The sequence below is a fragment of the Phaeobacter sp. NW0010-22 genome (genome assembly GCF_040365955.1).
GTDB lineage: Bacteria > Pseudomonadota > Alphaproteobacteria > Rhodobacterales > Rhodobacteraceae > OMPR01.
Map to the genome: position 1 here is coordinate 796,310 of NZ_BAABWT010000001.1, position 102,310 is coordinate 898,619.

The following is a 102,310-nucleotide window of genomic DNA, read 5'->3' on the forward strand; positions in this document are numbered from 1 at the left end:
GACCAGTTGATGCAACTGTGTCTTGCAACATCCCTTGCCACGATCATCGTCACCTCGGTGCGATCAGTTCTAAGCCACAACAAAAAGGGCGCCGTGGATTGGTCAATCCTACGGGGTTGGGGCCCAGGTATTGCATTTGGTGCGATCATTGGCGTCTTTGTGGCCTCGTCCTTGCGGTCTGAAGCGTTGCAGGCCCTGTTTGGCGTCCTGGGCATTGTGATCGGACTATATTTGGGCTTTGGAAAGCCCGAGTGGCGATTGGGTCAAGCGATGCCATCCGGTATTCGGCGAATGGCGGTTTCACCCTTTGTAGGCTTTTTGTCTGTTCTTATGGGGATTGGTGGTGGTAGCTTTGGCGTGCCTTTGATGACGCTCTATAATACGCCAATTCACCGGGCGGTGGCCACCGCTGCGGGGTTCGGTGTGATTATCGCAGTGCCATCTGTGCTTGGCTTTCTCTTTGTTCCGATGGATCCTGCAACCCGTCCGCCCCTGACAATTGGAACGGTCAATCTGGTCGCATTTGGTGTTGTGATCTGTATGACCTTGATAACGGCCCCATTGGGGGTGCGTTTGGCCCATGCGATGGACCCTAAACCGTTGCGCCGGGTTTTTGCTGTTTTCCTGACGCTTGTGGCGCTCAACATGTTACGCAAAGCGGTCGGATGGTAACGGGGTTCTGGCAGCGCGGCTGGGTCCAGTTCGGGTTCGACCCGCTGCTGGCGGACTGGGCAACGCATGCCTTAGTTGGTGCGCGCGGATCACTTGATGACCCTGCGCATGCCCAGTGGCTGGATTGTGAAGGCACTTGGTTTATCGGCGTTGATGCACTTGATAACGATGCTGTTGGCGCAGTGAGGGACTCGGGGCCGCTGCAAGGAGATGCCATCGATTTCATTCAAGATCAGCTGACGTTCCATGCGCTACACAAAGCCCAAGTTTCAGTCATGCACCCGGGTTATCCACGCCCCAGACGGGGTGAGGGAAAGGCGGCGTTTGGATATCGTTTGCGGCGCGATGCGGCACATGTAGATGGATTAAAGCCAATCGGCCCCAATCGTGAACGCTGTGTTGATGAACCTCATGCGTGGATCTTGGGGATACCCTTGAGCCAAGCCAGCCCAAACGCGGCCCCTTTGGTTGTGTGGGACGGGAGCCACAAGATTATGCAGGCAGCGCTAAAGCGTGCGCTATCAAGCTATCCTCCCGCAGAAATGTCACGGATTGATGTGACTGCTATCTACCAAGCGGCCAGACGTAAGGTGTTTGACACTTGTCCCCGCATCGAACTTCCGGTTCGCCCGGGCGAGGCTTATGTGTTGCACCGGCATACGCTGCACGGAGTTGCGCCTTGGGCGGAAACAGCGACGGCAGGACCGGATGGTCGGATGATCGCCTATTTTCGCCCCGAACTCCCGGGGGGAGTAGCTGAGTGGATCGAAACACCGTAGGCTCCTGTTCAGGTTGTTTCTGAAAAGGTGGTTATATGATTGTTGTTGAAACACAAATGGATGGTGCCCTGCTCGAAGTCGAGATGTCGGGCCATATAAATCAGGACGATTACACCAATACACTGGTTCCTGCGATTGAAACGGCTTTAGGCAAAGTTGATGCACTGCGTATGGTCGTTGTTCTAGGCGAAGAATTTCGTGGGTTCGACATGGGCGCGGTTTGGGCCGATACGCAACTTGGCTTGACCCATTGGAGTGGGTTTGATCGGCTGGCCATCGTTTCGGATGTGGGATGGATTACAACGTCGATCCGGCTCACCGCAGCATTCCTGCCTTGTCCTGTTCAAGTGTTTGAAGTGGCTGAGATTGAAACAGCACGACGTTGGATCCGTGAATCCTTGGGCGCTGTGCATTTTCAGGATCTCGGTGGCACAGGTCTGCATGTTAGTCTGATGGGAAAGCTGGATCCTACAGTGATAAAAGGGGCCGAAGACGATTTGAATGCGGAAATCCGCGCGCGAGACGGTTTGCGGTTGCTGTTGGATCTGTCTGAGTTTGATGGCTGGCAAGGACTCTCAGCCTTGGGCGCGCATTTCAACCTTATCAGGGATCATTCAGCAATTCCTGATCGGGTTGCGGTGCTCGGCGACAAGACCTGGCAACACATGGGGCAGCGGGTCATGCGTCACTTTTTGAACGCTGATACCAAGTTTTTTGAAACCGCTGACATTGAACAAGCCAAGGCTTGGTTGGCCGAAGTCTAAAGCCTGAGTATTCATTCTTGGTGACTAGAGCATTTACGCAAAGCCACGAAATTCATTTGTGGTTTTGCGTAGCTAGGGACGAGGCTTATCTTTTCATACGCGCGGCACGGCCACCGCGTCGTTTGGCAAGGCGAGGGGCGCGATTGGGTAGGTCTTCCATGATCTCCGCCCGCTCTGAGCTGTCCATTTTCGACCATTTGGTTATCTCGTCGATGGAACGATAACAGCCGGTGCAAATACGTTCCGTCGGGTGAACAACGCAAATCTGAATGCAAGGGGATTCGATTTCATCCCGTTTCCAAACCATGTTTGTCATCTTGTGATCTGGCTCCTAGAGAAAGCGCATCCTGTCGAGTGCTCCTTGCAAGATATACCCGGCGGCCACGTGATCAATGACCTCGCTGCGACGTTTTCGTGTCGTATCCGCCTCTAACAATGCTTTTTCGGCGGCAACCGTGCTGAGACGTTCATCCCAAAACCCAATGGGTAAATCTGTCAGGCGCGTAAGATTGCGGGCGAACGCGCGGGTCTTCTGGCACCGCGGACCTTCTGTGCCGTCCATGTTGCGCGGCAAACCCAAGAGGATTCCGTTGATGTCGCGCTCTTTGATGATTTCCATCAGACGTTCGGCATCCAGCGTGAATTTTTTACGTCTGATGGTCTCTAGCGGTGTTGCAACGGTACCCATACGATCCGAGACGGAAATGCCAATCGTTTTGTCCCCTAAGTCCAATCCAACCAAAGCAGACATCGGAGGCAACGATCCCGCAAAATCCTCAAACACATCGTGGATCATGGGGCTACTCCTGCCTGTTCAGCGGCTTGTTGAATAATGTTCAGGGCTTCGGGGCTGTTCGCGAATACCGATTGCGCCTCGCCATAAATTGCTGCGGCCTGTTCAGTGTTTCCCAGCACCGCAAGCGCGCCAATCAACCGGGCCCATTCCGGTGGCGTGCCCCCTTCGGTTGCCAATCTGTCGGACAGGCGGTTTACCATGCCCTGTATCATCTCTTGGCGTTCGCTGTCGGTCATCTCACCAGCGGCTTCGATATCGTCCCGGCTTGGTCCGACGTCAGGTGCAGTTTGGTGTGGTGTTTCTGGTGGAAGCTCGTACTCGACGCCGGCGCGATGGGCGAGTTCTTCGATTTGTGCGCGAATGGCGGCAATCCAAGGCGCCCCAGCCGGACCTTGTTGTAAAGTTTGGTTCCAAAGACGGAAAGCAAGGTCGGGTCGATCAATTTGGCTAAGCATCCGACCCCAGTAGAACCGGGCAGGGCCATTATACGGATCAATTTCAAGCGCGCGCGCAAGTGCCTGTTCTGCCTCCGCAGACACATAGCCACCGGCGGCGACAATCATCATTTCGCCGAATTCTGAAAAATCCTGACTTGTGGCTTTGGGGCCAAGCAGGGTGATGACGCGCGCTTTGGCCTCATATGCACCTTTTGGGTTGCCCACATTTGCTTCGTGCTGCGCCAAAAGAACATGCCCTTGCAAATCATCTGGCCGCTCGGCGACTGTTTGGCGCAACTGCTTGACCAGATTGGCATAGTCTTCAGGCAACTTTGGCACAGGGGCTGCGGGCATACGGGCTTCGGCGGTTGATTGGTCCAAGCGGTTGGCCCGCAAATCTTTGGACCGTTCAAGCCGCAATGACAGGGGAAGATCGCCATATCCCGGCGCACCTAAGGATTGATATAAGCTAAGCGCGCCCCCAATCACACCCGCCACCAACACAAGGGAGACACCAATATTGACCGCGCGCGCTTGTGTTTTACCCTTAGAATCGGACTGAATTTGTGCGTCGGCGGCCAAAATCCGGCGTGAAATCTCGGTTCGAATACGCGATGCGTCAGCTTCTGCAATGACACCGCGCGCAAGATCGCGATCTACACCTTGTAGTTGTTCACGGTAAACACGCAGGTCAGAGGCCGCAGCGGGCTCCAATTGAGGGCGCCCGCGCAGCAGAGCCAAAAGCAAAAACGCAGCGACAAGCAGCGCCATGAGGGAGATCAGGATCCAGAAGGTCATCCAAAGTCTTTCTTTGTGTCGTCCCCATGTATCGGTGCAGGCGGTCTTAAAAAAGGGGCAAATGGCCGCGAGGTGATACCATGTCGCAATTATGAGATATTGTGACGGAACACGGCGCGGCTATTGTAGAGGCGCACGGCATACCTGCTCCCAACCACGGACGGATCGGATTCGCTCATGAAACATTACTCAGCCTTTGCTGTGGCGCGTGAAGCACTGCGCTATCACACCGGATGGGAGCGCGCTTGGCGCTCGCCCCAGCCCAAGAAACGCTACGATGTGATCATCGTTGGCGCCGGGGGGCATGGTCTTGCGACTGCCTATTACCTGGGCAAAAACTACGGCATTCAGAACGTTGCCGTGATCGAAAAAGGATGGCTTGGCGGTGGTAACACCGGTCGGAACACCACCATCATCCGTTCGAATTATCTGCAGGACCCATCGGCCGCGATCTATGAAAAAGCGCGCAGCCTGTATGAAGGTCTGAGCCAAGATCTGAACTACAACGTCATGTTCAGCCCACGTGGCGTGATGATGCTGGCGCAAACCCAAAGCGAAATTCGCGGGTATCAGCGTACGGCACATGCCAACAACCTGCAGGGCGTCACGACTGAATGGATTTCACCTCAGCGCGTAAAAGAGCTGGTGCCAATCATCAATCTGGACGGACCGCGTTACCCGGTTCTTGGTGCACTCTGGCAGGCTCGCGGTGGCACAGCCCGTCACGACGCGGTTGCTTGGGGCTATGCGCGGGCATGTTCGGCCATGGGCATGGACATCATCCAGCAATGCGAAGTCAACGGTGTGCGCACCGAAGGCGGCAATGTTGTCGGCGTTGATACCACCAAAGGTTCGATCGATTGTGACAAACTGGGCGTCGTTGTTGCCGGGCACACGGGTCAGTTGGCTGAAATGGCCGGCTTCCGTTTGCCGCTGGAATCAATCGCGTTGCAGGCACTGGTGTCTGAGCCGATCAAACCCTGCATGGACGTGGTCGTGATGGCCAACACAGTGCACGGCTATATGTCCCAATCCGATAAGGGCGAGATGGTGATTGGCGGCGGCACAGACGCCTTTAACAACTACACCCAGCGCGGTTCGTTCCACCATATCGAGGAAACCGTACGGGCGCTGGTCGAAACCTTCCCTATGGTGTCGCGTCTGAAAATGCTGCGTCAGTGGGGTGGCATCGTGGATATGACTGGGGACCGCTCGCCGATCCTGTCGAAAACCCCGGTAGGCGGCTGTTTCGTCAACTGTGGTTGGGGCACCGGCGGATTTAAATCTATCCCGGGCTCGGGTTGGGGTATGGCACAACTGATGGCCACTGGTCATTCACCACTGACCGAGGCCTTCTCGCTGGATCGCTTCAAAGAAGGCCGGTTCATCGACGAAAGCGTTGCGGCCGGGGTTGCGCACTAATGTGGCTCCAGCCCGAATATATCAGAGCCAGCGCTGACCGGTTCGGTCGTGCGGATGACTTTGGTCTCTCGGGGTGGGGATTGGAGCAGCACTGATGGCCTATTCCGAGGACATGGCTGAAATCATGCGCTCGGATCTTGGAATGGAGCCAGGGCTAACCGAAAAGAAAATGTTCGGAGGCCTTTGTTTTTTGTTCCACGGCAACATGGTCTGCGGAGTAACCAAAGACGGGGCGATGTATCGGCCCGGTAAGGATCGCGAAGCGGAGGCCCTTGCTGCCGGGGCACAGCCGCTGTCATTTACAGGCCGCCCCATGGGGGGAATGGTCGAATTAGATGCAGGCAGTTTCGAAGACGCGAATTTGCGCGCCACACTAACCGAATTCTCGCTGGTCAATGCGGCCAGCTTGCCACCGAAATGAAGTCGTAAGGATGATCACATGCTGACCCTTCAATGTCCCTACTGCGGCGTCGACGCCGATGAAACTGAACTGGCCAATGGTGGCGAAGCGCATCTCAAGCGCTTTGGCCCTGGCTCGGACGACGATCAGTTCCATGATTACCTGTTCATGCGCGAAAACCCCAAGGGTGTGCATTTGGAACGCTGGCGTCACGCCGCCGGTTGCGGCAAGTGGTTCCATGCGGCCCGATGCACCATGACCTTGGAAGTGTTTGGAACCTATTCCGCACAGGTCTACGCGCCTCCCCAAGAGATCAAGGATGCCATCACCGCCAAACGCCCGGGCTGGTCATGGAGAGAGTTCCAGTGATCTTTCCTCGTTTTCTAAATACTTCCGTCGGGGGCTTCGATGCCTCCTCTTGTGAAAGGGTCTGACCCATGAGCACCCGTCTCGAAAAACAAGGCCGCCTGATTGATCGTTCCAAGCAGGTCAGCTTTACCTTTAACGGCACCACCATGCGTGGGTACGCGGGCGATACGCTTGCCTCGGCTCTGCTGGCCAATGACCAGATGATGATGGGCCGGTCGTTTAAGTATCACCGTCCACGTGGGGTTGTCGCCAGTGGCGCCGAGGAACCCAACGCATTGGTCGGTCTGGGCGAAGGTAGCCGGTACGAACCCAACCAGCGCGCTACCACAACCGAGCTGTTTGAAGGTCTCACATCGAGTTCACAGAACCACTGGCCAAGTCTGGAATTTGACGTGGGCGCGATCAACTCGTCGCTGTCACGGTTTCTGCCGGCCGGGTTCTACTACAAGATGTTCATTCATCCGCAGCCGTTCTGGAAACATGTCTATGAGCCGATTATCCGGAAATCGGCGGGACTGGGCAAAGCTCCCGACAAAGAGCTGAAAGACGCCGACACCTACGAGCATTTCTATGCCTTTGCAGATGTGCTGGTCGTTGGTGGTGGTATCGCTGGTTTGCAGGCGGCCAAAGCGGCGGCCAAATCCGGTGCCAAGGTTCTTCTGTTGGAACAGAACGCCTATTGGGGTGGCCGTGCGCCGGTTGATGGTGGCACTGTGGGCGAGCAGTCTACAGATGCTTACATTGATCAGCTGGTTGCTGAGTTGGATGCGATGGACAACGTCACGCTGCGCACCCGCTGCATGGGCGCAGGTGTATATGATCATGGCTATGCGCTTGGATACGAGCGTGTAAGTGATCACGTGCCGGGTGCTCAGGGACCGCGCCACCGTTTGTGGCGGATCCGCGCGAAACAGATTGTGACCGCAACGGGCGCAATCGAACGCCCGCTATCGTTTGCTGGAAATGATGTGCCCGGTGTCATGCTGGCCTCGGCGATGCGTGATTATTTGGTGAACTGGGGGATTTCCTCGGGCCAGCGGGTGATTGTTGCAACCAACAACGACGATGCCTATCGCACCGCGATCACATTGAAAAAGGCCGGTGTGGATGTACTGCGGGTTGTGGATGCACGCCCCAATGCGGGCGGTGCATTGGCTGACGAAGCGCGAGCTTTGGGCATTCGCGTCGATCCCGGCAAAGCAATCGCCAAAGTCAAAGGCGGCAAGCGGGTTAAGAAGGTTGCGATCTGTAATCAAGAGGGCGTCGGTGGCGCGCGTGAGGAAGTTTCATGCGATGCAGTTGCGATGTCTGGTGGCTGGTCTCCGGTTGTGCATCTGTGGTCGCACTGCGGCGGCAAGCTAATCTGGGATGAGACGCAGGCGCATTTCCGTCCTGATGCAGCGCGCCCACCGCTGGGTTCAGATGGCAATGGGTTTGTCATTGCTGCTGGATCCGCGAATGGTCCGTTGGAGTTGGGTTTGGTCTTGCAAGATGCACAGACTGCAGGCGAAGCAGCGGCGAATGCAGCCGGGTTCACGCCCGTGACTGAAAACGCGCCAGAGTGCGAAACAGCCGCTGAAAACGCGATGAAGGCTGTCTGGCTGATGCCAGAGAACGCTGAAATTGATCTGCGGATGAAATCCTGGCTGGATTATCAGAACGATGTCAAAGTTTCTGATGTGCAGTTGGCTGCACGCGAGGGCTATGAAAGCGTCGAGCATACCAAGCGATACACCACGTTGGGTATGGCAACGGATCAGGGAAAATTGAGTAATATTAACGGTTTAGCGACTCTTGCGAATGCTTTGGGTGAGGAAATCCCGCAAGTGGGAACCACAACATTTCGCCCACCATACCATCCGATTTCTATGGGTGCGATTGGCGGCGAAGCACGTGGCGAGGTATTCCAGCCTGTGCGCCAGACACCGATCCACGGGTGGAGCGATGATAACGGCGCCGATTGGGAGCCCGTTGGCCAATGGCGTCGTCCGTTTGCTTATGTCCGCTCCGGCGAAACCGTGCATGATGCGGTCAACCGCGAGGTCAAGAACACGCGCGAACATCTGGGTTTGCTCGATGCTTCGACCCTTGGCAAACTGATCGTTAAGGGCCCTGATGCGGGCAAGTTCCTTGACATGATGTACACCAACATGATGTCGACTCTAAAGATTGGCAAATGCCGCTATGGCCTGATGTGTTCTGAAAACGGCTTCCTTATGGACGATGGCGTAGTTGCGCGCATCGATGAGGATACCTTCCTCTGCCATACCACAACCGGCGGTGCTGAGCGGATCCATGGTCACATGGAAGAGTGGCTGCAGACCGAATGGTGGGACTGGAAAGTCTACGTCGCCAATGTGACTGAGCAATTCGCTCAGGTTGCTGTGGTTGGCCCCAACGCCCGCAAGGTGTTGGAAAAATTGGGCGGCATGGATTTGTCGAAGGAGGCGCTGCCGTTTATGGAATGGCGTGATGGTAAGATTGGCGCATTCGACGCGCGCGCTTATCGTATTTCCTTCTCGGGGGAGCTGTCTTACGAAATCGCGGTTCCAGCAAGTCAGGGTCTGGCGTTCTGGAACGCGCTGCTGGAGGCGGGGCAGGAATTCGGTGTGATGCCATATGGCACAGAAACACTGCACATTCTGCGGGCCGAAAAAGGCTTTATCATGATCGGGGACGAAACCGACGGTACCGTGATCCCACAAGATCTGGGGCTGAACTGGGCGATCTCGAAAAAGAAAGAAGATTTCCTGGGCAAGCGCGCCATGGAGCGCACCCATATGACCGACCGCAACCGGTGGAAACTGGTGGGTCTGGAAACCGTGGACGGATCTGTGCTGCCGGATGGGGCTTATGCTGTAGGCGAGGGCGTCAACGCCAACGGTCAGCGCAACATGATCGGACGGGTCACATCGACCTACTTCTCGGCAAACCTGAACCGTGGCATCGCCATGGGGCTGGTGTTGCATGGGCCGGACCGCATGGACGAAGTCATCGAATTCCCCGGTACTGATGGAAAAATCTACAAAGCAAAAATCGTTGATCCGGTGATCTACGATCAGGAAGGGAAAAAGCAAAATGTCTAATCCCGTAAGCGCATTGAATCACGCATCATACGACGGCATCGCCCATATTGACGAAATTGGTCTTCAGGGCATGATTACCCTGCGGGGGGATCTGTCTTCGGACACCTTAGCGAAAGCTGTCTCAGGCCTCATAGGACAAGAGATTCCAGCAGTGAACCGCGCCAATGTTGTTGGGGACGCAGGTCTTTGCTGGATGTCCCCCGATGAATTGCTTGTGCTTGTGCCTTATACACAGGTCGAAGCAAAGCTGGCGGAGTTAAATTCTGACCTTGGTGGCGAGCACGCATTGGCGGTCAATGTTTCAGACGCGCGGGCGGTATTTCGGGTGTCTGGCGATAGTGCACGTGACGTGATGGCTAAATTGGCTCCTGTGGATCTGTCCCCAGGCGCATTTGAGCCAGGTCATTTCCGTCGGACGCGTCTGGCACAGGTCGCAGGTGCGTTCTGGATGGAAACCGATGGCAGTTTTCGCATCATCTGTTTCCGCTCTGCCGCTGACTATGTGTTTAACCTGCTCAAGGTTGCTGCGCAGCCGGGTAGTAAAGTTGATGCATTTTGATCGATCAACTCTTGTTTGAGTTGTATATCTAAAACGTGCAAGTTAGGGTCTTTCTAACTAATGAGGGACCCTATTTTTTTACGTAAAGCACTGATATCAAGTCTTTTGATTGCGTTCGGAACGCCGCTGTATGCGGATGTTCTGTATGAATGCACATTTACAAAGTATGGCAAAAACAATCTTCAGAGTTTTATGTCGGATAAAGTGGAACTCATCGAGAAAGACGATGGATCTGCTGCGGTTTTAGATAAAATTTCAAAGGCTATGTTTAAAAAGCCAAAAGCTGCAACTTTGGTGACGCGTAAAAACAAGAAGAAGCTTTCGTGGGCTATAAGAAATGTGCCCACAACAGGAACGAGCACTGTTAATCTCAGTTCGACTATCCGCTTTGACACAAACTCGGGTAAAGCCACCTACCGTTTGTGCTTCGGTGGGTATGATTCAGACGTCAACGCTAGCGGGACGTGCTCAAAGAAAAAATAGGTGTGCGTGAATATTCTAGTTCGTGAACAAAAAGCTTGGGAAACGGGTCAGATATTCAGTGTTTCCAAAGTCATCCGGTGTCACGCTCTTGCCTGTCTCATCGCTGATTTCCCCATAAAAGGAAAGCGATTTAGAAAGCTCTTTCATGCGCAACTCTCGTTCCTTTGGGGTAAGAAAAGGGGCGTGAGTCGACAAGTACAGAGCCGGTCGATGTTCCTTGAGCCAAGGCAGGAGGGTCGGCAAAACCGAAAATTCCGCGCCTTCTATGTCCATTTTGACAAGTGATACGCCTGACAGATCCACAGATTTGGAAAATTGGTCCCAGGAAATGGTCAAGGCATCTGTTCCGTGGCCCTCGCGGTCGCTGGCTTCGCTATTTAGCAAGGACGACATGGAATCCCCAGCCTCTCCACCAAAGCTGGCCATGCGAGCGGTGCCAAAGCTGTCGGACAAAGCCACACCAAACGCCGAGACATTGCGCAGGTTGTTCAACTCAAGGTTCCAAAGCAAATGGCGCAACGCGACGGGGTCGGGTTCAAAACACATAACATTGCGCGCTTTGCGGGCTCCGAACAGAACGGTTGGGCCGATCCATGCTCCAATATCCAGATAATCGCTGTTTGAATTCAAATGCTTGTCCAACACAGCGAATGTTTCGGGTTCCCATGCGCCGGACCCGGCTTTGCGCCAGAATTTCGAATGGTAAGGGTCCAATCGAAAGGCCTCTCCGTTCAAGGAACCGGCATAATAGCCACGCGCGCGGTAGAACATTTTACGAACTTGTGTCAGCATCGCCCCGTCTCCTGAGGATTGTTTTGCGTCTCGGCCCTTGACCTGCGCGCGTGGTCAAAGCATGTAACCATGGGAACCGCAACATTTATTCAACAGGGGGCCGCCATGGCTTTTGAACTTCCTGATCTTCCTTATGCACATGACGCTCTGGCATCCAAGGGCATGTCAGCAGAAACGCTGGAATTCCACCACGATCTGCACCACAACGCTTATGTGACCAACGGTAACGCGGCAATCGCCGGAACCGAGTGGGAAAACAAGTCGTTGGAAGAGATCATCACTGGCACCTACGACGCCGGTTCGGTCGCTCAGAACGGTATCTTTAACAACATCAGCCAGCTCTGGAACCACAACCAGTTCTGGGAAATGATGGGTCCCAACGGCAATGCCATGCCGGGTGAGCTGGAAAAAGCGCTGGTCGAGAATTTCGGCTCGGTTGACGACTTCAAATCGCAGTTTTCTGCTGCGGGTGCTGGCCAGTTCGGTTCCGGCTGGTGCTGGTTGGTGAAAAATGCCGACGGTTCGCTGGCTGTGACCAAAACTGAAAACGGCGTGAACCCTCTATGTTTTGGTCAGACCGCGCTGTTGGGCTGTGATGTTTGGGAACACTCCTACTACATCGATTTCCGCAATAAGCGTCCTGTTTACCTGACCAACTTCTTGGACAACCTGGTTAACTGGGAAAACGTCGCGTCGCGCATGTAAGCGTTTCGACGACAGCTAACTTTTTGGGGCCTGCCAGTTATCAGACTGGCAGGCCCTTTTGTTTGCAAACGACTTTGGTTGAATATTCGACCGGGGATTCAGAAAAGTGGCTGGGATTTATGGAAGGGTCTTGCACCTGATAACGGACAAGCGCACAGCTTTCGTCGGAGGATCGCAATGTCAGAAACCGCTAAGGGTGTGTTGGCCATGGTCGGGGCCTGTGTGGTCTGGGGCCTGTCGCCGCTGTTCTACAAATTACTGGCTGATGTACCCCCTCCAGAGGTGCTGGCGCATAGGACGCTCTGGTCCATTGTGTTTTTCGGAATGGTTCTGGCGGCACAGGGGCGGTTGCGCGAAATTCAAATCGCGCTGGGAAACCGCCGCCAACTGCTGATCATCTTTATCGCCTCGGTGCTGATTTCCATAAATTGGTTTACGTTCATCTTGTCGGTCCAAATTGGAAAGGCCACGGAATCCTCGCTTGGGTACTATATATTTCCCCTAATTGCGGTTGTCATAGGTGCCGTTTGGTTTGGTGAAAAACTGTCGCGTGTGCAGTGGTTTGCCGTTGGGGCTGCAGCCTTTGCTGTTGCAAGCCTGACATGGGGACTTGGGGTAGCACCTTGGATTTCGCTGATCGTATCCATCAGTTTTGCGCTCTATGGGGTGATCAAAAAGGGGATGGCCTTGGGGCCGGTTGTGTCGGTCACCTGCGAAATTCTGGTTCTGCTACCAATTTGGGTGCTCGTTCTATTCTGGTACCACGTACAGGGGCAGGGGCATTTCGCAACGGATTGGACGACAAGCTTATTGCTTGTGCTCTCAGGGCCACTGACGGCCATCCCGCTGATTATGTTCAGCTATGCAGCCCGACGTGTCGCTTTAGGAACTGTGGGGTTGCTGCAATACGTCAATCCCACACTACAGTTTATCTGCGCAGTCGCGGTGTTTGGTGAGCCTTTCGGGTGGTGGCACAAGATGGCGTTCACAGTAATTTGGATCGCGTTGGCCTTGTTTTCACTCTCATCCCTGCGTCAAGACAGAGAGGCCCGCAGGGCATCCAAAGCCTCTTCAGGGGTATCGACCCAAGTCAGGAAGGAAGCCAGCGAAGAGTCTGCAAACCCCTGAGACACGGTGTGATCAATCAGAGTGCGAAGCGGGTTCCAGTATCCGCTTGCGTTCAGGACAATGATTGGTTTGCGATGCAACCCCAACTGACGCCAGGTCAATGCCTCGAACATTTCGTCGAGTGATCCCGGACCGCCGGGGAGGATGACAACAGCATCAGAGTTGACGAGCATGACCTTTTTCCGCTCGTGCATTGTTTCCGTTATCACATAGGTAGACAGGTCCGATTTGCCGACTTCGCGGTCGACTAGGTGCTGTGGAATGACGCCGAATGTCTCTCCACCCGCAGCTTGGGTGGCGCGTGCTACCTCTCCCATCAGGCCAACATCACCTGCTCCGTAAACCAGCCTCCAGCGTTCATTTGCAAGCAGTGTACCAAAGGCTTTGGCGGCTTGTGCATACGCGGGCATTGCTCCGGCGCGGGATCCGCAATACACACAGACGGATTTTACGGTCATGAGGAAGCCTTTCCAAGATACGACTGAGGGAAAACAACTCTGTTTTGACCCCTGATAACGAGATTGATAGGTTTGCTCAACTGCGCGGAATTCGCATCGAACATTGGGGGTTCGATGATTGAACTGCGGATGGGGAAGGAAGAACATGGCGGCAGAAGCCGGAAGCGGGGCGCTTGGTGCCTATGGTTGGGTGGTTGTAGCTGCCGGAGTCGCAGCTGCAGGGGTCGGTGGCCTTTACTATGCTGGCCTGATTGGATCTCGGTCTGAAGTTGAGACAGCGACCACTGAGCAAAAGGTTGTAGCTGAACCGTCTGCTGTCGACGTGGAACGCGAGCAGCCAAAGACCGTCGGCCCTGTCGTCGATGAAGACCTTGCAATCGATGAGCCTGATCCAGAGGTGAAGGACACTGTCGAGATTGCGGCTCTGTTGGCGCCATCCTTGGATCAAATTCGAATCGAATCCGATGGGCAGGCCCTTTTGGCTGGTCGCGCCGCGGCAGGCAGCACCTTGTCTGTTCTCTTGGATGGAACCGAAGTGGCCTCGGCCACGATTGATGCAAGTGGGCAGTTTGCTCAATTCCTGACCATACCTTTCAGTGATGGGCAGCGGGCACTCACCCTGCGGTCTGAGAAAGACGGCGCAGTAGTTCTGTCAGATGACTATTTCATCGCCGCTTTGCCGCGACAGGTTGCCGAACAAGATCCCGCTCAGGCCGAGGTCGCACTTGCTGAGCAACCGATTGCGGATGAACAGACCACTCAAGACGACACGGTGGTTGTGGCCCAAGCAGAAACTGCCCTTGCGATTGAAGAGGCACCAGTTACTGAACAGGGAAACACGGTATCTGGTGAAGGTGAAGGTGAGGCACCTGAAGTGTCCGAGGCGACACAGCCAGCGAAAGAGGCGGTAGCGGTAGAAACGCCCACGGCACAGGCCGTTGTGGATCAAGTGCCAGAAGATGCGGGATCAGAAACGCCCGTTCAGGACGCGCAGACAACCGCGCAGGTAGAGGATACCCCGACGCCTGAAAGTACAGCAACGCCCGTTCAGGATGCGCACACAACCGCGCAGATAGAGGTCATCCCCACACCTGAGAGTACAGCAACGGCTTCATCCTCGCCGCAACAAGTTTCGAAAACCGTCTCGGAAGAAACTGTGGCACAGCTGACCCAAGAGGTTGTGGTTGCTGAGATCTCATCTAACACGAAATCTGTGACGTCTGATCCAGTTCGGCCCAATGATGACACAACACCGTCGCAGGCCGAAGACGCACCTTTACAAGTTGGTGTAGCAAAAGATCACGCCGTTGAGACTGACGTTGCAAAAGCTCCGGAGCCTGAAGCAGAGCCAGCAGAGGTTGTCGAAGCTTCGGCCCCAGAGGTTGTTGAACCCGAGCCGGCCCAGACGCCCCCTGCAATTTTGCAATCAAACGCCGAAGGTGTGAAACTGGTCCAAGCTCCGAGCCCAGAGCCTGAACCATCGTTGGCACAACTGGTTCTGGATACGATTGGATATTCTGAACTGGGGGACGTGCAGTTGACGGGGCGGGCCAAGATTGGCTCTGTTATTCGAATCTATCTGGATAACAATTCGGTTTCAGATCTGCTCGCCGATGGCGAAGGGCACTGGCGGGGTGAATTGCTGGGCATCGATCCAGGGATTTATACGTTGCGCTTGGATGAGCTCGACACCGAGGGTGTTGTGCTCAGTCGGCTAGAAACCCCATTCAAACGCGAAGCCCCCGAAGTTCTGAAACCTGTTGTAGTTGCATCTGGACCCGATCAGGTTCAGGCACCCGCCATTCGGGCGGTTACCGTGCAAAAGGGCGACACTTTGTGGGCGATTTCGCGCCAACGCTACGGGGATGGGGTGCTGTATGTGAAGGTGTTCGAGGCAAATCGCAGCAGCATTCGCGATCCTCATCTCATCTACCCAGGTCAGATTTTTACAATTCCAGAATGATACCAACACCGCGCGCTAACAGAGCGCGCGGTCTTTTTGTGTTTGCAGGCAAGGCAGGCGATGAGACATTTGGCCAACCCAACCCAACCGGATGAAAATCAAGAACAGAACGGTGATCGCCAATCAGGGTGGCGGACCCTGCGCAAGGTTGCACCTTACCTTTGGCCAGATGATCAACCCTGGGTCAAACGCAGGGTTGTTTTCGCGATGACCATGTTGGTTTTGGCCAAACTGATCGCAGTTTATACGCCCGTTTTATACAAAGGTGCGGTTGACGGTCTCGCGGGCGAGGGGGTGCCTCCGCTGGCTCTGGGGGCTGTGGGGCTAACCGTTGCCTATGGCGTTGCCCGGATGATGACAGTCGGGTTCCAGCAGTTGCGTGATGTTCTTTTCGCGCCGGTGGGTCAGCGCGCATTGCGATCCCTCGCGTTGGAAACCTTTCGCCATATTCACCGCCTTTCGATGCGATATCACATCACACGAAAAACCGGTGGGCTGAGCCGAATTATCGAGCGTGGGGTCAAAGGTGTCGATTTTCTTCTGCGCTTTATGCTGTTTTCGATTGGGCCGCTTATTCTGGAGCTGATCCTAGTTTCAGTCATCCTGATGTGGCTGTTCGATGTTTGGTATTTGGTCGTCGTGGTTGTCACGATTGGGATTTACATTTGGTTCACATTTGCAGTGACCGAATGGCGGGTAAAACTGCGTCGCGAGATGAATGATCAGGACACAGATGCAAATCAAAAAGCGATTGATAGCCTGCTCAACTTTGAAACGGTTAAATACTTTGGTGCCGAGGAACGCGAAGCGCAACGCTATGATGTATCGATGCGGGCCTACGCGCAGGCGGCCCTCAAAACATCGTATTCTTTGGCGTTTTTGAATTTCGGGCAATCGTTCTTGATAACCATCGGGCTTGTCGGAGTCATGGTGTTGGCGGCTATGGGAGTTCAGTCAGGCAAAATGACGGTTGGCGATTTTGTCATGGTCAACGCCTACATGATTCAAATCACCGTTCCGCTGAATTTTCTAGGCACAGTGTACCGTGAAATTCGCCAATCTCTGGTGGATATGGGCGAAATGTTTGATCTTCTTGAACAACCCTCAGAGGTGAGTGACAAAGAAGGTGCCTTGCCCCTGGCGGTCACCAAAGGTGAAATTACGCTCGAGAACCTTCGGTTTGGATATGACGCTGACCGCGAAATTCTACGCGGGGTATCTTTGACGGCTGCGGGAGGGCAGACCGTGGCAATTGTTGGCGCGACAGGCTCGGGTAAATCTACGATCGGCCGCCTGTTGTTCCGGTTCTATGATGCGACGGGCGGGGCGTTGAAAATCGACGGCCAAGACGTGCGCGATGTTACATTGAGCAGCCTTCATGATGCGATTGGTGTGGTCCCACAGGACACCGTTCTGTTTAACGACACCATCCGATACAATATTGCTTATGGTCGAGCTGGGGCCACACAAGACGATGTCGAAAGCGCTGCACGCGCTGCGCAGATCCATGAGTTCATCATAGGGTTGCCCGATGGGTATGACACCACTGTCGGCGAACGGGGCCTCAAGCTGTCAGGTGGGGAAAAGCAACGGGTTGGCATTGCGCGGACACTACTCAAGAACCCGCCAATCTTGTTACTGGATGAGGCCACTTCGGCATTGGACACCGATACGGAACAAGAGATCAAGGATGCGCTAGCACGCGCAGGCGAAGGGCGCACTGTGATTACGATTGCCCACAGGCTGAGCACGATTGCGGAGGCCGATCAAATCGTCGTTCTTGAAAAAGGTGAGATTGCCGAGCTTGGGACCCATGAAGAACTGCTCAGCAAAAGCGGGCGCTATGCCCATCTATGGAATCGCCAGCAATCAGATATGGATGCGGCTTGATCATTCTTTAGATTGATCCGGTCGACATCTGCATGGCGCGGCTTATTGGCGTTCCTGTATGTTGAAGAAAACCAAAAAGGCCGGCCGTCCCATCTGGAACGGCCGGCCTTTTCTTTGTGTTGATGTTCTGTTTAACTATTCGGCTGCTTTCAGCGTGCCATCCGCAGGAAGGATTGCGACATCAGTCGGGCCTCTTTCTTGCGGTTCATCCCAGATAATCTCGGTTGCTTTTAGCTTTTTGGCCGATTTGTTCAGGCGCATGTCCTTTGCAATCCGACTAGACCGCCCCGATGTGAGGCGTGCTAGCAACCGGCCAATCCAGATCAGGTAAGTCGACACCCAAACGCGCAAGGCTAGGAAAGATGGCGTGACAATCAATGTCAGGATCGTCGCAATTCCCAAACCAAACACAACAGCCGTGGCAAGTTGTTTCCACCACAGAGCAGTGGGGCTGTCGATGGAGTACCCACCTCCCAAGAAATCCAGAGACAAGCCAAACATCATCGGCGTCAAACCAGCCATTGTTGTGATCGTTGTCAACAAAACTGGACGGATACGTTGTTCTGCAGTGCGAATGATGGCCTCGATCCGAGGCATATATTTGCTGAATTCCTGATAGGTATCGATCAGAACAATGTTGTTGTTCACCACAATTCCAGCCAAGGCAACAATCCCCGTCCCGGTCATAATGATCGAGAACGGTTGCTGCATCACCATCATGCCGATCAGAACCCCTGTCGTCGACAGAACCACCGCCAACAAAACAAGCACCGAGTTGTAGAAGCTGTTGAATTGGGTCAGCAGGATAATGAACATCAATCCCAAGGCCCCGGCAAAGGCGCGGACCAAGAAGGCTCCAGATTCTTCTTGCTCCTCCTGATCACCGGTCCACTCCCAGCTGAGAGAACTTGGAAACGGATCCGTTTCCAGCCATTCGGTCAAGACAGCGATCCGTTCAGTGGCATTGATTGGAATAACGCGCGCGCCTTGGTCTGCCAGAGCCTCTCGAAGCGCCTCAATGCTGTCGGAGTTGGTCAGCGTTACCAATTCAAACGGGACCCCATTTTCGCTTTCGATTGTAGGTCCGGTGGGGCTTTGGCCTTCGGGGATGGATTTGACCACGGCCAAGCGGGTCTCTGATCCGTCTTCGCCTTTGATCGCAACTTTACTCAGCCCGCTCAAGACATCGGCTTTGATATCGAAAAAGCGTTCTTGGTCCACGCGGCTGATTTTGGCCAGTTGCTCAACAGGCTTGCGCGTGATGAAATTTGAAAGCGGGATCAGCCCGTCAGGGGTCCGCACCTTGAGTGTGTCCAAAGTGCTGAGAACCCGATCTTCGTCAGGTAGACGGACACGGATTTCAATCTCGTCATCAGACGTGTCGACGCGCATCGTGTCCAGCAGGATCCCGCGTGTCACCAGCTGCACCATGGCGCCAACGGTGGCCACATCCGCACCAAAGCGACCCGCTTTGGCGACGTCTACGTCAATTTGCCAATCAATGCCGGGCAGGGGCAGGCTGTCTTCGATTGTGAACAGGCCAGGCGTATCTTCGAATGTAGTCCGCGCAAGGTCTGTCGCTGCTTTGAGGTCATCCCAATTTTGCCCCTTCAGGCGCAAATGTACAGGTTTACCCGAACCGGGACCTTGCTCAAGAGCCACGATTTCAGCCTCGAAACCGGGCAATTTTACCAATTCAGCGTTCAACTGATCGATCACAAAGTTTCCGTCAAACGCGGGGGCGGTGATGTCGCGCTCCAACTTTCCAAAGAACCAGCTTTCGCGGGCTGTTGGGCGGTCTTCCCAAGGGATGATTTCGAACTGAACTTGGCCCACTGTATCACCGGGGGCCCGCTGACCGGGGCCGCCGGTATCCAATCCCCCTTCGCCAGCAAAGGCAAAGACGTTGATGACCGCAGGGTGGGCGCTGATGACTTCTTCGACCTGCTGAACCATTTGATCGGTTTCTGTCAGCGAGACGTTCCCGCGTGAACGGACATAGACGGTTGCCTGTTCCGGCTCGCTCTCAACAAAGAATTCAACCCCGCGAGAATTCGCGGGAAACAAGACGGTGACCACATAGAACACAGCAGCGAAAACAGCAGCAATCGACACGATGGGCATGATCGGGTTGCCCACGATGAACTTGATAATGTGCCCAAAGGATGAATGCCCTTGCGATGTTTCAACCTGCTTTTCTTTCCGCTGATACTGCGCTGCCCCCAAAGTGACCGATGCGGCAAACGCCCCGATCAGGAAGATGAATGCTCCTACGATTGTGCCCCCGCTAGCTTCGGCGGGCATGATGTATGTGGGGTTGAGCAATTGCATGGCCCCTACAAACATTGTGAACAGCGCCACGGGAACCAGAGCAGCACGCACGACCCAAGGTGTGCTCGCTCGCAACCATTCGGACATGTTGTTGAAAAAACGGCTCATACGGCCTGATACACCGCCCATAACAGGAAGATAGATCAGAGCCACAACAAGAGAGGCAGATAGAACAAAGATCAAGGTGACAGGCAGCATTCCCATGAACTCTCCGGGAACGCCGGGCCAGAACAGCATGGGCAGGAACGCACAGAGCGTTGTCGCTGTAGAACTGACAATAGGCCAAAACATGCGCTGTGCCGCTTCGACATAGGCGTGCATCGGGCCAACGCCTTGTTTGATGCGTTTGTCGGCGTATTCAACGACCACAATCGCGCCATCTACCAACATGCCAACCGCAAGGATCAAACCAAACATCACAATGTTTGAGATGGAGATCCCCATCAAAGCGAGCAGGGCAAAACACAATAGGAACGAGGTTGGGATTGCAAAACCAACCAACAGGGCAGCACGGCTCCCGAGCGAGGCAAGTACAACAATCATAACCAATGCAATTGCGGTCAATACAGACCCTTCAAGTTGGCTCACCATCGAACCGACAACGCGGCTCTGATCGTTCGAAGTGCCGACGTCTACAGCGGCCTGCAACTCTGGAGGCCATTCACTCTGGGCCTTCGCTAGGGCGACCTTTACCGCATCGACGGTATCAATCAGGTTGAAACCTTTGCGCTTGACCACTTGCAAGGCGACTGTGGCCTCTCCGTTAAAGCGGGCGGTGCCTTTGCGATCCTCAAATGTGTAGTTGATCTCGGCCAGTTCGCCCAACGTCACGACACGATCGCCATTGGTCTTGATTGGCAACCCGTACACATCCTGTGCCGTTTTGAACGAGGCTGGGATTTTGACCGAGAACGTGCCCTGATCTGACTCGATCTCACCCGCTGCGATCAGCTGGTTGTTGTTTTTGACGACATTGATCAGCTCAACCGCGGTGACGTTGTACGCTTCGAGCCGTAAGGGGTCGATCACCACTTCGAGCATTTCATCCCGGTTGCCCGCAATGCCCGCCTCAAGGACGGAATCTAAGGCTTCCAGGTCATCCTGCAGGTTCTTGGCGATACGCGCCATTGTGCGCTCAGGAACCGCACCTGTCAGGTTGACGATAACGATCGGGAATTCGGAAAAGTTAAGCTCTTCAAGGCTATATTGTTCAGAGCCGTCTGGGAACTCGGCCTGAGCTGAGTTCATCGCATCCCGCACATCAGCGGTAATGGCGGTCTTATTCCATCCAAATTCGAATTCCAAAGCGACCCCAGCGTACCCTTCGGCAGCAGTCGAGGTCATTTTTTTCAGCCCATCGAGATCGGCAAGTTCCGTCTCCATCGGCTTGACCAGCAAGCTTTCACTGTCTTCTGCCGAAATGCCCGGGAATTGCACCGAAACAAACAAAGCAGGGATCTCAATGTCTGGCTCACCTTCTTTGGGCAGGTTCACATAAGCAAACCCACCAATCAGAAGAGACAGCAAGATAAAGGCAAGGACCATCCGCGCACGCGCGGCGGCCCAATCCACCATTCCAATCATTGGGCGGCCTCCCGGTAGGTTGGCGTAACAGTCACCCCTTTGGTGACGAAATCTTGTCCCATCACGATGACGTCTACAGTTTCTGGCAACCCATCCAGCCAGACCCCCTTAGTGTCATCACGCAGCAGTTTAACGGGCATGAAATCCACGACATTGTCGGTGCCGACGGTGCGTACCCCCAATTGACCATCGTTGTTGAGGGTCAGGGCGGATTGCGGCACTTGGTGCGCTTTGGCGCCGGCAGCTGAAATCGCGATCGTGGCTGTCTGGCCATCCCGAATAAGCAATTCGGGATTCGGAACGGTTACTTCAACTTCGAAGGTCCGCGTTGTTTCATCGGCAGACCGGCTCAGGAAGGTCACGCGCCCTTGAACCTGCAGACCGGAAATAAGCTGGGCACCGGCCATTGATCCGACAACAACACGGTTCACCGAAGTTTCCGGCACAAACCCAACGACCTTGATGGGGTTGAGTTGGATGATGGTCCCGCAGAGGGATCCGGGCTGCATCAAGCTGCCGAGTTCAGCCGTATCACTTTCCAACAAGCCTCGGAATGGCGCAGTGATCGTCATGCGGTCTATTTCACGCTGTGCGGCCGCGACAGCAGCAGTGGCAGCCTCGATGCCGGCCTTGGTGGCTTCCAAACCGGATTCCGCCGTTGCAATGCCTGCCTCTGCAGAACGAACCGCGGCTTCGCTGGCGATCCGGCGCGTTTCAGAGCCATACCCACCTTCTGACAGCTTCTTTGCAGCGTTGTTGTTTATCAGGGCTTCGTCCAACCGCGCCTTGGCTTCGTCAAGGCGGGCTTCGGATTCTGGGACGCGGCTCATGGCTTCGATTTTGCGGGCCTTTGCTTCAGCAAGGCTTGCAAACCGAGTCCCAGGATCAAGTTCACACATAAGATCGCCGGCTTCGACAAACGCACCTTTGCGTTTGGGTTCAGAAATGACGGTCGAGGTTGTTTCCGCGCGAACTTCGACTTGGCGCACAGCCTTGGTTTGACCGCGCAATATAACGGCATTGTCGACCTCTCGGGCTGTGGAACGCAGAACCACCACACGAATGGCGTCACTCTGAGCGATCTCAGGTGCGATGCTGCCCTCGGCGTTAGAAGGGGCGTCAGTGTCAGTGTCAGTTACAGTCGCATCGGCTTTGGCAAAGGCAAGTAGAGTTTCCCGATCAAAAACGAGAAAATACAAACCTACAGAGACCAAAATGGCTGTAAGGAGTGGGATCAATCGCATGACGCGCCTTTCTAGAGTGTCTTATTCAAACGGCATTTGCAGAAAATTTCAGTGCCATATGGGACTGTGACATGGGGTTTGATCTGCGAGATGTCTATACTAAACCAACCAGTTCAGAAATATTTTTTTAAGCTGTAACGCCTCAGCTGCCAAATTGAACGTTCAGCAGCCCTTGGCTTGCGGCATGGGGCGCGGTATGAGAGGCCAACAAACTGTATCGAACCGAGGGCGGCTATGAGCGACACCGACAGCTTCATTGATGAGGTGACCGAAGAAGTACGGCGTGACCGTATGTTCCTAATGCTACGTCGGTATGGGTGGATCGGCGCCCTTGCTGTGGTCGCTATTGTGGGCGGGGCCGCTTATAATGAATACAGTAAATCACAGGCGACAGCGCAATCTCAAAAGTTGGGTGACGATATCATTGCCGCCTTGGCTGAAAATGACGCCGAGGGCCGGGCCTCCACTTTGTCAAAGGTTCAGGCCGGAACCCCTGGTGGGGCCGCAGTTGTTGAGATGCTTGTTGCAACAGCAAAATCAAATTCAGAACAGGTAGAGGCCGCGATCGCGGGGCTGAACAAAGTCGCCTCGGACGGGGATCTTCCTGTGATCTACCGTCAAATCGCCAGCTTTAAGGCGCTGACGTTGCAAGGTGATAGTTTGTCGGTCAATGACCGCCGCCAACAGTTCGAAGCCCTGGCCCAGCCGGGTGCGCCTTTGCGTCTGCTTGCAGAAGAGCAGCTTGCTCTGATTGATATCTCCGAAGGGGACATTGCAGCGGGCGAAGAACGCTTGCAAAACATTTTGCAGGACTCCGAGGTGACCGCAGACTTGCAACAACGCGCAAGCCAGTTGATTGTGGCTCTGGGTGGAAAGCCCGAAGCGCTTCCAGGTCAACAAGGGTGATCCAGTAAGTATCGCTGCTTGGAGCTAGCAGAACGGTTCGAATAAAAAGACAGGCGACTTGAATATGGCATATTTTTCTCTGACACGTGGCGGCCTCGCCTTGATGGGGACGACTTTGTTGATGCTTGGCGCTTGTGGCGAGCCCGAAATCATCCTGCCAGGACAAAGAGAGAATATTCGAGGCTCGGGTGAGCCGGCAACTTTGGGTTTGCCGTCTGAGTCCAAGCCAATTCGATTGGCTGCGCCAACTTCCAACAAAAGCTGGCCACAGAGTTTCGGGACTGAAGCCTTTCGTGTTGCACACCCTGCCTTACGACCCTCACCACAGTTGGTTTGGTCCGCAGATATTGGGGAGGGGAATTCACGTCGGCAGCGCATCACCGCAAGCCCTGTTGTTGCGGGCGGTTTGATTTATACATTGGACTCCGCCGGACGTGTCAGCGCGGTTTCATCTGGCGGCGGTGCAGTGTGGTCAACTGATCTTGTGCCAGCCGGAGAAAAAGAAGGGCAGGCGACTGGCGGTGGCATGGCCTACGCTGACGGTGTGCTTTATGTGTCCTCTGGGTATGGCCTTCTCACCGCATTGGATGCCAAATCCGGCCAACAGCGGTGGCAGCAGAAACTGAATGCTACAGGCAGTGGAACCCCGACTATTCGTGATGGGCTAATCTATCTGGTCGCCGGGGATGACACCGGTTGGGCGATCCGCACCAAAGATGGCCGTATTGCCTGGCAAATTCAGGGAACCCCGAGTGTCGGTAATGTTTTGGGGGCTCCGGCTCCGGCTTTGACTTCTGATCTGGCCATTTTTGCGTTTGGATCCGGAGATATCTCGGCCAGTTTCAAAAAGGGTGGCCTTGGACGATGGACATCCTCGGTGTCCGGTCAGCGCAAAGGACGTGCATCGGCTTTGATCGGGGATGTGACCGGCAGCCCGGTCGTCTCTGGAAAACGTGTATTTGTGGGCAACCATTCTGGACGAACCGTTGCGTTGAATGCAGTGTCGGGTGAACGGTTTTGGACCGCTGATGAAGGGGCTTTGGGGCCAATTTGGCCCGCAGGAGATAGTATTTTCCTAGTGAGCGATCGCAACCAGCTGGTTCGGATGAATGCCTCTGACGGGACTGTGATTTGGGCCAAGGAATTGCCCGGCTTTGTCAAGGACAAGCCCGGTAAACGGGGCGCAAGCTATGCGAATTATGGTCCTATCCTGGCAGGTGGTCGGGTGATCGTTGCCTCGGGTGATGGCAATATCCGGTTCTTCAATCCGGAAAATGGTACCATGACGGCACAGGTCCCTGTGCCAAACGGGGCGACGAGTGGACCGGTCGTTGCAGGCAACACTTTGTACGTTGTCGGTGCAAAAGGCCAACTGTACGCTTTCCGTTGACGCCAAGATGCGCTACACGGCGCGTCTGAGTCTTACAAAGATAGTGCCATGTCCCTGACCCTCGCCATTGTGGGGCGCCCTAATGTGGGCAAATCCACGTTGTTTAACCGCCTTGTAGGTAAGCGCCTTGCTCTGGTCGACGACCAACCTGGCGTGACGCGCGATTTGCGCGAGGGAGAGGCGCGTCTTGGCGATCTCCGGTTTACCGTGATTGATACCGCCGGATTGGAAGATGCGAACGACGACAGTTTGCAGGGGCGTATGCGGCGATTGACCGAACGCGCTGTGGATATGGCTGACATCTGCCTGTTCATGATCGATGCCCGGACTGGGGTAACCCCCACGGATCAGATCTTCGCCGAAATCCTGCGCAAGCGGTCTGCGCATGTCATCCTTGCTGCGAATAAGGGCGAAGGCTCTGCCGCAGATGCAGGGGTGATCGAAGCGTATTCTCTGGGGTTAGGGGAACCGATTCGTCTTTCTGCTGAACACGGCGAAGGGATGAATGATCTCTACAGCCATTTGATGCCCATCATCGATACGTTGAGCGAAACCAAAGTTGATGATGCCCCCGAAACGGACGTGGATCTGGACGAAGAAGAACTGGATGAAAACGGGTTCTTTCAAGCCCCGCCAATTACCAACGCCAAGCCTTTGCAAGTTGCCGTTGTGGGGCGTCCAAACGCAGGTAAATCGACTCTGATCAACAAAATTGTTGGCGAGGACCGCCTGCTTACCGGCCCCGAGGCCGGCATTACACGGGATGCAATCAGCCTGCGTACGACGTGGGGTGAAACCCCCATGCGGATCTTTGATACTGCCGGTATGCGCAAAAAGGCCAAGGTTCAGGAAAAGCTCGAAAAGCTCTCCGTTTCCGATGGTTTGCGCGCCGTCAAATTCGCCGAAGTTGTGGTTGTTCTGCTTGACGCAGCGATCCCCTTTGAACAGCAAGACCTGCGGATCGCAGATCTGGCAGAGCGCGAAGGTCGATCCGTTGTTATCGCTGTGAACAAGTGGGACATCGAAGACGAAAAGCAGGAAAAGTTGAAGGATTTGAAAGAATCTTTCGAACGTTTGCTACCGCAATTGCGTGGCGCTCCGCTGATCACTGTATCTGCCAAGACGGGTCGAGGTCTCGATCGATTGCATGACGCCATCTTGCGATCCTATGACGTCTGGAACCGGCGTGTGCCAACAGCTGCGTTGAACCGGTGGTTGATCGGGATGCTTGAGCAGCACCCACCACCAGCCCCACAAGGCAAGCGTATCAAGCTGCGCTACATGACGCAGGCCAAGACGCGCCCGCCCGGATTTGTTGTAATGTGTTCCCACCCAGACAAGATGCCGGAAAGCTATAACCGGTATCTGGTGAATGGGTTGCGTCAGGACTTTGATATGCCAGGGTCACCCATCCGGCTGACGCTGCGGTCCCAAAACGACAAAAACCCGTACAAGGGCCGTAAGAAGAACGCACCGAGCAAATTGCGAAAACATACAGACGGACGCAGACGCTAAGATTTGCACTTTGGAAAACTAAAAACAGCTCTCGGTTCGGGGGCTGTTTTTCTTTTTTAGGGGGCGCATGCATTAAGTTTGCCCTGAAAAACTTGCATAACCTTTGAACCTTGCTAGTTTTTTAGAGATCACACCTTTTGGCGCAGGCCAACCGGGGAGGGTAGGCGTGGACCTAAGAGAATATACACGGCAATATTGTATTAAAGATAACAGGCTGGCAGCTATCAGTTTTTTGGGAACCTTCGCGGTTTACTTTGCAGCGCTTGCTTTGGCGATCTGGTTTTCAGATTATTGGTTCATTCTGTTGCCGGCTGGGGTGATGTTTGCAATTGCGGCGGTGCGTTTATACGTGTTGCAGCACGATTGCGGCCATCATTCGCTGTTTGAAACACGGCAGCAAAACGAGATTGCGGGGCACATTCTGTCCCCCTTCACGTTCGCCCCTTTTGAAGTCATGAAACAGAACCATAACCTGCATCATGCGGGCATTGGGAACTTGGATCATCGAGAGTCGGGCGAAGTCCACACGATGACGGTCAAGGAATGGTATGCCGCCAAGGCCCGGACACGTCTGTGGTATCGGCTTTATCGAAACCCCTTCATACTTGTGCCAGTTGGGGCGTTGTTCACATACTTCGTCCGCTACCGTTGGCCTAAGAATACGCTTCGCTTTGGTGTTGCTGGGGTGCTCATGCATAATGCGGTGATTGTTTGTGGGCTGATCGCCCTCTATGCGATTGCCGGATGGACAGGGCTTGTGATTTGGCTCGCATTTTCTTTGCTAGGGGGGATGCTTGGCGTCTTTCTTGTCTACTTGCAGCATAATTTTGAAGATACCTATTGGGATCGGCGCCCCGATCTGGACCCACAAATAGCAGCATTGCAGGGGTCTTCAGCACTTGATTTTGGGTGGGCTTTCGATCTGGCAGTTGCCTGTATCACTTTGCACGACATGCACCATTTCAACGCGCGCATTCCGTCCTATCGGCTGCGGGCTTGCCACTATGGGCTCCCTCCAGAATATGCTCCGCGGAGGATTAAATTCCCCGAGGCGGTGGCCGCGCTGAACCTCAAGCTTTGGGATGAAGACAAAATGAGATTGGTTCCGTTTCCGTCGCTCTAAAATTGGGGTTTTGGCACGTTTGCGTGCTGAAGCTTGCCTATGGTATATCTTTTGTATATACAAAATGAGTAACGGGTCAGCATGTTATGAAAGGATGAGAGATGAGCTCAGTTAAAGATGTACGTGGAGTTGGGCCAACACTCGCCGCTTCTCTGATCTCCCATGGGATCAAGACGGCGCAGGCATTGGCCAACACCGCACAAGAGACTTTGCTAAAAGTGCCTGGAATTGGCGCGGCGCGCGCCCCCGCTTTGATTGCTGCTGCTGTTGAGGTTTCATCTGAGGTCACCGCTGCACCAAAACCGGCCACTCCTGCGAAGCGCAGGAGACCTGCCGTCCGTAAGTCCCCACGCGTCCGCCCCAGCCCTTCCGCAAAGCAAGAGGCTGCTGCGGCACCTAAAACCGCTGCAAAGGCAACGCCTGCTCCGAATGATACGACGCCCCAGAAAGCCCAAGAAAAACCGGTCGCAATGAAGGCTTCTCAGAAAGAGGCTGAAGCCGATAAAGCCAAAGCTAAGAAAAAAGCCAAAGCAAAGTCCAAAGCAGATAAAGCTGCAAAACAAGCAGCAAAGTTGGAACGGAAATTTTCTAAGGCAAAAGAGAAAGTGAAGGCGAAAGCCAAGGCCAAAAAGGAAAAATCCAAAAAAGATAAGGCCGACAAGGACAAAAAGACTGACAAGAAAACCAAGTCAGACAAAGCTACCAAATCAGATGGCAAGGCGAAGAAGGGTAAGTGTGGTCAGTCTAAAGGTAAGAAAAAAAAATCTGCTAAAAGCAAAAAGTAGAGCGTACCTGCTCAGGTACAGGATTTTCTCATGCCTTGAAAACGCCAAGCTCCGCAAAAGAGCTTGGCGCATGCGTTCAAACGAGATTACCTTCTAAGGTCATCGTCTGCTTTCCACCAAGATAGGGTGCCAGAACGTCTGGCAAGGTCACTGTTCCATCCGCGTTCTGACCGTTCTCTAGAACGGCAATCAAGCAGCGGCCAACCGCAAGACCAGATCCATTCAGGCTGTGCACGAATTCAGGTTTTGCACCTTCTTCGGGGCGGAACCGGGCATTCATGCGACGGGCCTGAAAATCTCCAGTAGTCGAAACCGAAGAGATTTCGCGATAGGCGTTCTGGCCGGGTAACCAAGCCTCGATATCAAAGGTGCGGCGCGCGCCAAATCCCATATCGCCTGTACACAGGATCACTGTGCGATAGGGGACGCCCAATTGCTCCAACAGATCTTCGGCGCAACGCAACATGCGTTTTTGTTCTGCATCGGACTCATTTGGGTGGGTGATAGAGACCATCTCGACTTTTTCGAACTGGTGCTGGCGCAGCATGCCGGATGTATCACGTCCTGCGGATCCGGCCTCGGACCGAAAGCAGAGTGTGTGTGCGGTCATGCGGATCGGCAATTGGCTGGCTTCCAGCACATCACCGGCAACCGAATAGGTCAACGGAACTTCGGATGTCGGCACCAACCACCAACCGTTCGTGGTCTGATAGCTGTCTTCGCCGAATTTAGGCAGCTTGTCGGTTCCGTACATCGCCTCATCGCGCACCAAAACGGGCGTCTGGACTTCGGTCAGGCCATTTTGGTCCACGTGCGTGTCGATCATGAACTGAGCCAGTGCCCGATGAACCCGAGCCACCGCGCCCTTGAGCAGCACAAAACGGCTGCCTGAAATTTTGGCAGCGGTTTCGAAATCCATTAATGCGGACACTGCAGGAATATCGAAATGTTCCTTGGCTTCAAAATCAAGCTCTGCCGGAGTTCCCCAGCGGTTGACCTCGACGTTGTCGTTTTCGTCAGCCCCTTCGGGTACATCTTGGGCGGGGGCATTGGCTATACGCGCAAGCTTGTCAGTCAGCTGGGCGTCCAAATCCTTGGCGTCGGACTGCATGGCTGCAATCTCGGCCTTTTTCTCGGCAACGAGCGCACGCAACCGTTGGAACTCATCCTCGTCGCCACGCCCTTTGGCGGCACCGACTTCTTTTGATGCTTTGTTCTGTTCTGCCTGTGCCGTTTCCGCAGCTTGAATTTTGGTGCGGCGCTCCGAGTCCAACGCCAAAAGCTCTTCTGACATTGCCGCATCCCCACGCCGCGCCAGGGCAGCGTCAAAGGCGGCAGGGTTTTCGCGAATGGCGCGGATGTCATGCATGTCTTGGGTCCTTGAATGTGTGATTCACTGAGCCCGGTTATGCCTTATCTCTTTGGCGGGGGGTAGCGCCTGATTGCGCCATCAGTCGGCTTTCTCTACTGTAGCCAACTGTTCTTCGTGTGCAAGTTGCCCATTCCATTTGTGATCCGGGATTTTGGGTTCTGCCGGATCGGCGATGTACGAGGGTGTCATGATCTGGACATGGTTTTCGGTGAAAACTGCAACAATGTTACGATGCAAATCCGATTTGATGCGCGGAATAGATGCGCCACGCGTGGTGTAGGCGTTGATCTGGTAATTCGTCGCGTAATCCGCCAAAGCCGACCACAACACAAAAGGCTCGGGCCGGTTTTTGAGGCCTTTGGTTCGATGAGCAGCTTCGATGAGCATTGCATCTACCTTTTCCGGGGGCTCTTCGTATCCAATGCCCACAGTTGTGTGGACAAGCAGACCACTTCCATCGACCTTTTTGGTGTAGTTGATAACTTCGGAATTCAACAATTGGGCGTTGGGGATCGATATGAGCTCATTCTTGATCGATTTTAGATGTGTTTCCATCAGTTTGATTTGCACAACATCTCCAACATGTTCGCCGATCTGGATGCGATCGCCGATGCTGGTCGAGCGTCGATAGATTACAAAGAGTCCTGATAGAATGTTACCAACAACCGAATTGGACCCAAGAGAGAGCATTGCCCCAATGAGCAGGGTCAAGCCTTGGAAGGCGGCGCTGTCCGATCCGGGGATGTAGGGGAAAGAGAAAACAAGCGCGATCAAGATGACCACTGCGCGTATGATGTTAAACGTTGGATTGATCCAATGGCGTTCGAAATCGCCCAGATCGAAGCTACCGGCTTCTACTGCATCGAAAAAGACCCGAAAGCCCTTAATAATGTACTGGGTCATCAATGCGATGACAGCCAAAGTGATCATGTCAGGGATGTATCTAAAAAACCCAAGAATGATGTTCAGGACCGGAACGGTCACATAGGTCAACAAGATTTGCGCGATATAACGTGTTTCAGCAAACGCGAGCAGCACAAAGGACAAGAAGTAATAGGTGCCGAGAAAGAATATCGCCAGCAGAACAAAGTTCACACCAAACCGGATTAGGGCCGCAATGGCTTCGGCCTGTACCTGAGCATTTGTTGCGGTTTCCACATCCGCAAAATGGCGGTGAACCACCTTGGTGATCCTATGTTTCAGCTTTCGCCGCAACCAGATCAGAATAAACGAAAACAAAGAAAATCCGGCGATCCACAATATCGCGTCAATTGCACCCGATACGCGCGCTTCGTCGGACCTGTCAGTTCGGTAACTTAAAATCGCTTTGCGGATTGCCTCGCCTTGAAGTTGTGCCAACACCGCGATGTCCATTTGCTCCAGCTCGGCATCCGATGAGGTTACAACAGTGATTTCCTGTCCATTAGCAAACAGGACAATTCCCAGGTCTGTTATATTTTCTGTGATAACAACCGTGTCTGTGTTGGATGTTTCGGCCAATGCAATGATGCGGTCCTGAACAAATGCGACCCGGGTAGAAGCGGGAAGGGCGCTTGACCCGCGAAGATAGAAAAGCTGATTGCCATCAACGATGACTGGGGATTTAAAGATACCTTCGGTATCTTCGGTTTGTTCGGCTTGTGTCGCAGGAGCAGTTGGCGAGGCTTCTTGAGCCAGCAAAGGCCCATTAGAAAAGACCGCAACCGCCGCCAGCACGGTCAGCAAAAAACGAAGCAGTTGGATCATGGGAGGCCTCCTGTAATGAGTGGACTATACCCCGGCCGGAAGACGGGCCAATGGCTATCTTTCAGAACTTTTTGCGATTGTGGGACTTCTGTCGTGCAATGAGTTTATCCGGGAGCACGGGTTCTCTTGCAAACCCCCGGATCAGCGCATAGGTTCCCGGCAAATTTGCGGGGGGAATGCCCCTTGCCTCTGAACAAAGGAATATCCCATGGACGTTGGCGCACTCGGTCAGTTTCTTCCGCTCATTCTTATTTTTGCGATCATGTATTTCTTGCTGATCCGCCCGCAGCAGAAAAAAGTAAAAGAGCATCAGGCGATGGTTGATGCCGTACGTCGTGGAGATCAGGTTGTCACCCAGGGTGGTTTGATCGGTAAGGTTGCCAAGGTCAAAGAAGATGGCGAAATCGAAGTAGAAATCGCCGAGGGCGTCAAAGTGCGTGTGGTCAAAGCCACGCTTGCTCAGGTTGTCAGCAAGACCGAACCTGCCAAGTAACTCTGACCTCTAACACATTCAAAAGGCAGGGTAATGCTGCAAATCGACACCTGGAAGCGGGTTCTCATCTGGCTGGTCTGTTTGGCCGGTTTAGCGATGGCCCTGCCGAATGCGTTCTACACGCGTGTAGAACAGAGCAACGACGCCGTCTCAGCGATTGAGCTGGGCGGTGCTACGTCTGAGTTGACGCTACAAGCTGGGCAATGGCCCAGTTGGATGCCCTCATCATTGGTGAATTTGGGTTTGGATCTGCGCGGTGGTGCGCATTTGCTTGCCGAGGTTCAGGTCGACGATGTCTACGCCAGCCGGATGGAGGCCATGTGGCCAGAAGTGCGTGATGCACTGCGCCCTGAGCGCGGGACCGTTGGTTCGATCCGCAAACAACCTTCCGAAGCGGATGAGATTCGGATCAAGATCACCAAACCTGAGGGTATGTCTCGGGCCTTGGAAGTTGTACGTGGCTTGGCCCGTCCGATCCAATCCCTGTCCGGGGTGGGGTCTTACGACATCGAAGTGCGCAGCGAAGGGTCCATCATCGTGGTCCAACTGTCCGAGGCAGAAAAGCTGGCATCGGATGACCGAACTGTACGACAAGCACTGGAAATCGTACGACGCCGGATTGATGAGGTTGGTACACGCGAGCCTACGATCCAACGTCAAGGTGCTGATCGCATCCTGATTCAGGTACCTGGCATCGGTAGCGCCTCGGAGTTGAAAGAGATTATCGGGACAACAGCACAGCTTTCGTTCAATCCCGTTGTATCGCGCGGAACCGACGAAGATGCTGCTGCCGGCGTTGGCAACAAGGTGATCCCATCGCTGGATGATGAAGGGATCTTTTATACTGTCGAAGCGGCCCCAGTGGTGACCGGCGAAGAATTGGTTGATGCGCAACCCGCGTTTGACCAAAACGGCCGACCCGCGGTGAATTTCCGTTTTAACACCTCTGGTGCGCGCAAATTCGGTGACTATACGCTTGAAAACATCGGCAGCCCGTTTGCGATTGTTCTGGATGATGAGGTGGTTTCCGCCCCGGTCATCCAATCGCATATCCCGGGTGGTTCTGGGATCATCACCGGAAACTTTACCGTCGAAGAAAGCACCAACTTGGCCGTTTTGCTTCGGGCAGGGGCCTTGCCAGCAGGCTTGAATTTCCTCGAAGAACGAACCATCGGCCCAGAATTGGGACAAGACAGCATTGATGCAGGTAAAGTCGCAACGATTATCGCATTTGCGGCGGTGCTTGTGTTTATGGCGCTCAGCTACGGTTTGTTCGGCTTGTTTGCCAATGTGGCATTGATCCTGAACGTCGCGCTGATCTTTGGCTTGCTGTCTGCAATTGGGGCAACGCTCACGTTGCCGGGGATTGCGGGTATTGTTTTGACGGTTGGTATGGCTGTTGATGCGAATGTGCTGATCTTTGAACGTATTCGCGAAGAATTGAAGACGGCCAAAGGACCTAGCCGCGCCATTGAGTTGGGGTATGAAAAGGCTCTGTCTGCCATTCTGGATGCCAACATCACGACCTTCATTACTGCGGTGATCTTGTTCGCTATGGGCTCTGGCCCGGTGCGCGGATTTGCGATCACTTTGGGTCTGGGTATCCTGACCTCGGTCTTTACAGCGATCTTCGTCACGCGGCTGATGATTGTGATCTGGTTTGAACGCCGCCGTCCAAAAACGATCGAGGTGTGATATGCGTCTGAGACTTGTTCCCAAGGAAACGAATTTCGATTTCTTTAGTGGCTGGAAAATCTGGCTTGGGCTTTCTGCACTGATGATGGTTCTGGGGTTTGCTTCGTTCATGTATCAGGGTTTGAATTTTGGTATCGACTTTCGGGGCGGGACCACGATCCGGACCGAAAGCCCGCAGGTGGTTGATGTCTCCGTGTATCGCGGCGCCATTGAACCGTTGGGTTTGGGCGATGTGACGATCACCGAAGTGTTTGATCCAACATTCGACGAAGACGAAAACGTTGCGATGATCCGGATCCAGGCCCAGGCAGACACCGAGTCCGTGAGTGCGGATATGGTGCGTGACGTTCAGGCTGCTTTGAAGGCTGTCGCGCCTGACATCAAGTTCATCTCGGTCGAGTCAGTTGGGCCAAAGGTATCCGGGGAATTGATTCAGACTGCAGTTTTGGCTGTCGCTCTCGCGATTGGGGCCGTTCTGATTTACATCTGGCTGCGTTTTGAGTGGCAGTTTGCCTTGGGAGCGGTTGCGGCGCTGGTACATGATGTTGTCCTGACGATTGGCGTGTTCTCTGAACTTCAGATCCGCTTTGATTTGGCCATTATTGCGGCGCTTCTGACAATTGTTGGTTACTCGCTCAACGATACTGTGGTTGTGTTTGACCGAGTGCGGGAAAACTTGCGCAAATACAAAAAGAAAGAGCTGAAAGAAGTTTTGAATATCTCGATCAACGAAACCCTCAGCCGGACGGTTATGACCTCGGTTACAACGTTGTTGGCGTTGATTTCGCTTTATGTTCTGGGCGGCGACGTGATCCGTGGCTTTGTATTTGCGATGATCTGGGGCGTGATAGTTGGGACGTATTCGTCGGTTTTTGTCGCTTCGACAATCCTGCTGAAATTGGGTGTTAAGCGCGATTGGTCCAAGCCATCGAATACTTCTGGCAATCAGTTTGCCAACATTGATGCCTGAGGCGTTAACTGTAGCGCTCTCAACTCCGGGACTCACGTGGATGGCTGCGACCTTCTTGGTCGCAGGCTTGGTGCGGGGGTTTACCGGGTTTGGCTCGGCCCTGATTTTCGTGCCTGTGGCTACGCAGTTCATCCCCATGGTGGATGTCATCACCATCATCGTCTTCACCGGCATTGCTTCTGCTGCGGCTCTGTTGCCACGCGCATGGAGCAAGGCAGATCATAGCGAAGTTTCAATTCTTGTGTTGGCAACACTGTTAACGGTCCCCATAGGATATTGGATCATTGGGCAGCTTGACCCCGTTACATTGCGTTGGGTCGTCGCTGGGATAGTTACAGTAACACTTGCCGCTGTAATAACTGGCTGGCGTTACGAAGGTCGACTTGGCTTGCCCGGTCGTTTGGCGATTGGTGGCGGAGCAGGAATCGTTGGCGGCCTTAGTGGAATGACGGGCCCAGTTGTCATTATTTTCTACCTCGCGAATGCACGTCGCAGTGTTGAGTCTGTCCGCGCCAATACGATCCTGTTTTTGGCCGCAACCGATGTCATCATCCTGTGCAATCTTCTTTGGAATGGTGAGGTTCGAATGGATATGATCTGGGTCTCGGCCATCCTGTGCGTTCCCTATTTGACGACTGCGATGGTGGGGCAGGCACTGTTTCGCCCCAGCTTTGAGGGGATCTATCGTATGGCGGCCTATTCTGTGATAGGGATAGCGGTGATTTCTGGATTGCCAGTTCTGGATTAAGGAATGAAAAATGCGCTTGAATGAGGTCACGTATACCGATGCCCAGCCCATCGATGGGTACGGGCCAGGTTTCTTTCGTATCGGTGGGCAGGTTCAGCAGGGTGCCATTCTGACAGGGCCGTCTGGTACGCAATCATGGAACGGATACGAGGATGTCGATGTTTTGCTGACCTTGGTCGGTCAGGTTGATGTTCTCTTTGTCGGAACCGGGGCCGAAGTTGCCCATCTGCCAGCGCAGATGCGCCAAACGCTGGAAGAGGCGGGATTAGGTGTCGAACCCATGAGCACACCTGCCGCTTGTCGCACCTATAATGTTTTGCTGTCTGAGGGCAGGCGGATCGCTTTGGCGATATTGCCGGTTTAAAGGGCTTAGGTATTTCGGTTGTTTTGCAGCGGACCGATACCGACCTGCGGCAAATCCCACCTTTTGCCCTTACCACCAATGGGATAAGCGAGTGTCATGACACTGACTGTTTCTGATCTTGCTATCGCCCGTGGCGGTGTTCCCGTGCTCGAAGGGGTTGGGTTTGAATTGCAACCGGGTAAAGCGTTGATTGTGAGAGGCCCCAATGGCGTTGGTAAAACAACTTTGTTGCGAACCTTGGCGGGGCTGCAACCACCGCTTTCGGGAACGATCACAGGCGGTGACGAAACGATTGCCTATGCCGGGCATTCCGATGGCATTAAGCCAACACTCAGCGTGTCAGAGAACCTGAAGTTTTGGGCGAGTGTGTTTGGTGCCAGCGGCATTGATGCGGCGTTGAATGCCTTTGCCCTAACAGATTTGGTAGATCGCCATGCGGGCAATTTGTCTGCAGGGCAAAAGCGGCGATTGGGGTTGTCACGATTGCTTGTCACCGAACGCCCAATCTGGATTTTGGATGAGCCTACCGTGTCACTGGATGTGTCTGCGGTTCAGATGTTTGCAGATACGGTACGCTCGCATCTCTCTACGGGCGGTTCAGCGTTGATTGCGACGCATATTGATCTGGGGCTTGATGGGGATGTGCTGGATGTCGGGCCCTATAAGGCCAAACCCAAATCGTTAGATGACTTCGATGAGGGGTTTTTATGATCGCTTTGTTATTGAGAGATCTGAAACTGGCGCTGCGGGCCGGTGGCGGATTTGGCCTTGGATTGGCCTTTTTCCTTATCGTAACAGTCATGGTGCCATTTTCTGTTGGGCCGGAATCCAGTTTGCTCTCAACAATTGCGCCGGGGGTTTTGTGGCTTGGGGCGCTGCTGGCGTGTCTTCTGTCCTTGGATCGATTGCTCGCTTTGGATTGGGAAGACGGATCGCTTGATTTGCTGGCCACAGCCCCGCTGCCGCTGGAGGCGGTTGTGACGATCAAAGCTTTGGCGCATTGGATCACGACGGGGTTGCCGTTGGTGTTGGCCGCACCGGTTCTGGGGGTTCTTTTGAATCTGTCGCCATCAGGATACGCGGCCTTGGTGACTTCGTTGTTGTTGGGGACGCCGGCCCTGTCCGTGATTGGCACTTTCGGGGCCGCATTGACCGTGGGATTGAAACGGGGCGGGCTTTTGCTGTCTTTGCTTGTGTTGCCTCTATACGTGCCGACCCTAATTTTTGGATCCGAAGCCGCGCGCCGTGGGGCATTGGGGATGGATATTTCCACACCCTTGTTGATGTTAGCAGGAATTACGGCTGCTTGCGTGGCCTTGTTACCATTTGCCAGCGCTGCAGTGTTGCGCGTCAATCTGCGCTAATGATGTGAATTGTAGACCCCAGCCAGACGGGCTAGAAACCAAATATGTCGATCTCATCCAAGCTCAATTCCTTCTGGGAATACGCCAACCCGAAAAAATTCCTGGCTACGACAGAGCGCGTGTTGCCAGTGTTTTGGATTCTGTCTGCAGCATTTCTTGCTGTGGGGTTAATCTGGGGGTTCTTCTTTACGCCCGATGACTACCGTCAGGGGTCTACGGTCAAGATTATCTATCTGCATGTGCCAGCCGCATTGATGGCCATTAATGCGTGGTTGATGATGTTGCTGACCTCATTGATTTGGCTGGTGCGTCGTCATCATGTAAGCGCGCTTGCAGCTCGCGCAGCGGCACCGGTTGGCGCTGTCATGACGATTATCGCTTTGGTTACCGGCGCCATCTGGGGGCAGCCCATGTGGGGAACATGGTGGGAATGGGATCCGCGTCTTACGTCTTTCCTAATCTTGTTTCTGTTTTATTTGGGATACATGGCGCTTTGGGAAGCGATTGATAACCCGGATACCGCCGCTGATTTGACCTCTGTTCTATGTTTGGTGGGCAGTGTTTTTGCACTGCTGAGCCGATATGCGGTCAATTTCTGGAACCAAGGTTTGCATCAGGGCGCTTCGGTCATGCGAGCCGGGGCCATCACGGGGTCTGATACAACTGAAAAGGTCAGCAATGTCTTTTTCTTTCCGTTGCTGGTTTGCATGATTGGCTTTGTTTTATTGTTCATTGCATTGGTGCTGTACCGTACTGGAACCGAAATTCGGGCCCGTCGGGTTAATGCTTTGTTGGCGCGCGAAAGGGTTGGCTCATGATGCCGAATCTTGGGAAATATGGGGATACGGTTCTTTCTGCTTATGCAGCGTCTATCGTATTGCTGGTCGTTTTGGTTGCTTTCAGTCTGTGGCGTGGGCGCAGAGTGCGTGCTGAATTAGCCAAGGTAGAACAAAGGATGTCACGGCATGGCTAAGGTTTCGCCTTTGATGTTGGCGCCCCCGTTGATCTTTGGGGCCTTTGTCGCGCTGGCTGCAGTGGGCATGTTTCGTGAGGATCCAGAAGCTTTGCCATCCGCTCGTGAAGGGCAGTTGGCTCCGCCGGTTGTTTTGACGGCTTTTCCGGGCAAGGCGGGATTTACTGACGAAACGCTTCGTGATGGCACGGTTAAGCTTGTGAATTACTGGGCCAGTTGGTGCGCGCCGTGCCGGGTCGAACATCCAAATCTAGACCTTTTGTCGGAAGAGGGCATTCCGATTTATGGAGTGAACTATAAAGATACACTGGCGCAGGCCGATGGGTTCCTGAAGGACTTAGGAGACCCCTATACCGCCATCGGGCGGGACGAGAAGGGCCGCATGGCGTTGGATTGGGGGGTGTATGGCGTCCCTGAGACATACGTTATCGACGGTGAAGGAACGATTGTTTTACGATTTGCCGGGCCGATCACCCAACGGGTCATTGAAAAGACAATCCGCCCTGCGTTGAAAAAAGCGGCTGGCCAATAGTATCGCCAGCCCTTAACGCAACAAGATCCAAACCATTGCACCGATGAAGGCAAAAGTTGTCAGGTTCATGAGTGTATCTGTCAGATCACCGATCAGCATGTGGCATTCCTTCTTCTCGCAGGCCACGTATCAGGCACACCAACAGTAGAACTGAAATAAAGACGAAGGGTAAGGCACCGAGTGAAATCAGGATTTTCACCGATTCTACCGAGCCGGATAGGATCATCGCCACACTCAGAACGCCAAGCAAAACACCCCAGATGAGCCGAATTCGGGGTGGTGGGTTCGGGTCGCCGCCGGTTGAAAAAGTACCAAGCACAAAGGCGGCGCTGACAACGCTGGTCACAATAAACAAAAACGCGGCAATAACGGTGGCAAGCGTTGTGAGACCTGAAAATGGCAATCGATCGAGCAAACCAAAGGTGACGCGTTCGACATTGGTTTGTGTCATTTGAAGCAGCTCGCCAGCTCCGTTGATGGTTTCAAACAGGCCAATGCCGCCAAATGCCCCGAACCAGACAATCGAGAACAAAGTGGGCGCGAAAAGAACGCCGATGACAAATTCTCGAATGGTACGACCCTTGGAAATACGGGCAACAAAAACCCCCACAAATGGACCCCAAGCAATCCACCAGACCATATAGGTGAGAGTCCAATCGCTGAACCATTGATGCATGCTGGTGCCGTAAAATGGGAATGTTTGAAAACCGCGTGGCAACACGTTGGCGACGTAATCCCCAAAGCTTTGCACGACTGTGTTTAACAAGAACTCTGTCGGGCCTAGTATGATTGTATAGGCGACCAACGCAATCGCGATGGCCATCGCAGCGTTTGAGAGTCGCGCCATGCCTTGCCCGAGGTCGATTAACAAAGCCGGGATATAGCAGGCGACCATGACCAAAAGAATGCCCCAGATCAAAATGTTCCCTACTTGGATATCTGCTAATGCAGAAACCCCGTCGGCCACTTGAAAAATACCCATCGCCATTGATCCACCAACCCCGATGGCGATCGCAATGATAGCCATGAAATCAGAAAACCAGCCGACGATCCGTGCCCACTTTTCGCCTGGAAATAAGGAAACCAGGGGCGCTCCGACCATCATTCCGGTTCCCCGTCGAAAACTGAAAAAGGCAATGGTCAGAGCAGTTGACCCATAGATTGCCCAAGCGTGCAATCCCCAGTGAAAGTTGGTGGCAAGCATCGCTTGCTGTGCTGAGTTGGGCGTAGAAACTTTACTATGCAGGAAATTGTAATGTGTCAGGGGTTCGGCCACGGCCCAGAACAACAGACCAACACCCATACCTGCCGAGAACAACATCGCAATCCAAGAGGCCGTGGAGAATTCAGGGCGGTCGTCGTCTTTGCCCAAGCGGATTCGGCCGTAGGGGGAAAATGCAAGCGCCAGACAGGTGATAAGCATGGTTGATGCAGCCAACATCACAAACCACCCCCGGCTATGGAAGGTTTGTTGAACAATTGCACTAGCCCAGGTCACTAACCCATCAATATCGGCGATGCCCCAGACCCCAATTACGGTTATGACGCTGAGCGAGCACAGTAGAAGCGCATTGGCTTTGGGCATTGAACACTCCATCGTCATGATTTGGGTAGAGCTTGCCCAAGTCCAGCCCAAAGGTCCAGAACGGACAAAACCCCAGAAGTGATCTGGGGCTTTGAAAGTTGTCACAAAGTGTCGCGCTTATGATTTCGCAAGGTTGCGCAGGACATAGTGCAGAACCCCGCCATGTTCGACGTATTCGATTTCGGGGGCCGTATCGATCCGACATTTCAGCGTAATCTCTTTTACCGAACCATCCGGGAAAGTGATCGAACAAGGCACGTCTTGCAGGGGTTGGATGGTGTCCAAACCGCTTATCGAGACCGTTTCCGCCCCGGTCAAACCCAATGTTTTGCGCGAGTCCCCATTTGTGAATTCAAATGGAATAACGCCCATGCCCACCAGATTCGAGCGGTGAATACGCTCAAAGCTCTCGGCAATCACGGCTTTGACACCCAGCAGGGCTGTCCCTTTGGCGGCCCAGTCCCGTGAAGACCCGGCGCCGTATTGAACCCCTCCAAAGATCACCAAGGGTGTACCTGCCTCCTGATAGGCCATTGAAGCATCGTAAATTGAGGTCTGATTGCCATCTGGACCTTTGGTATATCCACCTTCGACACCATCCAGCATTTCGTTCTTGATACGGATGTTGGCAAAGGTGCCGCGCATCATGACTTCGTGATTGCCGCGACGGGACCCATACGAGTTAAACTCGCGCGGCTGCACCTGACGCTCCAGCAGATATTGGCCCGCAGGGGTCGTGCTGGCAAAGCTGCCAGCGGGTGAGATGTGATCGGTGGTAACCATATCGCCCAGCACCGCAAGCACCTTGGCATCATGAATATTGCTGATGGTGCCAGGCTGGTCGCTCATCCCTTGAAAGTATGGAGGGTTTTGTATGTAGGTGGAAGCAGGGGGCCAGTCATAGGTTTCGGCGTTGGTTGTTTCAACGCTTCGCCACTTTTCATCGCCTTTGAAGACGTCGGCATATTTCGATAAAAAGGCCTCACGGGTCACGGTCTTTTCGACCAGTTCTGCGATTTCGTGGGTCGAGGGCCAAATATCTTTCAGGTAAACGTCATTGCCATTTTTGTCCTGAGCGATCGGATCGTTGGACAGATCAATGTCCATTGTGCCCGCCAAGGCATAGGCCACGACCAACGGAGGCGACGCCAAATAGTTGGCCCGCACATCTGGTGAAATACGCCCTTCAAAGTTGCGGTTTCCGGACAGAACAGCGGTCGCAACCAAATCCCCTTCGGCAATGGCTTCGGACAGTTCGGGTTGTATCGGGCCGGAATTTCCGATGCAGGTGGTGCATCCATAACCGACGAGATTAAAGCCGATTGCATCCAGATCGTCCTGCAAATCAGCCGCTTCCAGATAGGCGGAGACAACTTGCGACCCCGGTGCCAAAGAGGTTTTAACCCAAGGTTTGCGATTCAAACCCAGTGCCGCAGCTTTGCGAGCCACCAGACCGGCACCGATCATCACATAGGGGTTGGAGGTGTTGGTGCATGATGTAATCGATGCAATCACAACCTTACCGCTTTCCAGCGTGTAATTTTCACCTTTAACAGCGATCTCTTTGCCCATTGGACGCTTGAAGGTCTGTTCCATCTCATTACGGAATGCAGATTTGGCATCCGTTAAGGCGACGTAATCCTGAGGCCTTTTGGGGCCGGAAATTGCGGGTACGATAGACCCCATATCCAGCTCCATAGTGTCGGTATAGATAGGGGCGTAATCCGCCCCGCGCCAGAACCCGTTTTCTTTAGCGTAGGCTTCGATCAATGCCAGGCGGTCTTCGTCCCGTCCGGTGTTGCGCATATAGCGGAGGGTTTCACCATCGATCGGGAAGAACCCACAAGTTGCACCATATTCCGGTGCCATGTTGGCAATGGTGGCACGGTCAGCGAGCGGTAGGCGGTCTAGCCCGTCGCCATAAAATTCAACAAACTTTCCGACAACGCCCTTTTCGCGTAGCATTTCCACGACTTTTAGAACCAGATCTGTGCCGGTTGTGCCTTCGACCATCGCGCCGGTTAGCTTGAAACCGACAACTTCGGGGATTAGCATTGAAATCGGTTGACCCAGCATAGCGGCCTCGGCTTCTATCCCGCCGACACCCCAACCCAGAACGGCCATGCCATTCACCATTGTGGTATGACTGTCAGTGCCGACCAAGGTATCAGGATAGGCGACTTCGACGCCGTTTTGATCCGTGTCGGTCCAAACGGTTTGGGCCAGATATTCAACGTTCACCTGATGGCAAATACCAGTCCCAGGGGGCACAACGCGGAAATTGTTAAAGGCGCTCTGGCCCCATTTCAGGAACTGATAGCGTTCCATATTGCGTTCGTATTCGCGATCCACATTCATCTGGAATGCACGTGGGTTGCCAAATTCATCAATCATGACGGAGTGGTCAATAACCAGGTCAACAGGGACCAGCGGGTTGATTTTTGAGGCACTGCCTTTCAAGCTGACGATGCCATCGCGCATCGCGGCTAGATCCACAACAGCAGGAACCCCGGTAAAATCCTGCATCAGCACACGGGCCGGACGATAGGCGATTTCGCGAGGGTTCTTGCCGCCACTGGCACCCCATTCAGCGAAGGCTTTGATGTCATCAACCGAGACCGAAAAGCCACCGTCTTCGAAACGTAGCATGTTTTCTAGAACGACTTTGAGCGCTGCGGGAAGGGCAGAGAAATCGCCCAATCCAGCTTCGGTCGCGGCTGGGATTGAAAAATAAGAAATGGTCTTTCCGTTGACGCTCAAATCCTTGCGCGTCTTGGCTGTATCCAGTCCAACGGTGATGGGCATTAGATGGCCTCCCTCTGGAAAATCATGAAAATGGGGATTTGCTAACGAAATGTTGCCCCACGCGGTGTGATGTTTCAAGAGACAAACATGGGGTGGTTGCTTCTGAATTAAACCATACATCAGGGCGTTGAGTACAAGATCACCTTTGCTTCAAGAAACGTTGATTGGCCAAGGAGGGTGAGGTGGGGGTAAACCCGAAGAAACCCCAACAGAAAGCCGTGTTATGAAATTCGTTCTCGCCCCGCTCGCCCTCTTGTGGATTTCGGCGTCTGTCGCCGTTGCGGAAGAGAGCAATCCAGTGGTGGTCGAGCTCTATACCTCTCAGGGGTGTTCATCCTGTCCGCCTGCAGATGCGTTGATGCACAAGTTGGCAGAGCAGGAGGATGTCATCGGATTAGCGCTGCATGTCAATTATTGGGACTACATCGGCTGGAAAGATGAGTTTGCGGATCCTGCGCATACCATCCGACAGCAGGGGTTTGCGCAGGCAGGTGGGCGCAGCATGATTTACACGCCTCAGATGATCATCAATGGCCAAGAGGATGTTGTTGGCGCGCGCGGTATGGAATTGATGGAACACATCGGGAAACACCGGGCTGCGACACCGGTCGCAAAAGCCAAGGCAGAGCTATCCGACGGGCAGGTGGTTATTTCAGTCAACACGACAGGGCGCGCTTTGACCGGGGAATATGATGTGTTCCTAGTGAACTATACACCGGCCCGTCGTGTGTCTATCAAACGTGGCGAGTTGGCGGGCGAAACGCTTGACTATGCTAACGTTGTCGAATCCTGGACCCAAGTCGGTTCTTGGGACGGGCAGGGGCAAAATACACTGACAACGCCAATGATCAGAGACGAACCCGCCGTGGTCTTGGTTCAACAGGTCAATCACGGATCGATTGTCGCGGCTGCGCGTGTGCGCTGACGCTTGATTAGTCCTGCCAAGGCTTCCAGCGGCGATGGATCCAAAACCACTGACCCATATTCTGACGCACGACCGCCTCTAGATCATCGTTGATTTGTTGCGTCATGGTATCTGGGTCACTGTGTTCCACTGGCTCATGAAGAATGATTTCAAAATCCAAACCGTTTGGTTGACGTATCGCGTAAACAGGGATCATCACGGCGTTGTACTTGATGGCCAATTCAGCGTTTAAGGTGGATGTGGCCGCAGGCTTGCCAAAGAAACTCATGGCTTTCCCACCATGAGCATGCAGATCTGAAACAATTGCGATAATGCCGCCTTTTTTCAGCGAACGCACCATTTCCATCATGCCGCGCCGACCTTGTTCAAACATCGGTTCGCCGGTTTGACAGAAAGCATCAACATAGCGGTCGTTGAAATAGGGGTTGGCCATTCGACGAAAGAGACATCCGATTGGCTTGGTTGATCGGTTTTGCAACGCCACGCGTGCAGCTAGATAGTGACCGAAATGCGCGGTGATCATCATCATCGGGCGGCCTTCTTTGACCATCGCGTCAAAGGTTTCAACACCGGGGCCGCTGACCTTGGCCCCTTTCTGACGCTCCACGAACTCTTCTGGAGAAAAATGCTCCATGATTGCACGACCCGCATTGTCGGGGACTTCCTTACACAGGCGGCCCACGTCTGCTTCTGGCAATTCAGGGCAGGTTAGTGCCAGGTTATCTCGGATTCGTTTAGTGTATCCGACGACAGGTGCGAGCGTTTTGATAATTTGCCCCATCGTTGCGATGCGCCTTTCGTAAGGCAGCAGGCGCATCCCTCCGATGAAGCCCGATAGGAATGTATTGGCGATGTAATACTTGATCCGTTCAGAGCGGGTCAGTTCGGATTTTTCAACGGGCATCAATAGATCTCAGCGGCTGTGTGTCTCACGATGCCAGACATATAGGCCCGCCCCCGCGATAACAAGCGCACCAACCACAGTCCAGAAATCTGGCAGCTCTCCGAAAAATAGCGCGCCCCAAATCGCAGCAAAGGCTAGGCCACAATAGGCATAAGGCGCCAATACTGCGGCTTCGCCTGCGCTAAAGGCCCGAATGAGCAGCATTTGAGCTAACGTTCCAAATCCTGAAACCAACAGAATAAGGCCCCAAGCGGTGAGGTCCGGGGTTTGCCAATAGGCCGGGACGATACAGCTCAGCAGGATTGTTCCCACGAGACCCGTATAAAAAAGGGAGGTCCAGACGTTTTCGTTGGCCCCCACTTTTCGCGTCAACAAAGCATAACCTGAATAGCAAACGGCGGCTGCAATTGGGTAAAATGAGGCCAGCGAAAACACATTGGATCCGGGCCGAATGATAATTGCGGCCCCCAACAAAGCAAAAGCGATCCCAACGATCCGACGTGGTCCTAAGGCTTCACCTAACAAAAGGGCAGCCCCCAAAGTGATCAGGACAGGGTTAACGGACATCAGCGCAGCAGCATCCGTCAGCGGGATGAGGGTGAGACCCATAAAGAAAAAGCCCGTGGCCCCCATAAGCAGCAAAGAGCGCAAAAATTGCAGAATTGGATGGTGTGTCCGGACAACCTGATGGAGGCGCGGCAAAACGAGGATGAGTACAAAGGCCATCTGACCTGCATAACGCGCCCAAAGTGCTGTCATCACACCGACACGCGGGGATAGGGCTTTGACAGAGGCATCCATCAGTGAAAAGCACAAAACTGCAAAGATCATCAAGATGATAGCGCGATTTGCATTCATCTCTGAGAGGACCAAAAATTGGGCGTCAACGTCGTGCACACGAAAACTGGTGGGGAGTGTTTCATATCACTCTGATATGAGCCATCTCTTCGACTGTCCATTGCGGTGGAGAAGAATTACGCTCTAAGGCTGCCGATTAGTCTTCTTCTTCGATGATCAAGTCGAGTATGCCGTCCGTCTCAAGCTGACGGATGGCTGTGATGCACCGATTCATCGCGTCTTCGCCATCTGCTTGTTTGATTGATCCTGCTTCCGTAATTTCGTCTCTCAGGTTGTCCGCCATTCGGGTGGACATATTGGCCAACAGGAACTCTTTGCTGTCCGCATCGGCCCCCTCGGTCGCTGCCGCCATGGCGGTAACAAGATCAGCCTGATCTACTTGGCGAATAACTGCAGGAACATCCCGTGGGCTGAGACGGCGAGGGATGTGGGCAAAGGTAAAGATCTCTTTGCGAACGGAGGTTGCAAAAACAGCATCTTCTTGATCCAGCGCTTCGAGCACATCTTCGCGAGTGGCGGCTGTTGATTGGTTCAATATGGCTCCAACACGCTTGTCCGGCCCATCCTCAAAGGCTGAAATTGGCTTGTCGTCCAATTGTTTGGCAAGGGACCATCCGATCCGCTCAACGGCCTCTGGCGTGACGCTGCCGGTTTGTGAGACGGCAAATGTAATTTTACGTGCCAGGGGGCCCGGGAGCTTGCTGAGCAGTTCAGCCGCTTTTGCGGTTTCGATTTTGGACAAGAGAACCGCGGCGACCTCTGTACTTTCGGCTTGAGCAATTTCGGCCAATTCCATCGCGTCGAGATCGCGTAAACGTTGCCATGGGTTGCCAATCTGACGAACTCCGGCTTCTTTCCGCAGGCGGGCGGCCGTTGTTGGCGCAATTTTGCCGTCCATTGCAGATAAGGCACCAGCCAAGCCGTGAGGAAAAGCCAATCCGATCCCCTCAAGCGCGTCGGCAAATTCAGCGGCGACCGCATCCAAGGTGATCCGATCGACCAATCCCATTTGGCCCATTTGTTGGGTCAGCTTTTCTTGCAGATCCTCTGGCAGATCCTCTAACGGGATATCGGCGCCTTCACTGATCACAAGACGCACAACAATTGCGGCTTTTTCCCGGGCGGTTAGAGACCGAGGGACCCGTACCTCAGTCTCTGTCATCATTTGACCATTAACCAGGTCGTTTACGGGTGCGCCCAGTTGCATCAATGCTCTGTCTTCCTGCATGTTCCTGCGTGTTCCAGTGTTTTGGAGTTGCAGTCACATTAGTGCAGACGGGGTAAACAAAGGCTGAAGGTCAGTAGTTGTAAGTGAGCCCCGTTTTGATCGCCTTGCGGAGGGAGACTTCGGCCCAGCTGCCTTCGCCGCCACGCGCCTTGATCTCTTTCCATTGATGGATCGCTAGCTCTGTTTTTCCTTCTGCCACATACCCTTGACCCATATAGCTTCGCGCGAGTATATTGTCTGGGTTCACCGCTAGCGCCTTTTGGTAATAGGCGTTTGCCAAGGCGGTCTGTCCTAACTTTCGGTGGGTAAATCCCCAGTAGGTAAGGACACGATCATCGTTTTGGTCTGACATTGCGCGCAGAACCCCCTGCGCGTCCTGATATCGCCCGTCATAAGCGAGCTCGCGCACAGCCCCATACAGAGTATCGGTGTCGAGTGAGGACTGTTTGGGTTTGACACAACGCTTTTTCTTTTCATCCCAAACCTTGATGCCTTTGCATGTCTTCGTTGTTTGGGTTGGCTTTGGGGGGTTGGTCCAGGTGGTCCCCCCATCACCGCTGCCGCCGCCTGCAGCAAAGGCAAAAGTTGGAGCAGCAAGAATAAGGGCAAGAGCGAGACGCATGAGAAACTCCGAGTTATAAAACAACAAAAAGAATGTAGAGTGTTTTTTGAGAATATCAGCTAGCCACCTGCGCAAGTGGATGTCAAACCTGCGTGATGTGACCCGACAGAGCGGGCTACCCTTCTATTGGTGTGCGAAAGGCGAGTGTCAGTCTGTTGTGCAAATTGCGATATTTGGTGCGCTGAAACTCATCCGCCTTATACATGTTTTGGGTGATGTGAAGGCAGTCAATCAACATACGGGCGCGAATGCAGTAATCGAGGATCGCCATGTTTATGCGATGCTTGTACCGCTTGAAAAACATTTCTTTGTTTGATCGTAAGATGCCACTGCGATCTACGTCCAGTGGATCCCCGCTGCGGTAAACATCGCCCTTGAGGAAATCCACGATGTCGTATTCACCCAGTTTTACGCGATGTTCCGTGAAATCCAGCCCAAACGCAGTCCCACGGCCCATAATCAGGTTTTCGCCGTGAAAATCTCCATGACAGTACCGTTTGAACGCTTTGAATTGCTTGATACATTCCACATCGCGTTTCATTTGTTCGATCATTGGGCGATAGTCTGAGGCAGGCATCATGGGGAGGCCCGCAGAGAGCTTTTCTTCGATCGCTTCGAACATCCAGTCAAACCAGAATCGTGTCTTGGATGGCGGGTCAATGTCGTGAAGCTCATGGAGCCAATGGCCAGCACGTCGATACATCTGCCCGGCTTGGGCGTCCTTTTTCGAATTAAAAATATGATGAGTGGCCGTTTTGTGGTCCACGAATTCTGTTACCAGAAATCGGGCGCTTGGCGAAAGGTACAGCGGTTTGACCACATCCACTTCGGCGCGATGTTCAAAATGCGGGACAAGTCGCGTAAGAACTTTGAATTCGTCTGATAAACGGGGGTTTGGCGCTGGTGCGACATCGATCTTGAGCGCGTATTCAGTGTCATGTGACGTAGTCACGCGGTAAACGAGACGTTCGTCTGAAAAGTCGGCAGATCGGTAAATACAGGTCATCGACATGTCACTGTCAATGTTGCGAGCATCTCGAAACTCTGAGAGGAATTGTTGGGCGATTTGCAATTCTGCCGGGCTTGGTTTGATCATTGTTTCACTGATTTGTTCAACCGTTCGCATAGGTTGTACCAAATCGCGTCGATCAGCAATAAGAAGAGGCCCCGGAAATCCAGGGCCTCGACAATTTAGTCTTTGAATACGCGCGCGAAAATCGTGTCGACGTGTTTTGTGTGGTAGCCGAGATCGAATTTGGCTTCGATTTCTTCGACACCCAACGCCGCAACAACTTCTTTGTCAGCCAGCAGTTCGCCTTTGAAGTCACAGCCGGTTTCCCAAACTTTCAGAGCGTTACGCTGTACGAAACGGTACGCATCTTCTCGCGAAACACCTGCTTGGGTCAGCGCCAATAGCACGCGCTGGCTCATCACCAGACCTGGGAATTTGTTCATGTTGTCGAGCATGTTCTGCGGGTAAACCAACAGATTTTCGATAACAGAAGTCAGGCGCGACAGGGCGAAATCCAAAGTGATGGTGCTGTCTGGGCCGATGTTGCGTTCAACGGAAGAGTGCGAGATGTCCCGCTCGTGCCACAGCGCGACATTTTCCATTGCAGGAACAACGGCCATACGTACCAGACGTGCCAAACCGGTCAGGTTTTCCGTTAGAACTGGGTTTTTCTTGTGCGGCATTGCCGAGGAGCCTTTTTGACCCATCGAAAAGAATTCCGCAGCTTCCAGAACCTCGGTCCGCTGCATGTGGCGGATTTCAGTGGCGACGTTTTCAATCGAGCTCGCAACAACGCCCAGTGCGGCGAAAAACGCGGCGTGACGGTCACGCGGGATCACCTGTGTGCTGATTGGTTCGGCCTCAAGACCCAACTGCTCGCAGACGTGCTCTTCGACGCGGGGGTCGATATTGGCAAATGTCCCAACTGCGCCGCTGATTGCGCCGGTTGCGATTTCCATACGCGCCTTTTTCAGGCGGTTCATGTTGCGATCCATTTCCGCATAGAAACGCGCAAACGTAAGACCCATGGTTGTGGGTTCGGCATGGATACCGTGGCTGCGGCCAATGCGAATGGTGTCTTTGTGTTCAATCGCGCGCTTCTTGAGTGCTGCGAGCAGCCCTTCCATGTCCTTGATCAGGATATCTGAGGCGCGAACCAACTGCACGTTAAAGCAGGTGTCCAGCACGTCTGAGCTGGTCATGCCTTGGTGTACAAAGCGGGCCTCTTCCGAGCCGACATGTTCTGCTAGGTGGGTCAGGAACGCGATGACATCGTGCTTTGTGACGGCTTCGATTTCGTCAATGCGCGCGACGTCGAATTTCACGTCTTTGGCTTTCCAGACGGCTTCGGCGTTTTCTTTCGGGATCACACCCAGATCAGCCATCGCGTCACAGGCGTGGGCTTCAATCTCGTACCAGATGCGAAACTTGGTCTCGGGCGACCAGATGGCAACCATTTCGGGGCGGGAGTAGCGAGGGATCATTGGCAGCGGCACCTTTTTGTGACTAGCGCAGGGGATGTCGCGCGTCTTAAACTCGTGCAGCGGTATCGACAAGGTGGGAGCGCTGATATGAGACGGTTTGCCCTGATTTTAGCCTTTCTGACCGGATCAACGGCAACTCATGCGGCTGAAATGCTGGATGAGGAGGGTATTCTGGCGGCTTTGATGGATCGTGAAGTTCTGTACGAGAGCGGTGCGCGGCAAGATTTTCGCCCATCCATGAGAACTCTTTACACGTCTGGTCGCCCCAGTTGGGGATATTGGGCCATACGCGACGACCAATACTGTTCCAAGTGGCCGCCATCGGATATTTGGGCCTGCTACGATATTGAACGTTTGGAAAACGGTATCCGTTTCATCGGATTCGGCGGTGACATTATCGATGGTACATATTCGAACTGAACGGGTGCTTCGGGGGTCTCCGATAGAAGGAGCCGGAAAACCCGGCACCTCGTGGTCAAGGGTTTACCCTTTGTGCGCTTCGCGTTCCAAAGCTTGCTTGTTCATGCAGTAGTCAGGTGCGTGATCCAAATGAGTCGTATTGGCCTGAAGCTCTGCGCACCCTTTTTGGTCTGAGCAGGACGAACACAGGATAACTCTTTGGCGTAGCTTTTTGGCCGCCGCGTCAGGGGAGTTTGCGATGTCAGTCGCAACGTCAACGCCAAGGCGTTGCGCCATTCCGTTTACCAAATCCGTGCTGTCGGCAACTTTTGAAAAGATACTCATGAGAGCCAAGTCCTTTGCTTTTTCATCGGACCCAAAGCCGATCCTTCGCTCTATGGGTGTCACAAGTGAAAATTCCTGCCCTTGATATATATCAAGAACTCGCATGAGGCGGGGCAATGGCAAGAGGGTGATGGACGGAGCGGAATTTCTGTTTTGACTTTACTTACAGTCGGGTAGCCGGGATGATTATGCAGTATTTGGTGAAAGTGAGAGACATGATTGCAAAAATTTCAAGGCAGGTTCGCGCCATTTTGGGGCTTACTGTGCTCGGATTGACGCCGGGTCTGGCCGTTGCTGAAATGCCGGTCATATACAAAAACGGTGGTCAATCGTTGTTCGAAGTAAGCGCGCCCGACTATTGGCAGGTGCGTGCGGGTGGGCCACGTGTAATTTCTCCTCCTGATCTAGAGGAAGAGCGACTAATCAATCGTGTGATCGGTTTTTCCCCGGTCAGCGACCAGGGCGCTTGGGTTGGTTTTATGTCGCCAAACGGCGTTCGGACCTTTGATCAAGCTGTTGAATACCTGCGTAATGTTGGAAAATCCATTGTTGAGGATCCGGTATTGGTCAGTGAAAAGAAAACCCGGATCGGGGGGCTTTCTGCTGCCAAGTACGCAGGTCATGGACGACGCGGGCGTAAGACTGTGAACTTCACTGCCGTGTTGATTGATCTTCCGCAGGATCGTGTGGCTATTTCAATTGCTATTCTCGAGGCTGGTGTCGATCCGGAGATGATCAACGATATCAACGCCATTTACAGCTCGTTCCGGTCGTTGCGCTGAACAGAGGGAAACGGATCATTATGATGAAAAAACTTACCCTTGCCGTTGGCTTGAGCGCATCAGTCTTGGCGTTGTCAGCATGCGACCCGTCGGCGGTCAGTGTCGGTGGTGGCGTCTATTACGATTCCATGATGTGGAACGATTATTATTATGGGTATCCAAATCGCCCTAATCGACCAGATCGTCCAGACCGGCCAAAACCAGAGCACCCAATCGCGCGTCCCCCTGTAGCGAAACCCCCAATTGCGCGCCCTCCGATTCACCGTCCACCTGTGGCGCGACCCATGCCAGGACGCCGGCGTTAAGTGCAATTTCCTCTGCCCCATTCAAGGAGCAGAGGGTCAAGGGCTTTAAGCTGTCAACAGCGTGTCTTCGAGCAAGGTCTCGACCTGAGAGCTTGCTTCAAGCGTCCGGTGTACGGGGCACTTGTCAGCAATTTCGAGCAGCTTTTGTTTTTGCTCCTCAGTCAGGCGCCCCTCGAGACGAATTTTTCGAGTGAACTGATCAATCTTGCCGCGTGCTGCGGAATCCGCGTCTTGGGCGTGGACCTTGTTGTGACTGACATCGACGCTGACGCCGACCAAGGGCCATCCTTTTCTGCGCGCATACATGCGAATGGTCATCGAGGTGCAAGCGCCCAGACCCGACGACACAAACCCGTAAGGCGACATGCCGCGATTTGTGCCGCCATACGACACGGGTTCATCCGCGACGGCGTGGTGGTCTGGACCAGATTGAATGTCCTGCAGGAAACCGCCGGGGTCGGCTTCGGTTACACGCACGATGCCTTCGGGAGTTCCAATGGGCGGCGCTGGTGGCTTGAGTTGGATGTAGCGTGTTGCCCAGGCCGCGATGACGTCTGCGGCATACTCGGCGTCTTGTTGGCGGGTGATCAGGTGATCGGCATCATCCAAGGTGACAAAGCTTTTGGGATGCTTTGCAGCCAGGAAGATTTGACTGGCGTTGTCGATATTGACCGTCTCATCCCTTGGGGCATGCAAAACCAACAAGGCCGCTTTGAGGTCGGCAATCGCTGGACCCAGAGCAACGTCGGATATGTCGTCAACAAAGGCTTTGCCAATGCGGAACGGTCGACCACCCAAACAGACCTCTGCAGCGCCCTTGGACTGTATTTCCGGTAGGGCATCATCAAAGTGGTGCGATACGTGCCCAGGATCAAAAGGGGCCCCGAGTGTTACCACCCCTTTGATTGTGGGGATGTCAGCGCGCGCACGCAGAACAGCAGCACCGCCCAGCGAATGCCCAATCAGCAATTCGGGGGCCAGACCGCGGGTGTTCAGATATTGGGCTGCCGCCACTAAATCCTGAACGTTTGAGGTAAACGTGGTGTTTGCAAATTCCCCTTCGGAGTGGCCAAGCCCCGTGAAATCGAACCGCATAACCGCGATCCCCATTGCCGCCAAACGTGCAGCGATGCGGCGCGCGGCTGGAATGTCCTTGGAACAGGTAAAACAGTGAGCAAACAGGGCAGTTGCCAATACCGGGCCATCCGGTAAATCCAGACGCGCCGCCAGTTGGCTTCCGGCGTGACCGGGAAATGTGATGCGTTCGGTCGGCATGGGGGGCTCCTTTTCGTTCCCCCGAGAGTGGGGTGTTGGGAGCATTGCCTCAACCCATGTGTCACGTAGGTCACGCCAAGGTGACCAAAACGGAGCCGGGGTGTATTGTAGGGCAGGTGGTGTAAGCATGGCCAGTGCTCGGAAACAAATCCGGCCATGCTTTAAAAGCTGAGATTATTCGCCCATCAAATCGGCATCGAAGGGGTAGGTGGTCAGGTTTTCATAGCCATCTTCGGTGATCAAAACCTGATCTTCCAGCTTGATCGAAAAATCACCGCCTTCAGGGCTGACCAAAGCCTCGACACACAAAACCATGCCTGGCTCCAAGGGATAGTCAAATGCGCCGGGCACCGCATGGTCTGGATAGGCCACCAACGGCCATTCATCACACAGGCCAACACCATGCATGAGGCATCCGTATTTCCCACTCTGATATTGCGCATCTAAAACGTGGGTGTTGGCGCTTAGTTCCGGGATGGTGACGCCGGGTTTGAGCATATCCATGTTTGACATGATATGCTCGTGGGCGTGTTGCATTGCATAGACCATATCCGGGCGTGGCTTTTCATCGCCAATCCACCAGGTTCTCGAGATATCGATGCAAATTCCATAAGATCCAACTAGATCAGTATCAAACGCGATGATCTCATTGTTCTGGGTTATGCGCGGCCCGCATTCCTGAAACCAAGGGTTGGTGCGCTGCCCTGAGGTCAATAGACGGGTTTCGATCCATTCCCCGCCACGCCGGATGTTTTCGGCATGCAGCACGGCCCAAATGTCATCTTCCGACGTCTGGCCTGCTGGGACATTGGCTCTGGCGAACCGCTCCATCTCTGCGACGGCTGTTTCGCAGGCATGATGGGCACATCGCATTGCGAGGATTTCATCTGGCCCCTTTATGGATCGACTTTTCTCGGTGACTTCTTCGCCTTCTTTGATATCAAACCCTTGCGCCTCAAGCGCCCGGAGCCCGTGCAACATGATTTTATCGACCGCGAGGCGTGTGTTGCCGGGGGCGTGTTCTTCCATCAAACGACGCACCTCATTTGAGAAAACATCGGCGGCCACGTCCACCTTGTCGCCGCGGTCGAAGTAAAACAGATCTGCGCCGGAACGCTGTTCCCGCACGAGCGGATTGAATTCGGACAAAAACGGAGAGTTCTTGTAATCCCAAATGACCAAATACCCATCCGCACAAAGCAGGACGGCCCGGAACGGGTTATGCGTGTTCCAAAGCTGCATATTGGTACTATCGGTGGCATAGCGAATGTTCAGCGGATCAAACATCAATAGGCCGCCAAGGCCCCGATCCACGATGTGCTGGGTCAGCCGCTTCCACCGGTATTCCCGCATCTTTTCGAGGTTTGGTAGGGTCAGTCCAGCACTGGCCCATTCATCGAAGGCCAACTGTGTGGGGCCAATTTCGATGCGGTTGTTGTCATTGGGAGTTCCATCCCCAAGGTCGGTTCCGCGCGACGGGTCAATTTTTCGAGTATCTCGGTAATGATGGTTCACTTGCTCACCTCCCTGGATTTTGGGGACAGTTTGAAACCTGTTGATGGGGCTGTCGCACAGAAAACGACCGGGAAGCAGGTCGTTTTTTACCGACTTCGCCTAGAGGCAATGATATGAGCAAACTCATGACCGATATATTGCAAACTGAACTTCCATACGATCCTTTGACACCACGAGCCTTGCCGGGGATTTCGGCAATGTCGATGCAGGACTGGCTACATCAAGACGAGGCGTTTGAGAGTCAAATGGCGCGGCGTGATCAGCTGTTGAGCAACGCGTATGATGACGTCGTCGCGATGGATGGGCAGGCCAAAGAGCCGGCACAGGAATTGCTGGATTTGGTTGTGTCATTAGCCTACCCGAACTGCGGTTCACACGTGGTTCGGGCAGATGGGGTTAGTGTCGCGGTAGATCGTGACAATCCATTGCTGACTTTGGGGCGGCTGGTGCAGGAAGATTTTTGTATTTTGCAAAAACAGGGTGACGAACACGTTTTGACGGGGGCTGTTTTGTGCTTTCCCGCGAGCTGGACGTTGTCTGAAAAGTTTATGCGGCCCTTAATCGCGATCCATGATGGCGTTGAAGGCTATGAGGACGGTATTGCTCGCCGGGTTCAGCGACTATTTGATGGGGTAAAAGCGGGCAAACCCATGTGGCGGTTCAACGCGCTTTGGTACCGGGATTCTGAACTCCATCAGCCGCGCAGTTTTTTGCAACGGCGTGTTCAACCGGACCAGAAGGCCGCAGAATTTCTACGTAGCGAGCGGCAATGTATCCTTCGATTGCCGCAAAGCGGGGCGGTGGTTTTCTCTATTCATACCTATGTTTTAGCTAGACAGGATGTGCCGGGCGCCTGACCCGTCCAAGGACGGGCAGGGCAGTCGGACCCGGCGCAAACTTACATAGGAATGTATGTTGCCACACTTGCCATCGCACCTGAACCTTGCAAAATCATAAGGGCGCTTGTCAGGGTCAGAACCTGAGTTGACAGTCGGAAGTCCTCACCTCGGATTAGGTTTACCGCTGCCAGAGAAAGTGCAACTGGTCCTGATACGAAGGCCAATACACCTGTCATCCCCCAGCTTGTAAGCCGTCGAATATCATTTTCTGCATGAAGCAGAGCCTCGTTCGCATCCAGCTCGTCTGGATGGGGGTCGCTTCGGAAAGCGAGCGCGAGTGCTTCCTCATCGGTGAGTTCAACCAAGCCCAGCTTGCCACAATGTGGGGTCTGGCCTGAAATTTTGTCGTATTGAACTGCCAATCCGGGGGCAGTATCCTCTACTGGTGCAAAGCGTTTTCCACGTGCATGGAAAACCTTTTGTCGGCTTTGTACCCGTTGCGGCGACACATTCGCAAAGGCACCCAGAAATTGTTCTACAGTCAGCAAGACACTTGGATCGAGCCATTCGATATGTTCGCTGCTATATAGATCAACCATCCGATAGAGCATGACGACCAAGATCAGTTCGGATACATCCCGGTCATCGGTCTTGTCTGAAACCGGTGTTAGAGAGATCGTCAATCGTTTGCGAACCTGATCTCGCCTCTTCTTGCGTCTGGGGTTCAACCCTGCAGCTGCATCCATTCGATGGCTGCGCGACGCGCAGAGCGGATTTGAATCAAGACCCAGATGCACCGCATATTGATGGGTTACAACTGTTGCTTCATTGCGATCCGAGATCGACTGTCGTTCGACCGAATGGCCGTAATCTTCGAGTGTTGCCGATACAATTCGGGCAAATCGATCTAAAGACCCCTGATCCTCTTGCAAGAATACTAGTCCACCATGATACTCTCTAGCCTGTGTCACAGTTCTAATCCTCCTGTGCGTGTGCTCTCATCAAACAGACTACTTGGCGATGTGGGAGAAAGTTTGACCGAATCTGTCAAATCACAGGGCAGTGAGGAGGTATGTAGAATCTCTGTAAAGCGAGAAAATAACTTATTTTTAGGGAATTTTTAGAAAAGATGACGCAACCAAGGCGCGAGCGTGGCGACAGGTAGGCATACAGTAGACATTTAGCCGTCGATACGTTTGGCCATGATTGCGATGGCTTGCTGATAAACACTTGCAGCGTTCCATTGCTTGATAACCGAGAAATTGGGTTCGCCTGGTTGATAGCCTTTGCCAGGTTTCCACCCCTTCTGACGCAAGAAATTTGCGGTAGAGGCAAGGGCGTCTGTCACGTTATAGAAATCGACCCGACCATCTCCGGTTGCATCGACGCCATAAGTAAGGGCATTCCCTGGTAGGAATTGTGTATGCCCCAACTCGCCATGTTTGGCGCCTTTGGTCTGGGTGGTTATCGCACCTTGGTCCACGAGTTTTAGCGCCCCAATTGCGTGGGGGACGAAAAAATCTGATCTTCTACAGTCATATGCAAGAGTTGTAATGGCCGAGACCACCTGACTGTCGCCCATAAAGCCACCAAAAGCCGTTTCCATTCCGTGCAGAGAAATCAACACCCCAGCCGGAACACCGTACTGACGCTCTAAGGTTGCATAAAAGTTTGGGTTACGGGCTTTGCGTTTGCGCCCTTGGGCAACGATTGTGTCAGCTCCACGTACACTCATGAACTTCTTGAGCGAGTATTTGAAGCTCTTTTGGTTGCGATCTGCTGCTATTGTCCGGTTTGCGTAAGAGGCTTGGGAAAGCGCATTGAGGCCTTTTTTGCGGACACCTGCGCGTTTAGCTGTTGTCGCAAAATCACGTTTCCATGCGTCAAACCCGGAACTTGTGTTTCCGCAAGGTGCGGCGTCAACTGGAGATGCCGATAGGCCGACACCAAAACACAGGGAAAAGATCAAAGCACGCATGGGAAACCTTTCACAAGAAATGGGTGGCTTGGCTTGAATCAGTAAAACAAGGTTTGCCTTGAAAAGAAAGCCGGGACTATGAAAGCCCCGGCGGAATACGTTTAGGGAAGCGTGGGGGCGATGACATACATAGCCTGCAAACCTGCACCCGGAGTGGCCCCAGGTAAGACGGCTTGGAACAATTTTTGCATGGTACCTGCTGCATAAAGTTCAGAGAGCGCTGAATCGATCAAGAGCCGGAAATCGCTATCGCCTTTGGCCAAGGCAAAGCCATGTTTTTCAATAGTTAGGATTTCATCCATTAGTTTGAAGTCGTTAACCATGTCGCGTTCGAAATAGTTTACCAGAAGGATTGACTGGTCCGCAAAATAGGCGTCGATTTCACCGTTTTGCAGGGCCTTGAACCCGTCAGGATGTGTATTGAAACGAACCATGTCCGCTTCGACGCTTGCAGCCCCGAAAGAGTTCAACACCGCTTGTTCCGTTGTAGTCGCGCTGCGCATGCCGATTTTCTTGCCAGCCAAATCTGAAAGATGACCTGTTGCAGATTTGGGTAACAGAACAGAGGTGCCATCAACATAAGTCGGGATTGAGAAATCAACCTTTTCGCGTCGTGAAAGCGTGATGGTGGCGGCCCCGCACAATAGGTCGATCTCGCCGTTGGCGACTTTGTCGAAGCGATCTTTTGAATCCACTGCCACGAAATCTACGTCGAGGTTTTTCATCTCAAACGTGTTGGCAATATATTGTGCGATTTCATTGCAGATCGCAGGCGAATACCCGGCAGGGTTGCCGTCTGTGGTTTGGTAGGACAACGGGGCGGCGTCAGTACGATATCCAAACGTAAGATGATTAGTCTCTTTGAGACGTTCAATCGTTTGAGCCGAAACTGCGCTGCCTATGAGGGCGGTGGCGGCGAAAGCCAGAGTGAAAAGACGCATAAAAACTCCTTGAGTATAGATGGGTTGCCTAAACCCTATGCGCTTATGTGGAGGTTGCATATGGGGAATTGGCAATAGGGGCAGTCACCTTGGAGGTTAGCTGCACCACGAAAAAAGGCGCCCACAAAGGGGCGCCTTTTCGAATTTCGTGACCACTGGGATCAGCAGCTGTAGTACATGCCATACTCAACTGGGTGGGGTGTGTGCTCGTACTGCTCGACTTCTTCCATCTTCAGCGCGATGTAGCCGTCGATCTGGTCTTTGGTAAACACGTCGCCCTGCAACAGGAAGTCATGGTCAGCCGCAAGGCATTCCATCGCTTCGCGTAGCGATCCACAAACTGTTGGGATATCAGCCAGCTCTTCTGCAGGCAGATCATACAGGTTCTTGTCCATGGCTTCGCCGGGATCAATTTTGTTCTTGATGCCGTCAAGGCCAGCCATCAGCAGGGCTGCGAAGCACAGGTATGGGTTTGCGGCAGGATCGGGGAAACGGGCCTCGACGCGCTTGGCTTTTGGCGATTCAGTCCATGGGATACGAACACAACCTGACCGGTTACGTGCCGAATAGGCGCGCAGAACAGGAGCTTCGAAACCTGGGATCAAGCGCTTGTAGCTGTTGGTCGCCGGGTTGGTGAAAGCGTTCAGCGTCTTGGCGTGCTTCAGGATACCACCGATGAAGTACAGAGCTTCATCTGACAGGTCCGCATACTTGTCGCCTGCAAAGAGCGGCTTGCCGTCTTTCCAGATCGACATGTTTACGTGCATGCCTGTGCCGTTGTCACCATAGATTGGCTTGGGCATGAAGGTTGCCGATTTGCCATAAGCATGTGCAACGTTGTGGATCACATACTTATATTTCTGCAGCTCGTCCGCCTGTTTGGTCAGCGTGCCAAAGATCAGACCCAGTTCGTGCTGGCAGGACGCGACTTCGTGGTGGTGCTTGTCCACTTTCATGCCGAGACGCTTCATGGTCGACAGCATTTCAGCGCGCAGATCATGGGCTTCGTCGGTTGGGTTTACTGGGAAGTAACCACCTTTGAGGCCCGGGCGGTGACCCATGTTGCCCATTTCGTACTCGGTGTCGGTGTTCCAGGACGCGTCAGTTGCGTCGACTTCATAGGAAACCTTGTTGATCGAGTTCGAGAAACGCACGTCATCAAACAGGAAGAATTCCGCTTCGGGACCCATGTATGCAACATCGCCGATACCCGAAGATTTCAGGTAAGCTTCGGCTTTTTCTGCTGTGCCGCGTGGGTCACGAGCATAGGCTTCGCCAGTGTCGGGTTCAACAACCGAGCAGTGCACGCAGATTGTTTTTTCCGCATAGAACGGGTCAACATAGGCGCTGGTTGTATCGAGCATCAGTTTCATGTCTGAGGCTTCGATGGATTTCCAGCCAGCGATCGACGAGCCGTCGAACATAAAGCCTTCTTCGATGAAGTCTTCGTCGACCAGATCAGAAACGATGGTCACGTGCTGGAGTTTGCCGCGTGGGTCGGTAAAACGAACGTCGACGTACTCGGCGCCCTCGTCCTTGATCAGCTGAAGAAACGCGTCTTTGCTCATTCTCTTGCTTCCTCTGTTAGAGATTTCGTGTGTTCAGTTACAGTGCGTCCGAGCCGGTTTCACCGGTGCGGATACGAATTGTTTGTTCAACGGGGCTGACGAAAATTTTGCCATCGCCGATTTTGTCCGTTTTGGCTGCATCTACAATTGCGTCGATAGCCGCGTCTACCTGGTCGTCATCCAATACGACTTCGACTTTGACCTTGGGTAGGAAATCGACCACATATTCTGCGCCACGATACAGTTCAGTATGGCCTTTTTGGCGACCAAAACCTTTAACTTCGATAACGCTCAGGCCTTGCACACCTACATCTTGCAACGCTTCCTTCACCTCGTCCAATTTGAACGGCTTGATGATGGCTTCGATCTTTTTCATGGCAGAGTCCTCGCATCCTTGTCACCGCGGTTCAGATCACGTCTAAGATGGAGCGACAATCTGATAGCGAATTTGTCTGGGCTGCAGTGCAGCGAAAAATGGCGTGTGATTATTTTTTGAGCAATTTGCACAATTTTCGTGCGAAATTGAATCGGTGAGGGCCTGGGGATGACGGAATTGCTGACTGCGGCGCAGATGCGGGCCATCGAGCATGCGGCAATTGAGTCCGGTGAAGTGACCGGTTTGGAGCTGATGGAGCGTGCAGGGCAGGGGGTTGTTGATGCGATCCTTGAGGAATGGCCAGACTATGAAGCAACACCTCAAGGTGTGATGGTTCTGTGTGGTCCGGGAAACAACGGGGGCGATGGGTTTGTCGTTGCCCGACTGTTGCAGGCGATGGGCTGGACTGTTCGGGTATTGTTATACGGAAATCCAGAGAAGTTACCGCCTGATGCCAAAACAAATTACGACCTCTGGTGCGCCCTGGGGCAGGTGGACGTACTTTCTGAGCGTGCTTTGCGCGATCTGTCGATTACACTCTATATTGATGCGCTGTTTGGGACCGGGCTCACACGGCCACTTGAAGGGGAGGCGCTCAAGGTTGTTCGCCATCTCTCAGAACTCAACGGAGATATTCTTTCAGGAAAATTGGTCGCCATCGATGCCCCCTCGGGGCTGTGTTTGGACAGTGGGCGCGTATTAGTTTCTGATCCAAACCTTGAGTTGGGTTTGCCTGAAGGCGCAAAACCCACCATTTCTAAGCCTGTGGCATCATTGCGAGACAGATATGCGACTTTAACTGTTGCTTTTGATGCGCCGAAGGTGGGGCATTTTATCGGAGATGGTCCCGCAGTTTGCGGAAAACTTGTAGTTAAGGATATCGGCCTCAAGAACTGGCGGTGTTTTGAGGAAGCGTCATCGGATCGTCCGACATTCACCGAGGCTGAATATGGTCTCAAAGGGGCGTTGCGCCCAGCACAAACATCTCTTGTGTTGGATGTCCCAATGATCAGCGATCACAGAGACTATTTGAAACATTCACCGGCCCAGATTTTGGCCAAAAGTAGCTCTGGAACGCATAAGTATTCCCATGGTCATGCACTTGTGCTGACCGGGGGCAGTGGCCGAACCGGTGCCGCAAGGCTGGCCGCACGTGGTGCATTACGGATTGGGGCAGGGTTGGTGACTCTTGGCACACCTCCGTCGGCGCAGATGGAGGTCGCAAGTCAGATCTCAGCGCTTATGCTTCGACGTGTCGGGGGGCAGGATCAATTGGCCGCCGTGTTGGTGGATCAGCGTATCAACGCCTTGTGCCTCGGGCCGGGTCTGGGGTTGGATCGAGCGCGGGAACTGGTCCCTGTTGCTTTGGCTACCAATCGACCCTGTGTTCTGGACGCTGATGGCTTGTCTGCATTTACGAAGGCACCCGAAGCGTTGTTCAAAGATTTACACGAAAGCTGTGTACTGACACCTCATGAGGGCGAATTCGCACGCCTTTTTCCCGATATCGCGGCACGGTTGCATGCTTCGCCAACCCGTGGACCTGCTTATTCCAAAGTGACGGCCACGCGTGAAGCCGCCGAACGAGCGGGGTGTACAGTTCTGTTCAAGGGACCGGATACAGTTATTGCGGGACCAGATGGGCAGTGTTCGATTCACGCTGCTTTCTATGATCTCGCGGCACCATGGTTGGCCACGGCTGGGTCAGGGGATGTTCTAGCGGGTTTTATTACAGGGTTATTGGCACGCGGATTAATGCCTCAGCAGGCCTGTGAAACAGCTGTCTGGTTGCATGTAAAATGCGCAAGGAATTTCGGGCCGGGACTGATTGCCGAGGACCTGCCTGAACAGGTCCCCGCTGTTTTGCGAAATTTGGAAGGTTAAGCGGCCGGGCGGAGTTCTTGTTGTGCGCAATGGCTTGCAAGCTCCAACCCGCCAGCAAAGAGAATGTGGGGTGCATCAAAATGGAGTTGATGCAGATCCATCGGGCGTAAACCAAGGTCTCGGATGAATTCACCGTCTATGAGAGCATCAGCTCTGACCAACGCTTGATCGGTTCCAAACATCGCTTTGGCACGCCAGTCGCGTATCAACACGTTTTGACCGGCAGGTAATGTCAGATCTTGATCAGGGCGTGTGTCACCAAGCGAACCAGCCGCAAAAGAGATTGCGCGCACTAGTTGACGAGATTGCGTGACCTTGGTGACCCGAACAAAACCGGCATCACGCGTGATGATCTTGTCGCCGTCTGAGATGAATTCGACTGGCATTTCACCATCCTGCGTCAGCAAAATGGTTCCAGGCAGAAATCCAACCTCAGGAGTAGGATGGGAATAGGGGTGCGAATGCAGGATGTCCCTGCCTTCACGCCCGACCGTATTCGGTTTCATGGCGCTCTCGCTCTGTTGCCTCGTTATTTTGCCACTGAGAATATGGCAAAATCGTGCAACTGTCGTGTTCTTTTTTGTCATAGCTATAAAACTTTGAAGAAAAACCGAACTTTGGTGGGTGAAAAGTAAGTGCAGAATTCGTGATTTTCCTCTCGCACTCCGTTTCAAGCTTTGCTATTGAGCCGCCTGTGACGCGGTACTTGCCGCATGTTGCAAAGTGCGGGTGTGGCGGAATTGGTAGACGCACCAGATTTAGGTTCTGGCGCCGCGAGGCGTGGGGGTTCGAGTCCCTTCACCCGCACCACTTTGAAAAATAACGATAATTTTTCATCTCCTGCGCGATCACCTGACCGGTCGCCTAGAGAGTTTCACACAAAGTTTCATCGTTTCTCGTTTCGTTTTTGTTCTGTTCTCTTGGCCTGCGCTGACTTACTCAACCGCTTTTGATTTGCTTGTGCTCGATACTTCTGCACCATCGCTAAAGTCTTGTGCCCTGTAACCGCTTGAATTTCGGTGTCGCTGCAACCAGCCTCGGCCAGCTCAACCGCAGCATTGTATCGCCAGCCGTGAATCACAAACTCGGTTGCGCCGATCTGTTTCCTTACATCCATCACGAGTTTTTGCACTCGACGCTTTGAGAGCGGTTGCGTCAGGTTCTTGGCAAGGATGTGCTTGCCCGATCTGGGTAGGGTGGCAAGGTAGTCTTTCAGTTTCGCGGGACATGCGACCCAGATGTGCGACCCTGTCTTTTCCTGTACGACTTCCATAAAATCGCCGTCAAAATTTCCCCATTTCATCCCAACGACGTCGCCGATCCGCTGGCCTGTTCCTATGCAGAGATTATAGGCTGTTAATGCCTCTTTATGTGGTTCACATGCGCGCTCGTAAGCCTTGAGTAAGTTTTCAGGCCAAGGCTGGTACTCACCACCTGTCAGCTTTTCGACGCCGCTGGCCGGGTTCGAGGTGATCCATTCCAGATCTATCGCGTGGGTTGCCAGAATCGAGATTTGCTCGACCATCGCGTTTGCCTTGCGCCACGTGTCTGCATAGGCGTCTCGGGCGGCAATCACATCTCGACGCCGGAGTTTGGTAAAATCCCGCTTCCCATTCTTGTCACGAATTAATTCAAGCGTCCGTCGGTACTCTGCGCGCGTGCTGTCTTTCAGGCGCTTGAATCTCGGTGTTTGATAGTAGCTTGTTATCAGAGCGTCGAAGTTGGTTTTGCTCGCTTGAGCTTTCCCGCTACGGATTTCCCAATACGCTCGATCAAACTCTTGGCTGTCTGGGTCATCGGGCAGGCGAATGTATTTCCCGCCACGGCGAAAGTAATAGTAGGTGTGCCCCTTTCGTTTGACCGGCACCACATAAGGCTTGCAGGATTTTGTCACCATTCAAAGGCCCCATCCATAGCTGCACCAGTGCGGATCGCTTCCAGATCCTGAACAAACCAACGCTCAAATTCATTACCGATTTTGACAGGCTTTGGCAGCGCACCGCAATCCACAAGTCGCCGAAACTCGACTGGCTTCATGTCCAGGAGCTTTGCGGCTGTCCGTTCTCTGGCAAACAGGGGCGCACGTTGTGTCACTACTAGTCCTCCCATTGCTCTGCTAGGGCGCTTTCGATTGCGGCGATGGTTTTCGCGATGCGACCTGTTCCGTTGCAATTGTTGCAGTCGATTTTGACTGACCCAAACGTGGTGCGTTCCAGATCGGTTTCACGTTGCAAAGCACAAGCGGGGCAAGTGAATCCGTTTCCGTGCAGTGATGGATCTGGCATTGATCGGACCTCATTCTCAGTTTTTGCCGCTATCGCGGCGCATTCGGCGCATTCGGCGGATGCAGCGGTTCATGATCTTTTGGCGTTCGGCCACTAGGTCATCCAAGCTGCGCTGGCGGCGTTTGATCCGCCCGTGCAGCTTTGCCAAACGGCGCAATTCCCTTTGATTTGCGAAGTGCAGCCATTTTGCGCGAAGGCCAAAAAGCTTAATTCTTTCAGCCGGTTGCTGGCTGTTGTGTTCGATGCCGTGCGGCTGTTGTGTAGTGGGTGTCGCTGTACAGTTGGGGGCATGTTTCACCTCGGCGCGGCTTGCTTGCCGGTCCAGACGTCGAATTCGGTTCGTAGCGCTTGGAGTTTGTCTTGAGCGGTGGGGTCGGTTGCCAATTCCCGGCGGCTGTCTATGCCGCAGCATTGGCGCAGGTATTCGGCAGCAGCTGTGGTGCTGAACGATTGTTTTGGGAACCCGCAGCGCGTTGCCGCGAAGTTTTGAAACCGTTCATCATTGCAAAGAATTCCGGCCTGTTTAGGGGCGGGCATATTATCAAAGCATTGCTTGGGCATGGTTCGCTCCTGCGAAGTGGATTGATTGTGTGTTGACATGCGTCAGGCCGGGAAAGTCCTTGGCCCAATCGCTAAGATCGGACAGGGCCAGCCAAATGGCGGCGGTTGCAGCGATGAGCGTTAAGGCTGTGATTGTGATCAGGGCTTTGGTCATTTGGGATTCCCCAGAAAATGACAGGGCGCGCGGGTCTGTTTTTTGTGAGTGGTGGCCACGCGCCCCGGAACCGCGTTAGCGGCTCTGTTGGATCGTCAGGCGGTTGCGCAGGCGTTGCCGATTTCCTCGGCGTCGTTGCGCGGGATGCCGTAGGGCAGGTGCCACGAGATAAATCCGTCGGCTTCGACCTCGGGGCGGTACAGCTTGTTGGCGCGGCGGATCCAGTTCTGAATCATTTCCATCTGTGTGAACCCGCTTGCGGTGATGCCATGTGCCGTGATGCGCCAGCTGGGGCGGAGGCCTTTGGGGGTGTCGGGGTTTGGAAAGATGATTTCGCCGCCCTGTGTGTTTCCGGCCTCGTGGGTGATGGCACTGGCCTGTGCAGTGGGCGTGAATTCGGTGATGGTTTCGAGAAACTCGCGCAGCTGGGCTGTATCGGTCATTGGAAAACTCGCACTATTGGAAAAAGAGGGCCGGGGTTCAGGTTCTGGCAACGCCCCGGCCAGTTACACGACACGGACAGAGGGGCCGCATCGTGGGGAGTGTTCGTTAAGCGATCAGGGGTGTTGGTCCCGCAATCCCGATTTCGGCGCGGCGTGCGTGAATGCGCTCGATCAGCGTCGGTTGCTGAATCAGGTGATGGGGGGTGCCGATGCGGTGCAGATTTACGGTCTGACCGCGCGCCTCTTTCAGTTCGATCCACTCACTGGCTGCTAGGGCCGGGTGAAACGTGGCCGGGTTGGCGATTGCTGAGTTGGTTGGGGTAGGTGTGTCCACTTGTGCCTCCATCGGGTTGATGGAGGTCTTGTTAGCTCACAGCGAATGATTTGGTCAAGAAAAATGTTCGCCTCTAGAGAATCTTGGATTCTCCTGATGTGGGGGATGTTCGTCTTTCAGGCTAGTTTTCGATGGAGTTTCGAATGGTTCCGCAGATGATTCCCACAAGTGCTGTGCTGGGGTTCGTGTCGTCGATGTGGTTGATGCTGTTTGTGGCGTGGTTGGAGATTAACCAGCCATCGATCCACTTGCGTAGAACCGTTTTGGCTTCCCCTGTGTCGGTATCGACCAGAGTCGCCAAGCACAGGTCGCCCCTTTGGGGAGAGGCGTTTAAATCCAGAACGAGTAGATCCCCTGCGGCAACCATGAATCCCATTGCTGGTCCTGAAATTTGATAAACCGACGGGTGCTTGATTGATGGGTAAAGAATTGAAATAGCGTCACTAAGTTTGGAATTTGGCTTAGGTGTGAAGGCGGATGCCTCTGGTTCGGCGAAGCCCGGAACTACGTTTTCCTGAGCTGGGGTCTCGATCGGCCTTCTTTCTTCAAAGTCGCCGTAAAGTTCCGAAGGGGTTAGCTCGAGGACTTCCATAATCTTGTGGAGCGTTTCAAGCGATGGGTCTTTCTTGCCAGAGACGATCTCACTCATGTAGCCACGACTGATGTCTATTTCTTCGGCTAATTTGGATTGAGAGTATTTGGTGCGCGCCAGCGCTGATTTAATATCCAGTTTCATGTCTGCATTATCTCAGAATGCCGCGTTGTTCGCGATACGCTGAGAGCGAACAATTAGCTGAAGGCGAACATTTTGGATTGACTGCAAATGTTCTCTGTGGGAGAGCTTGGCAATGTTCGCAACAGAAGTAGATCAATCTGGGGAAACCCGTGCTGCCTGGGCCAAGCGTCTGGGGGTTAGTCGTTCGTATATGTCGGATCTCTTGAATGGGAACCGAATACCGTCTCTGGAGTTGGCTGCTAAAATTGAGCGTTTGACGGCGGGAAAAGTGACTGCGGTCAGCTGGGTCGAAGAGGGCGGGGAATAATGTCCGTGTCCTGCATCCGTCTTGGGGGGCTTTGAATGTCTCTGGCATCGCTTCCTCGTGTGTTTGTTTCTGGGATCAAGTTTCTCCTGAATGGGCGCGAAAAGTCTTTCGTGGTGAATCGGGTTGAGGCGCGGGAGCTGGCGCGGGGGCGGTTTGCTGTGGCTCTGCGCGCGGCGTTTCCGGGCAAGACCGATAGCGAGGTGGCCCGATTGGCCGCTCCGGTGCTGGATCGGTCAGAGCGGCAAATTCAAAACTGGTTGGCCGGGGTGAGCAGTCCGGTGATCGAGGACGTGTATACCGTCTGCGCCATTTTGGGGGTGTTTCAGACGATGGAAATTCTGACGCAAGATCAGACACGTAACGACATTTTGGGGCAGATCGGGCAGGGGTGATGAATATCAGTCAGGAATTCAACGCCCTTTTGCAGAGCGATCTGTCCTGCGCCGGGGCCGAGGCCTCGGCGGGGGTGGTCACGTGGTTCGCGACCGTCAGTCTGGCGCATTTCGGGATCGGGATCGCGGTCAGCGCGTTTGTGCTGTTTCGAGGCTATTCGGTGGCGTGGCTATGGGCCGGGATGGCCGGAATTTTGGTGAAAGAAGTTGCCGGCGACATTCCGAACAGTGGTTTTTCGGGCTTGGTCATCGTGGACAGTGTTTGGGATCTGTTCTGCTATTTGGCCGGGTTTTTCGTCCAGTGGGGGCTGATGGCCTCGAGTGGGGAGGATGTGAAATGACCGCCTTTGCTCCTACCACATCCCCAGACTGGCTTGCGCTTTGGTTGCAAGATCGCGGGGCGCAGGTGTGTGTGGTGCCTGACATTGACGCGGTAGCAAACGCGCATTCGGGTGGCCTTCTCTTCTTATCCGCACCGATGGGGGCACCTGTTGAGGTGTTGCGCCATTTGGTTCGGTGGTTGGCGGTGCAGGGCGTTGCGGTCGTGTCGCCTGATCTGATTGATCAATTTGGCGATGCTGCTTTTCGGTTCCAGCGGGTTCTGTTTGATGCGGCCAGCGCGGTTTTGGTGGCCCCGGCGGCGGGGTGGCATACATCCAGCCGGGTTTGGTCTGATGTGCTGTGTGCCTTGGATTGCAATATTCCGATTTGGATTTTGGGGGCGGGTGAATGAGCGCGCATAGTCCGAAATCAAAGGGGCGTCATCCCAAGCCTAAAACGTTTGAACGGGTGTCGTTTCGCGTCGGGCATGTTCTGTTTGAGGTGTGTGATCATCCACAGAACGGAGCGACTTTTGCGTTGATCGCGGGTGAAGCAACAGAGGCCAAGTTCAAGCGCCCGTTGTTCACCGGCTTTGTGCAACGAGGGATGGGGACCCAACTGCGGCGGCTGGCCCATCACTTTGATGATCTGGAGGCAAGACTGCCGTTGGATCCAGACATATCCAAGGAAGGGTGAGTATGGGACGCACAGACCATCTGTCGCCAGTATCCGTGGACGATTTACCAATCTATCCGCTGAGAGTCGAAGATCGACTGGACAGCCATTTCTTTATGGTTTGGGAGCGGCGGCGTTGGTTGAACTCTGACATGCGGCTCAAGGGGACACCGGAATGTCGGGCGCTGTTCTTTGATCTGATCAACATCGCCTATGACAATTCGCCAGTGGGCACGTTGCCTGATGATTTGGATGTGTTGGCCAAGCTGGTGTTTGTGGAACCGGGTCACTTCAAGGCCTTGTGTGGCCTGACTTATGGGCCGCTGCACAAATGGACCCGGTGTCTTTGTGATGGGGATGAAGTGCGATTGATGCACCCCATGGTGCTGCGGTCCTTGACTGAGGCGGTTTCCCGTAAAGAGGACAATCGCGCCAGGATGGAAGCGGCGAATATCGTGAAGCGGTTGCAGAGGCTGCGGGCGACGGTTGCGGGTCTGCATCTGGATTTGAGCAAGAACGATGCGGCGATCAAGTGGATGGATGAATGGTTGAACGACCAGGGCTGCGGGTATCGCAATACGTCCTGGGTGGAGCGGTCGATTTTGGCGTGGTCGGATCATCGTTTGGATCTTGGTCGGCGCAGCGTTCGGGGGGCTCAAGCATGAGTGTCCAAAGTGTCCAGAGGACAGTTTCAAGACAGTCTGAGGACAGTTTCAGGACAGTGTTTGGGAATATTTGTTTGATTTCAAATGGTTGTCGAAACTGTCCTGAAGTGTCCGGCACGACAGGGACATAGACAGAGACAAAACAAGACATCAGGACGGTTGCGCGACAATTGAGGTCGGGTTGCTGGGGAAAAAGACGATTGCTGAGAAACGAAGGGGCTAAGAAATGGATGCAGGACAGCAGGCGGCAGGCGAAAAACGGGTACGGGAACATCTGATTGATCCGTTGTTGGGGTTGGGCTTGGCGCGGCCCTCGACGTTGAAGGTGGCGGCGTTTGAAAAGATGTTGAAAACTTTGGCCCAGATGCTGGCCCATGCGAGTGAGGCGGATCTGGTGGATTTGCGGGAACGGGCGCTGCAAAATCCCGGTGGCAAGGATCGGGATCGGTTTCCGTTGGCTGCGCGGTTTCTGGACTGGGGCAGGGATCTGGCTCCGCCGGGTCAAAACGGCACTGAGGGAGATGTTTCGCCGCTCATCGGTCGTGTCATGGCGCATCCAGATTTCGGTGGGAAGGCATTGGACAAGGGGTTTGCGCCTGAATTACTGGCTTGGTTGCGGGTTGAACGTAAGTGGCCGGGTGGTTGGACGATGACCAAGCGGGCAGAAGCGGCGGATGACGCACGGCGGCGATTTGATGATTTGCAGATGAAAGGCCACCGTGGGGATCCATTGTGCCAAGAGGATCGCCAGTTCATCGCCAAGCGTTCGGCTGCGATTGCTGAGTGCCGGCGGATTGCTGAGATCGGCGCCAAGCGTGAGGCGCGGGAATGAAGCATATGGCACGGATGGCGGGTCGACAGGTTGGCAGCGGAAAACGCGAGATTGGCATTCGAGGGTTGCTGGAATGGGCGTTTCAGCGCGAATTGGCCAGTCTCGACTTTGATGAGGTGGCGCGGGAAACGGGCGCAAGGCCCGGTGTCGGCATGGAATGGATCATGATGGAGCGCGCGCGGCTTGGGTGTCGGGTTGATGGTGGCGGCAAGTCGGAGCCGCATCACGACGCGGATATGGTTGCAGGCGCGTTGGCCGTATTGCCCGAGGTGTATGGCGGGCGGCGCATGGCGGTGCAGATTGCAGAGTTGGCGCGATCTGGATTGTGCCCGGATTGGATGGCAGGGGCGCGGGCCCGGTGTGAGCCGGTTGAGTGGAAACGGTCAAAGCACGGGCGTTTTGCTTATCGAGAGCAATGCAGAGATATGCGATCGCGTTGGCCAGCTGATCAGGTAGGTGGGCGCGACGATGGGTATTGGTGCCCGGTTCGGTATTCGGACACGGCGCGGGATGTGGCGGCTGCGCGACGGAGATACCTTGGATGGTACGGGGCTTTGATGGCGTTGCGATCGACGTTTCAGGCCGGTGGTCATTTGACCTCGTTCGTGGTGACGGATGGGATGCCGCCTCAGCAACCTTGGAAAGGGGCTTGACGGAAATGTCAGTCTGTTGACATATTGCACTCGATCTAAATGCGCCCGAAGCGGAGACCCCGCCTCGGGCGCTTTGCGTTTGGAGGGTGTGTTATGGGGCGATTGAAGGGTCGTGGCATGCCATCCCGGTTGGGGCGTGAACCGTCCCGGTTTGGTGGCGCGCCGCGCGACGAGCGGGAACGGTCACAGCAACGGGATGCAACTCAGCCTTGGCGCGCCTGGTACAAGACTGCGCGGTGGCGGGCGTTGCGTTTGGAAATCCTGAACAGGGATGGGTGGCTGTGTCAGAAGACGGGCGTTGCCCTGGTTGGAAAGTATCCGGCCCCGAACAGTCCAGTGGTTAACCACAAACAGGCACATCGCGGGGATGAGGTGTTGTTCTGGGATCCTGACAACCTTGAAGCGATGTCCAAAGAATACCACGACTCGGTGCAGCAAAGCCTAGAGCGGCGCGGACTGGCGTAAGTCGTGCGCAACCTTGAAGGGGGGGGCGGTCGAAAGTTCAGACCGGCCAAATGTGGGAGACCCGCACCCCCAACATTCGGAGATTTTTTTCTTGTCTGATGAAGATTTTGACCTGTTTGGAGATCCTGTTCGGTTGCCAAGTGGCAAGCGTGGTCGCCCTGCTCATCAACCGACACAGAAAAATCGCAACAAAATCATAACGTTACTTGCTTTGGGTTGGTCGAATGAGCGGATCTCGAATGCGCTGCACTGCTCGGTTCCAACACTAAAAAGGTATTATTTTTCAGAGCTTAAGCTTCGAGACATGCAAAGAGATCGCTTAGATGCATGGCGCTTTGAAAAGGTCATCGAGCAAGCGGACAACGGAAACATCGGGGCCCACCGGCTTCTCGATCGAATGATCGAAAAAAGTGATCTGATGTTGGCGGCTGCACGCCTGCGGGATGCGCAGGGTAAGCCTGCAAAGGGTAAGGTTCTGGGGAAAAAGGAACAAGCCAACCAATCGGCTCGGGATGTCGCTGAAGGTGGCTCGGGCTCTTCTTGGGGGAATGATTTGAAGCCGGGTCTGCACTGATGTTGGATTTCGTATCAGACGATTTCGGCCTTGATCCTGAATGGGACACTGCAGTTCTCGATTGGGAAGATCGAATCCTGAACGGATTATCGCTGATACCTGATCTGCCTCTCTTCGATGAAGTGGCAGACAAGGCGCTGCGGATCTTTAAACGTTTGATGGTGCCTGATCTGCCGGGCACACCAACGTTCGGCGAAATCTGCGAGGAGTGGGTTTTTGACTTCGTTCGGGTGATCTTTGGCAGCTATGACCCGGAAACCAAGCGGCGGATGCTGCGGGAATTTTTCCTGTTGGTTCCCAAGAAGAACGGAAAGTCGGCGATTTCTGCTGGGATTATTTTGGTTGCTGCGATCATGAATGAGCGACCTCAGGCGGAATTGTATTTGATTGCGCCGACTCAGAAAATTGCCGGCATCGCCTTTAAGACCGCCAGCGGCATGATTGCTTTGGATGACGAATTGAAGAAGTTATTCAAAGTTCAGACCCACCAGAAACAAATCACACATCTGGTGACTGAGGCCGTGATCATGATCCTGTCGGCAGATGGTGACGTGGTTACGGGATCCAAGGGCTGTTACATCCTCGTTGATGAGACCCATGTTTTGGGCAGTAAATACAAGGCTCCGGATGTCTTTCTAGAGCTGCGCGGCGGTCTGAAATCGCGACCCGAGGGGTTCTTTCTCCAAATCACGACGCAATCCAAGGACCGGCCAACAGGCCAGTACGAAAAGGAACTGCAAACCGCGCGGGCCGTGCGCGATGGTGAATTACGCCTGCCGATGTTGGCAGTGATGTATGAGCTGCCACGCGACATGGTGGAAAAGAAATTGTGGCGCGATCCAAAGACCTGGGGCTTGGTGAATCCCAACCTCGGGCGATCGGTGTTTCTTGAAGACCTGGTGAACGACCTTCGAAAAGCCGATCGGGAAGGACCTGAGGCGTTGGCCTTGTTCGCGTCTCAACATCTGAATGTTGAGGTGGGGATTGGGACCAACACCGGGCGCTGGATTGGGGCCGTGTATTGGCTTCCTGCGGCCAAACCAATCACTTTGGAAAGCATCATGGAAACCTCTGATGTCTGCGTTGTTGGCGTGGATGGCGGGGGGTTGGATGATCTTTTGGGTGTTGGTGTCTTGGGACGTCATGCCGAGACCCGGAGTTGGCAGCACTGGGGCAAAGCGTGGGCGGATCGCGATGTCCTGGAGCTGCGAAAGTCGATCGCACCGGAGTTGCAAAAACTGGCAGATGAAGATGATTTGACGCTGGTCGATAATATCGAAGAGGATGCAATCCCCGAGATTGTCGAGATCTGCCTGAAACTGCGACGGGCGGGCCTTATGCCAGAAGAAGACGGCATCGGCATGGATCCCGAAGGCGTGGCTAAGATCGTGGACGCTTTGATCGAGGCCGGGTTCTCGATCGAAGATATCCGGGCGATCAGCCAGGGCTATAAGTTGAATGCTGCAATCAAAGCGGCTCCAGTCAAACTGAAAAACGGATCTCTTGTCCATTGTGGGCAGCGGATGATGACGTGGTGTGTTGGGAACGCAAAAACCGAAGCGCGGGGCAATGCAGTCATCGTGACTAAGGCCCAAAGCGGGACAGCAAAGATCGATCCTTTGATGTCCTTGTTCAACTGCATCCAGTTGATGAGCTGGAACCCGGTGGCCTCGGGGAAATCGGTCTACCAGACGCGCGGCGCGCTGGTGATATGAGGTGGACGATATGAAACTTTGGAACCTCATGCGCCGGCCATTTGCGTCGGTTCAATCGAAGACCAGTGAAAGCGCGACATCACCTGAAGAACTGGAGCGGGCTCTGCGGGCGGCAGGCTCAACCAGTAACGCGGGCGTTTCAGTCACCCCGCATTCAGCATTACGCGCCTCAGCGGTTTTTGCCTGTGTTCGGATCATTTCCGGCGCGGTTGCCAATCTGCCAATTCATGTCAATCGCAGGGTTGATGAAAAGGTTCGCGAGGATGCCAATGATCATCCGCTGTGGCGGGTGCTCAGACGTAAGCCGAACCGCTGGCAGACACCTTCGCAGTTTCGCCGGATGTTGCAGGCGCATTTGCTTTTGCGCGGGAATGCCTATGCCATGATTGTCCGATCAAGGGGGCGGGTGCTTGAGCTGGTGCCGCTCAATCCCGATCGGATGGAATGCAAACAGGCGGATGATCTGAGCCTGAACTACACCTACACGACAAAATCAGGGAAAAAGACGCGGTTCACTCAGTCCGAGATCTTTCATCTGGTTGGCTTGTCGCTGGATGGTGTGAACGGTGTTTCGGTGATTTCTTATGCCCGCGAAACCATCGGGTTGAGCCTTGCGCAGGAAGCGCATGGGGCCAAAACGTTTAAGAACGCGGCGCGACCTAGTCTTGTGCTGAAACACCCCAAGGCCTTGGGCAATGAGGGGCGCGAGTTTCTGCAAGCCAGCCTCGATAGCTACCGATCGGGCGGGGACAGCGAAGGCAAAACTCTGATCCTTGAAGAAGGAATGGAGGCCTCGCCCCTTTCAATGACCGCTCAGGATGCCCAGTGGCTTGAATCGCGTAAGTTTTCCCGCACGGATATTGCAATGTTCTTTGGCGTTCCGCCCCACATGATCGGGGAAACTGAGAAAAGCACCTCCTGGGGGTCTGGCATCGAGCAACAGTCGATCGGTTTTGTGACCTACACTTTGGAGGATCATCTGACGACTTGGGAAGAGTCGGCAAACCGAGATTTGATTGAGGATGACGATCTGTATGTCCGTTTCAACCGCAAAGCCCTTGTGCGCGGTGACATCAAAACCCGCACAGGACACTACACCTCGATGATGCAGTGGGGCGTCTACAGCCCGAATGACGTGCGCGCCTATGAGGACGAAAACCCCCGCGAAGGCGGTGACGTTTATTACGACCCGCCCAATACAGCGGGCACCCCCAACGGACAGAAAGAGGACAGCAATGACACTGCGTGACCTTCCCCAGGCTAAAACGTTTCAGCGCCCGCAAAACTATCAGTGGGATGCGCCATCTGATGTTCTGACCCAGTGGGCGGAAATTCCAATGGCTGCAGCCAATGAGGATGATCAGACCATCACCATGTTCGAGGTGATTGGCGAAGACTTTTGGACCGGCGGCGGTGTCACTGCCAAACGGGTGTCAGCGGCGCTGCGCTCAATCGGCAACAAGGATGTGACTGTCAAAATCAATTCCCCTGGTGGCGATATGTTCGAGGGCATCGCTATCTATAACCTGCTGTGCAAACACCCTGCTAAGGTGACGGTCGAGGTGATGGGTTGGGCGGCTTCTGCGGCGTCGATCATTGCGATGGCGGCAGACGAAATCCGCATGGGTCTTGGCACCTTCATTATGGTTCATAACGCTTGGGGCGTTGTTGTGGGCAACAAACACGATATGCGCGACACAGCGGACCTGTTTGATGGGTTCGATAGTGCGATTGCGGATATCTATGAGGCGCGGACTGGTCTTGATCGCGCGGAAATCGTTGCCTTGATGGACGCTGAGAGCTTTCTCGATCCAACAAAAGCGGTCGAAAAAGGGTTTGCTGATGCCGTCGATAAGGGCATTACCTCTGGTGACAATGACGTAAACAACAAGGATCGCGGGCTGATGGCCCGTCGACAAACTGAGGCCGCGCTTGCAAGAGCCGGTCACACTCGGGATGCCCGTGCGCAAATGCTTGCGGAAATGGGCGTTCCCGGCGCGGCCCCGCGTGATGCAAGCCGCTCTGACGCGCGTGATGCAGTCAATTTCAATGCCGCTGCTCAGCGGCTTCTCTCAACTCTGACAAGCTAGAACAGGAGATCGCCATGAATATGGCTGTGAATCCGGACCGCTTTCGCGGCCCGGCCAAAGTGCGTTCCGATGGGTCAACCCCAACTGCAATTCTGGAACAAATGAACAAGGCTTTTGAATCCTTCAAAGCCAACACAAACAAGGAGCTGGAAGACCTGAAAGCTGGAAAGGCAGATGTCGTCCAGACTGAAAAGGTCGATCGGATCAACTCCGAGGTGACGGATCTGCAAAAGGCACTGGATGAAACCAATGCGACGCTTGCGGCCCTACGGGTTGGCGGCGGTGGCACTGATACGGTGGCGGCAGAAGTGGCGGAACATTCCAAGGTGTTCAATTCCTGGTTCCGCAAAGGGGATCGGGCCATCGATGCGGACCTGAACGAATTGGAGGTCAATGCGGGGCTGACGACTGTTTCAGATCCGGATGGTGGTTTTCTTGTGCCTGAGCAGGTTTCAGGGGAGATTGATCGCGTTGTTGGCACCGTTTCGGTCATGCGTGATGTATCCAACGTGATGCAGATCGAAGGCAATGCTTACGAAAAGCTGATCAACATGGGCGGCACGAAATCCGGCTGGGTTGATGAGAAGGATGAGCGTCCTGAGACCGGGGGGCCAACCTTGCAAAAGATCGTGGTCAACCTGATGGAACTTTACGCCAATCCAGCGGCAACTCAACGGATGTTGGATGATGCCCGTTTGGATATTGCGGCGTGGCTGGCGGATGAGGTGTCGGTGGAGTTCGCCGAGCAAGAAGGGGCCGCATACATTAAAGGGAATGGGGTTAACAAGCCGCGCGGGATCCTTGGGTATGACACGGTTGCCAATGCGGATTACAAATGGGGCAAAGTTGGTTTCATCAAGTCTGGTAAGGCAAACGGATTCCTTGCACCGACCGCAGAAGACAGCCCCGCAGATGCTCTGATCAGCACTTACTTTGGCCTGAAACAGGCCTACCGGAACGGGGCAAGCTGGTTGATGTCTGATGCCACGATGGAAGCGGCGCGCAAGTTCAAAAATGCCGAGGGTGATTTCATCTTTGCGTTGCCAACGGCAGCCGCAGAGTTGCCCACCATTCTGAACAAGCCAGTGCGCACAGATGACAACATGGATGCGGTTGGGGCCGGGAAGTTCCCGATTGCCTTTGGTAATTTCCAGCGTGGCTACCTGATCGTGGACAAGTTCGGCGTCCGTGTTCTACGCGATCCCTTCTCGAAAAAGCCGTATGTGCATTTCTACACCACCAAGCGCACGGGCGGCGGGATCGTGAATTTCGAAGCCATCAAGCTGCTGAAAATCGCAGCCTGATTGGCATCTATTGACCCGTAGGGGTTCACTTGGACGCGGGGCAGAGATTGCTCCGCGTCCTTTTCTTTTTGTTGAGGACACCATCATGAAAGACCTTCATTCAAACATCGGCGTGGTTCTGGCGCTGGCTCCGGTGGTATTGACTGCAAGTGCCGCGAGCGCTGCAGTGGATCTGCAGGGCTTTGCCAGCTCTGAGTTTATCATCACAACTGGGGTTGTTGCTGGCGCGGGTGATTTCACCGCAACGGTTCAACATTCTGACACTACAACCGGGGGTGATTTTGAGGATGTAGAGGCCGAGGATTTGCTGGGTGAGCTGCCCGCAACCCTGTTGGCCGATGGCGTGTATAAAATCGGTTACACCGGCTCAAAACGTTACCTGCGGATCAATCTGACCAAGAACGGGGGCACATCCATTTCAACAAGTGTGGCGATGGTCAAAGGGCATCCTGAGAGCGCACCGGTTGACTAAGTGAATGGGCAAAGTGCGGGGCGGCATCTTAGTGCCGTCCTTTCTATAAGGATCGGGGGATAGATGAAAAAGTCAGCACCTCAGTTGCACACGGCTCCTATGGGCGAACTCATTTCGCTTGATGTGGTGAAGGATGCCGTTTCGTTTCCTTCAGATGAGCCCGACACTTTGCTGCAGGGCGTCGTCACGGGGGCGATCGAGTATCTGGATGGCTACAGCGGGGTTTTGGGCCGGTGTCTGATGACGCAGACGTGGGAACAGCGGTTTACCGGGTTTGAACGTCAGATCCGCTTACCGTTCATCACAGTTTCAAGTGCCGAGATCAGCTATGTGGACAGCTCTGGTCTGTCTCAAAATGTAGAGACAAACCTCTATGAGGTCGCGCAGGATGCGCGTGGTTCATACGTGAGGTTTCGTTCGGGGTTTAAGTTTCCAAGTCTTGATGATCAAGATTTTCCGGTGCAGATCCGGATGGTTTCGGGTTACGGCACGGCGGCGGATGTTCCTTGGCTCATCAAAGTGGCGGTGCTGGCAATCGTGAATGCCTGCTTTGACGATGAACCTGGTGAATGGTGTGACTTGCCCCCGGTACGCAGCGCTATGACCCAATTCCGAAGGGTGGTCTTGTGAGGTTTCGGCGTCTTCGTGATCATGTGGCCTTTGATCGCCCCGCCCAAAACCCCGATGGATCCGGTGGGGCTGTGGATGGTTGGGCAGAGCAATACACCTGCAAAGCTGAATTCATCTATTCACGCGGATCCGAAACGGTGGATGCAGCGCGATTGCAGGGGCGATCGATCTACAAGGTGAAAATCCGCCAAAGCCCCAGTGCGCGCTCAATCACCTCGGACTTTCGAATGCGTGATCTCAATCGGGACACGGAATACAATCTGCGCGAGGTGGACGCGATCACAGATAAGGATTGGGTCTATATCGTAGCCGAAAGCGGGGTCGCGGTATGAGCGTAGCTGTAGAGCTGCAGACGCTGATCTTTGAAACTCTTGTCGCAGATGCCGATGTGGGGGTCTTGATCGGGGACCGAATTTACGATGGCCCGCCTGTGGATCGCGAATTCCCCTGTGTCACCTTTGGTCCGGATGACAGCACATTTGATGAGTTGCGCGAGATCAGTACCCGGACAGAAACAGTGCAGTTGGACGTCTGGTCGCGCGATGGCGCGCGCCTGCGGCCTTGCAAGCAGATCTGTGACGCCATCAAAGCCGCGCTGCATCATGCGGACTTGTCGTTGATTACGCATGCTCTGGTCACGATTGAGATTGAAGGCATGCGGGCGTTTATGGATCGTGATGGGCGAACAGCTCATGGTGTCGTTACTGTTCAGGCGCAGATTGAAGAACGCTGATGGTTCAAGGTCTAGACAGGTTCAACCGGCGCTGGCAGGCGATTCCCAAGAATGCGCGGATTAATGTGCGCGCGGCTATGGAAGACGCTGCGACTGATATTGTCGAGGAAATGGCAAGCCGTGCACCCTATCTGGAGGGCGAGCTGCAAGCCTCGATCGGCTGGACCTGGGGCGAAGCCCCAAAGGGGTCATTGACGATCGGATCTGTTGGCGGGACCAATTACGGAGCCTTGCGTATCACGATTTACGTGGGAGGTGGTGATGCGTTTCACGCCCGGTTTCAAGAGTTTGGAACGGCAAACATGCCCGCTAATCCGTTCTTCTTTCCCGTTTGGCGCGCGCGGCGAAAGCGCGTGAAGGGCCAGATTTCGCGCGCTCTTAGTAAATCAATTAGGGATGGGTAGTGGGAAGACCGTTTTGGGAGAAAATTTCACCACATGCGGGGGTGGTTAATGCCCTAAAGCGGTCTTGGCCATATTCTTGATTACAAACTTCGATGAGGGCCAGTAGATAATCTCTTCTGCGGCTTGCTTTCTTGCGCGCGATTTCAGCGGCACTGTTTTTTCGTTTTGCGTCCATCTCAGCAGAAACAAAGCGGTTTCCAATAAACTCAAACTTGCTTCCATAAACTGAACTCAAGCAAAGCGCCCCTTTGGTTTGGTTTTCTTGTCCCAGATGAAACTGGGATCTCGATAAAAGTTCTGAAGCGTGCCTTTTTCCATCTTTCCCTTCGTCGAGCTCACGGACGCAATCCCTGATTAGATCGCCGTGCCTTAGTTGAGAAATGTTGAGATCTTGAGCGAGGCCGGATGTCGCGAGGACGGATATAGAGGCGGCGAAAACTAAACGCATGGAAAACTCCAAAAATACTAACTGTCCCGCATCATTGCGGGTTCAACAAACTGCCGCAAGAGCGGGCGTCTTTCCACCGACTATAGGAGAATAAATGATGGCGGAACCTAAACTGACAACACGGCTTGTCATCCAACTGGGCAACGGTGAAGACCCGGAGATTTTTGGGCACACCTGCGGGGCCAATAGTTGGGGTGTCACGCTGACGAACAACCTGGGTGATAACGTCGTGCTTGATTGCGCGAATCCGCTGGATACGGCTGCAGCCATTGTGCGTCATCTTGAAAGCCAAGACACCAGCGCCACGATCAGCGGCACGGTCGCCAAGGGCGCATCCTTTGAAACATGGCGTATGTGGGCGGATGGGGGCACTCAGAAGACCATCAAATTATTCATCGATGAACCTGCAGAAGACAAAGGCGGCTTCTGGACCCTTCCTGCATTTCTGCAGCAATATGAACTGACCAAACAAAACACCAAGACCGTCGAATTCTCGGCGACGATTTCCGGCGCCGGTCGCCGGATCTGGACGGACGCGGCCTAATGGTCGAGGTGGTTGCAGAGTGGGCTGGAACGGATCGTCTGTTCCAGCTTGTTTTCGGGGGCGTGCTGGATCTTGAGGAAGCGACCGGGGATGGCATCGGTTCGATTTTCATTCAAGTGACTGGCGGTCAGTTCAAAGCCAAACATGTTTTCCACACCATTCGGCTAGGATTGATCGGTGGTGGGATGTCGATTCTCGATACCAAGCGCTTGATGGATACTCACTTTGACACGCGGCCCTATATGGAAAACGCCGCGCTTGCTGGGCGCATTCTGGCGGATCTGATGGTGGGGGTTGAGGACACCAAAGCCTCTGAGGGGGACGTCGATCAGGGCGCGCTTGAACCTCATAAGTTCTCGGAGGTGTCGCAGATCTGTCGGGTGTTCAATCTGTCGCCGCTGGATCTGCGCAAGCTGCGCTATGCCGATTTTGTCAACATGGTGCGGGGGTTCAACGCCGCGTCCGACAAGAAAGCGCCACACCTGAGCGAAGATGAGTTCATCGACATTCTGAACCGCTATGAGCCGGAGGTGACGCAATAATGGCGCAATCCGTTGAAGACACGCTGTTGGTCCGTATGGAGGCCAGTTTGCGCAAATTCGAGCGGCAAATGGAAGGGGGGCGAAAGGCGGCGGTGCGTTCGGCTGTCGGATCCGAAAAGGCGTGGGCAAAGGCTGGGAATCAGATCTCGGCCAACGCCAACCGCGCGGCCACTGGTCTTGGACGTATGACCCAAGTCAGTGGGCGCGGTACTTTCGTGATCCAAAACACCGCCAACCAGATCGGCGATATGGCAGTGCAGATTGGCGGCGGAACAACTGCCATGAAGGCAATGGGTCAACAGTTTCCGCAATTGCTTGGAGGCTTCGGGGCCTTGGGTGGCACCTTGGGGATCCTTGGCCCGATTCTGGGCACTGTCGCGGCACTTGGGTTCCCTCTGGCCGCAACACTGCTGAACATAGGCGGTGCTGCAGATACGTTGGACGACAAGTTGAAAGCGCTGGCCGAGAGTGTTGTTGCGCTGAAATCTGCGGATGGCTTGGCGTCGACATCTGCGATTGATCTGGTGCGCGATTATGGCGATCTGGCGGAAGAAGCGCAGGCGGTTTTTGAGATCAATCGCGAGATTGCGGCCTTCAAAGCCGGGGGCGCGTTGGACAAGGCCGCGCGGGGCATCGCCGGGGAATTGGGTGTTGAGGGTGTTTTCGGATTTGGCCCGGAAGAAATCCGAGAGCTTGAGGTCTCAATCGCTCAAGTTGAGGGGAAACTGGCAGAGCTGAACGCCTCAAGCCCTTCGCAAATGTCAGATCAAGAGTTCGCCGGTATCCTCGCGGAGATTGATAGTCTGGAGAGCAATCTGGACAAGCTGAAGAGCGTTAGCAGAAATGTGGACGATCTAGCTGAGAGTTTTGGTATCACCAAAGACGCAGCGCGCGAAGTGGTCGCGCAATTCGCCGCGATTGGGCAGGCAGAAGGCCCAAGGGAACAGGCGCAGGCCATGAGCGATCTCGTGGACTATATTCATGGGGCATCCGGTGGGCTTTCTGAGGCAGAAGAGGAAGGATCGAACCTTTATGATCGCCTGCGCGAAGCGACGATTAAGGCGTTGGAGCTGGCAAAGGTCGACGTTGCCAGCAATATCGGTGCCGGTGCAGATCAGGCAGAGCGGTTAAAGGCTGAACTGGCTGCGGCACTCGCTTTGCAAAACAGAATTAATGAACAAGGCAGCAAAGTTTACAGTGGGCGGGGTGGCGATCCGCGCAAGGTCGGCACTGATGATTACACGCGAGAGCAAGGTTATGAAGACGTTGATGCGCTGATCAAGCGCTACACTGTCAAAACCAAGACCCGAGGCGGATCTGGCGGACGTTCAAGCGCAAATAAGGGTCTTCAACAGGCGCAACGCCTCTTTGATGGCACCCGAACAGAGGCGGAAAAATACGCCATCGAATTGGAGCGCATCGAAGAGCTGCATCGCCGGTTCCCGCAGGTGGTCACCTCTGAGGTGCGCGATCGCGCGGTAGAGGCCCTGAGCGATATCGGCAGCGCTGCTGAACGTCTTGAGCAGGGGTTCGAAGATGCTTTTGTGGCCTTGGTGACGGGGGCAGGGAGTGGACAAGATGCGGTCAAGGCTCTGATGGCGGATCTTGCCCGCATGGCCGCGCAATCCGCGTTCAAAGGCCTGTTCAAAGGCGTGTTGGGTGGTGGCTCTGGCGGCGGGATTCTGGGTGATCTGTTTGCAGGCTTTTTTGATGATGGCGGCATGATCCCAGCGGGGAAAGTCGGGATTGCCGGTGAACGCGGGCCTGAACTGGTGCGCGGGCCTGCTGTTGTGACCTCGCGCGTAGACACGGCCAAAATCCTTGGCAGCGGTGGCGGTGGGGTTGGCCAATCCCAAGGGGCACAGGTCCATGTGTCAGTGAGCGTTGATGAGAGCGGCAACCTGGTGCCTGTGATCCAACAGGTGAGCGGACAGGTTGCGGCGCGGGCAGTGGCGGTGGGCGCGGTGCAACAGGATCGCAAAACTGCAGGCAATATTCAGAACTACTCGGCGCGCAGGGGTTAACATGATCCGGCCAATAATCACCATTCCGCAGAGCTTTCTGCGACACTTGAAAGTGAACTGGGAAATCGATTGGCGCGGGCAATCTCTGGGCGCCAATACGGCGGGATACACACAGACCGTTTACAATCAGTTTCCGCGCTGGTTCGGGGCGTCCGAGATCTTGCTGAAAGGGCAAGAAATTGCGCAATGGCGCGCGATCCGTGCCAAGGCGCAGGGGCGTGTCGGGATGTATCAGGTGCCCTTGTGTGACCCTGTTGGCTATACCGGATCGCGGTTTGGTGGGGGCTTGAAGTTCTCGACCGGGTTCAAGTTCTCGACTGGCAAAGGGTTCGCCTATGAGCCGTTCTGCAAAGCTGCGCGCGCGGCCAAAGCTGGCGCGACGGAGCTGCGGGTGTCTTCGAGCGTGACGCCAAATGTGGGTCAAATCATGAGCCATAATTATTGGCCCTTTGTGGTGACGGAGGTTATCGAAATCACCCCCGGCATTTTTGATCTCGGGGTGCAGATGCCTTTGCGGGAAGCGATCAGCGCAGAGAGGGAAATCAACCTGCAAGCCACCGGGCTGTTTGAAGCGGTGGAGGATGGGATGGGGCAGATCACCTATGATGCCTCGCGCGTTGTGTCCGTGCGCCTGTCGCTGCGGGAAGTGTTGAACCGATGAGCTTTTTCCCGTCTGGATATGGCCCGTCTGGGGATGTTTTTGCCGCGCTTGACCTTTGTGAGATTGATACACCGGATGGCCGGATGCGTTTCATTATTGGAACGGACGGGGTGTTCAGGGATACCGAAGGCCGGGTCTGGTATGGGACGCAACTGGCGAGTGTTTCCAGCCTCGCCAGCGCGTTGGATGGTCAGGCCCCTGAAGGTTCTTTGAACCTTGCATATTTCCAAGATCCCAATGCGCCCGATCTGATCGCACAAATCAAAGAGCTGGGTCTGGACTATATCAAAGGGCGCTCGATCACCTTCTATGTCCAGCCGCTCAACTCTTTCTCGGAATTCTATGCGCCGCAAACACCCCCGATACGTTGGATGGAACGGGTGATGCGGACTTTGGTTTTTACCGCAAACGGGGCGCAGGACCGATCGGCATCATTGGGGTTTGAAGCTTGGAGCGAGAATCGGCGCGGGGCAGGGCGTGTGGTTCTGAACACGCGCGGTCATGCCAAGATGATCGGCGCAGACAACCCATCGCTGGAATTCATGCCCACCAGTGATTTTGAAGAGCAAAAGCTGTTCGGATGACCCCGCTTTATCAAGAGCTGCACCGATGGTCGGCGCTGCCGTTCATCTGGGGCGAAAGTGATTGCATGTTGTGCCTCGCGGATTGGGTGCAGCGGGTGCGCGGTGTCGATCCTGCGGCACATATCCGGGGCACCTATGACAGTCGGGGCGGGTGCCAGCGCGAAACCGGGTTCCTGCGGGATCCTGTGGCTGCAGTTGAGGGATGTCTCGGCACGATTGGCGGTCTGGAGCGGGTCGGAGATCCCCGGACAGGCGATGTTGCCGTGATCATGGTGCGTGATGCTGAGGGGCGGGTGTCGCCCTGTGGTGCGGTCTGGTTGGGAACAGCGTGGGGCTTCAAAGGACCGCATAGCACAACGACGCTGCATCCTCGCGCCGTTCAAGAGGTTCTCGCAATTTGGAGCGTTGACTATGAGACGTAGTTTGCTGGCCTTGGCCTTCCTGGGAACAACGGCTTTGACGCCAGCTCCGGTTAGTGCTGCGCCTGTTGTGGCTTTTGTGGCAGGATCGATCGGGGTTGCTTCGGGAACAGCTCTGGCGGCGTCAGCGGCCTATGCCTCGGGCGCGGCTTTTGCTGCGACTGCGGTGGGCAGTTTTGTGGTCAAAACGATTGTTGCGGTTGGGCTTTCGGCGCTGGCTTCGTCTTTGGCTCCAAAGCCGTCTTTGCCGCCGCCAGCGGCCCGCATGGTAAATTTTGCGCAGCCGGTCAGCTACGCGGAATTTGTCTATGGCCGTACCCGCAAGGGCGGTCCGTTGGGCTTTACCGGGTTCCAGAATGGGCGGCGTTATTATGTGCCGATCTTGGCCGCGCATCCGATCGAGGGGGTTTTCGAGCATTGGCTCGATGAGCGCACAGTGACCCTAAGCGGAGAAGCGGATCCGGATGTGAGCAACGTGGCAACCGCGCCGATCGCGGGCTACGGGCGGGTGGATCTTTTCGAAGGAGGATCCGACCAGTCAGCCAACACGGGACTTGTGTCTGCCTTTGAAGAGATCACCAACGCGCATGACTTTAGGGGGTTGTCGGGTGCCGTGATTTGGGCAGCGCGCCCGCCCCAGAATGCCTTTACTGAAATCTATCCGGGTGGTCGCCAATGGGCCTATGCCCCGGTGATCGATGGCAAGAACAACATCTTTGACCCGCGCAGTGGTGCGCGCGGTTACACGAACAACGCGGCGCTGGTGATTGCTGATTGGGTGGTGAGCATCCTAGGGCGTGGTGTCGATTGGGATGAGGTCGCCGATGAGGCCGATGTGTGTGATCAGGTGGTCACAAACGCGGATGGCGGCACACAAAAGCGTTGGACGTTGAACGGAACCCTGTCTGACGATCAAACCTATGAAGATCAGCGCGCGCAGCTTGCCGCGGCTTGTGATGCATTCATTTATGAACGGACGGACGGCAAGGTTGGCTTCACGGTTGGGCGGTGGATCGAGCCTGATCTTATCCTGGACGATGCTGATTTCTTTGCGTTGGAACTGTCGCAGGGTCAGTGGGGCGCAGACGCGCCGGATGAGATTTCCGCCGTCTATTCAGAACCTGAAAACAGTTGGCGCGAAACGCCCTCGGGCACATGGGTCGAAGAAGAAAAACCCCTGCCGGTGCGCGATGAGCCGCAGCTCTACATGATCAATTCCCACAACCAAGCGGCGCGGGTGATCAAGCGGATCGTCAAAACCAAGCGGGCGCAATATCAGATCCGGGCCACCATCGGCATCAAAGGCTATGAGATCCTTGGTGGTCGCGGCAAGGGGCGGGCAAATCGGTTTGTGCGGGTTGTGCACAAGGGTCTTGGCATCGATCAGTTTTTTGAGATTGGCGAGTTGGTGCGCGAGGATGCAATGACGTTCACCTTGGTTGCCAACAGCGTGAAAAAGCTGGATTTTGGGTTTGATGCCGCAAGCGAGGAACCTAAGCGACCCTCTTTTGAGAGCGTGACAAGCGATGGCAGCGTGAATGTGCCGGCTAACTTTACCGGGGCGGCTCAGGATGGCGGATCGCTGCTGTTTATCTGGGCCGATCAGGACGCTGCTTTTCGTCAGGAAGTCAGGTATCGCGAGACGGGAACCCCGTATTGGGTCGGCGTATCCACGACGCAAAGCACGGATCGGATATTGGTGGGGGGCCTCAAGGATGGGGTCGCGTATCAGGCACAGATCCGCAATGTGTCGGCTGCGGGCACGGCCTCGGCCTGGAGCCCAGATCCGCCGATCGAGGTAGGTGTTATCACAGACTCTGTTGCACCGGGGGATCTGAGTGGATTCAACTTGGTGGAACAGTCCGGCAATGTGGTGCTGAGTTGGCTTGCTGCAAATGACGGCCATTACTTTGGCGCGCGCATTTATCGGGCCTCGGGCAGCACCGCGTTTGCGGATGCGATTTTGATACATACCGAATACGGCGTTCCCGGTGATGGCGATGATCATGTGGATCCGCAGCCGGGTTACGCGATCTTTTCTTATTGGGCAGAGCCGATCAACGGCAGTGGTGTGGCTGGCACCCGTATCGGCCCGATCTCTGTCGAACTTTCAATTCCCGGTCCATAAATAATCGAGGCAGTCATGGCACCAAGATCAACGCTCGCCACGTGGCGCGGCTCTCCCCCATCGGATTCACATGAGCCAATCCCAACGGAAATCGTGAAGCACATTGAAGGGATTGAATCCCGCAACCCCAACGCGGTGGGCCTTTATGAATTCGAGCCGGAGGCGGACCTGACCTATGCGCTTGGAGCGCAAGGTTACATTCGCACCGGGGGCACAAATGATTATGCCACCCTGCGCGCGGCTGACGCCTATGCGGCGGCTGAGGGAAAGGCTCTTCGGATCACAGGCAAGATCTTTGTGAAGACATTCAGCATGCATCGCGGTGACGGGGCATCCAAGAGTTTTGTGGTGGAAACGGATACCTCAACACCAAGCGAGGTATTGCTCTACCTTGTCGATCGCGCAACCGGCTTGCTGAGTAAGATCACCAGCGATTACAGCATCGAAAGCGGCACAGTGACTTATCCGGTTTCTGCACCCGCGATGGCGTCCACACATGAGCTTTATGTCTTTGTGCAGTTTCGACCAAAGGCGGAATGGATTTGCGACGAAAACACGTTTCTCTGGTTTGAACACGGCGCGCTTGAAAGTGCGATCTGGTATCGATCGTCTAAGCGGGGGATCTGGGGCTATCCAAAGATTGTGAACCAATACAATCGGGCCTTTTCAGATAATGCGCCCAAAATCGAATTGCCCGCAAACATGGGTCACATCGGTAATACGCTGATGATTGGCTATGACTATCTGACAACCGAAAAGCATGAGCCGGTGCGCAACAATAGGTTCGAGGTGCTGGTTGCGCGCGCTGACAATACGCCGTCACAGCCCAGTTATAGTAGCTATACATGCAACCTGTTCGGCTGGACTGAAAACAATGACGTCAAGATCGGTGTGCATGGCACCGGAACCGTGGATATGGGGGCCTTTGTGCAAGAGCACTGGGCGGGCATGATCGAAGATGACGGGCTTGTGTTTGGCGTGGATGATTTGGTGGTTGCCGAGCCGTTGGAAACCTACCGGCCTTGGCGCAACGACATCAAATATGTCTCCAAGCTGACCGGGCATGACATCAAATACAGTTACATCGGATCTGCCATGAACGGCGGTTCGCTTGATGGTGTTGATGCCGAAGGTGTCGATGGCATGATCCTGTTTGTGGGCGATGAAGTGGGCAATAAACTGGTTGCAGAACAGGCGGGCGTGACCGGAGAACGCAAGAAATTTGGGTTTGTTCGGATGTTGGCGGCCGCACCAGAGGGCACCGATCCAGTTGTTCTGATCACCGGGCGCGGGACGGACAAGCAGCAAGATTTTCCGGGCACGTCCAGTGATTTGATCCGGCAGGCAGAAAACGCGATCGACTTTGCCGGGTTCCACATTGAAAGCGACGGGGCAGAGCGCACGGGCATCCAACTCTTTGGGGTCGTGGGGCGTATCGATCTGGGGGATCTGCACGTAACGGGGTGCCGCAAAGGGGCCGTTGAAAACGAATATAGCAATGCCGAGGTGATCTATCGCATGCGGGGCGGTGATAGCATTCTACGTCAGGAGTTCGGCAAGGGGGTGCGCATCCTTGAGGCCAACGTGGATCTCGGCACCGTGAAACAACCGAATGGCGATGGGATCGCCAAGCTGGGGTGGGATGCCAACAACGCGCTGATCTATGTGTTTGGGGAGGTATTCCAAACCACCACTGCTGCGCTGGTCAGTGATGGGGCGGAACAGACAACGATCGTTGCTGTTGCCAAGGAGATCAAGGTGGGGGATCCGGTCGAAATCGGGGGGGCCAAAGTGATCGCAACGGCGTTTTTGGACAATGGCGCGACGGAGCTGCACCACACGCCAATATCACTTGATGGGGATCTCGCCCCAGGCGCACAGGTGAAGGTTGACCAGCGCGCGCGGGTTGATGAATGCCGGGTCACGGGGGCGTCCTCGGAATATGGCGTGTATGTCGATGGCGGGGATGTGTTCAAGCTCGACTTAAGCGATTTAAAGTGGACAGGACGATATGCCTTGTGGCTGACGGATGATGCCACCGCGCATATGGTTGGCACCATGCCTTTAGGGGCTGGTCGGGTTGATAGCGACGATTGTTACACCGCGCGGGTTGATCCTGGGTGTCATGTGAATTGCCAAGGCATGATCATTCCCAAACCGGACACAAACAGGGTGTCTCATCATTTTCTCTTGTCACGTGAGAATGCAAATGGCCCTTGGGGAACGCTGACCTGTGTCGGGTGCATGATCGAGGATGTCACCACGCTTGCATTGGCCGTCAATCTGCATGAGCAGGTGACCTTGTTTGGGTGTTATGATTTTGACGGAAACCCCCTGCCAAACCGAATTGTTCCCGGTTCCTGGACCCCGGTTTTGAAATTTGCAGGCGACGAAGACGCAACACTCACAATCAACGACGCCACTTATAGTTTGGTGGATCCGGATTTGGTGCGGGTCACTGGGGATATTACCATTCTGGACAAGGACGCCAACGGGACGCCGGGATCAACCGCGGCGCTGAGTATCACAGGTTTGCCCTATGGGGATTCCGCGGAATACTCGATCGGGTGGGGGGCCATTATCAGCGGCGGGGTATCTGTGCCGGATGAGTTCATGGCGCGCCTGACCGGCGGCGATACAATCTATCTGAGTTATCAGGGCGCGGCTGGCACGGAAAAGATCGAGGCGTCGAATGTGGCGGACGGAACGCGAATTGCGTTTCAGATCACCTATCGCCGGGGATAACCGGAACGTCCGTTTTAGGGTTTGGCCGGTATGGCCGCAGACCGTTTGATCTAGGGAAACCATTCATGAAATTCGAAATCATTGGCTCCGCTGCAGCGGGGTTTTTTAGCGTGGCAGGGGCTTGGTTGGTCGGCTACGGATCGTCGTGGGAGGCCGTGGTTGTTGCTCTGATCGGAGCCACTTTGGCCGTGATCGAGGGCGAGGGCAGGCGGGTTGGAGCAGTTGTTGGGATATTCCTCTTTAACTTGATGATTGGGGCGCTTGGGGGGCCTGTGGTCGCGCAGCGCATTCGCCTTGCCTATGAAATTGAGCATCCCGCCTTGGTGCTGCTGCTGGCGTTTCTGGTGGCCTATGTCGCCCATGATCTGTTCCGGTCCAGTCGTGAAATCCTGATGAACAGGTGGCGCAAGATGTTGGGGGGATCCACGAAATGAGACGTCGATTGCGCAAATTCCTGCGCTCAACGACCTGGCGGCGCACACGCGTTGCTCTGTCGATCGTCGTTTGGCTGGCCATCTTTTGGGCAATCAAGCGCCCCTGATTGCCACACCACCACAAACCAAAGTCACCACACAGCCCCGCATGCGGGGCTTTTTGCATTGGAGAAACATCATGCGAACCAACTATCCCCAGATTCAAGCGTGGGTCGGGCTGTCAGAGGGGGGCTATGTGAATCATCCCCGCGACCCCGGCGGGGCAACCGACCGGGGCATCACGCAACGCACCTTTGATGCGTGGAACCGTAAACAAGGGAAACCCAAGCGCCCGGTGCGTGGGATCACCAAGCACGTGGCCGAACAGATTATCGAGTTTCAATATCTCGATGCGGTGCGCGCGGCGGATCTGCCTAGCGGTCTGGATTACGCAATGGCCGATTACGCGGTGAACTCCGGGCCGGGACGGGCCGCGAAAGATTTGCAGCGCACCTTGGGTGTTGCGGCTGATGGTGTGATTGGGGTTCAGACTTTGGCCGCAGTGGCAAAGGTCGACACCGCAGATGTAATCCAGCGCCTGTGTCAACGCCGCATGCGGTTCCTGCGCGGCCTGAAACACTGGACCACCTTTAAAGGCGGCTGGACCCGGCGCGTCATGGGCGATCAACCGGGCGTCCAGATCCGCGATATCGGGGTGATTGATCGCGCCGTGCGGTTGGCGCGCGATGCAGCGGCCATTCCATCCCCCGTCGCAGTGACGCCCGGCAAAGCGTTGGAGCCAAACCCCTCAAATTCTCAACCCACGGACCCAGAACCAACGGTCCAAATTTCCACGAAAGGAAAACCTATGAACGAAGTGAAAAGCTTTCTGGCGTCAAAGACGATCTGGGGCGCGGTGATTGCCGTTGCGCCAACAGTGCTTGGCCTGCTGGGCTTGAACGTGACCGGGGCGGATGCCGCAGAGGCCGTGCAGCATGTGAATGCGATCATCACGGCAGCGGGTGGCCTGCTGGTTGTCTATGGGCGTGTAAAGGCGACCAAAGCTATCGGCAAATAAGCTGTGCGGAAGTTTGCACCTCAGCCTTTCGGGTGAGGTGTAGGTTGTTTTGGGCAGGGATCGGAGAATGTTGAAATGCAGCTTTGCGCAGGTAGCGATCTTTGCAAAGTTGTGTCGCTCGCACGCTACAGGTGCAAATCACTCTGCACCGCCGCATGAAAAGCGGACATTCTCCGAACATTGCGCCGCGATTTCGACTTGGAGGTCGCCTATGCGGGACAAAACGGCACTTACAAGTTCAGGGCGTGATCAATACTTCGCCTTCAATTTCCATAGCGAACCCAAGCGGCAATCCGGACACGCCGATTGCAGAGCGTGCGTGACGACCAACGTCTTTGCCGAACACGTCAATTACAAGGTCGCTAAATCCATTCACTACAACATGTTGCTCCGAATAGCTTGGCGCAGACGTCACCATTCCAAAGACGCGGACCCATCCCACTATTCGCGACAATTCTCCAATTTCTGCCTTAAGGTTCGCTAACACGCTCAGCGCCACTTCGCGGGCTTCCACATATCCTTGATCTGTGGTGATGTCGGCTCCGACAACTCCAAAGGGACCAGCAATACTACCATCCATCGCACTTTTAGGGTGTCCCGAAAAAAGCACCCGGTCACCTCTGATGTTCACGAACTCGAAGGGTAAGCGTAAGCCCTCCGGCAGCTTAGTCGGTTGCGGCAATTTCAGGCCCAATTGTTCCAATCTGCTTTCAGGTGTCGGCATACATTGTCCTCAGTTCAATGGTTACTCCGATAGGCTAAACCACATGAGGATGATTGTCTTCATTGGGCTCTAAGCGGCCAGCCGACAAGTTCAGTCAGGCAAAAGGATACTTTCTTGGCTTGGATGTCGGGTGTGCGGGACAAATCGGCTATTCATCTACGCGCGTTAAGTGACCGCTTCGCGGAAGCCACCAGCAGAAACCGTTCTGGAAATGCTGCGTGGAATACCACGGGCTACGCCTCCCATGACATTGACTGACACAAAGGGTTTGGCACCATCACATCAGAGAACCAACCCAATCGATGAATTGGTCGGCAAGGTGGTGCCGTGGCCCTTTGGGCAATACGGCATAATACGTCAGCATGGCTTTTCTTGGTGTTTCAATTTCAACGAGATTATCACCTTTTAAGACCTCCTGCGCGATCTGCGCGTTGAACAACGTCGCACCGAGACCCTGCCGTGTGGCCTCAAGAAGCAGGTTCGGACTGCCGATCCTGACGCGCTCGATCTTGTCTACCTGTATACCACAATCCCGCATCATTTCGAATTTGACGCTCATCCCATCATGCCAAAGCCACGGAATTTTGTGGAGGTCATTCCCTGCTATTTCAGCGACTTCAGGAGCGCAAACAGCAGTGATTGGCACATCAGCGATGCGCAAAATATCGGTTCCGGGCCAATCTGGAGTGTCCTTCTGCGGAAAGGCGCGGATGGCGAGATCATATCCGTCTTGTACAACATCAACGAAATCCCGACTGGGCGATAGGGATATTTCGGCGCCGGGGTTCTTTCGCCAGAACTCGGATAACCTTGGAACAATTAGTTTGTCCGCCAAATAAGGAGAGGTCGTCACGCGAAGACCTTTCCGAAGGGTCGCTTCGCGCAAAGCTGCGATCTCATCGCCGATTGTCTGGAATGCGGATGACAGGCCATTGGCCAGGCCTTTGCCTTGTTCGGTTAGTCTGATGTGTCGGCCTTGGCGGATGGTCAACCGAACACCAAGCTCTGCCTCCAAGGCGCGCACTTGCTGGGCGATTGCAGCATCAGTCACATTCAGCGCACGCGCAGCTTTGGCAAAACCGCCATGTGTAGCCGTTGCATCGAATGCTTTTAGTGCAGTCAGCGAAGGCAGCGTTTTCCAATCATAAGACATGATAGTAAATCTAATGTCTTGAAAAGCTATTTGTCTATTCCGAACCAGCGACTTGCCTATATTCGTTGTCGTGCAGCAACCTAACGGCATTCGGATATGGCACCATGAACCTGCTACTTACTGAAACAGAAAAGACCACGAGCGTGACAGAGCGATCAACACCCCAAGAATACCAATATGCATTTCAGAGCTTTGACATGCTTTCTGAGGTTCCCATGGATGAGGTGAAGGCTATCGTTCTGGAGCATTCGGAAGTCATGCATGGCCGATTGATGCAAATCGGTCAGTTCGATAACGACCCCAAGGCACATGTTGCGGCGTTCATGGAAAAGATAGAAGGTATCATTCCTCCCAATGGTCGTTTTTACATGGTTCGCGATGAGCTGGGAGCGGGCATTGGCTTTGGGGCCATACGTAAACTCGACGACACAAGTGTCGAAATGAAGCACCTTTATGTCCGCGATGATCATCGCGGCAGCGGCTTAGGCCGTCGTTTGGTTGAACGTCGGTTAGAGGACGCGCGCGCAATGGGGGCAAAAACCGTTTTTGCCGACACAATCGGCGCGTTTCCCGAGATGCCGACGCTTTACCAGAGCCTGGGGTTCGAACGAATGGACCCGCCAGTGACGAGCGGAACCCTTAACGCATCACCAGGTATCGCCGAGTGCCTTATCTTCTTTCGAAAAGACCTATAACTGAGAACCGAAGTTATCTCCCCAGACGGAGAGCCGCCGTTCACGCAGCATGCAGCATCGGTTGTTCTGGGCTCACTGCCGACATTGTGTACAAAAAGCTTCGTTTGAAAGCTTGAATGTCCGTTTTCGGGAAATCGAGGCGCAATTTTTGCAAGAGCAGCGACTAGAGCCGAACTCGCTTCACACTGGTCACTTCGGGCTGTCCAGGCACACTTGTCAAAGCTCATGAAACAGGCGGGTGTACTTGGTAGCCGTACTGGACCAATCGGCGTCGCGCGCGCTTCAGCTCATCCTCAGTGAAAAGATCGTGCCACTCGGGCGTTTCGAGCACCATTGCTTCGACTGTCAAATCAAGGCGCCCGAGCTCATAAAGCGCTGTGTAGCCATCGCTAGGTTTAGCTGAGTTGATCAGCGCTTTGGCGGTCGGTAAACCGCCACGATCAGAGATCATCCCTAGAAAGACTGTGGCGGTGTATCCCACTTCGTTCTTCGCGCGTTGGTAAATGTTGAACATCGCTTGATCAAATGTCATGCAGCATCTTTCTGCTTATGAAATGTCTTCATGGGTTAATACCGCAAGTACTGATCAAATTAAGTAGAAAGCTTGAGTATTGACGTTGCGTTGTGCCCAGCACCAACGGCAGCTTCAGTCAGTTCAAGGATCTGCTTTTTCGCGGATTGCTTTTGCCAATTGGTCTGCTTCCACCATAAGGCTGAAGATCTGGTCACGTACTTGTAGAAACTTGCCCAGTTCCTCGGGCGCGTTACTCTGTATGACTTCGTAGTCATCCGGAACTGGATTGGCATGAAGGAACCTTTCCATTCGACAAACGCGTTGATCTTTGTCTTCGGCATTGAGGGTTTGCAAAAAGGCCCTCCAGTGCTTCTTCCCCTTACGCTCATTACAAGTTCTACAGCATGGAACCAGGTTGCGAATGCGATGCCCGTGGCCAGAGAATTCACCGTTCACAACCCGGTTGAAAACATGATCCCATGTTGCAGCTGCTTTCCCGCAATAGACGCAGTCGAGATCCTGAGTCGGATCTTGATCGAGGTCACTAATTGCCCTTGCGACTTCGGCTTCCGAGTATTTATCGTGAGGCGCAAGAGCTGATGCGAAGGCGTTGGAAAATGTGCTCTTTCGACTTTGAATTGTGTTCGGCTTCAAATACTTCTTAATGCTGGACGTTTTCATCTCAACCTCCCAAGCTATTTACAGAGCCCGTATCGAGCGATGCTTCTTCGTGCAGCAGCACCATGTTCCCATCAAGGTTGAAACGTGCGCCAAAAGCAACCGAAGACGCGCCTCTGCTGGTACACAAGAACTCTACCTAGACTGAAGGTCTGCTTTGGGCTGCGAGCGGACGCCTGACAGTTCCGCCAGCCAACTCACACTGGCGGGGCGGATCGAGCGGCAGCAATGCGCAATAGCGACCTTTGCAAAGTCTGACCAACTTCCCCAGAGCCGCCATTCAGGCGGCCTCCTGAGTTGATCGCTTCGAACCCAAAGGCGTTCATGTTGCAATGGGAATGAAGAGCAGCAACAAATCAGGGTGCAAACATCAAGGTTGCGAGGATCGGTACGTTTTGACCACGCGACATTCTGATGTCACGCAGCGCCTGTCGCTCTACCGCTACCGGGAAAACCAGTACTTTTCTTGGCCTTTTTTGTTTGCAAATTCAGGCGATGGTCAACGCCCTGAATTGTTTTTAGCGATGTTGCAAAGTAGATCAACGTGCCGATCCAACCAATCTGCGTCCAGCACCTCGTGGCGTATGAGTTTTCGGAAATATGGTGCTGCGATTGCCACCTCTATCAGCTGTTCAACCGGAACTTCATCGTTGATCTCACCGCGGTCGATTGCAGCTAAGAAGACAGTTTCAACACTTGCGAACCTGTCTTTCATGAATTCCGTGATCACCAGTCGCGCTTCTTCATCGGTGGACGCAGCTGCGACCACCTGAGGCGCGATTTGGCCCCATGGCGTGTCATTCAACGCGCCCATCAGTACACCGAGCAACCAGCGCAAGTCAGAGCGAAGCGGGCCATCGGTTTTGGGAGGAATGTTCGGTGGGGTCGCGATGCGCCTGAACGCGGCGTCTCGCAAGCTTCGGGCATCGGGCCAGTGCCTGTAGAGCGTGCTGCGCGAAATGCCTGTCGCTTTTGAAACTGCGTTGTGCGTCACGTGCAACACGCCTTCATCCACCAAGATTTTTTGCGCAGCATCAAGTGCAGTCTGCCGTGTAGCGATCAGTCTTGGATCTTCCTTCAAGCGCCCCTCCTATAGAACACATTGTTGCGCTACAGAACATTCTGTTCTATAAATATGATCGGGCACAAGAGCTAATGCCCAAACCATTCTACCAACACATCTTATCTGAATTGGGAGGGTATCAATGTTTAAAACAGCGGCAACCGGACTGGTGGTTTTTTTGTCGATGGGTGCCTCTGCGGCATTGGCCGACAGTGGCACCTACGAACTGGACCCCGGACATAGCCAGGTGATGTTTAGCTATAATCACATCGGGTATTCAGAGACATTTGGTATGTTCTCGGGCTTTAACGGAGAGATTGAGTTCAACGAAGATGACCCCTCGGCGTCGTCAGTCACAGTTTCAATGCCGGTCAGATCCATGATCACGGGCTGGGACGCTCGCATGCAACACTTTATGTCCGACGACTTTTTTGGCGCGAACGACGGTGATGTGGTCACATTTGCCTCAACAAGCATCGAAGTGACCGGGACTAATACTGCAAAAATTTCCGGCGACCTGACCATGAATGACATCACCAAGCCTGTCATTCTGGAAACGACACTCAACAAATCAGCAACATACCCGTTTGGCCCCAAGGAGGGCACGCCGACTTTGGGGCTTTCAGCCAGGGCGACCATCGTGCGCTCAGACTTCGGGCTTGGGGCGTTTGCACCCGCCGTGAGCGACGAAATCAAGCTGTTAATCAATATCGAAGCTTTGAAGGTTGATTGACATATTGCGAGGGCGTCGGCGTAGCGCCGAGCGCCCTTTCCCAGCTTCTGAAAGGCTGCCAACGAAATGAATTCTTTCCTTAAAACACTGATGATCACTGCGGTGGCAGCACTGATGTGCCCTGTGGCTTTTGCCCAAGAGCACAGCCTGCCGGAACGCAAATCTCCTCGTCCCGAAACAACAACCGGAGTGCCCCATATCCAGATAGGCGTAGAAATTGACGCCGATCTGGCCGATTTGTTGCTGGAGCGTGTTGCACAATTCCCTAGGGTCAAGCTTGGCCCGACGCGTGTATCACTGCCTGGCGCGATTGGCTTTCAGCTTGACCGTGACATGGCGTTATCTCAACCGGGCTCTGTTGTCGGTGGCTTTGAGTTTGCGCATATGCATCCCGATGGCAGCCTGCATGCTTCGCTGGCCCCCTCTTTGGCGCAAAAGGCGATTGAGGCCGGATGGGCCGTGGCACATCCTTGGGCCAATCAGCGTCCCGGGTGGGGTGGCTTTGTCATGATCTATACACCGACCACACCAGAAGAACTGAGTGTCGTCATCAATCTGGTCGAAAGTTCGTACATTTTCATAACCGGCAACACCTTGGGCTAAACGCGTATTTCTACGTAAGCGCAGGGTGATCCCTGCTTCCTGTCAGAGGGCTGTTTCAGCCACTTTGCATTTACGCGGTCCATTTTTTTCCTACATTCTTTCCGTTGCAAAGCGCTCGGAGCGTGCGTTCAAGCCGTTAGCAGCAATTGTAGCTCCCGAACCGCGCAATTGAATCTACAAAACGTAGTGGTGAATGTCCGGTTCGGGCTGCGAGCGAACGCCTGACAGTTTCCACCAGCCAACTCACTCTGGCGGGACGGATCGAGCGGCCGCAATGCGCAGAAAGCGGAGTTTGCAAAGTTCAGCGAAGGGCCCATTCCTGCCGTTCACCAACCGGTCAAGATGCTGCAGTTGCAGCCCGCGAAGCAGACGTTCACAGCTTTGCCTTCGTCAAGCCGATCTCACCTTTCCCCGGACCCACGTTATGAACAAGCCAGCATCGGGGAGCAGGTCGTCTGGTAGACAAATCTAATCTGTACCGTGCTCAGAATTTAGAACACTAAGCCTTGGTCCAAGTTTGGGGGACTGGCCTGTGGGTAGCGGAGATGTCAATGCATCTTCTTTGGCGGCACTGCTTGATGTCGTCGACATTTTTTTGATTTTTTCGATCTCATTCAGAATGTAGCGACAGGCGCCTTCGACCGTTTCAAGCTCCGATATCAGTTCAATGACGACCGCTTTGTTCTTGCTGCCATTTAGAGCGCTGTGTGCGTCATCCAATACAAATGACAGCAAGTTGCCATTAAACTCTATGTTGGAGACACCGTTGAAATAAACTCTGCTCATTGCGCTTTTCGCTTCACCAGTTTTTCAGGGCGTCTTTCTAGCGCCGTTTCAAACAACGAGAAGGTGTTCGACATGTATTTTGGGGTTGAGGTGATCCCCTTCCTGAACTCGTCCAGTTCTTTGGTGTACTCAAGCTCATGCAGACTGATTTTGCTCCGAAGGGCATTTGTTTCAAAGTAAAGATAGCACAAATCATTGCCTCTTCGCAGCTTCAAGTCTGTGTCCAGATCTGTCCACTCGAAGGCCCAATTCAAGGTGCGGGGCCAGATGCTGATCGGCAATCGACCACCAATAAAGAGACCGGGCCAAGACGCTGAACTCGCACTCATATATGGTGCCAGCATCGTCATGTAGCATGGTTCATCACACAGGAAGAAATAGGGTACACGGATCTGAATGACGGGTGATGACGGAGACCGCCATAGCTTTGGCTCCATCAGATACACAAACCGAGAAACTAGATCGTAATCGATACGTGTCCCCTCATCAACAACATGAAGGTCGTAGCCATCACCATTTTTCAGGCATCTTAGGCGAATATCAAACGGATTCTTGATTGCGAAATAATCCCGTTCTAATTCATTAATTGCAGGACAGGCTTGAACAGCACGCCCCGAAAGTGGTTTATGTCTCTGTCGAAATAGAGGGGTTGGCTCTGCAAAGACAAACTTTGCTTGAGGTTCGTCGACATACCACCCTACATCGACTTTACTGGGTCTAAAGTCCTCAATTTTCAATTGCAGTAGACCGTATTGCCATAAGAGGTGCACGATGTTCCATCACTGCCGTATGCGGTGTTACCCCATTGCGTAACGCTGAAACCATCGTTGCCGTATGCGGTGTTACCCCATTGTGTGGCGCTAGACCCATCATTACCGTAGGCGGTATTACCCCACTGTGTTGAGCTGAAGCCATCATTACCGTAGGTGGTATTACCCCATTGTGTGGAGCTGAAGCCATCACTGCCATAGGTGCTGTTACCCCAGGTGGTGTATGATTGTGCACTCACAGCGCTGACGGATGCTACAGAAGCGACAGCCACGAGTGACACAGACATCAGTAATTTGGTGGACATGTTGTTTCTCGCGTAAATATAGGAAGGGTTATGCTATTTCGGCGCACCGCGAAACGCAAGCCGAAACACTCTAAGTAGAAGACCCTCTTCAATATAAACTAGCCGCAATACATGTATATATGCTGCGTTGTCACGCTAACCAGCAAGCCAACTTTACGGTTTCCAAGCATCTTGGCGCCACTGTACATGAGCACTAGATTGCCCTAGCTTCAAGCTTGGAAGCTCGGCGCAGCCGAGCGCGTTGATCAGACGTTCCTTGATTGTTCGGGCGAACTGGTGGGCAGGCTCGGCCTCAAGCTGCACGAAAGACGCTTGGTATCGCGCAAAATGCTGGTTAGGTTTTTTCTTACACGCTCACGGAGCAGACCGAAACGGCTTACGTCGAAGGTCTTGCCTTGCGAGACCTCAACCTTGATGAATGAGGGTTTTGTGTTCTGAGCTGTGTGGTAGACTTTGCAAAGCCAGCTTTCTGCACAAAGCGCCATTGTTGCGCAGCGCAGCATGTAGGTTTAGGGCAACCAAAGTTTGAATGGCCGCTTTTTCCAACTCGAAGCACCATCTGCGCAGATGCAGCGAATTCACACTTTCCGCCCAGAGTGTCGAAGCGCCATGTCCGCTTTGGGCTGTCAGCGGACAAGCAGGTTTTCTATGTTTTGGATGAATTCGCCTCAACGGATTTTTTAGTTGCAATATTTGGGTATCTTTCCCCTAAAAGGGCCAGCATTTGTCTGTGCCCTGACATAGGTGCCTTGCTTGTCATACCGCTCACAGCGTCCGCACACCCCTTGCGAAATCAGTTCCTCCCCGAGATCTTGCCCAGTGGCTAACTGGCACCGGCCAATCTTCCTATCGTAAGATTTTTGACCGGATAGGGAGCATGATACCCGTTGACCCGCTACTAGCGTACGCATGGTGGCGGTTGCCTGTTTCCCCATTGGCGTGCCGAGCTCATCACAGGTTACGCCGTTCAGACGGATAGGAACGTCTGCCACCTCGATAGTATCTCCGTCGCGCACGTGGGTTACTGGGCCGATGACCTGACTATCTGTAATAGTTGGGGTAGGTGCATTGGGTTGGCAACCAGCTCCTATGAGACAGGTCAGGACGGTTAGGGAAAATTGGCGCATTCGAATCTCCGGATAGGGGAGGGGTGGCGGGGAAAGTCAGCTGTGTTATACCGCAGATCAATTATAGAACAATTGTGGAACATTTGATGGAGCAACGCGGTGCAACCGCCCTTGCGCAGGTATCCACGCATTTGATCTGGGCTTACTGTGGCTGCGGCTATGCCGCCCCGATAGAGGTCGCACGTTTGCTTGAGTTGCCCAATCCCCCTGAGACGGTTGGGGATGTAGTCAGGCGCGCAAAGTGTCGCCAATGCGGAGTCGTTGGAGTGAGCGATTTCCGACTCGTTTGGCGGTGTGCTTCTGACAAAGTGGGTAATCAGTGACGATGTAGCACGGATTGCGAGTTATCAGGTGTTCGATGCTTGGAGGGCAGGGGTTTTGAAAGCTATGAAAAGCTCTTGAATGATACTTTGTATTTTTACTAATTGGCGGTCACGGGACATGTTCAAGCCTTTACTGACAGGGCAGTTTTGAATCCCCATATTATTTCCAGAATCGAACACCTATCGAAGAATTATAATTCTTGATGATGACCATCCAAGCCCTTGCTTTTTCTTTAAGAAAACTCGATCAGTGGGGTTGATATTAATTCAATTGGAGACCAAATTTTGCCGACAATTATTTCGACCAATACAACATGGACGACCGGACAAACGATCACTTTAACAGATGACGTCCAAATCGCAGCAGGGGCAACTCTCACCGTAGAAGCCGGTGCTGTGATAGAGGGAAACGGGTATTCGATCGTTTCTTTCGGGACATTAAGTGCTTCCGGGATAGGGGCAGCACAAACGGTATTCAATCAAGTTCGCTTCGAATTCGGCTACTACTCTGCCACACCCAGTCGTATCGAGATCAGCAATGCAGTGCTGAATGGCGGGGCTTTTTTACCAGTCGGTGACGCGGGATATGGCAACACGGGATCCTTTTCGCTGACCGACAATCTGATCAGTGGCGGTGGGGGATCCAATATATGGTTCCCGACGTCCGATAGCGTGATTTCAGGCAACATATTTTTCAACTCAGCGGGGCTGAGCCTCGCCACTAGTTCATCGGCAGTAACTATTGAAAACAATGCGTTTATTGGAGCTAGCAGCGCTTTACTTGGTTCAGCTATAATCGTAGCGTATTCTGGCGATAGATTAGAAGTTTCTGGGAACACCTTCTGGAACGATATCCCGGCACTTGAAGTTACCTCCCGGTATGGTGGCAACGCGACAATTACGGCAAACGGGAATTATTTTGGAACCACCGACTTAGCTGCTGTTGATGACTTGATCCTTGATCAGAACGACGATTTATCTCGCCCAAGCGTGATCGATTATGGCAAACCGGCTACTGGCCCCAATAAAGTAGTCATCCAGGCGTTGATAGCAGCGGGTGGAGACGTTGCGACGGCACTTGCGTCTCGAGGTATCGTTCTGGGCACATCGGTAGACGATACGCTCGTTGGCACCTCAGAAGCCGATATGATTATTGGTTCAGAGGGCAACGACACGCTAGATGGCGGGCTCGGTGCGGATACTTTGCTGGGTGGATCGGGTGATGATTTGATCACCTTTAGCTCCGTCTCGATTCTTCATCCGTCATCCACTGACACGGGATTGATTGATGGCGGTGACGGCACCGATGTGCTCGATCTGCGTAATGTGTCTCCAGCCTCGGCGAGATTGATCAGGAACGAAGACGCTTCTTTCTCGTTTGGAGTTTCAATAGGTACCCAGAAGTTTGCGGTAGCTGGTATCGAAACGATTTTGTTTGGAAGCGTCGATAACCATATAACGACTAGCTATGCTGGAAGTATCACAATCGATTCTGGGGCTGGCCACGACAATATTTCTGTGTCGCTTGACGATGGTGATATGCAAAACATCTACGGCGGAGCCGGAGACGATATTTACTGGATTAGCGGTTTGTTTGGTGGGGCAGGGGGCGGCGTACTTGACAGTGGTTCAGGATCGAACACACTAAAGACTAACATTAGTTTCATAGTTGATCTAGCTGCTGGTACAGCCGTATCGGGTGGTGCGAGCTTTACGGTAGCCAATTTCAACAGTGTTAAGGCTGCCGCTTGGAAGGGTTATTTGACTAGTGTTTATGGGGACTCTGGGAATAATTCCTTTTCTGTCAATGACTTGTTTAGTGATGGTTCTGTCGGCGTATATTTCGATGGTCGCGGCGGGAATGACATCCTAAGCGGTAGCGCAGGTAATGACACACTTATCGGGGGAGCAGGAGCAGACCTCCTTGCAGGCGGAGCAGGAATTGATTTAGCGTCCTATGTAACTTCTGTTGGAGGCATCACAGTTCGACTTGACGGAACAGGAAGTACGGGCGATGCGCTGGGGGATACCTTTGAAAGTATTGAAAACTTAACCGGGTCTGACCATGACGATATCTTAGTAGGTAGCTCGTTCGCGAATGCACTGGAAGGCGGCAGCGGCAACGACACATTGATCGGGGGCGCTGGCGCGGATGATCTGAATGGTGGGTTTGGGCTTGATACCGCCAGCTATGCCGCAGCACTTGGTAGGGTGAACCTGGATCTGCGCACGCGCGGCA

110 protein-coding genes and 1 tRNA gene (1 of these 111 only partly in view) are annotated in these 102,310 nt (G+C 54.0%); 67 read left to right on the plus strand and 44 right to left on the minus strand.

Annotated elements, in window-relative coordinates; genetic code table 11:
• The 3 genes in view from ABWV33_RS03635 to ABWV33_RS03645 are tightly spaced (at most 35 nt apart) and all read left to right on the plus strand, a layout consistent with a single transcriptional unit that may run on beyond the window.
• Positions 1 to 672, plus strand: the 3' portion of a protein-coding gene (locus tag ABWV33_RS03635; RefSeq protein WP_113823100.1) for a sulfite exporter TauE/SafE family protein. Its footprint begins 153 nt before the window's first position; only the last 672 of its 825 coding nucleotides appear in the window; the start codon falls outside the window, past its left edge; the stop codon is at positions 670 to 672.
• On the plus strand, positions 666 to 1,451 hold the full coding sequence (locus ABWV33_RS03640; RefSeq protein WP_353329136.1) for a hypothetical protein: 786 nt from the start codon (positions 666 to 668) through the stop codon (positions 1,449 to 1,451). The genes ABWV33_RS03635 and ABWV33_RS03640 overlap by 7 nt, the downstream gene beginning before the upstream one ends.
• Before the next feature lie 35 nt (positions 1,452 to 1,486).
• A complete protein-coding gene (locus ABWV33_RS03645) occupies positions 1,487 to 2,215 on the plus strand; it encodes a SpoIIAA family protein (protein ID WP_353329137.1) in 729 nt (242 codons plus the stop codon).
• Positions 2,216 to 2,300: 85 nt separating this feature from the next.
• Here the strand turns inward: ABWV33_RS03645 and ABWV33_RS03650 are convergent, their stop codons facing one another.
• From ABWV33_RS03650 to ccmI, 3 genes are read right to left on the minus strand one after another with little or no spacing between them, the layout of a single operon-like run.
• A complete protein-coding gene (locus tag ABWV33_RS03650; RefSeq protein WP_113823103.1) occupies positions 2,301 to 2,531 on the minus strand; it encodes a DUF1289 domain-containing protein in 231 nt (76 codons plus the stop codon).
• 15 nt (positions 2,532 to 2,546) lie between these two features.
• Positions 2,547 to 3,011, minus strand: a complete 465-nt coding sequence (gene ruvX / locus ABWV33_RS03655; RefSeq protein ID WP_113823104.1) for a Holliday junction resolvase RuvX — start codon at positions 3,009 to 3,011, stop codon at positions 2,547 to 2,549.
• Positions 3,008 to 4,246, minus strand: coding sequence for a c-type cytochrome biogenesis protein CcmI (gene ccmI / locus ABWV33_RS03660; protein WP_353329138.1), 1,239 nt, complete (start codon positions 4,244 to 4,246; stop codon positions 3,008 to 3,010). Before ccmI ends, ruvX begins: the two co-directional genes overlap by 4 nt.
• A 177-nt stretch (positions 4,247 to 4,423) precedes the next feature.
• Here ccmI and ABWV33_RS03665 point away from each other — a divergent pair, with 177 nt between their 5' ends.
• The 6 genes from ABWV33_RS03665 (at position 4,424) to ABWV33_RS03690 (ending at position 10,565) form a co-directional block, all read left to right on the plus strand.
• Complete coding sequence (locus ABWV33_RS03665; RefSeq protein WP_353329139.1) at positions 4,424 to 5,668, plus strand: sarcosine oxidase subunit beta family protein; 1,245 nt, start codon at positions 4,424 to 4,426, stop codon at positions 5,666 to 5,668.
• A gap of 94 nt (positions 5,669 to 5,762) precedes the next feature.
• Complete coding sequence (locus ABWV33_RS03670) at positions 5,763 to 6,089, plus strand: TfoX/Sxy family protein (protein WP_164621504.1); 327 nt, start codon at positions 5,763 to 5,765, stop codon at positions 6,087 to 6,089.
• An 18-nt stretch (positions 6,090 to 6,107) separates the two neighbouring features.
• A complete protein-coding gene (locus tag ABWV33_RS03675; RefSeq protein ID WP_113823108.1) occupies positions 6,108 to 6,437 on the plus strand; it encodes a sarcosine oxidase subunit delta in 330 nt (109 codons plus the stop codon).
• Between the two features lie 68 nt (positions 6,438 to 6,505).
• Positions 6,506 to 9,523, plus strand: a complete 3,018-nt coding sequence (locus tag ABWV33_RS03680; RefSeq protein WP_353329140.1) for a sarcosine oxidase subunit alpha family protein — start codon at positions 6,506 to 6,508, stop codon at positions 9,521 to 9,523.
• Positions 9,516 to 10,082: a sarcosine oxidase subunit gamma gene (locus ABWV33_RS03685; protein WP_353329141.1), complete on the plus strand. Its 567-nt coding sequence runs from the start codon at positions 9,516 to 9,518 to the stop codon at positions 10,080 to 10,082. Before ABWV33_RS03680 ends, ABWV33_RS03685 begins: the two co-directional genes overlap by 8 nt.
• A gap of 60 nt (positions 10,083 to 10,142) precedes the next feature.
• A complete protein-coding gene (locus ABWV33_RS03690) occupies positions 10,143 to 10,565 on the plus strand; it encodes a hypothetical protein (protein WP_353329142.1) in 423 nt (140 codons plus the stop codon).
• Positions 10,566 to 10,580: 15 nt separating this feature from the next.
• On the opposite strand, the gene ABWV33_RS03695 is transcribed toward ABWV33_RS03690, so the two are convergent.
• Positions 10,581 to 11,357 (minus strand): FkbM family methyltransferase, encoded by a 777-nt coding sequence (locus ABWV33_RS03695; protein WP_353329143.1) that lies wholly within the window; start codon positions 11,355 to 11,357, stop codon positions 10,581 to 10,583.
• 105 nt (positions 11,358 to 11,462) lie between these two features.
• Here ABWV33_RS03695 and ABWV33_RS03700 point away from each other — a divergent pair, with 105 nt between their 5' ends.
• Complete coding sequence (locus ABWV33_RS03700) at positions 11,463 to 12,062, plus strand: superoxide dismutase (protein WP_121999794.1); 600 nt, start codon at positions 11,463 to 11,465, stop codon at positions 12,060 to 12,062.
• Between the two features lie 177 nt (positions 12,063 to 12,239).
• Positions 12,240 to 13,190, plus strand: a complete 951-nt coding sequence (gene rarD, locus ABWV33_RS03705; RefSeq protein WP_353329144.1) for an EamA family transporter RarD — start codon at positions 12,240 to 12,242, stop codon at positions 13,188 to 13,190.
• Here rarD and ABWV33_RS03710 read toward each other — a convergent pair.
• The gene (locus tag ABWV33_RS03710) at positions 13,097 to 13,648 is read right to left on the minus strand and encodes an LOG family protein (protein ID WP_121999754.1); all 552 of its coding nucleotides are present in this window, start codon (positions 13,646 to 13,648) and stop codon (positions 13,097 to 13,099) included. The genes rarD and ABWV33_RS03710 overlap by 94 nt on opposite strands.
• A gap of 145 nt (positions 13,649 to 13,793) precedes the next feature.
• On the opposite strand from ABWV33_RS03710, the gene ABWV33_RS03715 reads away from it, so the two are divergent.
• Both ABWV33_RS03715 and ABWV33_RS03720 read left to right on the plus strand, forming a co-directional pair.
• A complete protein-coding gene (locus tag ABWV33_RS03715) occupies positions 13,794 to 15,611 on the plus strand; it encodes a LysM peptidoglycan-binding domain-containing protein (protein ID WP_353329145.1) in 1,818 nt (605 codons plus the stop codon).
• Between the two features lie 60 nt (positions 15,612 to 15,671).
• A complete protein-coding gene (locus ABWV33_RS03720; RefSeq protein ID WP_353329146.1) occupies positions 15,672 to 17,501 on the plus strand; it encodes an ABCB family ABC transporter ATP-binding protein/permease in 1,830 nt (609 codons plus the stop codon).
• Between the two features lie 135 nt (positions 17,502 to 17,636).
• Here the strand turns inward: ABWV33_RS03720 and ABWV33_RS03725 are convergent, their stop codons facing one another.
• Both ABWV33_RS03725 and ABWV33_RS03730 read right to left on the minus strand, forming a co-directional pair.
• Positions 17,637 to 21,416, minus strand: a complete 3,780-nt coding sequence (locus ABWV33_RS03725) for an efflux RND transporter permease subunit (protein WP_353329147.1) — start codon at positions 21,414 to 21,416, stop codon at positions 17,637 to 17,639.
• Positions 21,413 to 22,660: an efflux RND transporter periplasmic adaptor subunit gene (locus tag ABWV33_RS03730; protein WP_121999750.1), complete on the minus strand. Its 1,248-nt coding sequence runs from the start codon at positions 22,658 to 22,660 to the stop codon at positions 21,413 to 21,415. The genes ABWV33_RS03725 and ABWV33_RS03730 overlap by 4 nt, the downstream gene beginning before the upstream one ends.
• A 234-nt stretch (positions 22,661 to 22,894) precedes the next feature.
• Here ABWV33_RS03730 and ABWV33_RS03735 point away from each other — a divergent pair, with 234 nt between their 5' ends.
• From ABWV33_RS03735 to ABWV33_RS03755, 5 genes are all read left to right on the plus strand, one after another.
• Positions 22,895 to 23,566, plus strand: a complete 672-nt coding sequence (locus ABWV33_RS03735) for a tetratricopeptide repeat protein (RefSeq protein WP_353329148.1) — start codon at positions 22,895 to 22,897, stop codon at positions 23,564 to 23,566.
• Positions 23,567 to 23,630: 64 nt separating this feature from the next.
• Positions 23,631 to 24,956 carry a PQQ-like beta-propeller repeat protein gene (locus ABWV33_RS03740; protein WP_353329149.1) on the plus strand — a complete coding sequence of 442 codons (1,326 nt, stop codon included), beginning with the start codon at positions 23,631 to 23,633 and terminating at the stop codon, positions 24,954 to 24,956.
• Between the two features lie 48 nt (positions 24,957 to 25,004).
• Positions 25,005 to 26,471 carry a ribosome biogenesis GTPase Der gene (gene der / locus ABWV33_RS03745; RefSeq protein WP_113823119.1) on the plus strand — a complete coding sequence of 489 codons (1,467 nt, stop codon included), beginning with the start codon at positions 25,005 to 25,007 and terminating at the stop codon, positions 26,469 to 26,471.
• 166 nt (positions 26,472 to 26,637) lie between these two features.
• A complete protein-coding gene (locus ABWV33_RS03750; protein WP_353329150.1) occupies positions 26,638 to 27,594 on the plus strand; it encodes a fatty acid desaturase in 957 nt (318 codons plus the stop codon).
• Positions 27,595 to 27,695: 101 nt separating this feature from the next.
• Positions 27,696 to 28,379, plus strand: a complete 684-nt coding sequence (locus ABWV33_RS03755; protein ID WP_353329151.1) for a helix-hairpin-helix domain-containing protein — start codon at positions 27,696 to 27,698, stop codon at positions 28,377 to 28,379.
• Positions 28,380 to 28,455: 76 nt separating this feature from the next.
• Here ABWV33_RS03755 and serS read toward each other — a convergent pair whose 3' ends face one another.
• Both serS and ABWV33_RS03765 read right to left on the minus strand, forming a co-directional pair.
• Complete coding sequence (serS, locus tag ABWV33_RS03760; protein ID WP_353329152.1) at positions 28,456 to 29,748, minus strand: serine--tRNA ligase; 1,293 nt, start codon at positions 29,746 to 29,748, stop codon at positions 28,456 to 28,458.
• Between the two features lie 81 nt (positions 29,749 to 29,829).
• Positions 29,830 to 31,497 carry a mechanosensitive ion channel family protein gene (locus tag ABWV33_RS03765; protein ID WP_353329153.1) on the minus strand — a complete coding sequence of 556 codons (1,668 nt, stop codon included), beginning with the start codon at positions 31,495 to 31,497 and terminating at the stop codon, positions 29,830 to 29,832.
• Between the two features lie 208 nt (positions 31,498 to 31,705).
• Between ABWV33_RS03765 and yajC the strand changes: the two genes are divergently transcribed.
• The 10 genes from yajC (at position 31,706) to ABWV33_RS03815 (ending at position 38,636) form a co-directional block, all read left to right on the plus strand.
• Positions 31,706 to 31,990, plus strand: a complete 285-nt coding sequence (gene yajC / locus ABWV33_RS03770; protein WP_113823124.1) for a preprotein translocase subunit YajC — start codon at positions 31,706 to 31,708, stop codon at positions 31,988 to 31,990.
• A gap of 33 nt (positions 31,991 to 32,023) precedes the next feature.
• Entirely contained in the window at positions 32,024 to 33,685 is a 1,662-nt protein-coding gene (gene secD, locus ABWV33_RS03775; RefSeq protein ID WP_353329154.1) for a protein translocase subunit SecD, read from the plus strand.
• A gap of 1 nt (position 33,686) precedes the next feature.
• Positions 33,687 to 34,655 (plus strand): protein translocase subunit SecF, encoded by a 969-nt coding sequence (gene secF / locus ABWV33_RS03780; RefSeq protein ID WP_353329155.1) that lies wholly within the window; start codon positions 33,687 to 33,689, stop codon positions 34,653 to 34,655.
• A 40-nt stretch (positions 34,656 to 34,695) separates the two neighbouring features.
• Entirely contained in the window at positions 34,696 to 35,403 is a 708-nt protein-coding gene (locus ABWV33_RS03785; protein ID WP_251134252.1) for a sulfite exporter TauE/SafE family protein, read from the plus strand.
• Positions 35,404 to 35,413: 10 nt separating this feature from the next.
• Positions 35,414 to 35,767, plus strand: a complete 354-nt coding sequence (locus tag ABWV33_RS03790; RefSeq protein ID WP_113823128.1) for an Mth938-like domain-containing protein — start codon at positions 35,414 to 35,416, stop codon at positions 35,765 to 35,767.
• Between the two features lie 96 nt (positions 35,768 to 35,863).
• Positions 35,864 to 36,478: a heme ABC exporter ATP-binding protein CcmA gene (ccmA, locus tag ABWV33_RS03795; protein ID WP_353329156.1), complete on the plus strand. Its 615-nt coding sequence runs from the start codon at positions 35,864 to 35,866 to the stop codon at positions 36,476 to 36,478.
• Positions 36,475 to 37,131, plus strand: coding sequence for a heme exporter protein CcmB (gene ccmB / locus ABWV33_RS03800; protein WP_113823130.1), 657 nt, complete (start codon positions 36,475 to 36,477; stop codon positions 37,129 to 37,131). Before ccmA ends, ccmB begins: the two co-directional genes overlap by 4 nt.
• A 44-nt stretch (positions 37,132 to 37,175) precedes the next feature.
• Complete coding sequence (locus tag ABWV33_RS03805; RefSeq protein WP_164621536.1) at positions 37,176 to 37,949, plus strand: heme ABC transporter permease; 774 nt, start codon at positions 37,176 to 37,178, stop codon at positions 37,947 to 37,949.
• On the plus strand, positions 37,946 to 38,104 hold the full coding sequence (ccmD, locus tag ABWV33_RS03810) for a heme exporter protein CcmD (RefSeq protein ID WP_174217227.1): 159 nt from the start codon (positions 37,946 to 37,948) through the stop codon (positions 38,102 to 38,104). The genes ABWV33_RS03805 and ccmD overlap by 4 nt, the downstream gene beginning before the upstream one ends.
• A complete protein-coding gene (locus tag ABWV33_RS03815) occupies positions 38,097 to 38,636 on the plus strand; it encodes a DsbE family thiol:disulfide interchange protein (RefSeq protein WP_353329157.1) in 540 nt (179 codons plus the stop codon). Before ccmD ends, ABWV33_RS03815 begins: the two co-directional genes overlap by 8 nt.
• A gap of 85 nt (positions 38,637 to 38,721) precedes the next feature.
• Here ABWV33_RS03815 and ABWV33_RS03820 read toward each other — a convergent pair whose 3' ends face one another.
• Both ABWV33_RS03820 and acnA read right to left on the minus strand, forming a co-directional pair.
• Positions 38,722 to 40,221 carry a BCCT family transporter gene (locus ABWV33_RS03820; protein ID WP_121999737.1) on the minus strand — a complete coding sequence of 500 codons (1,500 nt, stop codon included), beginning with the start codon at positions 40,219 to 40,221 and terminating at the stop codon, positions 38,722 to 38,724.
• Between the two features lie 117 nt (positions 40,222 to 40,338).
• Complete coding sequence (acnA, locus tag ABWV33_RS03825; RefSeq protein ID WP_353329158.1) at positions 40,339 to 43,026, minus strand: aconitate hydratase AcnA; 2,688 nt, start codon at positions 43,024 to 43,026, stop codon at positions 40,339 to 40,341.
• A 223-nt stretch (positions 43,027 to 43,249) separates the two neighbouring features.
• On the opposite strand from acnA, the gene ABWV33_RS03830 reads away from it, so the two are divergent.
• Positions 43,250 to 43,951 carry a DUF1223 domain-containing protein gene (locus ABWV33_RS03830; protein ID WP_113823135.1) on the plus strand — a complete coding sequence of 234 codons (702 nt, stop codon included), beginning with the start codon at positions 43,250 to 43,252 and terminating at the stop codon, positions 43,949 to 43,951.
• A 7-nt stretch (positions 43,952 to 43,958) separates the two neighbouring features.
• Here the strand turns inward: ABWV33_RS03830 and ABWV33_RS03835 are convergent, their stop codons facing one another.
• From ABWV33_RS03835 to purB, 6 genes are all read right to left on the minus strand, one after another.
• A complete protein-coding gene (locus tag ABWV33_RS03835) occupies positions 43,959 to 44,855 on the minus strand; it encodes a lysophospholipid acyltransferase family protein (RefSeq protein WP_113823136.1) in 897 nt (298 codons plus the stop codon).
• A gap of 9 nt (positions 44,856 to 44,864) precedes the next feature.
• A complete protein-coding gene (locus ABWV33_RS03840) occupies positions 44,865 to 45,713 on the minus strand; it encodes a DMT family transporter (protein WP_353329159.1) in 849 nt (282 codons plus the stop codon).
• A gap of 136 nt (positions 45,714 to 45,849) precedes the next feature.
• Positions 45,850 to 46,878, minus strand: a complete 1,029-nt coding sequence (locus tag ABWV33_RS03845; RefSeq protein ID WP_353329236.1) for a flagellar motor switch protein FliG — start codon at positions 46,876 to 46,878, stop codon at positions 45,850 to 45,852.
• A gap of 133 nt (positions 46,879 to 47,011) precedes the next feature.
• Positions 47,012 to 47,563 carry a tetratricopeptide repeat protein gene (locus ABWV33_RS03850; protein WP_113823139.1) on the minus strand — a complete coding sequence of 184 codons (552 nt, stop codon included), beginning with the start codon at positions 47,561 to 47,563 and terminating at the stop codon, positions 47,012 to 47,014.
• Between the two features lie 115 nt (positions 47,564 to 47,678).
• Positions 47,679 to 48,659 carry an aminoglycoside phosphotransferase family protein gene (locus ABWV33_RS03855; RefSeq protein WP_353329160.1) on the minus strand — a complete coding sequence of 327 codons (981 nt, stop codon included), beginning with the start codon at positions 48,657 to 48,659 and terminating at the stop codon, positions 47,679 to 47,681.
• Positions 48,660 to 48,754: 95 nt separating this feature from the next.
• A complete protein-coding gene (gene purB / locus ABWV33_RS03860) occupies positions 48,755 to 50,059 on the minus strand; it encodes an adenylosuccinate lyase (RefSeq protein ID WP_164621551.1) in 1,305 nt (434 codons plus the stop codon).
• An 87-nt stretch (positions 50,060 to 50,146) separates the two neighbouring features.
• Here purB and ABWV33_RS03865 point away from each other — a divergent pair, with 87 nt between their 5' ends.
• Positions 50,147 to 50,479, plus strand: coding sequence for a hypothetical protein (locus ABWV33_RS03865; RefSeq protein WP_353329161.1), 333 nt, complete (start codon positions 50,147 to 50,149; stop codon positions 50,477 to 50,479).
• 63 nt (positions 50,480 to 50,542) lie between these two features.
• Here the strand turns inward: ABWV33_RS03865 and ABWV33_RS03870 are convergent, their stop codons facing one another.
• Positions 50,543 to 50,803, minus strand: coding sequence for a DUF6455 family protein (locus tag ABWV33_RS03870; protein WP_113823143.1), 261 nt, complete (start codon positions 50,801 to 50,803; stop codon positions 50,543 to 50,545).
• A 215-nt stretch (positions 50,804 to 51,018) separates the two neighbouring features.
• Between ABWV33_RS03870 and ABWV33_RS03875 the strand changes: the two genes are divergently transcribed.
• Entirely contained in the window at positions 51,019 to 51,585 is a 567-nt protein-coding gene (locus tag ABWV33_RS03875; RefSeq protein ID WP_147232853.1) for a hypothetical protein, read from the plus strand.
• 168 nt (positions 51,586 to 51,753) lie between these two features.
• On the opposite strand, the gene ABWV33_RS03880 is transcribed toward ABWV33_RS03875, so the two are convergent.
• From ABWV33_RS03880 to dddP, 3 genes are all read right to left on the minus strand, one after another.
• Positions 51,754 to 51,930 (minus strand): hypothetical protein, encoded by a 177-nt coding sequence (locus tag ABWV33_RS03880; RefSeq protein WP_353329162.1) that lies wholly within the window; start codon positions 51,928 to 51,930, stop codon positions 51,754 to 51,756.
• 5 nt (positions 51,931 to 51,935) lie between these two features.
• Positions 51,936 to 53,165 (minus strand): bifunctional alpha/beta hydrolase/OsmC family protein, encoded by a 1,230-nt coding sequence (locus ABWV33_RS03885; RefSeq protein WP_121999727.1) that lies wholly within the window; start codon positions 53,163 to 53,165, stop codon positions 51,936 to 51,938.
• A 174-nt stretch (positions 53,166 to 53,339) separates the two neighbouring features.
• Entirely contained in the window at positions 53,340 to 54,680 is a 1,341-nt protein-coding gene (gene dddP / locus ABWV33_RS03890; RefSeq protein ID WP_353329163.1) for a dimethylsulfonioproprionate lyase DddP, read from the minus strand.
• Between the two features lie 125 nt (positions 54,681 to 54,805).
• On the opposite strand from dddP, the gene ABWV33_RS03895 reads away from it, so the two are divergent.
• Entirely contained in the window at positions 54,806 to 55,537 is a 732-nt protein-coding gene (locus ABWV33_RS03895) for a heme-dependent oxidative N-demethylase family protein (protein ID WP_353329164.1), read from the plus strand.
• A 41-nt stretch (positions 55,538 to 55,578) separates the two neighbouring features.
• Here the strand turns inward: ABWV33_RS03895 and ABWV33_RS03900 are convergent, their stop codons facing one another.
• The 5 genes from ABWV33_RS03900 to ABWV33_RS03920 all read right to left on the minus strand — a co-directional run bounded on the left by ABWV33_RS03900 (position 55,579) and on the right by ABWV33_RS03920 (position 60,382).
• Positions 55,579 to 56,490, minus strand: coding sequence for a hypothetical protein (locus ABWV33_RS03900; RefSeq protein ID WP_353329165.1), 912 nt, complete (start codon positions 56,488 to 56,490; stop codon positions 55,579 to 55,581).
• 209 nt (positions 56,491 to 56,699) lie between these two features.
• Positions 56,700 to 57,497: a lytic murein transglycosylase gene (locus ABWV33_RS03905; protein ID WP_353329166.1), complete on the minus strand. Its 798-nt coding sequence runs from the start codon at positions 57,495 to 57,497 to the stop codon at positions 56,700 to 56,702.
• Positions 57,498 to 57,598: 101 nt separating this feature from the next.
• Positions 57,599 to 58,438: an amino acid ABC transporter substrate-binding protein gene (locus ABWV33_RS03910; RefSeq protein WP_353329167.1), complete on the minus strand. Its 840-nt coding sequence runs from the start codon at positions 58,436 to 58,438 to the stop codon at positions 57,599 to 57,601.
• Positions 58,439 to 58,599: 161 nt separating this feature from the next.
• On the minus strand, positions 58,600 to 60,006 hold the full coding sequence (gene glnA, locus ABWV33_RS03915) for a type I glutamate--ammonia ligase (protein WP_113823151.1): 1,407 nt from the start codon (positions 60,004 to 60,006) through the stop codon (positions 58,600 to 58,602).
• A gap of 37 nt (positions 60,007 to 60,043) precedes the next feature.
• On the minus strand, positions 60,044 to 60,382 hold the full coding sequence (locus ABWV33_RS03920; RefSeq protein ID WP_113823152.1) for a P-II family nitrogen regulator: 339 nt from the start codon (positions 60,380 to 60,382) through the stop codon (positions 60,044 to 60,046).
• Positions 60,383 to 60,550: 168 nt separating this feature from the next.
• Between ABWV33_RS03920 and ABWV33_RS03925 the strand changes: the two genes are divergently transcribed.
• Positions 60,551 to 62,266: an NAD(P)H-hydrate dehydratase gene (locus tag ABWV33_RS03925; protein WP_353329168.1), complete on the plus strand. Its 1,716-nt coding sequence runs from the start codon at positions 60,551 to 60,553 to the stop codon at positions 62,264 to 62,266.
• Here the strand turns inward: ABWV33_RS03925 and ABWV33_RS03930 are convergent.
• Complete coding sequence (locus tag ABWV33_RS03930; RefSeq protein WP_353329169.1) at positions 62,263 to 62,772, minus strand: Hint domain-containing protein; 510 nt, start codon at positions 62,770 to 62,772, stop codon at positions 62,263 to 62,265. The two genes, ABWV33_RS03925 and ABWV33_RS03930, sit on opposite strands and share 4 nt — an antisense overlap.
• 219 nt (positions 62,773 to 62,991) lie before the next feature.
• On the opposite strand from ABWV33_RS03930, the gene ABWV33_RS03935 reads away from it, so the two are divergent.
• Positions 62,992 to 63,076: transfer RNA gene (locus ABWV33_RS03935), tRNA-Leu, on the plus strand.
• A 76-nt stretch (positions 63,077 to 63,152) separates the two neighbouring features.
• On the opposite strand, the gene ABWV33_RS03940 is transcribed toward ABWV33_RS03935, so the two are convergent.
• From ABWV33_RS03940 to ABWV33_RS03975, 8 genes are all read right to left on the minus strand, one after another.
• A complete protein-coding gene (locus tag ABWV33_RS03940; protein WP_353329170.1) occupies positions 63,153 to 64,163 on the minus strand; it encodes a tyrosine-type recombinase/integrase in 1,011 nt (336 codons plus the stop codon).
• Positions 64,157 to 64,360, minus strand: coding sequence for a helix-turn-helix transcriptional regulator (locus tag ABWV33_RS03945; protein ID WP_353329171.1), 204 nt, complete (start codon positions 64,358 to 64,360; stop codon positions 64,157 to 64,159). The genes ABWV33_RS03940 and ABWV33_RS03945 overlap by 7 nt, the downstream gene beginning before the upstream one ends.
• Before the next feature lie 2 nt (positions 64,361 to 64,362).
• Complete coding sequence (locus ABWV33_RS03950) at positions 64,363 to 64,551, minus strand: hypothetical protein (protein ID WP_353329172.1); 189 nt, start codon at positions 64,549 to 64,551, stop codon at positions 64,363 to 64,365.
• A gap of 294 nt (positions 64,552 to 64,845) precedes the next feature.
• A complete protein-coding gene (locus ABWV33_RS03955; RefSeq protein WP_353329173.1) occupies positions 64,846 to 65,112 on the minus strand; it encodes a hypothetical protein in 267 nt (88 codons plus the stop codon).
• Positions 65,093 to 65,266, minus strand: a complete 174-nt coding sequence (locus ABWV33_RS03960) for a hypothetical protein (RefSeq protein ID WP_353329174.1) — start codon at positions 65,264 to 65,266, stop codon at positions 65,093 to 65,095. The genes ABWV33_RS03955 and ABWV33_RS03960 overlap by 20 nt, the downstream gene beginning before the upstream one ends.
• 95 nt (positions 65,267 to 65,361) lie before the next feature.
• Positions 65,362 to 65,709 (minus strand): hypothetical protein, encoded by a 348-nt coding sequence (locus ABWV33_RS03965; RefSeq protein ID WP_353329175.1) that lies wholly within the window; start codon positions 65,707 to 65,709, stop codon positions 65,362 to 65,364.
• 106 nt (positions 65,710 to 65,815) lie between these two features.
• Positions 65,816 to 66,043 (minus strand): hypothetical protein, encoded by a 228-nt coding sequence (locus ABWV33_RS03970; RefSeq protein WP_353329176.1) that lies wholly within the window; start codon positions 66,041 to 66,043, stop codon positions 65,816 to 65,818.
• Positions 66,044 to 66,164: 121 nt separating this feature from the next.
• The gene (locus ABWV33_RS03975; protein WP_353329177.1) at positions 66,165 to 66,779 is read right to left on the minus strand and encodes a helix-turn-helix domain-containing protein; all 615 of its coding nucleotides are present in this window, start codon (positions 66,777 to 66,779) and stop codon (positions 66,165 to 66,167) included.
• A 112-nt stretch (positions 66,780 to 66,891) separates the two neighbouring features.
• On the opposite strand from ABWV33_RS03975, the gene ABWV33_RS03980 reads away from it, so the two are divergent.
• From ABWV33_RS03980 to ABWV33_RS04070, 19 genes are all read left to right on the plus strand, one after another.
• On the plus strand, positions 66,892 to 67,086 hold the full coding sequence (locus ABWV33_RS03980; RefSeq protein WP_353329178.1) for a helix-turn-helix domain-containing protein: 195 nt from the start codon (positions 66,892 to 66,894) through the stop codon (positions 67,084 to 67,086).
• A gap of 35 nt (positions 67,087 to 67,121) precedes the next feature.
• On the plus strand, positions 67,122 to 67,478 hold the full coding sequence (locus ABWV33_RS03985; protein WP_353329179.1) for a hypothetical protein: 357 nt from the start codon (positions 67,122 to 67,124) through the stop codon (positions 67,476 to 67,478).
• Positions 67,478 to 67,819 carry a hypothetical protein gene (locus ABWV33_RS03990; protein ID WP_353329180.1) on the plus strand — a complete coding sequence of 114 codons (342 nt, stop codon included), beginning with the start codon at positions 67,478 to 67,480 and terminating at the stop codon, positions 67,817 to 67,819. Before ABWV33_RS03985 ends, ABWV33_RS03990 begins: the two co-directional genes overlap by 1 nt.
• Complete coding sequence (locus ABWV33_RS03995) at positions 67,816 to 68,211, plus strand: hypothetical protein (RefSeq protein WP_353329181.1); 396 nt, start codon at positions 67,816 to 67,818, stop codon at positions 68,209 to 68,211. Before ABWV33_RS03990 ends, ABWV33_RS03995 begins: the two co-directional genes overlap by 4 nt.
• The gene (locus ABWV33_RS04000; protein ID WP_353329182.1) at positions 68,208 to 68,495 is read left to right on the plus strand and encodes a hypothetical protein; all 288 of its coding nucleotides are present in this window, start codon (positions 68,208 to 68,210) and stop codon (positions 68,493 to 68,495) included. The genes ABWV33_RS03995 and ABWV33_RS04000 overlap by 4 nt, the downstream gene beginning before the upstream one ends.
• Before the next feature lie 2 nt (positions 68,496 to 68,497).
• Positions 68,498 to 69,139, plus strand: a complete 642-nt coding sequence (locus ABWV33_RS04005; protein ID WP_353329183.1) for a hypothetical protein — start codon at positions 68,498 to 68,500, stop codon at positions 69,137 to 69,139.
• A 226-nt stretch (positions 69,140 to 69,365) separates the two neighbouring features.
• The gene (locus ABWV33_RS04010; protein ID WP_353329184.1) at positions 69,366 to 69,971 is read left to right on the plus strand and encodes a hypothetical protein; all 606 of its coding nucleotides are present in this window, start codon (positions 69,366 to 69,368) and stop codon (positions 69,969 to 69,971) included.
• Entirely contained in the window at positions 69,968 to 70,624 is a 657-nt protein-coding gene (locus ABWV33_RS04015; RefSeq protein WP_353329185.1) for a hypothetical protein, read from the plus strand. The genes ABWV33_RS04010 and ABWV33_RS04015 overlap by 4 nt, the downstream gene beginning before the upstream one ends.
• 93 nt (positions 70,625 to 70,717) lie before the next feature.
• Complete coding sequence (locus ABWV33_RS04020; RefSeq protein WP_353329186.1) at positions 70,718 to 71,089, plus strand: HNH endonuclease; 372 nt, start codon at positions 70,718 to 70,720, stop codon at positions 71,087 to 71,089.
• 91 nt (positions 71,090 to 71,180) lie between these two features.
• Complete coding sequence (locus tag ABWV33_RS04025; protein ID WP_353329187.1) at positions 71,181 to 71,663, plus strand: resolvase; 483 nt, start codon at positions 71,181 to 71,183, stop codon at positions 71,661 to 71,663.
• Positions 71,663 to 73,378, plus strand: coding sequence for a terminase large subunit (locus ABWV33_RS04030; RefSeq protein WP_353329188.1), 1,716 nt, complete (start codon positions 71,663 to 71,665; stop codon positions 73,376 to 73,378). Before ABWV33_RS04025 ends, ABWV33_RS04030 begins: the two co-directional genes overlap by 1 nt.
• A gap of 10 nt (positions 73,379 to 73,388) precedes the next feature.
• On the plus strand, positions 73,389 to 74,627 hold the full coding sequence (locus ABWV33_RS04035; protein ID WP_353329189.1) for a phage portal protein: 1,239 nt from the start codon (positions 73,389 to 73,391) through the stop codon (positions 74,625 to 74,627).
• On the plus strand, positions 74,614 to 75,468 hold the full coding sequence (locus tag ABWV33_RS04040) for a head maturation protease, ClpP-related (RefSeq protein WP_353329190.1): 855 nt from the start codon (positions 74,614 to 74,616) through the stop codon (positions 75,466 to 75,468). The genes ABWV33_RS04035 and ABWV33_RS04040 overlap by 14 nt, the downstream gene beginning before the upstream one ends.
• A gap of 14 nt (positions 75,469 to 75,482) precedes the next feature.
• The gene (locus ABWV33_RS04045; protein ID WP_353329191.1) at positions 75,483 to 76,772 is read left to right on the plus strand and encodes a phage major capsid protein; all 1,290 of its coding nucleotides are present in this window, start codon (positions 75,483 to 75,485) and stop codon (positions 76,770 to 76,772) included.
• A gap of 85 nt (positions 76,773 to 76,857) precedes the next feature.
• Positions 76,858 to 77,244: a hypothetical protein gene (locus ABWV33_RS04050; protein WP_353329192.1), complete on the plus strand. Its 387-nt coding sequence runs from the start codon at positions 76,858 to 76,860 to the stop codon at positions 77,242 to 77,244.
• Positions 77,245 to 77,307: 63 nt separating this feature from the next.
• Positions 77,308 to 77,874 (plus strand): head-tail connector protein, encoded by a 567-nt coding sequence (locus ABWV33_RS04055; protein WP_353329193.1) that lies wholly within the window; start codon positions 77,308 to 77,310, stop codon positions 77,872 to 77,874.
• Complete coding sequence (locus tag ABWV33_RS04060; protein ID WP_353329194.1) at positions 77,871 to 78,206, plus strand: phage head completion protein; 336 nt, start codon at positions 77,871 to 77,873, stop codon at positions 78,204 to 78,206. The genes ABWV33_RS04055 and ABWV33_RS04060 overlap by 4 nt, the downstream gene beginning before the upstream one ends.
• Positions 78,203 to 78,607, plus strand: a complete 405-nt coding sequence (locus ABWV33_RS04065) for a DUF3168 domain-containing protein (RefSeq protein ID WP_353329195.1) — start codon at positions 78,203 to 78,205, stop codon at positions 78,605 to 78,607. Before ABWV33_RS04060 ends, ABWV33_RS04065 begins: the two co-directional genes overlap by 4 nt.
• Positions 78,607 to 79,011 (plus strand): HK97-gp10 family putative phage morphogenesis protein, encoded by a 405-nt coding sequence (locus ABWV33_RS04070; RefSeq protein WP_353329196.1) that lies wholly within the window; start codon positions 78,607 to 78,609, stop codon positions 79,009 to 79,011. Before ABWV33_RS04065 ends, ABWV33_RS04070 begins: the two co-directional genes overlap by 1 nt.
• Here the strand turns inward: ABWV33_RS04070 and ABWV33_RS04075 are convergent.
• Positions 78,998 to 79,459, minus strand: a complete 462-nt coding sequence (locus ABWV33_RS04075; RefSeq protein ID WP_353329197.1) for a hypothetical protein — start codon at positions 79,457 to 79,459, stop codon at positions 78,998 to 79,000. The two genes, ABWV33_RS04070 and ABWV33_RS04075, sit on opposite strands and share 14 nt — an antisense overlap.
• Before the next feature lie 97 nt (positions 79,460 to 79,556).
• Here ABWV33_RS04075 and ABWV33_RS04080 point away from each other — a divergent pair, with 97 nt between their 5' ends.
• The 10 genes from ABWV33_RS04080 (at position 79,557) to ABWV33_RS04125 (ending at position 90,597) form a co-directional block, all read left to right on the plus strand.
• A complete protein-coding gene (locus tag ABWV33_RS04080) occupies positions 79,557 to 80,003 on the plus strand; it encodes a hypothetical protein (RefSeq protein ID WP_353329198.1) in 447 nt (148 codons plus the stop codon).
• A complete protein-coding gene (locus ABWV33_RS04085; RefSeq protein ID WP_353329199.1) occupies positions 80,003 to 80,545 on the plus strand; it encodes a gene transfer agent family protein in 543 nt (180 codons plus the stop codon). Before ABWV33_RS04080 ends, ABWV33_RS04085 begins: the two co-directional genes overlap by 1 nt.
• Entirely contained in the window at positions 80,545 to 82,569 is a 2,025-nt protein-coding gene (locus tag ABWV33_RS04090) for a hypothetical protein (RefSeq protein WP_353329200.1), read from the plus strand. The genes ABWV33_RS04085 and ABWV33_RS04090 overlap by 1 nt, the downstream gene beginning before the upstream one ends.
• Position 82,570: 1 nt before the next feature.
• On the plus strand, positions 82,571 to 83,230 hold the full coding sequence (locus ABWV33_RS04095) for a hypothetical protein (RefSeq protein ID WP_353329201.1): 660 nt from the start codon (positions 82,571 to 82,573) through the stop codon (positions 83,228 to 83,230).
• Positions 83,227 to 83,814 carry a hypothetical protein gene (locus ABWV33_RS04100; protein WP_353329202.1) on the plus strand — a complete coding sequence of 196 codons (588 nt, stop codon included), beginning with the start codon at positions 83,227 to 83,229 and terminating at the stop codon, positions 83,812 to 83,814. The genes ABWV33_RS04095 and ABWV33_RS04100 overlap by 4 nt, the downstream gene beginning before the upstream one ends.
• Positions 83,811 to 84,236: a DUF6950 family protein gene (locus tag ABWV33_RS04105; RefSeq protein ID WP_353329203.1), complete on the plus strand. Its 426-nt coding sequence runs from the start codon at positions 83,811 to 83,813 to the stop codon at positions 84,234 to 84,236. Before ABWV33_RS04100 ends, ABWV33_RS04105 begins: the two co-directional genes overlap by 4 nt.
• Positions 84,226 to 86,361, plus strand: a complete 2,136-nt coding sequence (locus tag ABWV33_RS04110; protein WP_353329204.1) for a phage tail protein — start codon at positions 84,226 to 84,228, stop codon at positions 86,359 to 86,361. The genes ABWV33_RS04105 and ABWV33_RS04110 overlap by 11 nt, the downstream gene beginning before the upstream one ends.
• A gap of 15 nt (positions 86,362 to 86,376) precedes the next feature.
• Positions 86,377 to 89,106: a hypothetical protein gene (locus tag ABWV33_RS04115; protein ID WP_353329205.1), complete on the plus strand. Its 2,730-nt coding sequence runs from the start codon at positions 86,377 to 86,379 to the stop codon at positions 89,104 to 89,106.
• Between the two features lie 65 nt (positions 89,107 to 89,171).
• Complete coding sequence (locus ABWV33_RS04120) at positions 89,172 to 89,540, plus strand: hypothetical protein (protein ID WP_353329206.1); 369 nt, start codon at positions 89,172 to 89,174, stop codon at positions 89,538 to 89,540.
• Positions 89,541 to 89,718: 178 nt separating this feature from the next.
• A complete protein-coding gene (locus ABWV33_RS04125; RefSeq protein ID WP_353329207.1) occupies positions 89,719 to 90,597 on the plus strand; it encodes a glycoside hydrolase family 108 protein in 879 nt (292 codons plus the stop codon).
• Positions 90,598 to 90,835: 238 nt separating this feature from the next.
• Here ABWV33_RS04125 and ABWV33_RS04130 read toward each other — a convergent pair whose 3' ends face one another.
• Both ABWV33_RS04130 and ABWV33_RS04135 read right to left on the minus strand, forming a co-directional pair.
• Positions 90,836 to 91,321 carry a RidA family protein gene (locus ABWV33_RS04130; RefSeq protein WP_353329208.1) on the minus strand — a complete coding sequence of 162 codons (486 nt, stop codon included), beginning with the start codon at positions 91,319 to 91,321 and terminating at the stop codon, positions 90,836 to 90,838.
• 277 nt (positions 91,322 to 91,598) lie between these two features.
• On the minus strand, positions 91,599 to 92,474 hold the full coding sequence (locus ABWV33_RS04135; RefSeq protein WP_353329209.1) for a LysR substrate-binding domain-containing protein: 876 nt from the start codon (positions 92,472 to 92,474) through the stop codon (positions 91,599 to 91,601).
• A gap of 104 nt (positions 92,475 to 92,578) precedes the next feature.
• Here ABWV33_RS04135 and ABWV33_RS04140 point away from each other — a divergent pair, with 104 nt between their 5' ends.
• Positions 92,579 to 93,169 carry a GNAT family N-acetyltransferase gene (locus ABWV33_RS04140; protein ID WP_353329210.1) on the plus strand — a complete coding sequence of 197 codons (591 nt, stop codon included), beginning with the start codon at positions 92,579 to 92,581 and terminating at the stop codon, positions 93,167 to 93,169.
• A 223-nt stretch (positions 93,170 to 93,392) separates the two neighbouring features.
• Here ABWV33_RS04140 and ABWV33_RS04145 read toward each other — a convergent pair whose 3' ends face one another.
• The 3 genes from ABWV33_RS04145 to ABWV33_RS04155 form a co-directional block, all read right to left on the minus strand.
• Positions 93,393 to 93,701, minus strand: coding sequence for a hypothetical protein (locus tag ABWV33_RS04145; RefSeq protein ID WP_353329211.1), 309 nt, complete (start codon positions 93,699 to 93,701; stop codon positions 93,393 to 93,395).
• A 123-nt stretch (positions 93,702 to 93,824) separates the two neighbouring features.
• Positions 93,825 to 94,364 carry an HNH endonuclease gene (locus ABWV33_RS04150; protein ID WP_353329212.1) on the minus strand — a complete coding sequence of 180 codons (540 nt, stop codon included), beginning with the start codon at positions 94,362 to 94,364 and terminating at the stop codon, positions 93,825 to 93,827.
• A 496-nt stretch (positions 94,365 to 94,860) separates the two neighbouring features.
• Positions 94,861 to 95,442: a TetR/AcrR family transcriptional regulator gene (locus ABWV33_RS04155; protein WP_353329213.1), complete on the minus strand. Its 582-nt coding sequence runs from the start codon at positions 95,440 to 95,442 to the stop codon at positions 94,861 to 94,863.
• A gap of 124 nt (positions 95,443 to 95,566) precedes the next feature.
• Between ABWV33_RS04155 and ABWV33_RS04160 the strand changes: the two genes are divergently transcribed.
• Positions 95,567 to 96,157 (plus strand): YceI family protein, encoded by a 591-nt coding sequence (locus tag ABWV33_RS04160; RefSeq protein ID WP_353329214.1) that lies wholly within the window; start codon positions 95,567 to 95,569, stop codon positions 96,155 to 96,157.
• A 66-nt stretch (positions 96,158 to 96,223) separates the two neighbouring features.
• Entirely contained in the window at positions 96,224 to 96,760 is a 537-nt protein-coding gene (locus ABWV33_RS04165) for a luciferase domain-containing protein (protein WP_353329215.1), read from the plus strand.
• A 468-nt stretch (positions 96,761 to 97,228) separates the two neighbouring features.
• On the opposite strand, the gene ABWV33_RS04170 is transcribed toward ABWV33_RS04165, so the two are convergent.
• The 3 genes from ABWV33_RS04170 to ABWV33_RS04180 form a co-directional block, all read right to left on the minus strand.
• On the minus strand, positions 97,229 to 97,546 hold the full coding sequence (locus tag ABWV33_RS04170; RefSeq protein ID WP_353329216.1) for a hypothetical protein: 318 nt from the start codon (positions 97,544 to 97,546) through the stop codon (positions 97,229 to 97,231).
• Entirely contained in the window at positions 97,543 to 98,283 is a 741-nt protein-coding gene (locus tag ABWV33_RS04175; RefSeq protein WP_353329217.1) for a hypothetical protein, read from the minus strand. The genes ABWV33_RS04170 and ABWV33_RS04175 overlap by 4 nt, the downstream gene beginning before the upstream one ends.
• Before the next feature lie 1,018 nt (positions 98,284 to 99,301).
• Positions 99,302 to 99,748 carry a thermonuclease family protein gene (locus ABWV33_RS04180; protein ID WP_353329218.1) on the minus strand — a complete coding sequence of 149 codons (447 nt, stop codon included), beginning with the start codon at positions 99,746 to 99,748 and terminating at the stop codon, positions 99,302 to 99,304.
• A gap of 608 nt (positions 99,749 to 100,356) precedes the next feature.
• Here ABWV33_RS04180 and ABWV33_RS04185 point away from each other — a divergent pair.
• On the plus strand, positions 100,357 to 102,310 hold a 1,954-nt coding region (locus tag ABWV33_RS04185), incomplete at its 3' end, for a beta strand repeat-containing protein (protein WP_353329219.1).

What these genes read in the sequence shown, in the direction of transcription:
- ABWV33_RS03885 (WP_121999727.1), bottom strand. Translation starts at nt 53,165, where the DNA reads ATGCCGACCGAACGCATCACATTTCCCGGTCACGCCGGAAGCCAACTG.
- ABWV33_RS03680 (WP_353329140.1), top strand. Translation starts at nt 6,506, where the DNA reads ATGAGCACCCGTCTCGAAAAACAAGGCCGCCTGATTGATCGTTCCAAG.
- ABWV33_RS04160 (WP_353329214.1), top strand. Translation starts at nt 95,567, where the DNA reads ATGTTTAAAACAGCGGCAACCGGACTGGTGGTTTTTTTGTCGATGGGT.
- ccmI (WP_353329138.1), bottom strand. Translation starts at nt 4,246, where the DNA reads ATGACCTTCTGGATCCTGATCTCCCTCATGGCGCTGCTTGTCGCTGCG.
- serS (WP_353329152.1), bottom strand. Translation starts at nt 29,748, where the DNA reads ATGCATGACATCCGCGCCATTCGCGAAAACCCTGCCGCCTTTGACGCT.
- ABWV33_RS04150 (WP_353329212.1), bottom strand. Translation starts at nt 94,364, where the DNA reads ATGAAAACGTCCAGCATTAAGAAGTATTTGAAGCCGAACACAATTCAA.
- ABWV33_RS03930 (WP_353329169.1), bottom strand. Translation starts at nt 62,772, where the DNA reads ATGAAACCGAATACGGTCGGGCGTGAAGGCAGGGACATCCTGCATTCG.
- ABWV33_RS03645 (WP_353329137.1), top strand. Translation starts at nt 1,487, where the DNA reads ATGATTGTTGTTGAAACACAAATGGATGGTGCCCTGCTCGAAGTCGAG.
- ABWV33_RS03995 (WP_353329181.1), top strand. Translation starts at nt 67,816, where the DNA reads ATGACCGCCTTTGCTCCTACCACATCCCCAGACTGGCTTGCGCTTTGG.
- ABWV33_RS03840 (WP_353329159.1), bottom strand. Translation starts at nt 45,713, where the DNA reads ATGAATGCAAATCGCGCTATCATCTTGATGATCTTTGCAGTTTTGTGC.
- ABWV33_RS04120 (WP_353329206.1), top strand. Translation starts at nt 89,172, where the DNA reads ATGAAATTCGAAATCATTGGCTCCGCTGCAGCGGGGTTTTTTAGCGTG.
- ABWV33_RS04015 (WP_353329185.1), top strand. Translation starts at nt 69,968, where the DNA reads ATGAAGCATATGGCACGGATGGCGGGTCGACAGGTTGGCAGCGGAAAA.
- secD (WP_353329154.1), top strand. Translation starts at nt 32,024, where the DNA reads ATGCTGCAAATCGACACCTGGAAGCGGGTTCTCATCTGGCTGGTCTGT.
- ABWV33_RS04080 (WP_353329198.1), top strand. Translation starts at nt 79,557, where the DNA reads ATGGCGGAACCTAAACTGACAACACGGCTTGTCATCCAACTGGGCAAC.
- ABWV33_RS04145 (WP_353329211.1), bottom strand. Translation starts at nt 93,701, where the DNA reads ATGACATTTGATCAAGCGATGTTCAACATTTACCAACGCGCGAAGAAC.
- ABWV33_RS03700 (WP_121999794.1), top strand. Translation starts at nt 11,463, where the DNA reads ATGGCTTTTGAACTTCCTGATCTTCCTTATGCACATGACGCTCTGGCA.
- ABWV33_RS03675 (WP_113823108.1), top strand. Translation starts at nt 6,108, where the DNA reads ATGCTGACCCTTCAATGTCCCTACTGCGGCGTCGACGCCGATGAAACT.
- ABWV33_RS03715 (WP_353329145.1), top strand. Translation starts at nt 13,794, where the DNA reads ATGGCGGCAGAAGCCGGAAGCGGGGCGCTTGGTGCCTATGGTTGGGTG.
- ABWV33_RS03685 (WP_353329141.1), top strand. Translation starts at nt 9,516, where the DNA reads ATGTCTAATCCCGTAAGCGCATTGAATCACGCATCATACGACGGCATC.
- ABWV33_RS03805 (WP_164621536.1), top strand. Translation starts at nt 37,176, where the DNA reads ATGTCGATCTCATCCAAGCTCAATTCCTTCTGGGAATACGCCAACCCG.
- ABWV33_RS03895 (WP_353329164.1), top strand. Translation starts at nt 54,806, where the DNA reads ATGACCGATATATTGCAAACTGAACTTCCATACGATCCTTTGACACCA.
- ABWV33_RS03640 (WP_353329136.1), top strand. Translation starts at nt 666, where the DNA reads ATGGTAACGGGGTTCTGGCAGCGCGGCTGGGTCCAGTTCGGGTTCGAC.
- ABWV33_RS04135 (WP_353329209.1), bottom strand. Translation starts at nt 92,474, where the DNA reads ATGTCTTATGATTGGAAAACGCTGCCTTCGCTGACTGCACTAAAAGCA.
- acnA (WP_353329158.1), bottom strand. Translation starts at nt 43,026, where the DNA reads ATGCCCATCACCGTTGGACTGGATACAGCCAAGACGCGCAAGGATTTG.
- ABWV33_RS03870 (WP_113823143.1), bottom strand. Translation starts at nt 50,803, where the DNA reads ATGAGTATCTTTTCAAAAGTTGCCGACAGCACGGATTTGGTAAACGGA.
- ccmA (WP_353329156.1), top strand. Translation starts at nt 35,864, where the DNA reads ATGACACTGACTGTTTCTGATCTTGCTATCGCCCGTGGCGGTGTTCCC.
- ABWV33_RS03940 (WP_353329170.1), bottom strand. Translation starts at nt 64,163, where the DNA reads ATGGTGACAAAATCCTGCAAGCCTTATGTGGTGCCGGTCAAACGAAAG.
- ABWV33_RS04045 (WP_353329191.1), top strand. Translation starts at nt 75,483, where the DNA reads ATGAATATGGCTGTGAATCCGGACCGCTTTCGCGGCCCGGCCAAAGTG.
- ABWV33_RS04005 (WP_353329183.1), top strand. Translation starts at nt 68,498, where the DNA reads ATGGGACGCACAGACCATCTGTCGCCAGTATCCGTGGACGATTTACCA.
- ABWV33_RS03820 (WP_121999737.1), bottom strand. Translation starts at nt 40,221, where the DNA reads ATGCCCAAAGCCAATGCGCTTCTACTGTGCTCGCTCAGCGTCATAACC.
- ABWV33_RS03965 (WP_353329175.1), bottom strand. Translation starts at nt 65,709, where the DNA reads ATGACCGATACAGCCCAGCTGCGCGAGTTTCTCGAAACCATCACCGAA.
- ABWV33_RS03830 (WP_113823135.1), top strand. Translation starts at nt 43,250, where the DNA reads ATGAAATTCGTTCTCGCCCCGCTCGCCCTCTTGTGGATTTCGGCGTCT.
- der (WP_113823119.1), top strand. Translation starts at nt 25,005, where the DNA reads ATGTCCCTGACCCTCGCCATTGTGGGGCGCCCTAATGTGGGCAAATCC.
- ABWV33_RS03785 (WP_251134252.1), top strand. Translation starts at nt 34,696, where the DNA reads ATGGCTGCGACCTTCTTGGTCGCAGGCTTGGTGCGGGGGTTTACCGGG.
- ABWV33_RS03910 (WP_353329167.1), bottom strand. Translation starts at nt 58,438, where the DNA reads ATGCGTCTTTTCACTCTGGCTTTCGCCGCCACCGCCCTCATAGGCAGC.
- ABWV33_RS03875 (WP_147232853.1), top strand. Translation starts at nt 51,019, where the DNA reads ATGATTGCAAAAATTTCAAGGCAGGTTCGCGCCATTTTGGGGCTTACT.
- ABWV33_RS04100 (WP_353329202.1), top strand. Translation starts at nt 83,227, where the DNA reads ATGAGCTTTTTCCCGTCTGGATATGGCCCGTCTGGGGATGTTTTTGCC.
- ABWV33_RS04070 (WP_353329196.1), top strand. Translation starts at nt 78,607, where the DNA reads ATGGTTCAAGGTCTAGACAGGTTCAACCGGCGCTGGCAGGCGATTCCC.
- ABWV33_RS03955 (WP_353329173.1), bottom strand. Translation starts at nt 65,112, where the DNA reads ATGCCCAAGCAATGCTTTGATAATATGCCCGCCCCTAAACAGGCCGGA.
- ABWV33_RS03850 (WP_113823139.1), bottom strand. Translation starts at nt 47,563, where the DNA reads ATGCGTCTCGCTCTTGCCCTTATTCTTGCTGCTCCAACTTTTGCCTTT.
- ABWV33_RS04095 (WP_353329201.1), top strand. Translation starts at nt 82,571, where the DNA reads ATGATCCGGCCAATAATCACCATTCCGCAGAGCTTTCTGCGACACTTG.
- ABWV33_RS03920 (WP_113823152.1), bottom strand. Translation starts at nt 60,382, where the DNA reads ATGAAAAAGATCGAAGCCATCATCAAGCCGTTCAAATTGGACGAGGTG.
- ABWV33_RS03735 (WP_353329148.1), top strand. Translation starts at nt 22,895, where the DNA reads ATGAGCGACACCGACAGCTTCATTGATGAGGTGACCGAAGAAGTACGG.
- ABWV33_RS03730 (WP_121999750.1), bottom strand. Translation starts at nt 22,660, where the DNA reads ATGCGATTGATCCCACTCCTTACAGCCATTTTGGTCTCTGTAGGTTTG.
- ABWV33_RS03720 (WP_353329146.1), top strand. Translation starts at nt 15,672, where the DNA reads ATGAGACATTTGGCCAACCCAACCCAACCGGATGAAAATCAAGAACAG.
- rarD (WP_353329144.1), top strand. Translation starts at nt 12,240, where the DNA reads ATGTCAGAAACCGCTAAGGGTGTGTTGGCCATGGTCGGGGCCTGTGTG.
- ABWV33_RS03905 (WP_353329166.1), bottom strand. Translation starts at nt 57,497, where the DNA reads ATGCGTGCTTTGATCTTTTCCCTGTGTTTTGGTGTCGGCCTATCGGCA.
- ABWV33_RS04035 (WP_353329189.1), top strand. Translation starts at nt 73,389, where the DNA reads ATGAAACTTTGGAACCTCATGCGCCGGCCATTTGCGTCGGTTCAATCG.
- ABWV33_RS04090 (WP_353329200.1), top strand. Translation starts at nt 80,545, where the DNA reads ATGGCGCAATCCGTTGAAGACACGCTGTTGGTCCGTATGGAGGCCAGT.
- ABWV33_RS04010 (WP_353329184.1), top strand. Translation starts at nt 69,366, where the DNA reads ATGGATGCAGGACAGCAGGCGGCAGGCGAAAAACGGGTACGGGAACAT.
- ABWV33_RS03665 (WP_353329139.1), top strand. Translation starts at nt 4,424, where the DNA reads ATGAAACATTACTCAGCCTTTGCTGTGGCGCGTGAAGCACTGCGCTAT.
- glnA (WP_113823151.1), bottom strand. Translation starts at nt 60,006, where the DNA reads ATGAGCAAAGACGCGTTTCTTCAGCTGATCAAGGACGAGGGCGCCGAG.
- yajC (WP_113823124.1), top strand. Translation starts at nt 31,706, where the DNA reads ATGGACGTTGGCGCACTCGGTCAGTTTCTTCCGCTCATTCTTATTTTT.
- ABWV33_RS04110 (WP_353329204.1), top strand. Translation starts at nt 84,226, where the DNA reads ATGAGACGTAGTTTGCTGGCCTTGGCCTTCCTGGGAACAACGGCTTTG.
- ABWV33_RS03740 (WP_353329149.1), top strand. Translation starts at nt 23,631, where the DNA reads ATGGCATATTTTTCTCTGACACGTGGCGGCCTCGCCTTGATGGGGACG.
- ABWV33_RS04040 (WP_353329190.1), top strand. Translation starts at nt 74,614, where the DNA reads ATGACACTGCGTGACCTTCCCCAGGCTAAAACGTTTCAGCGCCCGCAA.
- ABWV33_RS04020 (WP_353329186.1), top strand. Translation starts at nt 70,718, where the DNA reads ATGGGGCGATTGAAGGGTCGTGGCATGCCATCCCGGTTGGGGCGTGAA.
- ABWV33_RS03985 (WP_353329179.1), top strand. Translation starts at nt 67,122, where the DNA reads ATGTCTCTGGCATCGCTTCCTCGTGTGTTTGTTTCTGGGATCAAGTTT.
- ABWV33_RS03980 (WP_353329178.1), top strand. Translation starts at nt 66,892, where the DNA reads ATGTTCGCAACAGAAGTAGATCAATCTGGGGAAACCCGTGCTGCCTGG.
- ABWV33_RS04165 (WP_353329215.1), top strand. Translation starts at nt 96,224, where the DNA reads ATGAATTCTTTCCTTAAAACACTGATGATCACTGCGGTGGCAGCACTG.
- ABWV33_RS04055 (WP_353329193.1), top strand. Translation starts at nt 77,308, where the DNA reads ATGAAAAAGTCAGCACCTCAGTTGCACACGGCTCCTATGGGCGAACTC.
- ABWV33_RS04140 (WP_353329210.1), top strand. Translation starts at nt 92,579, where the DNA reads ATGAACCTGCTACTTACTGAAACAGAAAAGACCACGAGCGTGACAGAG.
- ABWV33_RS03710 (WP_121999754.1), bottom strand. Translation starts at nt 13,648, where the DNA reads ATGACCGTAAAATCCGTCTGTGTGTATTGCGGATCCCGCGCCGGAGCA.
- ABWV33_RS04075 (WP_353329197.1), bottom strand. Translation starts at nt 79,459, where the DNA reads ATGCGTTTAGTTTTCGCCGCCTCTATATCCGTCCTCGCGACATCCGGC.
- ABWV33_RS03845 (WP_353329236.1), bottom strand. Translation starts at nt 46,878, where the DNA reads ATGATGACAGAGACTGAGGTACGGGTCCCTCGGTCTCTAACCGCCCGG.
- ABWV33_RS03670 (WP_164621504.1), top strand. Translation starts at nt 5,763, where the DNA reads ATGGCCTATTCCGAGGACATGGCTGAAATCATGCGCTCGGATCTTGGA.
- ABWV33_RS04180 (WP_353329218.1), bottom strand. Translation starts at nt 99,748, where the DNA reads ATGCGCCAATTTTCCCTAACCGTCCTGACCTGTCTCATAGGAGCTGGT.
- ABWV33_RS03815 (WP_353329157.1), top strand. Translation starts at nt 38,097, where the DNA reads ATGGCTAAGGTTTCGCCTTTGATGTTGGCGCCCCCGTTGATCTTTGGG.
- ABWV33_RS04000 (WP_353329182.1), top strand. Translation starts at nt 68,208, where the DNA reads ATGAGCGCGCATAGTCCGAAATCAAAGGGGCGTCATCCCAAGCCTAAA.
- secF (WP_353329155.1), top strand. Translation starts at nt 33,687, where the DNA reads ATGCGTCTGAGACTTGTTCCCAAGGAAACGAATTTCGATTTCTTTAGT.
- ruvX (WP_113823104.1), bottom strand. Translation starts at nt 3,011, where the DNA reads ATGATCCACGATGTGTTTGAGGATTTTGCGGGATCGTTGCCTCCGATG.
- ABWV33_RS03835 (WP_113823136.1), bottom strand. Translation starts at nt 44,855, where the DNA reads ATGCCCGTTGAAAAATCCGAACTGACCCGCTCTGAACGGATCAAGTAT.
- ABWV33_RS03695 (WP_353329143.1), bottom strand. Translation starts at nt 11,357, where the DNA reads ATGCTGACACAAGTTCGTAAAATGTTCTACCGCGCGCGTGGCTATTAT.
- ABWV33_RS04085 (WP_353329199.1), top strand. Translation starts at nt 80,003, where the DNA reads ATGGTCGAGGTGGTTGCAGAGTGGGCTGGAACGGATCGTCTGTTCCAG.
- ABWV33_RS03790 (WP_113823128.1), top strand. Translation starts at nt 35,414, where the DNA reads ATGCGCTTGAATGAGGTCACGTATACCGATGCCCAGCCCATCGATGGG.
- ABWV33_RS03925 (WP_353329168.1), top strand. Translation starts at nt 60,551, where the DNA reads ATGACGGAATTGCTGACTGCGGCGCAGATGCGGGCCATCGAGCATGCG.
- ABWV33_RS04065 (WP_353329195.1), top strand. Translation starts at nt 78,203, where the DNA reads ATGAGCGTAGCTGTAGAGCTGCAGACGCTGATCTTTGAAACTCTTGTC.
- ABWV33_RS03990 (WP_353329180.1), top strand. Translation starts at nt 67,478, where the DNA reads ATGAATATCAGTCAGGAATTCAACGCCCTTTTGCAGAGCGATCTGTCC.
- ABWV33_RS03960 (WP_353329174.1), bottom strand. Translation starts at nt 65,266, where the DNA reads ATGACCAAAGCCCTGATCACAATCACAGCCTTAACGCTCATCGCTGCA.
- ABWV33_RS03855 (WP_353329160.1), bottom strand. Translation starts at nt 48,659, where the DNA reads ATGATCAAACCAAGCCCGGCAGAATTGCAAATCGCCCAACAATTCCTC.
- ABWV33_RS04105 (WP_353329203.1), top strand. Translation starts at nt 83,811, where the DNA reads ATGACCCCGCTTTATCAAGAGCTGCACCGATGGTCGGCGCTGCCGTTC.
- ABWV33_RS03690 (WP_353329142.1), top strand. Translation starts at nt 10,143, where the DNA reads ATGAGGGACCCTATTTTTTTACGTAAAGCACTGATATCAAGTCTTTTG.
- ABWV33_RS04030 (WP_353329188.1), top strand. Translation starts at nt 71,663, where the DNA reads ATGTTGGATTTCGTATCAGACGATTTCGGCCTTGATCCTGAATGGGAC.
- ABWV33_RS03765 (WP_353329153.1), bottom strand. Translation starts at nt 31,497, where the DNA reads ATGATCCAACTGCTTCGTTTTTTGCTGACCGTGCTGGCGGCGGTTGCG.
- ABWV33_RS03725 (WP_353329147.1), bottom strand. Translation starts at nt 21,416, where the DNA reads ATGATTGGAATGGTGGATTGGGCCGCCGCGCGTGCGCGGATGGTCCTT.
- purB (WP_164621551.1), bottom strand. Translation starts at nt 50,059, where the DNA reads ATGATCCCTCGCTACTCCCGCCCCGAAATGGTTGCCATCTGGTCGCCC.
- ABWV33_RS03950 (WP_353329172.1), bottom strand. Translation starts at nt 64,551, where the DNA reads ATGCCAGATCCATCACTGCACGGAAACGGATTCACTTGCCCCGCTTGT.
- ABWV33_RS03755 (WP_353329151.1), top strand. Translation starts at nt 27,696, where the DNA reads ATGAGCTCAGTTAAAGATGTACGTGGAGTTGGGCCAACACTCGCCGCT.
- ABWV33_RS04130 (WP_353329208.1), bottom strand. Translation starts at nt 91,321, where the DNA reads ATGCCGACACCTGAAAGCAGATTGGAACAATTGGGCCTGAAATTGCCG.
- ABWV33_RS04115 (WP_353329205.1), top strand. Translation starts at nt 86,377, where the DNA reads ATGGCACCAAGATCAACGCTCGCCACGTGGCGCGGCTCTCCCCCATCG.
- ABWV33_RS03975 (WP_353329177.1), bottom strand. Translation starts at nt 66,779, where the DNA reads ATGAAACTGGATATTAAATCAGCGCTGGCGCGCACCAAATACTCTCAA.
- ABWV33_RS03650 (WP_113823103.1), bottom strand. Translation starts at nt 2,531, where the DNA reads ATGACAAACATGGTTTGGAAACGGGATGAAATCGAATCCCCTTGCATT.
- ccmD (WP_174217227.1), top strand. Translation starts at nt 37,946, where the DNA reads ATGATGCCGAATCTTGGGAAATATGGGGATACGGTTCTTTCTGCTTAT.
- ABWV33_RS04170 (WP_353329216.1), bottom strand. Translation starts at nt 97,546, where the DNA reads ATGAGCAGAGTTTATTTCAACGGTGTCTCCAACATAGAGTTTAATGGC.
- ABWV33_RS04050 (WP_353329192.1), top strand. Translation starts at nt 76,858, where the DNA reads ATGAAAGACCTTCATTCAAACATCGGCGTGGTTCTGGCGCTGGCTCCG.
- ABWV33_RS04125 (WP_353329207.1), top strand. Translation starts at nt 89,719, where the DNA reads ATGCGAACCAACTATCCCCAGATTCAAGCGTGGGTCGGGCTGTCAGAG.
- ABWV33_RS03865 (WP_353329161.1), top strand. Translation starts at nt 50,147, where the DNA reads ATGAGACGGTTTGCCCTGATTTTAGCCTTTCTGACCGGATCAACGGCA.
- ccmB (WP_113823130.1), top strand. Translation starts at nt 36,475, where the DNA reads ATGATCGCTTTGTTATTGAGAGATCTGAAACTGGCGCTGCGGGCCGGT.